The organism is Streptomyces sp. NPDC014861 (genome assembly GCF_043081625.1).
Taxonomy (GTDB): Bacteria; Actinomycetota; Actinomycetes; order Streptomycetales; family Streptomycetaceae; genus Streptomyces.
In genome coordinates this window covers 229,151-323,510 of sequence record NZ_JBIBWV010000007.1, presented here as the reverse complement: position 1 = coordinate 323,510, position 94,360 = coordinate 229,151, and the positions used below count along the sequence as shown (strand labels likewise).

80 protein-coding genes and 1 riboswitch (1 of these 81 only partly in view) are annotated in these 94,360 nt (G+C 72.9%); of the genes, 50 read left to right on the top strand and 30 right to left on the bottom strand.

What is annotated here, in order from left to right; genetic code table 11:
- Nucleotides 1-119: 119 nt before the first annotated feature.
- The 4 genes from ACF1BN_RS17775 to ACF1BN_RS17760 all read right to left on the bottom strand — a co-directional run bounded on the left by ACF1BN_RS17775 (nucleotide 120) and on the right by ACF1BN_RS17760 (nucleotide 2,787).
- Entirely contained in the window at nucleotides 120-596 is a 477-nt protein-coding gene (locus ACF1BN_RS17775) for a MarR family winged helix-turn-helix transcriptional regulator (protein WP_392332529.1), read from the bottom strand.
- 123 nt (nucleotides 597-719) lie between these two features.
- A complete protein-coding gene (locus tag ACF1BN_RS17770) occupies nucleotides 720-1,502 on the bottom strand; it encodes an AIM24 family protein (protein ID WP_392332528.1) in 783 nt (260 codons plus the stop codon).
- Nucleotides 1,499-2,149, bottom strand: a complete 651-nt coding sequence (locus tag ACF1BN_RS17765; protein ID WP_392332527.1) for an AIM24 family protein — start codon at nucleotides 2,147-2,149, stop codon at nucleotides 1,499-1,501. The genes ACF1BN_RS17770 and ACF1BN_RS17765 overlap by 4 nt, the downstream gene beginning before the upstream one ends.
- Nucleotides 2,149-2,787 carry an AIM24 family protein gene (locus ACF1BN_RS17760; RefSeq protein WP_392332526.1) on the bottom strand — a complete coding sequence of 213 codons (639 nt, stop codon included), beginning with the start codon at nucleotides 2,785-2,787 and terminating at the stop codon, nucleotides 2,149-2,151. Before ACF1BN_RS17760 ends, ACF1BN_RS17765 begins: the two co-directional genes overlap by 1 nt.
- A gap of 149 nt (nucleotides 2,788-2,936) precedes the next feature.
- On the opposite strand from ACF1BN_RS17760, the gene ACF1BN_RS17755 reads away from it, so the two are divergent.
- The 5 genes from ACF1BN_RS17755 (at nucleotide 2,937) to ACF1BN_RS17735 (ending at nucleotide 8,424) form a co-directional block, all read left to right on the top strand.
- Nucleotides 2,937-3,290: a DUF3817 domain-containing protein gene (locus tag ACF1BN_RS17755; protein ID WP_392332525.1), complete on the top strand. Its 354-nt coding sequence runs from the start codon at nucleotides 2,937-2,939 to the stop codon at nucleotides 3,288-3,290.
- On the top strand, nucleotides 3,287-3,580 hold the full coding sequence (locus tag ACF1BN_RS17750) for an MTH1187 family thiamine-binding protein (RefSeq protein ID WP_392332524.1): 294 nt from the start codon (nucleotides 3,287-3,289) through the stop codon (nucleotides 3,578-3,580). Before ACF1BN_RS17755 ends, ACF1BN_RS17750 begins: the two co-directional genes overlap by 4 nt.
- Before the next feature lie 274 nt (nucleotides 3,581-3,854).
- Complete coding sequence (locus ACF1BN_RS17745; RefSeq protein WP_392332523.1) at nucleotides 3,855-4,532, top strand: TetR/AcrR family transcriptional regulator; 678 nt, start codon at nucleotides 3,855-3,857, stop codon at nucleotides 4,530-4,532.
- A 91-nt stretch (nucleotides 4,533-4,623) separates the two neighbouring features.
- Nucleotides 4,624-6,453, top strand: coding sequence for a glycosyltransferase family 2 protein (locus tag ACF1BN_RS17740; RefSeq protein ID WP_392332522.1), 1,830 nt, complete (start codon nucleotides 4,624-4,626; stop codon nucleotides 6,451-6,453).
- Nucleotides 6,454-6,456: 3 nt separating this feature from the next.
- On the top strand, nucleotides 6,457-8,424 hold the full coding sequence (locus tag ACF1BN_RS17735; protein WP_392332521.1) for a galactose oxidase-like domain-containing protein: 1,968 nt from the start codon (nucleotides 6,457-6,459) through the stop codon (nucleotides 8,422-8,424).
- 7 nt (nucleotides 8,425-8,431) lie between these two features.
- Here ACF1BN_RS17735 and ACF1BN_RS17730 read toward each other — a convergent pair whose 3' ends face one another.
- Together ACF1BN_RS17730 and ACF1BN_RS17725 are read right to left on the bottom strand one after the other, a co-directional pair.
- Nucleotides 8,432-9,457 carry a glycoside hydrolase family 6 protein gene (locus ACF1BN_RS17730; protein WP_392332520.1) on the bottom strand — a complete coding sequence of 342 codons (1,026 nt, stop codon included), beginning with the start codon at nucleotides 9,455-9,457 and terminating at the stop codon, nucleotides 8,432-8,434.
- Between the two features lie 90 nt (nucleotides 9,458-9,547).
- Nucleotides 9,548-10,543, bottom strand: coding sequence for a DUF5937 family protein (locus ACF1BN_RS17725; protein WP_392332519.1), 996 nt, complete (start codon nucleotides 10,541-10,543; stop codon nucleotides 9,548-9,550).
- A gap of 301 nt (nucleotides 10,544-10,844) precedes the next feature.
- Here ACF1BN_RS17725 and ACF1BN_RS17720 point away from each other — a divergent pair, with 301 nt between their 5' ends.
- From ACF1BN_RS17720 to ACF1BN_RS17705, 4 genes are all read left to right on the top strand, one after another.
- A complete protein-coding gene (locus tag ACF1BN_RS17720; RefSeq protein WP_392332518.1) occupies nucleotides 10,845-12,092 on the top strand; it encodes an MFS transporter in 1,248 nt (415 codons plus the stop codon).
- Between the two features lie 31 nt (nucleotides 12,093-12,123).
- The gene (locus tag ACF1BN_RS17715; RefSeq protein ID WP_392332517.1) at nucleotides 12,124-12,633 is read left to right on the top strand and encodes a MarR family winged helix-turn-helix transcriptional regulator; all 510 of its coding nucleotides are present in this window, start codon (nucleotides 12,124-12,126) and stop codon (nucleotides 12,631-12,633) included.
- Nucleotides 12,634-12,822: 189 nt separating this feature from the next.
- Nucleotides 12,823-13,155, top strand: coding sequence for a DUF3817 domain-containing protein (locus ACF1BN_RS17710; RefSeq protein WP_376601973.1), 333 nt, complete (start codon nucleotides 12,823-12,825; stop codon nucleotides 13,153-13,155).
- A gap of 71 nt (nucleotides 13,156-13,226) precedes the next feature.
- Nucleotides 13,227-14,927 carry a methylmalonyl-CoA mutase gene (locus ACF1BN_RS17705; protein WP_392332516.1) on the top strand — a complete coding sequence of 567 codons (1,701 nt, stop codon included), beginning with the start codon at nucleotides 13,227-13,229 and terminating at the stop codon, nucleotides 14,925-14,927.
- Between the two features lie 157 nt (nucleotides 14,928-15,084).
- Here the strand turns inward: ACF1BN_RS17705 and ACF1BN_RS17700 are convergent, their stop codons facing one another.
- Nucleotides 15,085-15,504 carry a PPOX class F420-dependent oxidoreductase gene (locus tag ACF1BN_RS17700; protein ID WP_392332515.1) on the bottom strand — a complete coding sequence of 140 codons (420 nt, stop codon included), beginning with the start codon at nucleotides 15,502-15,504 and terminating at the stop codon, nucleotides 15,085-15,087.
- A 9-nt stretch (nucleotides 15,505-15,513) separates the two neighbouring features.
- Nucleotides 15,514-16,137, bottom strand: a complete 624-nt coding sequence (locus tag ACF1BN_RS17695) for a TetR/AcrR family transcriptional regulator (protein WP_392332514.1) — start codon at nucleotides 16,135-16,137, stop codon at nucleotides 15,514-15,516.
- A 252-nt stretch (nucleotides 16,138-16,389) separates the two neighbouring features.
- Between ACF1BN_RS17695 and ACF1BN_RS17690 the strand changes: the two genes are divergently transcribed.
- The 4 genes from ACF1BN_RS17690 to ACF1BN_RS17675 all read left to right on the top strand — a co-directional run bounded on the left by ACF1BN_RS17690 (nucleotide 16,390) and on the right by ACF1BN_RS17675 (nucleotide 20,744).
- Nucleotides 16,390-17,358: a tetratricopeptide repeat protein gene (locus ACF1BN_RS17690; RefSeq protein WP_392332513.1), complete on the top strand. Its 969-nt coding sequence runs from the start codon at nucleotides 16,390-16,392 to the stop codon at nucleotides 17,356-17,358.
- Nucleotides 17,359-17,992: 634 nt separating this feature from the next.
- Nucleotides 17,993-18,661 (top strand): DUF6230 family protein, encoded by a 669-nt coding sequence (locus tag ACF1BN_RS17685; RefSeq protein WP_389163738.1) that lies wholly within the window; start codon nucleotides 17,993-17,995, stop codon nucleotides 18,659-18,661.
- A gap of 108 nt (nucleotides 18,662-18,769) precedes the next feature.
- Nucleotides 18,770-19,339, top strand: a complete 570-nt coding sequence (locus ACF1BN_RS17680) for a DUF6114 domain-containing protein (protein WP_389163735.1) — start codon at nucleotides 18,770-18,772, stop codon at nucleotides 19,337-19,339.
- Nucleotides 19,329-20,744, top strand: coding sequence for a hypothetical protein (locus tag ACF1BN_RS17675; protein ID WP_392332512.1), 1,416 nt, complete (start codon nucleotides 19,329-19,331; stop codon nucleotides 20,742-20,744). The genes ACF1BN_RS17680 and ACF1BN_RS17675 overlap by 11 nt, the downstream gene beginning before the upstream one ends.
- An 82-nt stretch (nucleotides 20,745-20,826) precedes the next feature.
- Here ACF1BN_RS17675 and pyk read toward each other — a convergent pair whose 3' ends face one another.
- The 3 genes from pyk to pta form a co-directional block, all read right to left on the bottom strand.
- The gene (pyk, locus tag ACF1BN_RS17670) at nucleotides 20,827-22,257 is read right to left on the bottom strand and encodes a pyruvate kinase (RefSeq protein ID WP_392332511.1); all 1,431 of its coding nucleotides are present in this window, start codon (nucleotides 22,255-22,257) and stop codon (nucleotides 20,827-20,829) included.
- Nucleotides 22,258-22,331: 74 nt separating this feature from the next.
- Nucleotides 22,332-23,606, bottom strand: a complete 1,275-nt coding sequence (locus tag ACF1BN_RS17665; protein WP_392332510.1) for an acetate kinase — start codon at nucleotides 23,604-23,606, stop codon at nucleotides 22,332-22,334.
- Nucleotides 23,603-25,696: a phosphate acetyltransferase gene (pta, locus tag ACF1BN_RS17660; RefSeq protein ID WP_376600448.1), complete on the bottom strand. Its 2,094-nt coding sequence runs from the start codon at nucleotides 25,694-25,696 to the stop codon at nucleotides 23,603-23,605. The genes ACF1BN_RS17665 and pta overlap by 4 nt, the downstream gene beginning before the upstream one ends.
- A gap of 334 nt (nucleotides 25,697-26,030) precedes the next feature.
- Between pta and ACF1BN_RS17655 the strand changes: the two genes are divergently transcribed.
- A complete protein-coding gene (locus tag ACF1BN_RS17655) occupies nucleotides 26,031-27,056 on the top strand; it encodes a 6-phosphofructokinase (RefSeq protein ID WP_376600450.1) in 1,026 nt (341 codons plus the stop codon).
- Between the two features lie 242 nt (nucleotides 27,057-27,298).
- Here the strand turns inward: ACF1BN_RS17655 and ACF1BN_RS17650 are convergent, their stop codons facing one another.
- From ACF1BN_RS17650 to ACF1BN_RS17640, 3 genes are all read right to left on the bottom strand, one after another.
- The gene (locus ACF1BN_RS17650; protein WP_392332602.1) at nucleotides 27,299-27,907 is read right to left on the bottom strand and encodes a helix-turn-helix domain-containing protein; all 609 of its coding nucleotides are present in this window, start codon (nucleotides 27,905-27,907) and stop codon (nucleotides 27,299-27,301) included.
- A 214-nt stretch (nucleotides 27,908-28,121) separates the two neighbouring features.
- Entirely contained in the window at nucleotides 28,122-28,811 is a 690-nt protein-coding gene (locus ACF1BN_RS17645; RefSeq protein ID WP_392332509.1) for a response regulator, read from the bottom strand.
- Nucleotides 28,808-30,487, bottom strand: a complete 1,680-nt coding sequence (locus ACF1BN_RS17640) for an ATP-binding protein (protein WP_392332508.1) — start codon at nucleotides 30,485-30,487, stop codon at nucleotides 28,808-28,810. The genes ACF1BN_RS17645 and ACF1BN_RS17640 overlap by 4 nt, the downstream gene beginning before the upstream one ends.
- A gap of 188 nt (nucleotides 30,488-30,675) precedes the next feature.
- Between ACF1BN_RS17640 and ACF1BN_RS17635 the strand changes: the two genes are divergently transcribed.
- From ACF1BN_RS17635 to ACF1BN_RS17610, 6 genes are all read left to right on the top strand, one after another.
- Nucleotides 30,676-32,103, top strand: coding sequence for a cation:dicarboxylate symporter family transporter (locus ACF1BN_RS17635; protein WP_392332507.1), 1,428 nt, complete (start codon nucleotides 30,676-30,678; stop codon nucleotides 32,101-32,103).
- A gap of 254 nt (nucleotides 32,104-32,357) precedes the next feature.
- Nucleotides 32,358-32,774 carry a MerR family transcriptional regulator gene (locus tag ACF1BN_RS17630; RefSeq protein ID WP_392332506.1) on the top strand — a complete coding sequence of 139 codons (417 nt, stop codon included), beginning with the start codon at nucleotides 32,358-32,360 and terminating at the stop codon, nucleotides 32,772-32,774.
- Between the two features lie 5 nt (nucleotides 32,775-32,779).
- Nucleotides 32,780-33,142, top strand: coding sequence for a thioredoxin family protein (locus ACF1BN_RS17625; RefSeq protein ID WP_392332505.1), 363 nt, complete (start codon nucleotides 32,780-32,782; stop codon nucleotides 33,140-33,142).
- A 284-nt stretch (nucleotides 33,143-33,426) separates the two neighbouring features.
- Nucleotides 33,427-33,882, top strand: a complete 456-nt coding sequence (locus tag ACF1BN_RS17620; RefSeq protein WP_392332504.1) for a GNAT family N-acetyltransferase — start codon at nucleotides 33,427-33,429, stop codon at nucleotides 33,880-33,882.
- A gap of 137 nt (nucleotides 33,883-34,019) precedes the next feature.
- Entirely contained in the window at nucleotides 34,020-34,901 is an 882-nt protein-coding gene (locus ACF1BN_RS17615; protein ID WP_392332601.1) for an alpha/beta fold hydrolase, read from the top strand.
- A 157-nt stretch (nucleotides 34,902-35,058) separates the two neighbouring features.
- Nucleotides 35,059-37,293: a HelD family protein gene (locus ACF1BN_RS17610; RefSeq protein ID WP_392332503.1), complete on the top strand. Its 2,235-nt coding sequence runs from the start codon at nucleotides 35,059-35,061 to the stop codon at nucleotides 37,291-37,293.
- Between the two features lie 30 nt (nucleotides 37,294-37,323).
- On the opposite strand, the gene glgB is transcribed toward ACF1BN_RS17610, so the two are convergent.
- From glgB to ACF1BN_RS17590, 4 genes are all read right to left on the bottom strand, one after another.
- Nucleotides 37,324-39,537, bottom strand: coding sequence for a 1,4-alpha-glucan branching enzyme (gene glgB / locus ACF1BN_RS17605; RefSeq protein ID WP_392332502.1), 2,214 nt, complete (start codon nucleotides 39,535-39,537; stop codon nucleotides 37,324-37,326).
- Between the two features lie 160 nt (nucleotides 39,538-39,697).
- Complete coding sequence (locus ACF1BN_RS17600) at nucleotides 39,698-41,047, bottom strand: maltokinase (protein ID WP_392332501.1); 1,350 nt, start codon at nucleotides 41,045-41,047, stop codon at nucleotides 39,698-39,700.
- Nucleotides 41,048-41,292: 245 nt separating this feature from the next.
- A complete protein-coding gene (gene treS / locus ACF1BN_RS17595) occupies nucleotides 41,293-42,987 on the bottom strand; it encodes a maltose alpha-D-glucosyltransferase (RefSeq protein ID WP_392332500.1) in 1,695 nt (564 codons plus the stop codon).
- On the bottom strand, nucleotides 42,984-44,969 hold the full coding sequence (locus ACF1BN_RS17590) for an alpha-1,4-glucan--maltose-1-phosphate maltosyltransferase (protein WP_392332499.1): 1,986 nt from the start codon (nucleotides 44,967-44,969) through the stop codon (nucleotides 42,984-42,986). Before ACF1BN_RS17590 ends, treS begins: the two co-directional genes overlap by 4 nt.
- A 360-nt stretch (nucleotides 44,970-45,329) precedes the next feature.
- Here ACF1BN_RS17590 and ACF1BN_RS17585 point away from each other — a divergent pair, with 360 nt between their 5' ends.
- The 5 genes from ACF1BN_RS17585 (at nucleotide 45,330) to ACF1BN_RS17565 (ending at nucleotide 54,339) form a co-directional block, all read left to right on the top strand.
- Nucleotides 45,330-46,169, top strand: coding sequence for an AraC family transcriptional regulator (locus ACF1BN_RS17585; protein WP_392332498.1), 840 nt, complete (start codon nucleotides 45,330-45,332; stop codon nucleotides 46,167-46,169).
- Between the two features lie 78 nt (nucleotides 46,170-46,247).
- The gene (locus ACF1BN_RS17580) at nucleotides 46,248-49,301 is read left to right on the top strand and encodes an ABC transporter substrate-binding protein (RefSeq protein WP_392332600.1); all 3,054 of its coding nucleotides are present in this window, start codon (nucleotides 46,248-46,250) and stop codon (nucleotides 49,299-49,301) included.
- 196 nt (nucleotides 49,302-49,497) lie between these two features.
- Complete coding sequence (glgP, locus tag ACF1BN_RS17575) at nucleotides 49,498-52,059, top strand: alpha-glucan family phosphorylase (RefSeq protein WP_392332497.1); 2,562 nt, start codon at nucleotides 49,498-49,500, stop codon at nucleotides 52,057-52,059.
- A gap of 68 nt (nucleotides 52,060-52,127) precedes the next feature.
- A complete protein-coding gene (locus ACF1BN_RS17570; protein ID WP_392332496.1) occupies nucleotides 52,128-52,835 on the top strand; it encodes a response regulator transcription factor in 708 nt (235 codons plus the stop codon).
- Nucleotides 52,828-54,339, top strand: coding sequence for a sensor histidine kinase (locus ACF1BN_RS17565; RefSeq protein ID WP_392332495.1), 1,512 nt, complete (start codon nucleotides 52,828-52,830; stop codon nucleotides 54,337-54,339). The genes ACF1BN_RS17570 and ACF1BN_RS17565 overlap by 8 nt, the downstream gene beginning before the upstream one ends.
- Before the next feature lie 72 nt (nucleotides 54,340-54,411).
- Here the strand turns inward: ACF1BN_RS17565 and ACF1BN_RS17560 are convergent, their stop codons facing one another.
- From ACF1BN_RS17560 to glgX, 4 genes are all read right to left on the bottom strand, one after another.
- Nucleotides 54,412-56,442 carry a M4 family metallopeptidase gene (locus tag ACF1BN_RS17560; RefSeq protein ID WP_392332494.1) on the bottom strand — a complete coding sequence of 677 codons (2,031 nt, stop codon included), beginning with the start codon at nucleotides 56,440-56,442 and terminating at the stop codon, nucleotides 54,412-54,414.
- Between the two features lie 486 nt (nucleotides 56,443-56,928).
- Entirely contained in the window at nucleotides 56,929-58,785 is a 1,857-nt protein-coding gene (locus ACF1BN_RS17555; RefSeq protein WP_392332493.1) for an ABC transporter ATP-binding protein, read from the bottom strand.
- Nucleotides 58,782-60,608, bottom strand: a complete 1,827-nt coding sequence (locus ACF1BN_RS17550; protein ID WP_392332492.1) for an ABC transporter ATP-binding protein — start codon at nucleotides 60,606-60,608, stop codon at nucleotides 58,782-58,784. Before ACF1BN_RS17550 ends, ACF1BN_RS17555 begins: the two co-directional genes overlap by 4 nt.
- Nucleotides 60,609-60,707: 99 nt before the next feature.
- Nucleotides 60,708-62,909: a glycogen debranching protein GlgX gene (gene glgX / locus ACF1BN_RS17545; protein WP_392332491.1), complete on the bottom strand. Its 2,202-nt coding sequence runs from the start codon at nucleotides 62,907-62,909 to the stop codon at nucleotides 60,708-60,710.
- A gap of 187 nt (nucleotides 62,910-63,096) precedes the next feature.
- Between glgX and ACF1BN_RS17540 the strand changes: the two genes are divergently transcribed.
- From ACF1BN_RS17540 to ACF1BN_RS17525, 4 genes are all read left to right on the top strand, one after another.
- Entirely contained in the window at nucleotides 63,097-64,314 is a 1,218-nt protein-coding gene (locus ACF1BN_RS17540; RefSeq protein WP_392332490.1) for an Ig-like domain-containing protein, read from the top strand.
- Nucleotides 64,315-64,509: 195 nt separating this feature from the next.
- Nucleotides 64,510-65,751 carry an Ig-like domain-containing protein gene (locus ACF1BN_RS17535; RefSeq protein WP_392332489.1) on the top strand — a complete coding sequence of 414 codons (1,242 nt, stop codon included), beginning with the start codon at nucleotides 64,510-64,512 and terminating at the stop codon, nucleotides 65,749-65,751.
- 82 nt (nucleotides 65,752-65,833) lie between these two features.
- A complete protein-coding gene (locus tag ACF1BN_RS17530; RefSeq protein ID WP_392332488.1) occupies nucleotides 65,834-66,601 on the top strand; it encodes an enoyl-CoA hydratase/isomerase family protein in 768 nt (255 codons plus the stop codon).
- Nucleotides 66,602-66,716: 115 nt separating this feature from the next.
- Nucleotides 66,717-67,217: an ATP-binding protein gene (locus ACF1BN_RS17525; protein WP_392332487.1), complete on the top strand. Its 501-nt coding sequence runs from the start codon at nucleotides 66,717-66,719 to the stop codon at nucleotides 67,215-67,217.
- 309 nt (nucleotides 67,218-67,526) lie between these two features.
- Here the strand turns inward: ACF1BN_RS17525 and ACF1BN_RS17520 are convergent, their stop codons facing one another.
- Complete coding sequence (locus ACF1BN_RS17520; RefSeq protein ID WP_392332486.1) at nucleotides 67,527-68,165, bottom strand: GNAT family N-acetyltransferase; 639 nt, start codon at nucleotides 68,163-68,165, stop codon at nucleotides 67,527-67,529.
- Nucleotides 68,166-68,240: 75 nt separating this feature from the next.
- Between ACF1BN_RS17520 and ACF1BN_RS17515 the strand changes: the two genes are divergently transcribed.
- Nucleotides 68,241-68,456: an EF-hand domain-containing protein gene (locus tag ACF1BN_RS17515; protein WP_015036303.1), complete on the top strand. Its 216-nt coding sequence runs from the start codon at nucleotides 68,241-68,243 to the stop codon at nucleotides 68,454-68,456.
- A gap of 87 nt (nucleotides 68,457-68,543) precedes the next feature.
- Here ACF1BN_RS17515 and ACF1BN_RS17510 read toward each other — a convergent pair whose 3' ends face one another.
- Complete coding sequence (locus ACF1BN_RS17510; protein WP_392332485.1) at nucleotides 68,544-69,098, bottom strand: hypothetical protein; 555 nt, start codon at nucleotides 69,096-69,098, stop codon at nucleotides 68,544-68,546.
- A 184-nt stretch (nucleotides 69,099-69,282) separates the two neighbouring features.
- On the opposite strand from ACF1BN_RS17510, the gene ACF1BN_RS17505 reads away from it, so the two are divergent.
- Nucleotides 69,283-69,531 carry a hypothetical protein gene (locus ACF1BN_RS17505; RefSeq protein WP_392332484.1) on the top strand — a complete coding sequence of 83 codons (249 nt, stop codon included), beginning with the start codon at nucleotides 69,283-69,285 and terminating at the stop codon, nucleotides 69,529-69,531.
- 90 nt (nucleotides 69,532-69,621) lie between these two features.
- Here ACF1BN_RS17505 and ACF1BN_RS17500 read toward each other — a convergent pair whose 3' ends face one another.
- The 4 genes from ACF1BN_RS17500 to gcvT form a co-directional block, all read right to left on the bottom strand.
- Nucleotides 69,622-70,992 (bottom strand): L-serine ammonia-lyase, encoded by a 1,371-nt coding sequence (locus ACF1BN_RS17500; RefSeq protein ID WP_392332483.1) that lies wholly within the window; start codon nucleotides 70,990-70,992, stop codon nucleotides 69,622-69,624.
- A gap of 163 nt (nucleotides 70,993-71,155) precedes the next feature.
- Entirely contained in the window at nucleotides 71,156-72,427 is a 1,272-nt protein-coding gene (gene glyA, locus ACF1BN_RS17495; protein ID WP_392332482.1) for a serine hydroxymethyltransferase, read from the bottom strand.
- A gap of 23 nt (nucleotides 72,428-72,450) precedes the next feature.
- Entirely contained in the window at nucleotides 72,451-72,828 is a 378-nt protein-coding gene (gcvH, locus tag ACF1BN_RS17490; protein WP_392332481.1) for a glycine cleavage system protein GcvH, read from the bottom strand.
- A gap of 110 nt (nucleotides 72,829-72,938) precedes the next feature.
- Nucleotides 72,939-74,054 carry a glycine cleavage system aminomethyltransferase GcvT gene (gene gcvT, locus ACF1BN_RS17485; RefSeq protein WP_392332480.1) on the bottom strand — a complete coding sequence of 372 codons (1,116 nt, stop codon included), beginning with the start codon at nucleotides 74,052-74,054 and terminating at the stop codon, nucleotides 72,939-72,941.
- 152 nt (nucleotides 74,055-74,206) lie between these two features.
- A riboswitch (glycine riboswitch) is annotated at nucleotides 74,207-74,307 on the bottom strand.
- 174 nt (nucleotides 74,308-74,481) lie between these two features.
- Between gcvT and ACF1BN_RS17480 the strand changes: the two genes are divergently transcribed.
- The 11 genes from ACF1BN_RS17480 to ACF1BN_RS17430 all read left to right on the top strand — a co-directional run bounded on the left by ACF1BN_RS17480 (nucleotide 74,482) and on the right by ACF1BN_RS17430 (nucleotide 85,878).
- Nucleotides 74,482-75,144 (top strand): AAA family ATPase, encoded by a 663-nt coding sequence (locus ACF1BN_RS17480; protein WP_392332479.1) that lies wholly within the window; start codon nucleotides 74,482-74,484, stop codon nucleotides 75,142-75,144.
- A 111-nt stretch (nucleotides 75,145-75,255) separates the two neighbouring features.
- Nucleotides 75,256-75,996: an enhanced serine sensitivity protein SseB gene (locus ACF1BN_RS17475; protein WP_392332478.1), complete on the top strand. Its 741-nt coding sequence runs from the start codon at nucleotides 75,256-75,258 to the stop codon at nucleotides 75,994-75,996.
- Nucleotides 75,997-76,087: 91 nt separating this feature from the next.
- A complete protein-coding gene (locus ACF1BN_RS17470; RefSeq protein WP_392332477.1) occupies nucleotides 76,088-76,876 on the top strand; it encodes an enhanced serine sensitivity protein SseB C-terminal domain-containing protein in 789 nt (262 codons plus the stop codon).
- A 225-nt stretch (nucleotides 76,877-77,101) separates the two neighbouring features.
- Nucleotides 77,102-78,769, top strand: a complete 1,668-nt coding sequence (locus ACF1BN_RS17465; protein WP_392332476.1) for an ABC transporter substrate-binding protein — start codon at nucleotides 77,102-77,104, stop codon at nucleotides 78,767-78,769.
- 92 nt (nucleotides 78,770-78,861) lie between these two features.
- Nucleotides 78,862-79,857 carry an ABC transporter permease gene (locus ACF1BN_RS17460; protein ID WP_392332475.1) on the top strand — a complete coding sequence of 332 codons (996 nt, stop codon included), beginning with the start codon at nucleotides 78,862-78,864 and terminating at the stop codon, nucleotides 79,855-79,857.
- On the top strand, nucleotides 79,857-80,816 hold the full coding sequence (locus tag ACF1BN_RS17455) for an ABC transporter permease (protein WP_392332474.1): 960 nt from the start codon (nucleotides 79,857-79,859) through the stop codon (nucleotides 80,814-80,816). The genes ACF1BN_RS17460 and ACF1BN_RS17455 overlap by 1 nt, the downstream gene beginning before the upstream one ends.
- A gap of 2 nt (nucleotides 80,817-80,818) precedes the next feature.
- Nucleotides 80,819-81,811 carry an ABC transporter ATP-binding protein gene (locus tag ACF1BN_RS17450; protein WP_392332473.1) on the top strand — a complete coding sequence of 331 codons (993 nt, stop codon included), beginning with the start codon at nucleotides 80,819-80,821 and terminating at the stop codon, nucleotides 81,809-81,811.
- Nucleotides 81,808-82,959 (top strand): ABC transporter ATP-binding protein, encoded by a 1,152-nt coding sequence (locus ACF1BN_RS17445; RefSeq protein ID WP_392332472.1) that lies wholly within the window; start codon nucleotides 81,808-81,810, stop codon nucleotides 82,957-82,959. Before ACF1BN_RS17450 ends, ACF1BN_RS17445 begins: the two co-directional genes overlap by 4 nt.
- 86 nt (nucleotides 82,960-83,045) lie before the next feature.
- Nucleotides 83,046-83,723 carry a trimeric intracellular cation channel family protein gene (locus ACF1BN_RS17440; protein WP_392332471.1) on the top strand — a complete coding sequence of 226 codons (678 nt, stop codon included), beginning with the start codon at nucleotides 83,046-83,048 and terminating at the stop codon, nucleotides 83,721-83,723.
- Nucleotides 83,724-83,746: 23 nt separating this feature from the next.
- Complete coding sequence (locus ACF1BN_RS17435; protein WP_392332470.1) at nucleotides 83,747-84,610, top strand: thioesterase family protein; 864 nt, start codon at nucleotides 83,747-83,749, stop codon at nucleotides 84,608-84,610.
- Between the two features lie 104 nt (nucleotides 84,611-84,714).
- A complete protein-coding gene (locus ACF1BN_RS17430; RefSeq protein WP_392332469.1) occupies nucleotides 84,715-85,878 on the top strand; it encodes a cysteine desulfurase family protein in 1,164 nt (387 codons plus the stop codon).
- 57 nt (nucleotides 85,879-85,935) lie between these two features.
- On the opposite strand, the gene ACF1BN_RS17425 is transcribed toward ACF1BN_RS17430, so the two are convergent.
- Nucleotides 85,936-86,589, bottom strand: coding sequence for an N-acetylmuramoyl-L-alanine amidase (locus ACF1BN_RS17425; protein ID WP_392332468.1), 654 nt, complete (start codon nucleotides 86,587-86,589; stop codon nucleotides 85,936-85,938).
- Nucleotides 86,590-86,649: 60 nt separating this feature from the next.
- Here ACF1BN_RS17425 and mnmA point away from each other — a divergent pair, with 60 nt between their 5' ends.
- Entirely contained in the window at nucleotides 86,650-87,774 is a 1,125-nt protein-coding gene (mnmA, locus tag ACF1BN_RS17420; RefSeq protein WP_392332467.1) for a tRNA 2-thiouridine(34) synthase MnmA, read from the top strand.
- A 15-nt stretch (nucleotides 87,775-87,789) separates the two neighbouring features.
- Here the strand turns inward: mnmA and ACF1BN_RS17415 are convergent, their stop codons facing one another.
- The gene (locus ACF1BN_RS17415; protein ID WP_392332466.1) at nucleotides 87,790-88,353 is read right to left on the bottom strand and encodes an alpha/beta fold hydrolase; all 564 of its coding nucleotides are present in this window, start codon (nucleotides 88,351-88,353) and stop codon (nucleotides 87,790-87,792) included.
- Between the two features lie 118 nt (nucleotides 88,354-88,471).
- Between ACF1BN_RS17415 and ACF1BN_RS17410 the strand changes: the two genes are divergently transcribed.
- From ACF1BN_RS17410 to ligA, 7 genes are all read left to right on the top strand, one after another.
- On the top strand, nucleotides 88,472-89,005 hold the full coding sequence (locus ACF1BN_RS17410) for a TIGR00730 family Rossman fold protein (protein ID WP_392332465.1): 534 nt from the start codon (nucleotides 88,472-88,474) through the stop codon (nucleotides 89,003-89,005).
- A gap of 92 nt (nucleotides 89,006-89,097) precedes the next feature.
- On the top strand, nucleotides 89,098-89,526 hold the full coding sequence (locus ACF1BN_RS17405; protein ID WP_392332464.1) for a hypothetical protein: 429 nt from the start codon (nucleotides 89,098-89,100) through the stop codon (nucleotides 89,524-89,526).
- Nucleotides 89,523-91,319, top strand: coding sequence for an alpha/beta hydrolase (locus ACF1BN_RS17400; RefSeq protein WP_392332463.1), 1,797 nt, complete (start codon nucleotides 89,523-89,525; stop codon nucleotides 91,317-91,319). Before ACF1BN_RS17405 ends, ACF1BN_RS17400 begins: the two co-directional genes overlap by 4 nt.
- 101 nt (nucleotides 91,320-91,420) lie before the next feature.
- Nucleotides 91,421-91,885, top strand: coding sequence for a hypothetical protein (locus ACF1BN_RS17395; protein WP_392332462.1), 465 nt, complete (start codon nucleotides 91,421-91,423; stop codon nucleotides 91,883-91,885).
- A gap of 14 nt (nucleotides 91,886-91,899) precedes the next feature.
- Entirely contained in the window at nucleotides 91,900-92,598 is a 699-nt protein-coding gene (locus tag ACF1BN_RS17390) for an SDR family oxidoreductase (RefSeq protein ID WP_392332461.1), read from the top strand.
- 2 nt (nucleotides 92,599-92,600) lie between these two features.
- On the top strand, nucleotides 92,601-93,599 hold the full coding sequence (locus ACF1BN_RS17385; RefSeq protein ID WP_392332460.1) for a methionine synthase: 999 nt from the start codon (nucleotides 92,601-92,603) through the stop codon (nucleotides 93,597-93,599).
- Nucleotides 93,600-93,632: 33 nt separating this feature from the next.
- Nucleotides 93,633-94,360, top strand: the 5' end (the start) of a protein-coding gene (ligA, locus tag ACF1BN_RS17380) for an NAD-dependent DNA ligase LigA (protein WP_392332459.1). 1,474 nt of this gene lie beyond the right edge of the window; the window shows 728 of its 2,202 coding nt (coding positions 1-728); it begins with the start codon at nucleotides 93,633-93,635; its stop codon lies beyond the right edge, outside the window.

The following is a 94,360-nucleotide window of genomic DNA, read 5'->3' as shown; positions in this document are numbered from 1 at the left end:
GTACGGGGGGGGGGGGGGGGGGGGGGGCGGGGGGGGGGGGGGGGGGGGGGGGGGGGGGGGGCGGGGGGGGGGCCCGGGGGGGGGGCGGGGGCCCCCCCCCCCCCCGCTTCTCTGTCAGGTCACGGCTTGCCGCGCTTGCCGCGCAGCCGCTCGGCGACCGGCTTCAGCGACTCGTGGAGGTCGCCGAGCGCCTCCGGGGTGAGCCGGTCGATGAAGTGGTCGCGGACGGACTCCACGTGGTGCGGGGCGACCTTGCGCATGGTCTCCATGCCCTGGTCGGTGAGGACGGCGTAGAGGCCGCGCCGGTCGGACTCGCAGTTGACCCGCTCGACCAGGCCGGCGTTCTCCATCCGGGTGATCTGGTGGGAGAGGCGGCTCTTGGACTGGAGGGTGGCGGCGGCGAGGTCGCTCATCCGGAGCCTGTGTTCGGCGGACTCGGAGAGGTTGACGAGGATCTCGTAGTCGTTCATCGTCAGGCCGAAGGGCTGGAGGTCGCGCTCCAGCTGGTGCGTCAGCATTCTCTGGACGTCGAGGAAGGTGCGCCACGCGCACTGCTCGGCGTCGGTGAGCCAGGGAGTGGCCGTCTCGGTGTCCATAGAGTGGATTCTACCTAAGAAGTTGAATACTTGACGAAATCTGCGGGGTGACGCGCGGCACCCGCCGGGCCGGCCGCACGCCTCGCGCGGCCGTTCGAAGCGTCACGCTCCGCAGACTACCGCTCACAGCCCGAAGCGCCGCTGCAAGTCCCCGAGCTGGCCGGGAAGGCGCGGTACCGCGGCCTGCGCCGCCTGGCCGGAACCGTGTCCGTGCCCGCCCGGCACCCCGGCCTGGGCCGGCGGCCCGCCGATGTTCCGTTCCGCCATCAGCAGCTCCGTCGACTGGAGCAGGACCGTGCCCGCGCCGATGAACTCGAACTGGTGCTCCTCGCCGGAGGAGCCCCCGATGCCGGTCAGGGCCCGTACGCCACCCATCACGCCCGTCAGGTAGGCGTGGTCGTAATGATGGCAGGGGGAGGGGCAGTCCGCCCAGCCGACCAGGGCCTGCGGGTCCACCCGGAGCGGCGGCTCCATGAAGACCACCGGGCCGTTGGACGCGGCGACGAACTTGCCCGTGCCGATCAGCGTCACGAAGCCCGGCACGATCGACTGCTTCAGCGCCAGCGTCGGCTGGTAGGCCAGCAGGTTCCCGGACCGGATCGTCAGATTGCCCTCGTCCAGGTCGTACGAGTTCACGTCGAAGGCCCGGTCCGCGAGCAGCATCTTGCCGGTGCCCTCGGCCACCACCCAGTCGCTCGCGTGCAGCGGCGAGTGGAAGGCGGTCCGCACCAGTCGGTCGAGCCGCCCGTGCCCGATGCCGTTGAAGTCGATCCGCCCGTAGTAGGCGATCATCTTCCCCTTCTGGAGGAACCAGGGGGAGCCCTTCAGTTCGACGCAGAAGGTGTACGCGTTGACGTTGTCGTCCGACGGCAGGGTGTGCGGATCGTGGATGACAGGGGTGGTCACAGCTTCTCCTCCGACGCCTGGACGTACACCGCACCGCTGCCGCTCAGCTCCAGCTGGAACGCCTCGCCGGAGCCGCGGCCCACCATGTCGCGCCAGCCCAGCGCGGCCGAGAGCTTGTTGCGCACGTCGCCGTGGTGGGCCACGTACGCCTGCGGGTCGACGTGGACCGGGCGGCCCGGCGTGATCGGCAGCTCGATCACCCCGCCGTGCGCCATGACCGCCACCGAGCCGTGGCCCTTGAGGGTGGTGGTGAAGAGGCCCTGGCCGGTCACCTGGCCGCGGACCATGCCCATGACGCCGCCCTGCGAGCCCATGAACATCGTGCCCTGCTCCAGGGTCCCGTCGAAGGCGAGCAGCCGGTCCGCCTCCACGTGGAGGGTGTCGCCGGTCAGCGCGATCACCTGGATGTGGTGGCCGCCGTGCCCGAACATCACGAGGCCGTTGCCCTCCACGGTCATCAGCGGCGTCGCCTCGCCGGCCACCCGGCGGCCGATCATCGACATCAGGCCCCCCTGGCCGCCCGCGATGTTCGGCGTGAACGTGACGTCCCCGCGGTACGCCAGCATCGCCCCGCGCTGGCTGAAGAGCCGCTGCCCGGGCACCACGGTCGCCTCGATCATCTTCGAGTTCACCTCGCGGAACGGCATCAGACGTCACCTCCGATGGTGTTGCGCTCGCTCGGCTGCACGTAGACCAGCCCGTCGCCCTCGAAGCGGATCTGGAAGGCCTCGCCGCCGCCCTCGCCGATCAGGGTGCGGAAGGTCACGCCCGACTGGAAGTGCTGCTGGAGGTCGCCCTGGTGGGCGATGTACGCGCCGGGGTCGACCGACAGCGGGTACTGCGGGGTCACCCGGAGCACCGTCGCCGGGCCGTCGGACATGATCGCCGCCTGCCCGGTGCCCTCCACCGTGGTGGTGAAGAGGCCGTTGCCGGTCGCGCCGCCGCGCATCCCCGTGAAGGTGGTGCCGGTGCGCAGCGCGGCGTCGGCGCAGAGCAGGTTGCTCGCCTCCACCCACAGCTTGTCGCCGTGCAGCTGGACGAGGTTGATCTCGGAGGCCCGGTCGGCGAACCAGCAGGTCCCCTGGCCCCTGACCTCCATCACCTCCATCTGCTCGCCGGTCAGCCGGCGGGTGACCATGCCGCGCAGGCCCTCACCGCCGCCGCTCATCTTCTTGAACGCCATCTGCCCGTCGTAGGCGACCATCGAGCCGTTCTTCGCCTTGACGGCGTCGCCGGTCATCGTCACGGCGAGCACCTTGCTGCCCTGGAGTCGGAACGTAGCCACGGGCCGAAGGTAGCGGGGACCCGGTTAAAGGGACTGCAAAGACGGCGTGCACAATGGATCCGCCCACCCTTGTGCATCCGTTCACAAGATCGCTCGGCAGCTCGCCCGCCGGTACGCTCCGTCGGCTCGACAACGAAGGTGACCCCTCCGTGGACCTCAAGACCGCTTCCTCGCTCCACCGCCTCCGGCTCGTCTCCGCCCCCGAGGCCGTGTCGTTCCTGCTCCTGCTGGTCTGCTCGGTGCTCAAGCGGACCACGGACTTCAACGCGGTGCCGGTCATGGGCGCCGTCCACGGCGTGCTCTTCGTGCTGTACGTGCTCTTCTGGCTGGACGCCTGGAACCGCGCCAAGTGGAGCTTCGGCACCGCCACCGTCTACTTCCTCCTCTCCGTGGTCCCCTTCGGCGGCTTCTTCGCCGACCGCAAGCTGAAGGCCGAGGCCGACGCGGCCGTCACCGCCTCGCGCGCCCGCGCCGAGGCCGCCGAGGGCGCGGTGAAGGCGTGATCGTCGCGTTCTCCGTCACCCCGCTCGGCGTGGGGGAGGAGGTCGGCGAGTACGTCGCCGACGCCGTCCGGGTCGTCCGCGAGTCCGGCCTCCCGAACCGCACCGACGCCATGTTCACCTCCGTCGAGGGCGAGTGGGACGAGGTGATGGACGTCGTCAAGCGGGCCGTCGCCGCCGTCGAGGCGCGCGCGCCGCGCGTCTCCGTCGTCCTCAAGGCCGACATCCGCCCCGGCGTCAGCGACGGGCTCACCGCCAAGGTCGAGACCGTGGAGCGCCACCTCGGCGCCTGAGCCGAGACCCGTACGAGCCCCCGGCGTCCCGCCGGGGGCTCTTCCGTCTCCGCCCGCGCTTTGAGCGAATGATCGTCATCGGTTAACGTCCTCCTTGAGCAGTCGCTCAAGACGGGGGAACGGTCGTGGGGATCCACAGCGCGTTCCCGTTCCCGGCCGTCGCCGGCGCCGGTGTCTCCGCGGGGGAGCGCCACCGGGCCGGCGGCGGCCGGACGTGCGCGCGGCCGCTCCGGGGGTGCCCGGGGGTGGGCCCCGTGCGCGAGGAGGGGCGGGCGTGAGCCGGGAAGAGAAGGCGCGGGGGGCGCGCGACGACAAGGGGCGGGAGACCCGCGAGAAGCTGCTCGACGGGGCCCTGCGGTCGCTCGTGGAGCACGGGATCGCCGGGACCTCCGGCCGCTCGGTCGCCGCCGCCGCGGGCGTCAACCAAGCCCTGGTCTTCTACCACTTCGGCTCCGTCGACGACCTGCTCGCGGCCGCCTGCCGGCGTGGTGCGGAGCAGCGGGTGGCCCGCCACCGCGACCGGCTCCGGGCCGTCACCAGCCTCGACGAACTGCTCGCCTTCGGACGCGCGATGCACGAGGAGGAGCGGGACGCCGGGCACGTCGCCGTCCTGGCCCAGCTGCTCGCCGGCGCCCGGAACCACCCCCGGCTCGCCCCGGCCACCGCCGCCGGCCTCGACCTGTGGATCGGCGAGATCGAGCAGGTGCTCCGCAGGGTGCTCGCCGGCGGCCCGCTCGACGGCTTCGCCGACCCCTCGGGACTGGCCCGGGCCGTCGCCGCGTCCTTCGTCGGGCTCGAACTGTACGAGGGCGTCGACCCGGACGGCGCCGAGGCGGCCCTCACCGCGCTGGAGCAGCTCGGCGCGCTGCTCGCCGCCGTCGAGGAGCTGAACCCGGTGGCCCGGAAGGCCGTCGCGTACACGCTGCGGCGATCGGGTGGACGCGGGCGCTAGAACACCCTCACTCGGAGTACTCCAGTCGACACGCCGGACGATGTCCCCTTTCGTGAGGATATCGACCCGTTCGACGACAGCTGGAGGCACCGTGCGGCCGGGAGGCTACGACTACGACACCTACAGCCGACTCGCCGGTCCCCTCACGGAACCGGACACGACGGCCTACCAGGTGCAGTACACGAGTCTGCTCTCGAAGGAACCGCACCGAATACGAGCCGTCCTCCTCATGGCCCTCGCGCCGGTGCTCTCCGCGGTGCTCCTGGCCTACCTCGTCTGGCCCACCCACTGGACCGTCCGCGAGGGCGACGACAGCTGGCGGGTGCCCTACGACACCGTGATGCTCGTGTCGATCGGCCTCATCTGCTTCTTCATGCTGGTGAACGTCGTCTCCGTCGCCCACGCCACCATGGTCGCCCGGGACCCCGTCCCGGTGTACCCCGAGGAGGGCACCCGGGTCGCCTTCCTCACCACGTACGTGCCCGGCAAGGAACCCCTCACCATGGTCCGCGGCACCCTGGAGGCCGCCGTCCGCATGCGGCACGACGGCACCCTGCACGTCTGGCTCCTCGACGAGGGCGACAGCCCCGAGGCCAAGGCCCTCTGCGCCGAACTCGGCGTCCGCCACTTCACCCGGGCCGGCGTGCCCGAGTGGAACCGGAAGAAGGGCGCGCACAAGGCGAGGACCAAGCACGGCAACTACAACGCCTGGCTGGCCATGCACGGCGACGCCTACGAGTACTTCGCCTCGGTCGACACCGACCACGTGCCGCTCCCCGACTTCCTGGCCCGGATGCTCGGCTGGTTCCGCGACCCCGACGTCGCCTTCGTCGTCGGACCGCAGGTCTACGGCAACTACGGCGGCGCCGTCACCAAGGCCGCCGAGTCCCAGCAGTTCCTCTTCCACGCCCTCATCCAGCGCGCCGGCAACCGCTACCGCGCCCCCATGTTCGTCGGCACCAACAACGTCGTCCGGATCGCCGCCCTGAAGCAGATCGGCGGCCTGTACGACTCCATCACCGAGGACATGGCCACCGGCTTCGAGCTGCACCGCCGCAAGAACCCGGTCACCGGCCGCCGCTGGCGCTCCGTCTACACCCCCGACGTCCTCGCCGTCGGCGAGGGACCGGAGTCCTGGACCGACTTCTTCACCCAGCAGCTCCGCTGGTCCCGCGGCACCTACGAGACGATCCTCAAGCAGTACTGGAAGGCGCCGTTCTCCATGCCGCCCGGCCGCCTCCTCAACTACACGCTGATGCTCGTCTACTACCCCATGACGGCCGTCAACTGGCTGCTCGGCATCCTCAGCTGCGTCCTCTACCTGTGGCTCGGCGCCTCCGGCACCCAGGTCTCCTCCCAGGTCTGGCTCATGATCTACAGCGACGCCGTCGCGCTCCAGATCGGCCTCTACCTCTGGAACCGCCGCCACAACGTCTCCCCGCACGAGCCCGAGGGCTCCGGCGGCCTCGCCGGCATGGTGATGTCCGCGCTCTCCGCGCCCGTCTACCTCAAGTCCCTCGGCTCCGCGCTGCTGCGCACCCGCGGCCGCTTCGTCGTCACCCCCAAGGGCGGCGCCGCCAGCCCCGACCGGCTCCTCACCTTCCGCATCCACCTGTACTGGGCGGTCGTCCTCGTCGCCTCCCTGGTGGCCTCGGTCCACTTCGACCACACCCACGCGGCCATGCGCACCTGGGCGGTCCTCGCCCTCGTCATCACGCTCGCCCCGGTCACCGTCCGGTCCTGGACCCTCCTGCGCGACCGGCGGATCCGCGCGGTCCGCGCCCGGATCCGCGCCCGGGCCCGCGCCCGCCGCCTCGCCCTCGCCCGCGGGATCGAGCTGCGCACCGTACCGCCGCTCCCGCAGTCCCCGCCCCCGCACCCGCCCGCGACCACCGCGCCCACGACGACCGGAGGGAACTGATCCATGGCGTACCGGCCGTCCAAGAAGTTCAAGAAGACGCTGCTCGGCAGCGGCGCCGTCCTCGTCCTCGCGGCGCTCAACGCCCCCGCCGCCGTCACCTTCGCCTCGGAGAAGTACCACGCCTACAAGATCGCCCAGCCCGGCTACAAGAAGAGGTACGGCTCCTGGGGCGCGGTCTCCGTCCCCGACGGCGCCCGCGTCAACGCCATCCACGCGGCCCTCCTCCACACCGGCAAGGTGCTGCTGATCGCCGGCTCCGGCAACAACCAGAAGAACTTCGACGCCGGGACCTTCGACACCGTCCTGTGGGACCCGGTGAAGAACACCTTCAAGAAGATCCCCACCCCCGAGGACTTCTTCTGCGCCGGCCACAGCCAGCTCCCCGACGGACGGCTCCTGGTGGCCGGCGGCACCGCCCGCTACGAGGTCCTCGACGGCGGGGTGACGAAGGCCGGCGGCGGCATGCGGGTCAAGAACGAGAGCCCCGACAAGGCCGTCACCCTGAAGAAGGGCACCCGCTTCCGCTCCCCGTCCGGCGTCGAGTACGTCACCACCACCGACGTCACCGTCCCCAAGGCCAAGCGCGAGTTCGCGATCTCGTACTTCACGAGCGGCCAGATGAAGCCCTGGGAGACCAAGGTGACCGCCGCCGAGGCCCGCGTCTTCGTCGAGGCCGTCGAGGAGGGCCCGCAGGGCCTCACCACCCAGGCCGCCCAGTACGAGATCGTCGGCCTCAAGGGCAAGGACGCCGACAACGTCTACGGCCTCGCCCAGAAGCTCACCACAGAGAAGCAGGACTTCCAGGGCATCAGGGCCGCCTACGAGTTCGACCCCAGGGCCGAGAAGTACGTGCCGGTCGCCCCCATGAAGGACGCCCGCTGGTACCCCACCCTCGTCGGCCTCCAGGACGGCAAGGTCCTCGCCGTCTCCGGGCTCAACGACGTCGGCGACGTCGTCCCCGGCGACAACGAGATCTTCGACCCGAAGACCAAGAAGTGGACCAAGGGCCCCTTCCGCTACTTCCCGACCTACCCCTCGCTCTTCCTCACCAAGGGCGGCAAGCTCCTCTACACCGGCTCCAACGCCGGCTACGGCCCCGCCGAGAAGGGCCGCGCACCCGGCCTCTGGGACCTGAGGACCAACTCCTTCACCCCCCTGCCCGGCCTCACCGACCCCGACCAGCTGGAGACCTCCGCCTCCCTGATCCTGCCCCCGGCGCAGGCCCAGAAGGTCATGGTCCTCGGCGGCGGCGGCGTCGGCGAGTCCGCCAAGTCCACCGCCCGCACCGCCATCGTCGACCTCACCACCGAGAGCCCCACCTTCGAGGACGGCCCCGCCCTCCCGCAGGGCACCCGCTACCTCAACAGCGTGCTCCTCCCCGACGACACCGTCTTCACCACCGGCGGCTCCCGCGACTACCGGGGCCGCGGCGGCAGCGACATCCTCAAGGCCCAGTTCTACGACCCCGCCACCAACGCCTTCGCCGCCGCCGCCGAACCCACCGTCGGCCGCAACTACCACGCGGAGGCGCTGCTGTTGCCCGACGGACGGGTCGCCACCTTCGGCTCCGACCCGCTCTTCGACGACAAGGACAACACCAAGCTCGGCACCTTCGAACAGCGCATGGAGGTCTTCACCCCGCCCTACCTCCACCGGGCCGGCGCCGACCGCCCCGCCCTCGGCGAGGGCCCGCGGGAGCTCGACCGCAACGGCCGCGCCACCTTCAGGACCGAGGACGCCGGCCGGATCACCAAGGCCCGGCTGATGAGGCCCAGCGCCGTCACCCACACCACCGACGTCGAACAGCGCTCGGTGGCCCTGGAGCTGACGAAGGGCGGCGACGGGCTCACGGTCACCGTGGACGCCCCGGACGACACCACCCTCGTCCCGCCCGGCTGGTACATGCTCTTCGTCACCGACGACGCCGGCATCCCGTCGGAGGCCACCTGGATCCAGGTGAAGGAGGACTGAGGCCCGGTCAGGACTCCGTGCGCCGTGCCAGCCCCAGCGCGTACTCCGGCCACCATGTCCCCGCGGCCGGACCGCCCCGGCACTGCCCGTCCGAGTCCCCCGGCCGCTTGATCCACAGATACGCGTCCACCAGCGCGTCCCCGGTCCGGTCCGTCGGCGGCACGCCGAGCGACCGGCCCGGGGGATTGCACCAGGCCTCCGCCCGGTCCCCCGGGAGGGGGCCGGCGCCGTTCCGGCTCGTGTCGACCGTGAAGTGCATCCCGCCGAGCAGCCCCGACAGGGTCGCCCCGAACTCCCGCACCACCGCGTCGGTCTGGAAGTTCGACACGTTCAGCGAGAAGCCGTCCGCCCGGGAGATCCCCGCCCGCCGCAGCGGCTCCACCAGCTTTCCCGCGTCGTCGATCCACGCCGGGTTCCCCGCGTCCAGGTAGACCCGCGTCCCCGGCTGCCGCTTCAGCCGCTCGATCGCCTCCGACAGCAGCCGCGACCGCTCCTCGTGGTACTGCCCCGGCGTGCAGCCGTCCACCATGTGCGGCACCGCGTCCGGCTCCAGCACCACCACCGCCGGGGCGTCCCCGATCGCCGAGGCGAAGGAGTCCACCCACGCGCGGTACGCCTCCCCGTCCCGCGCCCCGCCCGCCGAGTACATGCCGCAGTCCCGGTGCGGGATGTTGTACGCGACGAAGACCGCCGTCCGGTCCTCCGCCGCCGCCCCGCGCACCGCCCGAAGGATCTCCGGCACCGGATCGTCCCCGGCCGGCCAGTCCGCGACCGGCTGCTCCGAGATCCGCTTCAGCGCCCGGGCGTCGTCCGCGCGGCCCTGCGCCTCGTACTGCCGCACCTGCTTCGCCGCGTCGCTCTCCGGGTCCACCCAGAACGGCGAGCCCCCGGTGGGCGGCGGCGTCCCGCGCTCCGTCGCGGCGGGCGGCCCGACGGGGGAGCGGGCGGGCTCGTCGGAGGAGCACCCGCTCGCGGTCAGCAGCAGCGCGCTGAGCAGGGCGAGCGTGGCGGTGGCGGTCGTACGGCGGGACATCCGGCCCCCAGGGTCGGCGACAAGGGGAGTACGGGCGCAGGCCCCGTCCATGAGCGGAACGGGACAGACCGCGTCATCCTGACATGTCGGTCACCCGTCGTCCGGATGCGACACCGCCATCCCCAGCGGCGTCCGCTCGTACAGCACCTGATGGCCGTAGCGCCGCGAGGCCAGCAGCCCCGCCTCCCTCAGCACCGACAGGTGGGACGAGACGGTCGAGGGCGCCCGGCCGAGCCGATGGGCCAGCGCCGTCGTCCCCATCGGCTCGGTGAGGGCGCACAGGACGTCCGCCCGCACCGGACCGAGCAGCCGGGCGAGAGCCTCGGGGGTGCGCCCGCGGGGCTCCGTCCACAGCCCGCCGATCCCGCGCACCGGATACACCACCGTCGGCTGCCACGGCTCCTCGAAACCGCTCACCACCTCCGGCCAGATGAACACCGACGGCATCAGCACCAGCCCCTGCCCGCCCAGCGCCCGGACGTGCTCCCCGCGATAACCGCGCACCTCCAGGACCGCCGTCCCCGGATCCCAGGAGAACGACGGGTGCAGCTCGCCGAGCAGCCGCTCCAGGCCCCCGTCCGCCAGCCGCCGCGAGTGGTACGCCACGTCCGCCTCCAGCAACGCCCGCAACCGCGGCCAGTCGGGAGCGATCAGCGCCTCCCAGGCGGCCGCCAGCAGATCGGCCAGCCGCTCCACCGCCGCCGCGGGGTCGGCGAGCAGCCGCCGCCCCTCCGCGCTCTCGGCGGCCCCCGGCGTGCAGGCCAGCGCCCGCGCGAGGTCCGGACCCGCCAACGCCGGATCGACCGCCCGCACGGCCGCGAGCTCGTCCTCGAAGGAGGCGGCCGGCCCGAGCGGCGGCGGATAGAGGAAGTCCGGCGAATGCCCCCGCTCCGGCATGAGCAGGTGGAGCGGCGCCAGCTCCAGCTCCCGCGCGGCCCCGGCGATCCGCCGCAGCCACGGCAGGTGGTAGCCCTGCCTCCGGGGCCGCGCCAGCACCCGTACGGCCGACTGCGTCTCCCACAGCGGCGACACCGCGAACCGGATCCGCAGGGCGTCCGCCTCCCCGAAGAGCAGGTGGTACGGCATGACGGCTCCCGGGCTTTCGGCAGGACTGGGCGGACCTGGGACCCGACTCGGGCCTCGCGGGTCCCAGGACTCGGTGGACCCCGGAGCCCTTCCGGGCCTCGCGGTCGCACCGGATCCGGTGGACCCGGGGCTCGATGCGGGGCTCGCGGTCTCAGGACTGGGCGGACGCGGGGCCCGAACCGGGCCTCGCGGGTCTCGGGACTCGCTGGACCCGGGGTCCGATCCGGGCCTTCGCGGTCTCATGATTCGGCTGGAGCCGAAAGTCTAGGACGGGACGGCTCCCGCCCCGCACGCTGCCGCCATGTCCCCGACCGACACGGCGGCCGCCGCACCCCCGGCCGCCACCGCACCCCCGCCCGGCTACCTCGCCGTCTTCCGCGTCCGCGAGTTCCGATGGGTCTTCGGAGCGCACCTCCTCTCGCTCCTCGGACTCGTCGTCAGCGAGATCGCGCTCACCGTCCTCGTCTACGACCTCACCCGCTCCCCGCTCCTCTCCTCCCTCACCTTCGCCGTCGGCTTCGTCCCCTACCTCCTCGGCGGCACTCTCCTCGCCGGCGTCGCCGACCGCCACCCGCCCCGCCGGGTCCTCGTCGTCTGCGACCTGATCTGCGCCGGCGCCGTCGGGCTCATGGTGCTGCCCGCCACCCCCGTCGCCGGACTCCTCGTCCTGCGCTGCGTCGTCGCCGTCGTCGCCCCCGTCTTCCAGGGCACCCGGATGGCGACCCTCGCCGACATCCTCGGAGACGGCGACCTCTTCGTCCTCGGCCGCTCGCTCCTGCGGATCGTCTCCCAGTCCGCCCTCCTCGCCGGCTTCGGCGTCGGTGGCGTCCTCCTCACCGTCGTCCCCGCCCGCGGCGCCATCGCCCTCACCGCCGGCACCTTCCTCCTCTCCGCCGTCCTGCTGCGCCTCGGCACCGCCCGCCGCCCCGCCCGCGCCGCCGCCGCAGCGCGCGAAGGGCTCGGCGCCACCTGGTCCCTCCTGCGCGACCGGCGGATCCGCGTCCTGATGCTGCTCTTCTGGGTGCCGCCGTTCTTCGTCGTCGTCCCCGAGGCCCTCGCGGCCCCCTACGCGCGCGAGCTCGGCGCCTCCACCGCCGCCCTCGGCCTCCTCATGTGCGCCATGCCCGTCGGCACCATCGCCGGCGAACTCCTCGCCGGCGCCGTGCTGCGGCCCGCCACCCGCTCCCGGCTCGTCGCCCCGCTCCTCCTCGTCACCTTCCTCCCCTTCCTCCTCTACGCGCTCCGCCCCGGCCTCGCCCTCGCCGCCCTCGCCCTCGGGCTGTCCGGCGCCGCCGGCGCCTACGTCCTGGGCCTCGACGCCTGGTTCGTCGCCGCCGTCCCGGAGGAGCAGCGGGGGAGGGCCATGACCCTCATGACGGCGGGCATGATGACCGTCCAGGGGCTCGGCATGGCGGGCGCCGGACTGGTCGCCGAGTTCGTCCCCGTCCACCACGTCGTCACCGGCGCCGGGGTCCTCGCCACGGTCGCCGTGGCCGCGCTCCTGGCCGAGACCCGCGCATCGGGCGGCCGAAAGGTGAGACAGGGCTGACCGGCATGTGACCAGTGGGTAAGGTCGACGCGTGCCGAAGCCGCTCAGTCTCCCGTTCGACCCCATCGCCCGAGCCGACGAACTCTGGCAGAAGCGCTGGGGCCCGGTCCCCTCGATGGCCGCGATCACCTCGATCATGCGCGCCCACCAGATCCTGCTGGCCGAGGTCGACGCCGTGGTCAAGCCGTACGGGCTGACCTTCGCCCGCTACGAGGCCCTGGTGCTGCTGACCTTCTCCAAGGCGGGCGAGCTGCCGATGTCGAAGATCGGCGAGCGGCTGATGGTCCACCCCACCTCGGTGACGAACACGGTGGACCGCCTCGTGAAGTCCGGCCTCGTCGACAAGCGCCCCAACCCCAACGACGGGCGCGGCACCCTCGCCTCCATCACCGAGAAGGGCCGCGAGGTGGTCGAGTCCGCCACCCGCGACCTGATGGAGATGGAATTCGGCCTCGGCGCGTACGACTCCGAGGAGTGCGCCGAGATCTTCGCCCTGCTGCGCCCGCTGCGGGTCGCGGCGCACGACTTCGACGAGCGCTGACCGGGCTCCGGCGAGCGACGGACCCCGGCTCGGGCGAGCGCCGGCCCCGGGTGCGGCGGGCGACGGATCCCGGCTCGGGCGAGCGGCGGCCCCGGCTCGGGCGGGCACCGGCCCCGGCTCCGGTGAGCGCTCCGGTGAGCGGCGACCCCAGCGAAGATCGCCCCGAAGCGGACGGTTACGCTCGACGGCATGAAATCCAGCGTGCTGACCCGCTACCGCGTCATGGCGTACGTGACCGCCGTCATGCTGCTCGTGCTCTGCGGCTGCATGGTCGCCAAGTACGGCTTCGACACCGGCGAGGACCTGACCTTCGCGGTCTCCCAGACCCACGGTGTCCTGTACATCATCTACCTGGTCTTCGCCTTCGACCTGGGCTCCAAGGCCCGGTGGTCGTTCGGCAGGATCGTGTGGCTGCTGCTCTCCGGCACGATCCCCTTCGCCGCCTTCTTCGTCGAGCGCAAGGTCGTCGCCGAGGTGAAGCCGCTGGTCAGCGGCGCGCAGCCGGTTCCCGTCAAGGCCTGACCCCCACCCCCGCGCAGATGTGCGGGGGTTTGTCATCGACATTTACTAGGACGTCCTAGTAAATTTGAAGCATGGACGCTGACGCCATCGAGGAAGGCCGCCGTCGCTGGCAGGCCCGTTACGACAAGGCCCGCAAGCGCGACGCGGACTTCACCACGCTCTCCGGGGACCCCGTGGAGCCGGTCTACGGGCCCCGGCCCGGGGACACCTACGAGGGGTTCGAGCGCATCGGCTGGCCCGGCGAGTACCCCTTCACCCGGGGACTGCACCCGACCGGCTACCGGGGCCGCACCTGGACCATCCGCCAGTTCGCCGGCTTCGGCAACGCCGAGCAGACCAACGAGCGGTACAAGATGATCCTCGCCGCCGGCGGCGGCGGGCTCTCGGTCGCCTTCGACATGCCCACCCTCATGGGCCGCGACTCCGACGACCCCCGCTCGCTGGGCGAGGTCGGCCACTGCGGCGTCGCCATCGACTCCGCCGCCGACATGGAGGTCCTCTTCAAGGACATCCCGCTCGGCGACGTCACCACCTCGATGACGATCTCGGGCCCCGCCGTCCCGGTCTTCTGCATGTACCTGGTCGCCGCCGAGCGCCAGGGCGTCGACCCGGCGGTGCTCAACGGCACGCTCCAGACCGACATCTTCAAGGAGTACATCGCGCAGAAGGAGTGGCTCTTCCCGCCCGAGCCGCACCTGCGCCTCATCGGCGACCTGATGGAGCACTGCGCCGCCGGCATCCCCGCGTACAAGCCGCTCTCCGTCTCCGGCTACCACATCCGCGAGGCCGGGGCGACGGCCGCGCAGGAGCTGGCGTACACGCTGGCCGACGGCTTCGGCTACGTCGAGCTCGGCCTCTCCCGCGGCCTCGACGTGGACGTCTTCGCGCCCGGCCTCTCCTTCTTCTTCGACGCGCACCTCGACTTCTTCGAGGAGATCGCCAAGTTCCGCGCCGCCCGCCGGATCTGGGCCCGCTGGATGAAGGAGGTGTACGGGGCGAAGACCGACAAGGCGCAGTGGCTGCGCTTCCACACCCAGACCGCCGGCGTCTCGCTCACCGCGCAGCAGCCGTACAACAACGTGGTGCGCACGGCCGTGGAGGCGCTCTCCGCCGTCCTCGGCGGCACCAACTCCCTCCACACCAACGCCCTCGACGAGACCCTCGCCCTCCCCAGCGCGCAGGCCGCCGAGATCGCGCTGCGCACCCAGCAGGTGCTGATGGAGGAGACCGGCGTCGCCAACGTCGCCGACCCGCTGGGCGGCTCCTGGTACGTCGAGCAGCTCACCGACCGCATCGAGGCCGACGCCGAGAAGATCTTCGACCAGATCAGGGAGCGCGGACTCCGGGCCCACCCGGACGGCAGGCACCCGATCGGCCCGATCACCTCCGGCATCCTTCGGGGCATCGAGGACGGCTGGTTCACCGGCGAGATCGCCGAGTCCGCCTTCCGCTACCAGCAGTCCCTGGAGAAGGGCGAGAAGCGGGTCGTCGGCGTCAACGTGCACCACGGCTCGGTCACCGGCGACCTGGAGATCCTGCGCGTCAGCCACGAGGTCGAGTGGGAGCAGGTCCGCGTCCTCGGCGAGCGGAAGGGCCGGCGCGACGAGGCGAGGGTCCGCGCCTCCCTCGACGCCATGCTGGCCGCTTCCCGGGACGGCTCCAACATGATCCCGCCGATGCTCGACGCGGTCCGCGCCGAGGCCACCCTCGGCGAGATCTGCGACGTGCTCCGCGAGGAGTGGGGCGTGTACGTGGAGCCCGCCGGCTTCTGATCCGGACGCGCTCGAAGAAGCCGGCGGGCCGGTACGGGGGTTCCCGTACCGGCCCGCCGGTGTGCGTCAGCGGACCGGGCGGGGCCTCCGTACCGCGCCGCCGGTGTGCCCTCGGCCGACCGGGCGGGGAGCCCCCGTACCGGCCCGCCGGTGTGCGTCAGCGGACCGGGCCCAGCACCTTCGACGGGGTGATCCGGAGCGTCACCCGGACCTTCTCGGGCGGCAGTTCCAGGTACTCCCGCCCGGCGTCCGCGCCCTCGTACTTCTCCGCCAGCGCCACCGCCAGGGCCCGCCCCTCGTCCTCGGTGACCGTCGCCGTGCCGCGGATCTCGGTGTAGCGGTCCGGGTCGCGGCGGTCGAGGAGGACGAGCGAGACCCGCGCGTCGGCCCGGATGTTCTTGACCTTGCGGCGGCCCTCCTGGCTGGAGACGAGGACGTCGTCGCCGTCCCGGCCCACCCACACCACCGAGGTCTGCGGGGAGCCGTCGGGCTGGATCGTGGCCAGGACGGCGTGGTTCACGTCGTCGAGCAGGGCGCGTACCGCCTCGGAGAGCCGGATGTCCGTACGAATGATCATGCGGGCACGCTAGCCGAGCGCGGCCACCGCGCCCAGGCCGCCGACCAGCAGCGCGGAGAGCCGCGCGACCCACTGCCCGTCCACCGGCTCGGCGCTCACCAGCGCCCGGTGCACCACCGCGCCGGCGACCACGTCGAAGATCAGGTCGTCGGTGGCGTCCACCGCGACCGGGTCCCGGCCTGCGGGGAGCTCGCCGCGCTCCTGGGCCCGCCGCCGCCCGTCCAGGACGAGCCGCTTCTGGCGCTCCACGATCGAGGTCCGGATCCGCTCGCGCAGCGGGGCGTCCCGGGTCGACTCGGCGACCACGGCCATCAGGGCCGTCTTGGTCTCGGGGCGCTCCAGGAGGGCGGCGAACTGGAGGACGACGTGCTCGATGTCGGCCTGGAGGGAACCCAGATCGGGCAGTTCGAGTTCATCGAAGAGGACGGCGACGGCGTCGACGACCAGTTCGTTCTTGTTGGCCCACCGGCGGTACAGCGTGGTCTTGGCGACTCCGGCCCGGGTGGCGACGTCGCCCATGGTGAGTCCGGACCAGCCCAGCTCCACCAGGGCCGCGCGGGTCGCCTCCAGGATGGCCGCGTCGGCCTCGATGGACCGGGGGCGGCCGGTGCGTGGGGTGGTGCGGTTACACATGAACGACGACCATACCCGCCGGTAGGTACGGCGCCAGAGGCGCGCGATGTGAGGCAGTTCACGGCCCGGGGCTCCCGCCGGCCCGGCCCCGGCCATTACGCTACGACCCGTAGCGAAAGGCTGTGAGAGGCCTGAGCGACAACCATCGCAGGACCGCCGGGTGGGGACCCGGCGGGCGTGGGCGCCCTCGGTGGAGGGCGCTGTTCAGCCATGACTTACCGGTTCGGCGTGCGGAGGGGGGAGGATGTACCCATGCAGCCCCGAAACATGTCCATGAGCGGCGTCGTCGACCTCGCCGCGGTGAAGGCGGCCGGAGAGGCCAAGGCGAAGGCGGAGCAGGCGCGCGCCGAGGCCGCCCGCCACGGCGGGCCCGTGGCGGTGCCGCCCTCCGCCCTCGTGATCGACGTCGACGAGGCGGGCTTCGAGCGCGATGTGCTCCAGCGCTCCGCCGAGGTCCCGGTCGTCCTCGACTTCTGGGCTGAGTGGTGCGAGCCCTGCAAGCAGCTCGGCCCGCTCCTGGAGCGGCTGGCCGAGGAGTACGACGGCCGCTTCCTGCTCGCGAAGATCGACGTCGACGCCAACCAGATGCTGATGCAGCAGTTCGGCATCCAGGGAATTCCGGCCGTTTTCGCGGTCGTCGCCGGTCAGGCACTGCCCCTCTTCCAGGGCGCGGTGCCGGAGGCGCAGATCCGCCAGACCCTCGACCAGCTGATCCAGGTCGGCGAGGAGCGCTTCGGTCTCACCGGCCTCGCCGTGGACCGGGACGCGGACGGCGCGGAGGCCGCCGAGCGGCCGGTCGCCGGTCCGTACGACGCCCTCCTGGAGGCGGCCATGACCGCGCTCGACGCGGGCGACATGGCGGGCGCCGTGCAGGCGTACAAGAACGTGCTGGCCGACGACCCCGAGCACCCCGAGGCCAAGCTGGGCCTCGCCCAGGCCGAACTGCTCGCCCGGGTGCAGGGCATGGACCCGCAGGCGGTGCGGAAGAACGCGGCGGACAACCCGGCGGACGTCGCCGCGCAGATCGCCGCCGCCGACCTGGATCTGGTGGGCGGTCACGTCCAGGACGCCTTCGGGCGGCTGGTGGAGACCGTGCGCCGGACCTTCGGCGAGGACCGGGACGCGGCGCGGCTGCGGCTCCTGGAGCTGTTCGAGGTCATCGGCCCGGAGGACCCGCGGGTGATCGCGGGCCGTCAGGCGCTGGCCCGGGTGCTGTTCTGAGCCCCGAATTCCCGGCCCCGCGCTGAGCGCCTGCTCAGGGCGGGGAATGGCGCCGGATCGTCCGACGATTTGGCGACACGGTGACAAGTGGCGGCCGCGCTTTACCAAATCTTGATAATCGCGGCCGCTGTTACTTGCAGTAAATCGAACCTGTGAGTCTGTCCGGGTTCACCCTCCCATAAGCGGATTTTCCGCACCACGCGCCTCCACCCTGCGTACCCACCCGGCGGCATCGCGCCATGGCGTGGTCACGCATCCGTTACTAGCGAGTAATGAACCCCTTGTGCGGGCGCCGGTAATGGACCACGATCGGCCACGCTCGGTCCGAACCGCACGCCCCGGCAACCGCCTGGGACGCGCGGCGAGGGTCCCCACCGGGCGGGCCGGCGCCCCTGGCGGCCGGCCATCGGACAGGGGGGTTCCTGCTCCCACCGGGCAGGACCTGTCCACCGGGCCGTGCGTACGCGCGGCACATGGTTGTCGCTCGGGGGTGATCGCCGGTGATCAGGACGCGTCGCGTGACGCGCTTCCTCACGCCTCGGCGCTCTCCTTCCCGAGGACGTAGCTCTTCTCCCATCCCAGGACGGGCCCCGGGCCCTTCTTGAGAGATGTACGTCCGAGAAGGAGGATTCTCATGAAGTCCCAGGTTCGTGGCGGGACCAGATGGAAGCGGTTCGCCGTCGTCATGGTCCCGAGCATGGCCGCCACGGCCGCGATCGGTGTCGGCCTGGCGCAGGGCGCGCTGGCCGCGTCCTTCGCGATCTCCGGCCAGGAGTTCAAGGTCACGACGGACAAGCTCGAGGGCACCGAGTTCGTCCAGTACGGCAGCATCGCGCACGGCAAGAATCTGGACGGCTCGCCGCTCCACGCACCGGTCGCGGTCTCCGGCTTCGACACGGCCAAGATCACCAACATGTGCCAGTCCGTCGTGACCCCGGTTCCGGGCCTCGGTGACATCACCCTCCGCCTGGAGGCGGGCACGGCCGCGGCCAAGACCGGCAAGGACGAGGACAAGGTCCAGGCGAAGGACATCTACCTGGATGTCTCCTACCTGGAGGCCGACGCCGAGTTCGAGCGCATCGACATCGGCGTCGCCGCCGGCTCGCTCCCGAAGTACGACGGCGGCCAGGGCATCCAGCCCAAGACCCAGGCCGACCCGAACGGCTTCTCGCAGCGCGCCGACGTGGCCACGCTGAGGAACGTGAAGCAGAAGGCGTGGGCCACCACGGCCGCCACCTTCAAGCTCCCGGACCTGAAGCTGGCCCTGCACCGGGGCACGTCCAAGGAGTGCTTCCAGGGCTGATCCCGGCACCTGAGGGTGCGGGCCGTTCCGGCGGCCCGCACCCGCTCCGGGGCCAGGCCCCGTCCTCTCCACCTTTCTCAGCAACACCGCTTCCAGGGAGCTGTTTCCATGAGCGCCGAGACCCCTGCCTCCCGCGAAGTCCCCAAGAAGGAGAACCGGTTCAAGGTCTGGCGGCAGACCCGGCCCTTCTGGGCGGGACTGTTCACCATCATCGCCAGTGTGCCGATCGCCTACCTCCCCTACGGGGACGTGCGGCTCGGCAACATCACCCTGGCCATGGCCACGACCGCCGGCGCCGGCGCCCTGATCATCGGCGTCCTGCTCTTCACGCTCGGCCTGACGATGTGGTTCCAGCCCGTCGTCCGGGTCTTCGCCGGCATCGCGGCGATCGTGCTGGGCCTGGTCTCCATCCCCGTGTCGAACTTCGGCGGTCTCGTCATCGGGTTCTTGTTCGCCCTCGTCGGCGGCGGCATGTCCGCGGCCTGGGCACCCGCCCCGCCGGTCGAGGAGACCGACGACGCGGAGCACGACGGTGCGCCGGTGACCTTCGAGAAGACGGCGGACGCCTCCGAGCCCGAGACCGAGCCCGTGATGGCGGCCGGTGTCCCCGAGCAGGCGCACGGACCGGCCACCGACACGACGACCGACGCCAACGGCGGGAGGAACAGTGCGGGGTGACGACACCCAGCCGACTGTCGCGAAGAGCGGGCCGCGGCACGCGGCCCCTCGTAAGACGCTGCTGAACAGGATCCAGGGCCCCGCGGGCAAGGCGATGGCGTTCGCCGCCATGCCGACCGCCGTGCTCATGGGCATGGGCCTCGCGCCCAGTCCCGCGCTGGCCGACGAGAAGGACATCCCCTTCGCCCCCGGCCCCTGTGTGACCCGCTCCGACGAGCCGGTGGCGGAGGAGACGACGGCCACGCCCACGGCGAAGGCCACCGAGACCGCGAAGCCGGAACCGACGGCGACGGCCACCGAGCCGTCCGGACCGTCCGGAGAGCCGACGGCGACCCCGTCGGCGACCGCCACCGCGAGCCCGTCCGCGACCGCCGGGCCGGGCGGCACGGCGAGCCCGGAGCCGACCGCGACCACCTCCGCGTCCGACGCCGGGCAGGGCGGCGCCCAGGAGGCGGCGCCCGCCGCCGACACCGCGCCGACCACCGCCGCGCCCACGCCCACGCCGACGAAGTCGGTCAACCCGCTCGACCCGCTGGGCGTCGGCGACAGCATCAAGGACTTCTTCGACGGGCTCGCCCCGAAGGAGGAGCCCACGGCGACCCCGTCGGCCACCCCGTCGGCGACCGCGACGCCGAGCCCGTCGGCGACGACGGCCGCACCGCGGCAGAAGCCGGCCACGGCGGACGACACCCCGGCGACCCAGGCCCCGGCGACCCGGGCCCCGGCCACCGAGGCCCCGTCCACCGGGACTCCGGCGACCGGGGCACCCGGTGCGAAGAGCTCGGCGGCCGACCGGACCAAGGCCGCCATCGAGGAGGTCGCCGGGAAGGCCGGCGTACCGGTCGAGGAGCTGCCCGAGAGCGCGCAGGGCCTGGACGCCAAGCCGGACACCGACATACCCGACGGCGCCAAGCCCCGCTTCCCGTGCCCCGAGCGCGACGACGCGGCGCTCGCCGCCGCCGAGGTGGAGCCCGGCATCCCGCTGCTGCCGGACGCCCCGTGGCGCCTGGAGAGCACCAAGCTCACGCTCAGCGGCCTGAAGTACCACGGCATCGTCGAGGTGAAGACCTACGGCGGCCAGGTCAAGAAGGTCCTGAAGTTCACCGCGACCTCCATCAAGATCAAGGACCTGCACCAGATCACCGAGCACTCCGAGGGGCGCGAGGGCCACGTCCGCTCCAGGAAGGGCACGGAGTCGACGATCACCGACGGCACGGTGACGATGTACACGGAGGAGCTGAAGGGCAACCTCCTCGGCATCATCCCGATCACCTTCGGCCCCGAGTCACCGCCCCCGCTGGACCTCCCGGTCGTCTTCTTCACCAACGTGAAGCTGAAGCAGGCCGGCCAGTTCGGCGGCACCCTCAGGGTGCAGCAGCTCCGCAACACCGTCGAGCCCGCCTGACCCCCGTACCGCTCCGGGAGCCGCACACGACGACGGCCTCCCCTCCCGCACCCGGGAGGGGAGGCCGTCGTCGTGCCGGGCGTCAGGCGTGGTCGCCGCCGCCCAGGTGGTGGACGCGGACCATGTTGGTGGTGCCGGGGACGCCTGGGGGCGAGCCGGCGGTGATGACCATGGTGTCGCCCGCGTTGTGGCGCTGGAGCTTCAGGAGCTCGGCGTCGACGAGGTCGACCATGGCGTCGGTGTTGTCGACGAAGGGGACCAGGAAGGACTCGACGCCCCAGCTCAGGGTGAGCTGGTTGCGGGTGCCCTCGTCCGTGGTGAAGGCGAGGATCGGCTGCTGGGTGCGGTAGCGCGAGAGGCGCCGGGCGGTGTCGCCGGACTGGGTGAAGGCGATGAGCGCCTTGCCGTCGAGGAAGTCGGCGATCTCGCAGGCCGCGCGGGCGACGGAGCCGCCCTGGGTGCGGGGCTTCTTGCCCGGGACGAGGGGCTGGAGGCCCTTGGCGAGCAGCTCCTCCTCGGCCGCGGCGACGATCTTCGACATCGTCTTGACGGTCTCGATCGGGTAGGCGCCGACCGAGGACTCGGCGGAGAGCATGACCGCGTCGGCGCCGTCCAGGATGGCGTTGGCGACGTCGCTGGCCTCGGCGCGGGTCGGCCGGGAGTTGGTGATCATCGACTCCATCATCTGGGTGGCGACGATGACCGGCTTGGCGTTGCGGCGGCACATCTCGACGAGGCGCTTCTGCACCATCGGGACCCGCTCCAGCGGGTACTCGACGGCGAGGTCGCCACGGGCCACCATGACGGCGTCGAAGGCCGCGACGACCTCGGCCATGTTCTCGACGGCCTGCGGCTTCTCGACCTTGGCGATGACGGGGACCCGGCGGCCCTCCTCGTCCATCACCTTGTGGACGTCCTTGACGTCGGCGGCGTCGCGGACGAAGGAGAGGGCGACCATGTCGCAGCCCATCCGGAGGGCGAAGCGGAGGTCCTCGACGTCCTTCTCGGAGAGGGCCGGGACGTTGACCGCCGCGCCGGGCAGGTTGATGCCCTTGTGGTCGGAGATCACGCCGCCCTCGATGACGACGGTCTTGACCCGGGGGCCCTCGACCTCGACGACCCGCAGCTCGACGTTGCCGTCGTTGATGAGGACCTGGTCGCCCTTGGAGACGTCGCCCGGGAGGCCCTTGTAGGTGGTGCCGCAGATGGACTTGTCGCCGGGGACGTCCTCGGTGGTGATGGTGAACTCGTCCCCGCGGACCAGCTCGACCGGACCCTCGGCGAAGGTCTCCAGACGGATCTTGGGGCCCTGGAGGTCGGCCAGCACGCCGACGGCGCGGCCGGTGTCGGCGGAGGCCTTGCGGAGACGGTCGTACCGCTCCTGGTGCTCTGCCTGGGTCCCGTGGCTCATGTTGAAACGGGCCACGTTCATACCGGCCTCGATGAGAGCCTTCAGCTGCTCGTACGAGTCGACGGCGGGGCCCAGTGTGCAGACGATTTTGGAACGGCGCATGAGGCGGATCCTATCGGTTTGTTTCACTGCGGAATATTCCGGCTGGCGGAAAGTACAAATGGGCGCGGGTCCGCTCAGGCGTTTGTCGTTCGAGTAACTTTTCCGCCCGTGCTTTCGTCCGCGCTTTCGTCCCCGTTTTCCCCCGTCAGCGCGAAGGTCTGACGGGCGATCTCCAGCTCCTCGTCGGTGGGCACCACGGCGACGGCGACCCGGGCGTACTCGGGTGAGATGACCCGCGGTTCGCCGGACCGCACGGCGTTGAGCTCGGCGTCCACCGCGAGGCCCAGCTCCTCCAGGCCGGCGATGGCCGCCTCCCGCACGGGTGCCGCGTTCTCGCCCACGCCGGCGGTGAAGACGACGGCGTCCACCCGGCCGAGCACCGCGTAATAGGCGCCGATGTATTTCCTGAGCCGGTGGATGTAGATGTCGAAGGCGAGCGCCGCCGCCGGATCGCCCTCGTCGACCCGGCGCCGGATCTCGCGCATGTCGTTGTCGCCGCAGAGCCCGACGAGTCCGGACTTCTTGTTGAGCAGCACGTCGATCTCGTCGGCGTCCATGCCCGCCACCCGCTTGAGATGGAAGGTGACCGCCGGGTCGATGTCGCCGGAACGGGTGCCCATGACCAGGCCCTCCAGCGGGGTCAGCCCCATGGAGGTGTCCACGCAGCGGCCGCCGCGCACCGCCGAGGCGGAGGCGCCGTTGCCGAGGTGCAGCACGATCACGTTCACCTCCTCCGGCTCCTTGCCGAGCAGCTTCGCCGCCGCCCGGGAGACGTACGCGTGCGAGGTGCCGTGGAAGCCGTAGCGGCGGATCCGGTGCGCGTCGGCGGTCGCCACGTCGATCGCGTACCGGGCGGCCGCCTCCGGCATCGTGGTGTGGAAGGCGGTGTCGAAGACCGCGACCTGCGGCAGGTCGGGGCGGAGCGCCATCGCGGTGCGGATGCCCAGCAGGTTCGCCGGGTTGTGCAGCGGCGCCACCGGCACCAGCCGCTCGATCTCGGCGAGCACCTCCTCGTCGATGACGGTCGGCTCGGTGAAGCGCAGCCCGCCGTGCACCACCCGGTGGCCGATCGCGGCCAGTTCGGGGGAGTCCAGGCCGAGCCCGTCCGCCGCCAGCTCCTCGGCGACCGCCTTCAGCGCCGCCGCGTGGTCCGGGATCGGGCCGGTCCGCTCGCGCGGCGCGCTCCCGCCGCCCTGGAGCGGGGTGTGGGCGAGCCGGGAGGTGTCCTCGCCGATCCGCTCCACCAGGCCGAGGGCGAGCCGGCCGCCGTCGCTCATGTCGAGGAGCTGGTACTTCACCGACGAGGAGCCGGAGTTGAGGACGAGGACGCGGGTCGGGGTGCCGGTCATGCGGGAAGCTCCTCAGCCGGGGTCGGGACCTGGGACTGGATCGCCGTGATGGCGACCGTGTTGACGATGTCGCTGACGAGGGCGCCGCGCGAGAGGTCGTTGACCGGCTTGCGCAGGCCCTGGAGGACCGGGCCGACGGCGACGGCGCCGGCCGAACGCTGCACCGCCTTGTAGGTGTTGTTGCCGGTGTTGAGGTCGGGGAAGATCAGCACGGTCGCCTGGCCGGCGACCTCCGAGTCAGGCAGCTTGGTCGCCGCCACGGAGGGCTCGACGGCCGCGTCGTACTGGATCGGGCCCTCGATCCGCAGCCCGGGGTGCGCCTCGCGGACCAGCTTGGTGGCCTCGCGGACCTTGTCGACGTCGGCGCCGGATCCGGAGGTGCCGGTGGAGTACGAGAGCATCGCGATCCGCGGCTCGACGCCGAAGCGGGCCGCGGTGGCGGCCGACTGCACGGCGATGTCGGCGAGCTGCTCGGCGTTCGGGTCCGGGTTGACCGCGCAGTCGCCGTACACCAGCACCTTGTCGGCGAGGCACATGAAGAAGACCGAGGAGACGATCGAGGCGTCCGGCTTGGTCTTGATGATCTCGAAGGCGGGGCGGATGGTCGCGGCGGTGGAGTGGACGGAGCCCGACACCATGCCGTCGGCCAGGCCCTCCTGGACCATCAAGGTGCCGAAGTAGTTGACGTCGGACACGACGTCGTACGCCAGCTCCACGGTGACGCCCTTGTGGGCGCGCAGCGCCGCGTACTTCTCCGCGAAGACGTCCCGCAGCTCGGAGGTCTGCGGGTCGATCAGCTGGGTGCCCCGCAGGTCCACGCTGAGGTCGGCGGCCTTCTTGCGGATCGCCTCGACGTCGCCGAGCAGGGTGAGGTCGCAGACGTCCCTGCGGATCAGCACGTCGGCGGCGCGCAGCACCCGCTCCTCGGTGCCCTCCGGCAGCACCACCCGGCGCCGGTCGGCCCGGGCCTGCTCCAGCAGCTCGTGCTCGAACATCATGGGGGTGACCCGGCCGCTGGGCGCCACCGAGATCCGCTTGAGCAGGTCGGAGGTGTCCACGTGCCGCTCGAAGAGGCCGAGCGCGGTCTCCGCCTTGCGCGGGGTGGCCGCGTTCAGCTTGCCCTCCAGGGCGAAGAGTTCGGCGGCGGTCGGGAAGCTGTTGCCGGGGACGGAGATCACCGGGGTGCCGGGCGCGAGCCGGGCCGCCAGGGTGAGGACCGCGTCGCTGGGCCGCTCGTCGAGGGTGAGCAGCACGCCGGCGATGGGGGGCGTGCCGGCCGAGTGGGCGGCGAGCGCGCCGACGACGAGGTCGGCGCGGTCCCCGGGCGTGACGACCAGGCAGCCGGGGGTCAGCGCGGCGAGGAAGTTCGGGAGCATCGCGCCGCCGAAGACGAAGTCCAGGGCGTCACGGGCGAGCCCGGCGTCGTCGCCGAGGACGACGCTCGCGCCGAGCGCGTGGGTGATCTGGGCGACCGTCGGCGCGGCGAGCGCCGGTTCGTCCGGGAGGACGTAGCAGGGGACCGGCAGCCGGGCGGCCAGCCGCTCGGCGATCGCCTCGCGGTCCTCGCCCGCCACCCGGTTGACGACCATCGCGAGGACGTCGCAGCCGAGGCCGTCGTAGGCGCGGAAGGCGTTGCGCGCCTCCGCCCGCACCGACTCGGCCTCCTGGCCCTTGCCGCCGACGACCGGGATGACGGAGGCGCCGAACTCGTTCGCCAGGCGCGCGTTGAGGGCGAGTTCGTCGGGGACCTGGGTGCCGGCGAAGTCGGTGCCGAGGACGAGGACGACCTCGTACTCCCGGGCGACCGCGTGGAAGCGGTCGACGAGCCGGGAGAGGAGTTCGTCGGTGCCCTGCTCGGCCTGGAGCGCGGACGCCTCGTGGTAGTCCATGCCGTAGACCGTGGAGGGGTCCTGGGTGAGGCGGTAGCGGGCGCGCAGCAGGTCGAAGAGGCGGTCGGGGCCGTCGTGCACCAGCGGCCGGAACACCCCCACCCGGTCCACCTGTCGGGTGAGGAGCTCCATGACTCCCAGCTCGACGACCTGGCGGCCGTCCCCGCGGTCGATCCCGGTCACGTACACGCTGCGCGTCACGCCGTGGTCTCCTGTCCAGTCCTGCGGAAGGGGCCCGTCCCGTGGAGGGGCCGTCCTGCGTGAGGGCCCGGCCCGTCCTCGGGGCCCGGCCCTCGCCCTGCGTCAACCCTCGGCCCCCAAAAGAAGCCGACAGAGTGGCATTACCCCCTTGACAATACCCCCGCACCTGGGTAGGTCGCCCGCTGTACGAAGGGCCTCCACGAAGGGACGAAAGACCTCCGGACGGACCCGTTCCCGGCACGCGCGGAGCGGCGGCGAGCGCCCGGGGCGCGTCCGTCGTGTGAGAATCGAAACGGCTCAAACGGAACCTCGACCGAGCAGGAGACAGAGCACGATGCGCATCGGAGTCCTCACCGCAGGCGGCGACTGCCCCGGCCTGAACGCAGTGATCCGGTCGGTCGTGCACCGGGCGGTGACCAATTACGGGGACGAGGTCATCGGCTTCGAGGACGGCTACGCCGGACTCCTCGACGGCCGCTACCGCCCCCTCGACCTCAACGCCGTCAGCGGCATCCTCGCCCGCGGCGGCACCATCCTCGGCTCCTCCCGCCTGGAGCGCGACCGCTTCGCCGCCGCCTGCGACAACGCCAAGGCGCTCGTCGAGAAGAGCGGCTTCGACGCCCTCATCCCGATCGGCGGCGAGGGCACCCTGACCGCCGCCCGGATGCTGTCCGACGCCGGCGTGCCGGTCGTGGGCGTCCCCAAGACCATCGACAACGACATCTCGTCGACCGACCGCACCTTCGGCTTCGACACCGCCGTCGGCGTCGCCACCGAGGCGATGGACCGGTTGAAGACCACCGCCGAGTCCCACCAGCGGGTGATGGTCGTCGAGGTGATGGGCCGCCACGCCGGCTGGATCGCGCTGGAGTCCGGCATGGCCGGCGGAGCCCACGGCATCTGCCTGCCGGAGCGCGCCTTCGACCCGGCCGACCTGGTCAAGATGGTCGAGGAGCGGTTCGCCCGGGGCAAGAAGTTCGCCGTCATCTGCGTCGCCGAGGGCGCGCACCCCGCCGAGGGCACGATGGACTACGGCAAGGGCGAGATCGACCAGTTCGGCCACGAGCGCTTCCAGGGCATCGGCACCGCCCTCGCCTACGAGCTGGAGCGCCGCCTCGGCAAGGAGGCCCGTCCGGTCATCCTCGGCCACGTCCAGCGCGGCGGCACCCCGACGGCGTACGACCGCGTCCTCGCGACGCGCTTCGGCTGGCACGCGGTGGAGGCGGTGCACCGCGGCGAGTTCGGCAACATGACGGCGCTGCGCGGCACCGACGTGAAGATGGTCCCGCTGGCGGAGGCCGTCACCCGGCTCAAGACGGTCCCCGAGGACCGGGTGCGCGAGGCCGAGTCGGTCTTCTGACGGCCGTACGCGCGGGGGCGCACGCGCGGGACGCGCGTCACGCCGTACGCGCGGGGCCGCGCGGGACGAAGGACGGAGGGCCCGGACGACGGGCCCTTCGCCCTTTCTTGTCCCGGGACCTCGTGCCCGATGCCGCTCCCGGCCCCGTGCCCGATGCCGCTCCCGGCCTCGTGCCCGATGCCCGTGCGTGGACCGCGTGCCCGATGCCGCTCCCGGCCCCGTGCCCGGAACCGTCCCCGGTCCTAGTGCCCCACCGCCGCCCAGAAGTGGTCGGCGACCGCTTCCAGGTAGGCGCGGCCCTCGTCGCCGGTCGCGGCCGAGGCGCCCCAGCCGGTGGTCGCCGCCATGCGGGCGTGGTACTCGGAGTGCAGCCGCGCGAGGGCCGGCTCCACCACGCGCTTGGGCAGCGGAAGCATCCGGACCACCGGCTTCACGTACGCCTGCCATCGGGTCGTCGCCGCGTCCCGCAGCAGCTCCGCGAGCCGCTCGTCGCCGCCGGTGGCGGTGATGAGGGCGCGCGGGCCGAGGCCGAGGACCTCGGCGAGCGCGGCCGTCTGCCGTTCGGTGCCCTTCCAGCTGCCCTCGTCCTCCATCCGGCGGTACGCGGGCGTGGCGACGCCCACCTGATGGGCCAGCTCCTCGGCGGAGAGCCCGCGGGCCACCCGGTGCTCCCGCAGCGTGGTGGGGAGGGCGATCAGGTCGGCGGGCGAGCACCAGAGGACGCCCGCGAGGGCGGTCAGCTCCTGCTCGGTCGGCCGGAGGGTGCCGCGCTCCCAGGCGGCGACGGTGTCGGGGGCGACCGGGAGGCCGTACTGGGCCCGCAGGCCGTAGGAGACATGGCCCGGCGCCATGCCGAGCGCCTGGCGCAGGCGGCGGGCGGCCGGGGCGTCGAAGGGAGGAGAGGGATGGTGCACCCGACCACGGTAGGGGCGTGGGAGGATCTGTGGCTACGGTGCGTTCATCTGAGGCCACGGCCTGTAGGAACATCGGAACCGGTCGGTAATCGGTGCGTGACGTCCGGTGAGCGTACGGTTCCGGCGGGGTGCGGCCCCTTGCCGCCCCCGGTCAGCGGTCGCCGCCGCGCCAGCGGTACTGGAGCTCTGGGCGGCCGATCTGCCCGTACTGGGGCGCCCGCACCGCACGGCCCTCGGTCACCAGGTGCTCCAGGTAGCGGCGGGCGGTGATCCGGGAGATCCCCACCGCGGTGCCCGCCTCCGCCGCGGTCAGGCCCGCCGCCGCCTCCCGCAGCGTCCGCGTCACCGCCTCCAGGGTCGGACCGCTCAGGCCCTTCGGCAGCGCGGCCGGACGCGGGGCGCGCAGCGCGGCGAGCGCCCGGTCCACCTCGTCCTGCCCGGACGCCTCCCCGGCCGCGCCCCGGAAGTCGGCGTACCGCACCAGCCGGTCCCGCAGCGTGGCGAAGGCGAACGGCTTGAGGACGTACTGGACCACTCCGAGGGACACCCCCTCGCGCACCACCGCCAGATCGCGCGCCGAGGTCACCGCGATCACGTCCGCCCCGTGCCCGGCGGCCCGCAGCGCCCGCAGCAGCGCGAGCCCGTGCCCGTCCGGCAGGTAGAGGTCGAGCAGGATCAGGTCGACGGGGACCCGGTCGAGCAGCCGTACCGCCGCCGCCCGCGAGTGCGCGACCCCGACCACCCGGAAGCCCTCCACCCGCCCGGCGTACAGCGCGTGCGCGTCGGCGGCGACCGGATCGTCCTCGACCACCAGCACCCGGATCTCCTGCGCCCCGCTCACGCGGCACCTCCCTCGGGGGACGAGGACGGGACGACGGGTCCGGCCTCACCGGCACCGGCCCCCTCCGCGCGGCGGGGCAGCGGCACCCGGACCGTGAAGCGCGCGCCGCCCCCCGGCGCCTCGTCCAGCGTCAGGGTGCCGGAGGCGCGGGTGACGGCCTGCCGGACCAGCGCGAGCCCCAGTCCGCGGCCGGGGCCCCGGGTGGACCAGCCCCGGCCCAGGACCGCGTCCCGGTCGGCGGGGCGGACGCCCGGCCCGCTGTCGTCGACCCGGAGCAGCAGCTCCCCGTCGCCCGTCCGGGCCGCGACCGTGACGGTCACCCGCGCGTGAGGGGCGCCGCCCGCCGCCTCCACGGCGTTGTCCAGGAGATTGCCCAGGACCGTCACCAGATCCCTCGGCTCCAGGGCCGGCGGGAGCAGCCCGTCGTCGATCCTGCTGTCCTCGGTGAGGACCAGCTCCACGCCCCGCTCGTTGGCCTGGGCCGCCTTGCCGAGCAGCAGCGCCGCCAGCACCGGCTCGCCGACCGCGTCCACCACCCGGTCGGTGAGCGCCTGGGCGAGCTCCAGCTCCGCCGTGGCGAACTCCACCGCCTCGGTCACCCGCCCGAGTTCGATCAGCGACACCACCGTGTGGAGCCGGTTCGCCGCCTCGTGCGCCTGCGAGCGCAGCGCCTCCGTGAACCCACGCTGCGAGTCCAACTCACCTGACAACGACTGGAGTTCGGTGCGATCCCGGAGCGTCACCACGGTGCCGCGCCGCTCGCCGCCCACCACCGGGCGGGTGTTGACGACCAGCACCCGCTCGTCGGTCAGATGGGTCTCGTCCACCCGGGGCTCCGAGGACAGCAGCGCCCCGGTCAGCGGCGCCGGCAGTCCGAGCTCGGCCGCCGGCCGGCCCACCACTCCCTCGTCCAGGCCCAGCAGTTCGCGCGCCCCGTCGTTGATCAGCGCGATCCGGCGCCGCCCGTCGAGCATCACCAGGCCCTCCCGCACCGCGTGCAGCGCGGCCTCGTGGTAGTCGTGCATCCGGCTCAGCTCGGCGGCGTTCATCCCGTGGGTGTGCCGCCGCAGCCGCGCGTTGACCACGTACGTGCCGGCGCCGCCGAGCGCGAGCGCCAGGCCCGCCATCGCGAGCAGCGCCGCCACCTGCTCCCGTACCTGCGCGCTGATCCGCTCGATGGTGATGCCTGCGCTGACCAGCGCGACCACCCGCCCGTCGGAGAGGACCGGGGTGATCGTCCGCACCGACGGGCCGAGGGTCCCGAGGTGGGTCTCCGAGAGGGTCTCGCCGCGCAGCGCGGGCTCGATGTGCCCCAGGTAGTGGCGGCCGATCTGCTCGGGCTCCGGGTGCGTCCACCGGGTGCCGTCGGGCGCCATGATCACCACGAAGGCCACGTCCGCCCGCCGGCGCAGCTCCTCGGCGTACGGCTGGAGCGAGGCGGACGGGTCGGCCGAGCGGGCGGCGGCCACCACGGACGGCGAACCGGCCACGGCTGTCGCGGTCGCCGTGGACTGCCGGCGCGCGGTCTCCTCGGCCTGGTCCCGGTCCGTGAGGTACGCGAAGACCGCGCAGCCCGCCACGACCGCGGCCATCAGCACGACCTGCATCGCGAAGAGCTGGCCGGCCAGGCTGCGGGGCCGCGGCCGGGGGAAGGGGCGGGGGAGCGGGAGACGCATGCGAGCAAGTGTGCACGCCGGGATTTGCTGCGGAGCGTTGCGTTCCCGAATCGTGCCCTTCCCGGGGGCCGCGTCCAGGCCCCGTCCGGGGCGGTCCCGGGGACCGGCGACGTTTCGGTCATGAACGAAAGGCACGCAACGGTGACCCCGGTCACAGGCTGATGGATAGTCGCGGAGTCCACCGGGACGTGGACACCCATCAGCGCGAGGAGGACCCCGTGGCCGCACGCCGGGACCGTACCCACTATCTGTATCTGGCCGTGATCGGCGCCGTCCTGCTCGGCGTCGCCGTGGGCTTCCTCGCCCCCGGCGTGGCCGTCGAGCTGAAGCCGCTGGGCACCGGCTTCGTGAACCTGATCAAGATGATGATCTCGCCGATCATCTTCTGCACGATCGTCCTGGGCGTCGGCTCCGTCCGCAAGGCCGCGAAGGTCGGCGCCGTCGGCGGCCTCGCGCTCGGCTACTTCATGGTGATGTCGACCGTCGCACTCGCGATCGGCCTGCTCGTCGGCAACCTCCTGGAGCCCGGTTCCGGCCTCCACCTCACCAAGGAGCTGGCCGAGGCCGGCGCCCAGCAGGCGGAGGGCGCGAGCGAGTCCACCGCCGACTTCGTGCTCGGGATCATCCCGACGACCCTGGTCTCCGCCTTCACCGAGGGCGAGGTCCTCCAGACCCTCCTGGTCGCTCTCCTCGCGGGCTTCGCGCTCCAGGCGATGGGCCCGGCCGGCGAGCCGGTGCTGCGCGGCATCGGCCACATCCAGCGGCTGGTCTTCCGCATCCTCTCCATGATCATGTGGGCCGCCCCGGTGGGTGCCTTCGGCGCCATCGCCGCCGTCGTCGGCGCGACCGGCCTCGACGCCCTCAAGTCGCTCGCCGTCATCATGATCGGCTTCTACCTGACCTGTGCCCTCTTCGTCTTCGTCGTCCTCGGCGCGCTGCTGCGGCTGGTCGCGGGGATCAGCATCTGGGCCCTCCTGAAGTACCTGGGCCGCGAGTTCCTGCTGATCCTCTCGACCTCCTCCTCCGAGTCCGCGCTGCCCCGTCTGATCGCCAAGATGGAACACCTGGGCGTCTCCAAGCCGGTCGTCGGCATCACCGTCCCCACCGGCTACTCCTTCAACCTCGACGGCACCGCCATCTACCTCACGATGGCCTCGCTCTTCGTCGCCGAGGCGATGGGCGACCCGCTCTCGATCGGCGAGCAGATCTCCCTCCTCGTCTTCATGGTCATCGCCTCCAAGGGGGCCGCGGGTGTCACCGGCGCCGGCCTCGCCACCCTCGCCGGCGGCCTCCAGTCGCACCGCCCCGACCTCGTCGACGGCGTCGGCCTGATCGTCGGCATCGACCGCTTCATGAGCGAGGCCCGCGCCCTCACCAACTTCGCGGGCAACGCCGTCGCCACCGTCCTCGTCGGCACCTGGACGAAGGAGATCGACCGGACGCGGGTGACCGAGGTCCTGGCGGGGAAGTTCCCCTTCGACGAGAAGACCCTCGTCGACGATCACACCGATCACGCCGACCGCACACCCCACGCCGACCACGGCCCGGCCGCCGACGCCGGGCCCGTGCCGGACCAGCGCGACCAGGGCGAGGAGCGCGCCCGCGCCGGAGTCTGACCCGCCGTGAACCTCCTCCCGGGACCCGGGCCTTGAGCCGGATCCGGGCACCGGGAGGAACCCGCCCCGCGCGGAAGGCCCTTGACGGCGCCAAGGGCCTGCGCGTGAGAATTCCGGAAAGCACGCACCACCCCGCCCGGCTTCGTCGGGGACGGCGACCGCCTCCTCCTCGTCGTCCTCCACTGGAAGCCGGTCCCCGACCCACCTCGCGCCGTCTTGCCTTGACGTCGGCGTCAACGCGTACGTTCGACGGCATGCGCATCGGAGAGCTGGCCGAGCGGGCCGGGACGACCACGCGGACCCTGCGGTACTACGAGTCCCGCGGCCTCCTGCCCGCCCGGCGCACGGCACAGGGCCACCGCACCTACGACGAGAGCGATCTCCGGCTGCTCCGGGAGATCCGGACGCTCCAGGACTCCGGGTTCGAGCTGGAGGAGACCCGGCCGTTCGTCGACTGTCTGCGGGCGGGCCACCCGGCGGGGGACTCCTGTCCCGCGTCGGTGGCCGTCTACCGCCGCAAGCTCGACGAGCTGGACGCGCTGCTCGGCCGGCTCCGGGAGGTGCGCGACCAGGTGGCCGGCCAGCTGCTGCGGGCCGAGGCGGACCTGCCCTCGGGCCCGGCCCCCCGATGCGAACTCGGCACGACGACGACCGACGGCACGGAGGAGTGACGGAGATGACGGACCTGACGGACCTGACGAGGAACGAGGCGACGGCGACGGTGCGGGCGACGACCGACGCGGGGTTCGCGGTGGACGTGCTGTCGGCGGGGCCGCCGGTCCTGGTGCAGTTCACGGCCGTCTGGTGCGGCCCCTGCCGCCAGCTGAAGCCGGTGCTCGCCGCGCTCGCGACCGAGGAGGCGGGCCGGCTGCGGGTGGTCGAGATCGACGTCGACCACAACCCCGCCACCACCGCCCGCTACGGCGTCCTGGCCACCCCGACCCTGATGGTCTTCCAGGACGGCGAGCCGGTGAAGTCCCTGGTCGGCGCCCGCCCCAAGCGGAAGCTCCGGGAGGAGCTGGCGGACGTCCTGGGCTGAGCCCGACGGACCCGTGTCGGCCCCGACCCCGACCCCGGCCCCGTGCACCCGCGAGGCCGGGGCCGACCGACCGACCGGCTCCGGCCCGGGCCCCGTGCATGCACCCTGCGGCCGAGCCGAGCCGGAGCCGACTCGCCCCGGCTCCGGCTCCGGCCCGGGCCCGGGCCCAGGCCCGGGCCCCGTGCACCTTGCGGCCGAGGCCGACCGGCTTCGGCTCCGGTCGCGCCCCCGTGCCCCCCGCACCCTGCCGCCGAGGCCGACCGGCCCGTGCCAGACTCGGCCGCATGAACCATGATCACGACGACACCGGGCTGACCGTCGGCGACCGCGATCCGGAGCTGGCGAAGATCCTGGACGCGGGCCTCGACGCGTACAACTTCGCGGCCACCGGGACCACCGCAGAGGACCAGGGCGAGCTCTCCGTGCGGGCGGTCGACCCGGCGACCGGCGAGACCGTCGGCGGCCTCACCGCCTGGACCTGGGGCGGGCTGCTCGGCATCGACATGCTGTGGGTGCGTGAGGACCACCGCCGGGACGGCTGGGGGAGCAGGCTGCTGCGCGCGGCCGAGGCGGAGGCCCGCCGGCGCGGCTGTGACCGCGCGGTGGTCTCCTCCTTCACCTTCCAGGCCCCGGACTTCTACCGGCGCCAGGGGTACGTGGAGACCGGCCGGACGCTCGGCGTCCCGGGCGGCGCGCAGGACGTCCACTTCCACAAGGTCCTGGCGGCCGACACCCCGTGACGGCGGAGCCGGGCCCCTGCCGGGGTCCGGCCCTCCGCGCCTCCCGCCGCCCCGATCGGCTCCCGTCCGCGCCCCCTTGCCCTCCACCCCCCTCTAGCAATACGATACGTCTCGTCTTGTTGGCCCGACGGGAGGAGATCCGCGTGACGCGGGAACGGTATGTGGACGTGGAGCCGGGCGTACGACTCTGGGCCGAGGAGCACGGGGACGCCGACCGGCCTCCGCTGCTCCTGGTCATGGGCGCCCTGGCGTCCGGCCTCGCCTGGCCCGACGAACTGGTGGCGCTGCTCGCCGAGCGCCACCGGGTGATCCGCTACGACCACCGGGACACCGGCCGCTCCACCTGGGCCTTCGACGAGAACCCCTACCCGCTCTCCCGGCTCGCCGAGGACGCCGTCGCCGTCCTGGACGCGTTCGGGATCGACCGGGCCCACGTCGTCGGCATGTCCCTCGGCGGGCTGATCGGCCAGCTCCTGGTCGCCGACCACCCGGACCGGCTGCTCAGCGCCACGCTCATCGGCACCGGCGCGGTCAGCACGACCCCGTACGTCCGCCCCGACGGGACCCGGGTGCCGGCCGAGGAACTGCCCGGCCCCTCGAAGCGGCTCCTGGAGTTCTGGTCCCTCCCGCCCGAGGAGCGGGACCTCGACGTGGAGCTGGACCACCGGGTCGAGCACTGGCGCGCCCTGGCCGGCGACGCCCTCCCCTTCGACGCGGACTGGTTCCGCGAGCGGGAGCGCGCGATCGTCGCCCACACGGGGCACCACACCCCCGGCACCGCCCACGCCCTCGCCGACGCGTCCGGGCTGCTCCGCACCGACGAACTCGCCGCCACCGAGGTGCCCGTCCTGGTGATCGCCGCCCCCGCCGAGCCCGTCACCCCGCCCCCGCACGCCGAGCACCTCGCCCAGGTGATCCGCGGGGCCCGGATCGCGGAGATCCCCGGCATGGGCCATGCCCTGCCCCCGCAGGTGCACGCCCCGCTCGCGGAGGCGATCCTCCGCCACACGGGGCGGTAGAGAGGCCCGCGTGCGCGCACAAAAATACCCCGGCTGAATTGACAGTCGGGGTGATGCGGTGCCTATATTAGTGAATTCCGTGTTCCTGTCCGGAGCTTATGTCGGACAAATTCGCGGAGCATTTCACTAAAGTCACTGTATCGCGCTGGGAGTCGAATTGTCAACCGAGCCAATTCGGGAAGAGCAGAAATTCATCACCTCGCTCTACGCGCGGCTCGACGACCTGAGAGACCGGGCCGAGGCCGCCGTCGGCGAGGCGCTCAGGACGCCCGGGACCGGGAGCGCGCAGTCGCGCCTGGAGCGGGACATCATGGTGGCCGAGCAGTCGGGGCTGCTCGCCGCCTTCAACGCGGGGGAGACCGGGCTCTGCTTCGGCCGGCTCGTCTTCCGGGACGGGCGCGACCACCACATCGGGCGCATCGGCCTGCGCGACGACGACCCGCAGCGGACCCCGCTCGTCGTCGACTGGCGCGCCGAGATCGCCCGCCCCTTCTACCTCGCCACCGGTCACGAGCCCATGGGCCTCACCCGCCGCCGGCACCTCACCACCCGGGGCCGCGAGGTCGTCTCGCTCCACGACGAGGTCCTCGACCTCGCCGACCGCACCCGCTCGGGGCACGAGGGACGGGACGCGGACGAGGTGCTGCTCGCCGCGCTCGACGCCGCCCGCACCGGCCGGATGCACGACATCGTGCAGACCATCCAGGCCGAGCAGGACGCCATCATCCGCTCCCCGCACGCCGGCGTCCTCGTCGTCGAGGGCGGCCCCGGCACCGGCAAGACCGCGGTCGCCCTGCACCGCGCCGCGTACCTCCTCTACGCCCACCGCGAGCAGCTCGCCAAGCGGGCCGTCCTCATCGTCGGTCCCAACCCGGCCTTCCTCGGCTACATCGGCAACGTGCTGCCCTCGCTCGGCGAGACCGGCGTCCTGCTCGCCACCCCCGGCGAGCTGTACCCGGGCGTCCGCGCCACCGGCGCCGACACCGCCCGCGCCGCCGCCGTGAAGGGCGCCGCCCGGATGGCCGACGCGCTCGCGGCGGCCGTACGCGACCGGCAGCAGGTCCCCGAGCGCGACGCGCCGCTGGTCGTCCCGCACGAGGACGGCGATCTGGTCATCGACTGGGACATGGCCCTGGAGGCCCGCCACAAGGCGCGCGAGACCTTCCTGCCGCACAACCTCGCCCGCCCCTACTTCGCCTTCCGGATCCTCGACGCGCTCGCCGCGCAGCTCGCCGACCGGATCGGCGCCGACCCCTACGGGGGCCCGAACTTCCTCGGCCCCGACGACATCGCCCTGCTGGCCAAGGGCATCGCCGCCAACGCCGACGTGCACGCCGCGATCGACGCGCTCTGGCCCGAGCTCACCCCCGGGGGATTCCTCGCCGACTACCTCGCCGAGCCCACCCACCTCCCCGAGGAGGACGCGGCCGCGATCCGCCGCGAGGGCGGCGCGTGGACCCCGGGCGACGTACCCCTCCTCGACGAGGCCGCCGAACTCCTCGGTCACGACGACTCGGCCGCCCGCGCCGCCCAGGAGGCCGAGCGGCAGCGCCAGGTGCGGTACGCGCAGGGCGTCCTCGACGTCTCCTTCGCCTCCCGCACCTACGAGTTCGAGGACAAGGAGGAGCTCGACGAGGACGCCTCCGAGGTGCTGTCCGCCCACGACATCATCGACGCCGAGCGGTTCGCCGAGCGCCACGAGGAGGCCGACCACCGCACCGCCGCCGAGCGGGCCGCCGCCGACCGCACCTGGGCCTTCGGCCACATCATCGTCGACGAGGCGCAGGAGCTGTCCGCGATGCAGTGGCGGCTCCTGATGCGCCGCAGCCCCACCCGCTCGATGACCCTGGTCGGCGACCCCGCCCAGACCGGCGACCCGGCCGGTGTCGGTGCGTGGGACGCGATCCTCGCCCCGTACGTGCAGGACCGCTGGCAGCACGTGCGGCTCGGGGTCAACTACCGCACGCCCGCCGAGATCATGGCGGTCGCCGCCGCCGTGCGCCGGGCGGACGACCCGTCCTTCGAGCCGCCCGGCTCGGTCCGCTCCACCGGCGTCGAGCCCTGGGACCGGAGCGTCGAGGACCCGGTGAAGGAGACCGCCGACGCGGTCGCGGCGGAGGCCGGCGCCGAGGGCCGGCTCGCCGTGATCGCCCCGGCGGAGCTGCTCCCCGGCCTGGTCGCGGCCCTCCCCGACGCCTCGTACGGTCCGAAGCCCGACCTGACCCGCCCGGTGGTCCTCCTCGACCCCCGCCAGGCGAAGGGCCTCGAATTCGACACCGTCCTCGTCGTCGACCCGGACGGCATCCGGGCCGGCGCCCCGCACGGCACGAACGACCTGTACGTGGCGCTGACCCGGGCCACCCAGCGGCTCGGCATCGTCAGACGGGCCTGAGCCGCCGGGTCCGGGCGGGGCGGGCGCGGCTCAGGCGGGCCTGAGCCAGACCGTCGCGAGCGGCGGCAGCGTCATCCGGACGCTCGCCTCCCGCCCGTGCCACGGCACCGACTCGGTCTTCACCGGGTCGGTGCCGACCACGTCCGAACCGCCGTACCGGGCCGCGTCCGTGTTCAGCACCTCGCCCCAGGCGGCGAAGGAGTCCGGTACGCCCAGCCGGTAGTCGTGCCGGACGACGGGGGAGAAGTTGCAGACGGCGAGGAGCGGCGAGCCGAAGGCGTCGTAGCGCAGGAAGGCGAGGACGTTGTCGTCGGCGGCGTCACCGACGACCCACCGGAACCCCTCCGGCGCGGTGTCCCGCTCCCACAGCGACGGCGTCGCCGTGTAGACCCGGTTCAGGTCCCGCACCAGGTCCTTCACGCCCCGGTGGTCGGCTTCCGCCCCGTACTCCGGGTCGAGCAGCCACCACTCCGGCCCGTGGTCCGCCGACCATTCCGAGCCCTGCGCGAACTCCTGGCCCATGAAGAGGAGTTGCTTGCCCGGGTGGGCCCACATGAAGCCCAGGTAGGCGCGGTGGTTGGCGCGCCGCTGCCACCAGTCGCCGGGCATCTTCGACACGAGCGCCCGCTTGCCGTGCACCACCTCGTCGTGCGAGATCGGCAGGATGTAGTTCTCGCTGTACGCGTACACCATCGAGAAGGTCATCTCGTGGTGGTGGTACTTGCGGTGCACCGCCTCCTTCTCCATGTACTGGAGCGAGTCGTGCATCCAGCCCATGTTCCACTTCATGCCGAAGCCGAGTCCGCCGTGACCGCCGGGGCCGACCAGATCCGTCGCCCGGGTCACGCCGTCCCAGGCCGTCGACTCCTCGGCGAAGGTGACGATGCCGGGGCAGCGGCGGTAGACGGTGGCGTTCATCTCCTGGAGGAAGGCGACGGCGTCGAGGTTCTCCCGGCCGCCGTACTCGTTGGGCAGCCACTCGCCGTACTCGCGCGAGTAGTCCAGGTAGAGCATCGAGGCGACCGCGTCGACCCGCAGGCCGTCGACGTGGAACTCCTGGCACCAGTAGACCGCGTTGGCGACGAGGAAGTTCCGCACCTCCTTGCGGCCGTAGTCGAACTCCAGCGTGCCCCAGTCCGGGTGGTGCGAGCGGCGCGGGTCGGCGTGCTCGTACAGCGGCCGTCCGTCGAACTCGGCCAGCGCCCAGTCGTCCTTCGGGAAGTGCGCCGGCACCCAGTCCATCAGCACGCCGATCCCGGCCCGGTGCAGCGCGTCCACCAGGAACTTGAAGTCGTCCGGGGTGCCCAGGCGGGCGGTCGGCGCGTAGAAGCCGGTGACCTGGTAGCCCCAGGAGCCGCCGAAGGGGTGCTCGGTGACCGGCATGAACTCCACGTGGGTGAAGCCGAGTTCCCGTACGTACGCGGGCAGTTCCACGGCCAGCCGGCGGTAGTCGAGGCCGGGCCGCCAGGAGGCCAGGTGGAGCTCGTACACGGAGATCGGCGCCTCGTGCGGCGGGCGGGCCCCGCGCCGGGCCATCCAGTCCTGGTCGCTCCACTCGTAGTGCGACTCGGTGACGATCGAGGCCGTGTCCGGCGGGCACTCGGTGCGGCGGGCCATGGGGTCGGCGCGGACCGTGTGCGAGCCGTCGGGGCGGGTGATGTCGTACTTGTAGACCGCGCCCTCCCCGACACCGGGCACGAACAGCTCCCAGACGCCGGTGGAGCCGAGGGAGCGCATCGGCAGCCCGGTGCCGTCCCAGTGGGTGAAGTCGCCGGTGACGCGCACCCCGCGGGCGTTCGGCGCCCAGACGGCGAAGCGGGTGCCGGCCACCCCGCCGTGCGTCATGACCCGCGACCCCAGCGCCGTCCACAGCTCCTCGTGGCGGCCCTCGCCGATCAGGTGCAGGTCCAGCTCGCCGAGGGACGGGAGGTGCCGGTAGGGGTCCTTGACCGCGAGCTCCCCGTCGCCGTACGACACCCGCAGCTCGTACGCCGGGACCTTGCGCAGCAGCGGGACGAGCGCCGAGAACAGGCCGTCGCCCTCGTCGCGCAGCTCGACCCTGCGTCCCTTCGGCAGCACGGCCGCCACGCTCCGGGCCCAGGGGCGCAGCACCCGCACGACCACCCCGCCCTTCACCGGGTGGGCGCCGAGCAGCGCGTGCGGATCGTGGTGCTCTCCGGCGAGGAGCCGCGCGCGCTCGCCGGGGTCGAGAGGGGGCGCCGTGCGGGGCGTCTTGGCGGTCACCGGAAGCCTCCAGAATGCTGAGAAAGTGTACGAATAGGGCAACGCGCCCGCGGCCCGCCGGGACACTCCGCCGAACGGGCCATCTCCCGCCGCCGCCCACGGCGGGGCGGCGGCGGGCGGCGGGGGGTCATCGGCGGGTCCTCGGGGGGTTATCGGGGGGTTATCGGGGGGTGGAGAGGCGGTGGATGGCGGACATGGGGACGGGGAGCCAGTCGGGACGGTGGCGCGCCTCGTAGACGACCTCGTAGACGGCCTTGTCCGTCTCGTAGGCGCGGAGCAGCGCGGGGTCGGCGCGGGGGTCCGCGCCGGCCGCCTCCGCGTAGCCGGTGCAGTACGCTGCCCGGCACCGGGCCGCCCAGTCCGCGTTCCAGGGCCGGTGGGTGCGGGCCGCGTAGTCGAAGGAGCGCAGCATGCCGGCGACGTCGCGGACGGTCGGCTGCGGGCGCCGCCGCTCGTCGAGGGGCTTCGCCGGCTCGCCCTCGAAGTCGATGACGGCCCAGGCGCCGTCGGAGCCGCGCAGCGTCTGCCCGAGGTGCAGATCGCCGTGGATGCGCTGCACCGCGCCCGCTCCTTCCGCGTCGCCCGCCGCCGCGAAGACGGCCCGCAGCCCGGGGACGTAGGGCAGCAGCGCGGGCACGGCCTGGGCGGCGGCGTGCAGCCGCCGGTCCATCGCGGCGGCGAGGCCCTCCGTCTCGGCGCGCGGCAGCCGCTGGGTGGGCAGGGCCTCGGCGAGGGCGAGGTGCACCTCGGCGGTGGCCCGTCCGAGCGCACGCGCCTCGGCGGTGAACTCCCGTCCCGCCGCCAGCGCGTCGAGCGCCAGCCGCCAGCCGTCCCGCGAGTCCCGCAGGTAGGGCTGGAGGACGCCCAGCGTCGCCGCCCCCGACTCGAACCAGGCCACCGGCGCCGGGACACGGGCGCAGCCGGCCTGCCCGAGGGCGAGGGGCAGTTCGAGGTCCGGATTGGCGCCGGGGCTGACCCGGCGGAAGATCTTCAGGATGTACGCGTCGCCGAAGACGAGCGAGGAGTTGGACTGCTCGGCGTCGAGGACCCGGGGGGCGAGCGCCCCGGGCAGCGCGCGGGTGGCGTGGAAGCGGAGCGGCCCGGTGCGGCCGGGGGTGCGCAGCCTCTCGTACAGGAGCCCGGCGAGGCGCGGGTCGCGCAGCCCCTCGTAGACGGCGCGGCCGGCCAGCGGGCCCTGCCGGACGCGTCCGATGAGGGCGGGGGCGAGCCGCGGCGGCAGCTGACTCCGCACGCCGAGGAGGATCTGGTAGCAGTCGGCGGGTTCGCCGGCCGGGCGGCCGGGCTGTTCGACCCGCAGCAGGAGGTGGAGCAGTCCGGGTCCGGCGCCGTCCAGGGGCAGCAGCTCGGTGGCCGCGTCCAGCGTGAATCCGGTGACCCGGCGACCCTTGCCCGCGAACCAGCGCTGCCGGGGCAGCCATTCGTGGAGCAGGGGTGTCAGGGACGGGAGGAGGGCGTCCGTGGCCCGGGCGGTGGATGCGGTCTCCGGCATGGCGTCGCGTCCTTTCCCCGGGGCGCGCAGTTGGGCGTCGTTGGCATTCAAATGCGCAGATTGTCCCGGATGGCGGCTGGGGCTGTCCGGATGTGCGGGACGTGTCGGAAAGGGAAGATCCATACGGATGGACCGGGATGGATCCGAAGGGCCCAGGATCGGGCTGGTTCGTGTGTGGGACACAGTTCCCGGAGCGGGGCGGCGGAAACCGCCCCGCCCGGGGCCAATCCTGAGCTGACGAAATTTCAACTCCGCTTCATGCGGAACCAGTAGAAGCCGTGACCCGCCAGCGTCAGCAGGTACGGCAGCTCGCCGACCGCGGGGAACTCCACCCCGCCGATCAGCTCGACGGGCCGCATCCCGGCGAATCGCCGCAGGTCCAGCTCGGTCGGCTGGGCGTGCCGCGAGAAGTTGTTCACGCACAGCACGAGGTCGTCGCCGTCCTCGCGGAGGAAGGCGAGCACCGCCGCGTTGGAGGACGGCAGTTCGGTGTACGTGCCCGTCCCGAAGGCCCGGTTCTGCTTGCGGACCTCGATCATCCGCTTCGTCCAGTGGAGCAGCGAGGACGGCGAGGCCATCCCTGCCTCCACGTTGGTCACCTGGTAGCCGTGGACCGGGTCCATGATGGCCGGCAGGTAGAGCCGGCCCGGGTCGCAGGAGGAGAAGCCCGCGTTCCGGTCCGGGGTCCACTGCATCGGGGTCCGCACCCCGTCCCGGTCGCCGAGCCAGATGTTGTCGCCCATGCCGATCTCGTCGCCGTAGTACAGCACCGGCGAGCCCGGCAGCGAGAAGAGCAGCCCGGTGAACAGCTCCATCTGCTTGCGGTCGTTGTCGAGGAGCGGGGCGAGCCGCCGCCGGATGCCGATGTTGGCCCGCATCCGCGGGTCCTTGGCGTACTCGGCGTACATGTAGTCCCGCTCCTCGTCCGTGACCATCTCGAGGGTGAGCTCGTCGTGGTTGCGGAGGAAGATGCCCCACTGGCAGCCGGAGGGGATCTGCGGCGTCTTCGCCAGGATCTCGGAGACCGGGTAGCGGGACTCGCGCCGCACGGCCATGAAGATCCGCGGCATGACCGGGAAGTGGAAGGCCATGTGGCACTCGTCGCCGCCGGAGCGGAAGTCGCCGAAGTAGTCCACGACGTCCTCGGGCCACTGGTTGGCCTCGGCGAGCAGCACCGTGTCCGGGTAGTGGTCGTCGATCTCCTTGCGGACCTGCTTGAGGAAGGTGTGCGTCGCCGGCAGGTTCTCGCAGTTGGTGCCCTCCTCCTGGTACAGGTACGGCACCGCGTCCAGCCGGAAGCCGTCGATCCCCAGGTCGAGCCAGAACTTCAGCGCCGACAGGATCTCCTCCTGCACCGCCGGGTTCTCGTAGTTGAGGTCCGGCTGGTGCGAGAAGAAGCGGTGCCAGTAGTACTGCTTGCGGACCGGGTCGAAGGTCCAGTTGGAGGTCTCCGTGTCGACGAAGATGATCCGGGCGTCCGGGTACTGCTTGTCGTCGTCGGCCCAGACGTAGTAGTCGCCGTACGGGCCCTCCGGGTCGCGCCGCGACTCCTGGAACCACGGGTGCTGGTCGCTCGTGTGGTTCATGACGAAGTCGATGATCACGCGCATCCCGCGCTGGTGCGCCGCGTCCACGAACTCCACGAAGTCGGCGAGGTCGCCGAACTCGGGGAGGACCGAGGTGTAGTCGGCGACGTCGTAGCCGCCGTCGCGCAGCGGGGACTTGAAGAACGGCGGCAGCCACAGGCAGTCCACGCCGAGCCACTGGAGGTAGTCCAGGCGGGACGTGATGCCCTTCAGGTCGCCGACGCCGTCGCCGTTGCTGTCCTGGAAGGACCGGACGAGGACCTCGTAGAAGACGGCCCGCTTGAACCAGTCGGGGTCTCGGTCCTTGGCGGGGGTGTCCTCGAAGGTGTCGGGGACGGGATCGTTGACAGTCATGAGGTGGGTGACCCTCCGGTCTGCGGGGACGGTCGCAGGACGAGCACGTGCGCGGGCGTGACGCCCGGTTCCAGGCGCACGTAGGCGTTCCTGCCCCAGTGATAGGTGTCGCCGGTGAGCTCGTCGCGCACCGGCACGGTCTCGTGCCAGCCGAGGCCGAGTTCCGGCATGCTCAACGAGAGCGTCGCCTCCTGGGTGTGGTGCGGGTCGAGGTTGACGACCACCAGAACGATGTTCGAACCCGACTTCTTCGAGTAGGCGATCACCTGGGGGTTGTCCGTCGCGTGGAAGGACAGGTTCCGCAGGCGCCGGAGCGCCGGGTGGCGCCGCCGGATCCGGTTCAGGGAGGTGATCAGCGGAGTGATCGTCGCGCCCGAGCGCTCTGCCGACTCCCAGTCCCGCGGCCGGAGTTGGTATTTCTCCGAGTCCAGGTACTCCTCGCTGCCCGGGCGCAGCGCGGCGTTCTCGCAGAGCTCGTACCCGGCATAGATCCCCCACGTCGGCGAGAGCGTCGCCGCGAGGACCGCCCGCGCCTCGAAGGCCGCCCGGCCGCCGTCCTGGAGGTAGGCGTGCAGGATGTCCGGGGTGTTCACGAAGAGGTTGGGCCGCATCTGCGCCGCCACGTCCCCGGACAGCTCGGTCAGGTACTCGGTCAGCTCGTCCTTCGTGTTCCGCCAGGTGAAGTACGTGTACGACTGCTGGAAGCCGACCGCGCCCAGCGTCCGCATCATCGCCGGCCGGGTGAACGCCTCCGCCAGGAAGATCACGTCCGGGTCCCGGTCGTTGACCTCGCCGATCACCCGCTCCCAGAACACCACCGGCTTGGTGTGCGGGTTGTCCACCCGGAAGATCCGCACCCCGTGGTCCATCCAGTGCCGCAGGACCCGCACGGTCTCGGCGACGATCCCGTCCATGTCGGCGTCGAACGCGATCGGGTAGATGTCCTGGTACTTCTTCGGCGGGTTCTCCGCGTGGGCGATCGAGCCGTCCGCGCGGTGGTGGAACCACTCCGGGTGCTTCTCCACCCACGGGTGGTCCGGCGAGCACTGGAGCGCGAAGTCCAGCGCGATCTCCAGCCGCAGCTCCCCGGCCCGGGCCACGAAGGCGTCGAAGTCCTCGATCGTGCCCAGGTCCGGGTGGACCGCGTCGTGCCCGCCCTCCGGCGAACCGATCGCCCACGGCACGCCCACGTCGCCCGGGGCCGCCGACAGCGTGTTGTTGGGGCCCTTGCGGTGGGTCTCGCCGATCGGGTGGATCGGCGGCAGGTACACCACGTCGAAGCCCATCGCCGCGATGGCCGGGAGGCGTTCGGCGGCGGTGCGGAAGTTCCCGGGCACGGTACGGCCCTTGACCTTCCGCACGCCCTCCGAGCGCGGGAAGAACTCGTACCAGGAGCCGTACAGGGCCCGCTCCCGCTCCACCCGGAGCGGGAACGCCGGGGAGACGGAGACCAGTTCGCGCAGCGGGTGCCGGTCCAGGGTCTCCGTGATCCGGGGCGCGAGCGCGGCCGCGAGCCGGCCGGCCGCCGGCCGGGACGCGTCGCGCAGGGCGTCCGCCGCCGCGAGCACCGCCTCCCGCCCGCCGCCCTTCTTCGGGACACCCTTGGCGGCCCGCTCGTGCAGCTCCGCGCCCTCGGCCAGGACGAGTTCGGAGTCGATCCCCGCCGGGATCTTGATCTTCGCCGCGTGGCGCCAGGTCGCCAGCGGGTCGCTCCACGCCTCGACGGTGTACGTCCACAGGCCCTCGGCGTCCGGGGTGACCTCGGCACCCCAGCGGTCGGTGCCCTCGGCCAGCTCGCGCATCGGGGTCCACGGTCCGGTCCGGCCGGTCGGGCCGGTCAGTACGACATTGGCGGCGACCGCGTCGTGGCCCTCGCGGAAGACGGTCGCCGAGACCTCGAAGGTCTCGCCGGCCACGGCCTTCGCGGGGCGCCGGCCACAGTCGACCAGCGGGCGGACGTCCAGTACGGGAATGCGTCCCATGAGCGGATTCACAGCATCACCTGACGGTTTGCGGGGGTGCGGGTGGTGGTGCGCTCTTTCTAGCCGCGCCGGAGGCCGGGGGGAGGACGGCATCGCCGCGCCCCTCCGCGTTCACTCGGATGGCGGGCCCACAGGGATGAAGACGGGTACGGGGAGAACGGATTCGGGGGTACCGGTGGAGCCTTCCCCAGGTTCTCGGGTGGGCAATCCGGCCCTTTGTTAACTACTAGGGCGTAGGGGGACGGGCAAGGACGTGAGTCGGACAGGATTCCCGCCGGCCGCCGCGGGAGGACCGGAACCCCTCCCGCCCTCGCTACGCTGACGGTCCTTCGGCACCGGGTGCGAGGACGGGAGACGCCCATGGACACGGAGACCGGCACCGCCCGGGCCGTCCTCCACCACGTCCTGGCCGGAAGGTGCCGGCTCGCCGCGACGGGGGCCGCCGCCCTCGACCTCGCGACCGGGGACCTCGCCCTGCTGCCCACCGGCGCCCGCCACCGGCTCGCCGCGGGACCCGGGGCCTCCGGCGCCCCGCCCCCGTCCGGCCCCGCCGCCACCGTGCTCGAACTCCGCGGACCGGGCGACGGCGTCCGGCTGCTGACCGTCCGCACCGGATACGACCGCCGGGCCGCCTCGCCCCTCGTCACCCCCCTGCCCCGCGCGCTCCGCCTCGACCGGGCCCGCGTCGAGGCGGCCCCGCTGCTCCGCGACACCCTCGCCCTGCTCGCCGCCCCCGGCCGGCGCCCCGGCCCCGGCGACCGGCTGCTCGCCCTGCGGGTCCTGGAGACCGCCCTCGTCCTGGCCGCCGCGCCCCGGCCGCCGGGAGGCCCGTACCCCCACCCCGGCATCGGGCGCGCACTCGCCGCCGTCGAGACCCGCTACGCCGAGCCCTGGACCGTGGTCACCCTGGCCCGCGAGGCCGGGATGTCCCGCTCGGCCTTCACCACCGCCTTCCGCGAGGCCGTCGGCACGCCCCCGGCCCGCCATCTGACGGCCCGGCGGATACGGGAGGCCGCCCGGCTGCTCGCGGAGACCGGGCTCCCCCAGTCGGCCGTACCCGCCCGCGTCGGCTACCGCAGCCGGGTCGGCTTCCACCTCGCCTTCCGCACCACCTACGGCATGACCCCGGGGGAGTACCGGGCCGCCGCGCCCCGCGGGGTGCGAACCGGGCCCCCGGGCCCGGCGGCCGATCTGATCTAATCGTTCCGGCGCCCAGGGGATGCGGCGCCGGGGACGGGGGCGGTCTTGCAAGCGCTGGACGGGTCGGATCCGCGGCAGGTGGGGCGGTACCGGATTCTCGCGCGCCTGGGCGCGGGCGGGATGGGACGCGTCTACCTGGGGCGGTCCACGAGCGGCCGGATGGTCGCCGTCAAGGTGGTGCGCGCCGAACTCGCCGAGGACCCCGAGTTCCAGCGCCGCTTCGTCCGCGAGGTGGAGGCGGCCCGGCGGGTCACCGGATTCTTCACCGCGGCCGTGGTCGACGCCGACCCGATGGGCTCGCCGCCCTGGCTCGCCACCGCCTACGTCCCCGGGCTGCCCCTGGAGGCGGCGGTGCGCACCCACGGGGCCTGGCCCCTGCGCTCGCTGCTCTACCTGGGAGCGGGCCTGGTCGAGGCCCTGGAGGCGATCCACGGCACGGGTCTCGTCCACCGCGACCTGAAGCCGTCGAACGTGCTGATCGCCCCCGACGGACCCCGGGTGATCGACTTCGGCATCTCCCTCATCGCCGAGTCGCACGTCCTGACGCAGGCGGGGACGGTGATCGGCACCCCCGGCTTCATGTCGCCCGAGCAGGTGGCGGGGACCGCCGTCGGCCCGGCGACCGACGTGTTCGCGCTGGGCGCGGTGCTGGCCTTCGCCGCCACCGGGACCGGACCCTTCGGGACCGGCTCCGCGCACTCCGTGAACTTCCGCGCCGTCTACGGGGAACCCGACCTGCGCCTGCTGCCGCCCGGGGTGGAGTTCATCGCCCGCTGCCTGGCGAAGGACCCCGCCCTGCGGCCCACCGTGCCGGATCTCCTCGCGGAGTTCGCGGGACTGCTCGGCGAGGGCAGCGGCCACACCTACGGCGGAGGCCCGGCCGCGGAGACCCACTGGCTGCCGGAGGCCGTGGCGACGGCCCTCGGCGACACCGCGGGCCTCCTCGGGCCGTTGGCCGGCTCCGCTCCCGCGCCGGCGCCCGCCCCGGGCCCGACCCCGACCGCCCCCGGCCCCGCGCCGACTCCCGCCACCCCGGCCCCCGGCCGCACGCCGACCGCCTGGACCCCACCGGCCCACCAGGCCGGCACCGAGCCCAGGCCCGACCCCCGCGTCCCTCTCGCGAAGGGCCCCGCCGCACCGCCCGCGAGGCCTGCCGCACCGCCGCCCGCGATGCCCGCGACGCCGCCGCCCGCGATGCCGGCCACCTTCCCCGCCGGCACGCCGTACCCCGGCAACCCGTACGCGACCACCGGCCCCGTCCCGTACCCCTCCGGTCCCGGCGGCGGTCCGGCCCGCGCGCCCGGCCGCACCCGGGGCCGCAGGCTCGCGGCGATCGCCCTCGGCGTCGTCCTGGTGGCGGGAGGCGGCACCACCGCCGTGGTCCTCTCCCAGAAGGACGACCCGTCAGGCAAGCAGGGGCAGACGCAGGGTCAGGGCCAGAGCCAGGGTCAGGGCCAGGGTCAGGGCAAGGGCTCGCCCACGTCCGACGGGGGCTTCGACGGCGCGATCGGCAAGGTGGTCAACCCCTCCGACAAGAAGGGCGGCACCCTGCGCCTGGTGAGCTCGATGGACGCCGACTCCTGGGACCCCGCCCGCTCCTACTCGGGGTGGGTCTGGAACATGCAGCGGCTCTACACCCGCACCCTGATGACCTACGCCGCCGCACCGGGCGAGGACGGCCTCGCGGTGGTCCCCGACCTGGCCGAGGCGCAGCCCGAGGTGTCCTCCGACGGCCGGACCTACACGTTCCGGCTGAAGTCCGGCCTGAAGTACGAGGACGGCTCGCCGATCACCGCCGCGGACGTCAAGTACGGCATCGAGCGCACCTTCGCGCCGGAGATCGCCGGCGGGCCGACGTACCTCGTCGACGTCCTCGACCAGAAGCAGAAGTACCCGGGCCCGTACAAGGACACGGGGACGTCGGGCCTGCGGTCCGTCGAGACACCCGACGAGCGCACGCTCGTCTTCCGGCTGGCCGAGGCCGACTCCCGCTTCCCCTACCTGCTGACCCTGGGCGCGACGGCACCCGTGCCGCGGGAGCGCGACACCAAGGCCGCCTACGAGACCAAGCCCGTCTCCTCGGGCCCCTACCGGTTCTCCACGTACCGGCGGGGCGGGTCGCTGGTCCTCGTCCGCAACGAGAACTGGGACCCCGCGACCGACCCGCTCCGCAAGGCCCTGCCGGACCGCGTCGAGCTGACCGTCCTGCCCGACATGGGCAAGGTCGACCAGCAACTGCTCGCGGGCACCGCCGACCTGGACGCCTCCCAGATCGGCCTGGGGCAGGAGACGGCCCCCAGGGTGCTGGCCGACCCGAAGCTCAAGGCCCAGGCGGACAACCCGTACAGCGGGTACCTCCGGATGGCCGCGATGATCTCCGACTCCGCCCCGCTGAACAACCTGAACTGCCGCAAGGCGGTGGTGTACGCGGCCGGGACCAAGGCCCTGCGGACCGCGCGCGGCGGGGACATGTTCTCCTCGCCGCAGGGCAGCATGCTGCCCCCGACGGTCCGGGGCGCCGACTCCTACGACCCCTACGGCCTGACCGGGGGCGAGCCCCGGCGGCAGAAGGCCAAGGACGCGCTGCGGGCGTGCGGCAAGGCCGGCGGCTTCACCACGAAGGTCGCCGTGAACGGCGGCAACACCAAGGACCTCCAGGTGGCCACCGTCCTGCAGAGCGACCTGAAGGCCGTCGGCATCACCCTGGAGATCGAGCGCTTCGACGACGTCGCGGCCTACTTCGCCGCCCTGAACTCTCCCGGGACCCTGAAGGACAAGGGCATCGGCATGCTCGTCCTCGGGTGGGGGGCCGACTTCCCCACCGGCGCGGGCTTCCTCCAGCCCCTCGCCGACAGCGCGCAGGGCAGCACCCAGGGCAACCACAACTACGCCCGGGTGAACGACCCCCGGATCGGCGAACTGTTCGACCAGGCGTCGGCGGAGACCGACGGGGAAGCGGCGACCCGCCTCTACCAGGAGGCCAACCACCGCGTCACCGACGGCGCCTACTACCTGCCCTTCAGCGCCGAGAAGGTCCTCAACTACCGCAACCCGCGCCTGACCAACGTCTACGTCCACGAGGCGTTCAACCTGGTCGACGTACAGGCCCTGGGCGTCGGCGAAGCACCCTGACGGACCCGGCCCGTGACGTCCCCCTGGCGGGGCGCGACGGGCCGGACCCCTGCCGTCCGCGCCCCCCGACACTCCGTCCGCGCCCCCGGGCGCCCCGCCCGCGCCCGGATCGAGGGCCTACGCTCGGTGCGGCACGCCGGGCGCACAGCGTGGTGCGTCCGCTCCGTTCCGTCACCGGCCTGCGAAGGTGGGACACGTGAAGGCAATCCGTCGATTCACCGTGCGTCCTGTCCTCCCCGACACCCTCCGACCCCTCGCCGCCCTGGCGCGCAACCTGCGCTGGTCCTGGCACGAACCGACCCGCGCCCTCTTCGACTCCCTCGCCCCCGAAGGGCTCGCCGGGGCCGACCCGGTCCGGGTCCTCGGCGCCCTGGAGGCCCCCCGGCTCGCCGCGCTCGCCGCCGACCGGGACTTCCTCGCCCGGCTCACCGCCGCCGCCGACGACCTCGACGCCTACCTGGAGCGGCCCCGCTGGTACCAGGAGCGCGGAGCGGACGACGGGCCCGCGGCCCTCGCCTACTTCTCGCCCGAGTTCGGCGTCGCCGCCGCCCTGCCCCAGTACTCCGGCGGGCTCGGCATCCTCGCCGGCGACCACCTCAAGTCCGCCAGCGACCTCGGCGTCCCCCTCATCGGCGTCGGACTCCTCTACCGCCACGGCTACTTCCGCCAGTCCCTCGGCCGCGACGGCTGGCAGCAGGAGCAGTACCCCGTCCTCGACCCCGGCGAGCTGCCCGTCAGCCTGCTCCGCGAGGCCGACGGCGCCCCCGCCCGCATCACCCTCGCCCTGCCCGGCGGCCGCAGCCTCCACGCCCACCTGTGGATCGCCCAGGTCGGCCGGGTTCCGCTGCTCATGCTCGACTCGGACGTCGAGGAGAACGCCCCCGGCGAGCGGGCCGTCACCGACCGGCTCTACGGCGGCGGCAGCGAGCACCGGCTCCTCCAGGAGATGCTGCTCGGCATCGGCGGCGTCCGCGCGGTCCGCACCTACACCCGCCTCACCGGTCACCCCGCACCCGAGGTCTTCCACACCAACGAGGGCCACGCCGGCTTCCTCGGACTCGAACGGATCCGCGAACTCCAGGGCGAGGGGCTGGACTTCGAGGCCGCGCTGGAGACCGTCCGGGCCGGCACCGTCTTCACCACCCACACCCCCGTCCCCGCCGGCATCGACCGCTTCGACCGGGGGCTCGTCGCCCGCCACCTCGGCGATGACGGCGCCCTGCCCGGCCTCGACACCGGCCGGATCCTCGCCCTCGGCGACGAGACCCCGCTCGGCGGCGACCCCACCGTCTTCAACATGGCCGCCATGGGCCTGCGCCTCGCCCAGCGCGCCAACGGCGTCTCCACCCTCCACGGCGCCGTCAGCCGCGCCATGTTCGCCGGACTCTGGCCCGGCTTCGACCCCGAGGAGGTGCCGATCACCTCCATCACCAACGGCGTCCACGCCCCCACCTGGACCGCACCCGAGGCCGGCCGCCTCGGCCCCGACGCGAGCGACCGCGACCTGTGGGAGCTGCGCCGCACCCTGCGCACCCGGCTCGTCGCCGACGTCCGCGACCGGCTGCGCGCCTCCTGGCGCCAGCGCGGCGCCGCCGGCGCCGAACTCGGCTGGACCGACGGCGTCCTCGACCCCGAGGTCCTCACCATCGGCTTCGCCCGCCGGGTCCCCTCGTACAAGCGGCTCACCCTGATGCTCCGCGACAAGGACCGGCTGCGCGCCCTGCTGCTCCACCCGGAGCGGCCGGTGCAGCTGGTCGTCGCCGGCAAGGCCCACCCGGCCGACGACGGCGGCAAGAAGCTCGTCCAGGAGCTGGTCCGCTTCGCCGACGACCCCCGGGTCCGGCACCGGATCGTCTTCCTGCCCGACTACGGCATGGAGATGGCCCGCGGCCTCTACCCCGGCTGCGACGTCTGGCTCAACAACCCGCTCCGCCCCCTGGAGGCCTGCGGCACCAGCGGCATGAAGGCCGCGCTCAACGGCTGCCTCAACCTCTCCGTCCTCGACGGCTGGTGGGACGAGTGGTTCCGGCCCGAGTTCGGCTGGGCCATCCCCACCGCCGACGGGACCGCCGCGGCCGACGAGGAGCGGCGCGACGACCTGGAGGCCGCCGCCCTCTACGAGCTGATCGAACGCCGGGTCGCCCCCCGCTTCTACGACCGCGGCCCCGACGGCGTCCCCGCCGCCTGGACCGCCATGGTCCGCCGCACCCTCGCCGAGCTCGGCCCCAAGGTCCTCGCCGACCGCATGGTCCAGGAGTACGTGGAGCGGCTGTACGTCCCCGCCGCCGGCGCCCGCCGGGCGCTCACCCCGGACCGGGCCCGCGAGCTCGCCGCCTGGAAGACGCGGGTCCGGTCGGCCTGGCCGGGCGTCTCGGTCGACCACGTGGAGATCGGCGACGACCTCGCGGAGGCCGGCGCCGAGCTGGGCGCCACCCCGGTCGTCCGCGTCAGGGTCGCGCTCGGCGGCCTCGCCCCCGACGACGTCGAGGTGCAGGCCGTCACCGGCCGTGCCGCCGCCGACGACACCCTCACCGACACCCGCACGGTCACGCTCAAGCCCGCCGGCGGCCCGGACCTGGAGGGCCGGCAGCCCTACGCCGGCACCCTGGAGCTCGACCGCACCGGCCCCTTCGGCTGCACCGTCCGCGTCCTGCCCGCCCACCCCCGCCTCGCCCACCCCGCCGAGCTCGGCCTCCTCGCCCTGCCGGAGGACGGCGCGGGCGAGGCCGGCGAGGACGCCGGGGTGCTCCTGAGATAGCCCACCGGGGGCACCCGGGGTCCCCGCCGGGCCCCGGGCGCTCCCGGCCCCGCCCTAGGCTGGGCCGCATGATCAGGGTGCTGCTGGCCGACGACGAGGCGATGATCCGTGCCGGGGTGCGGGCCATCCTCACCACCGACCCGGGGATCGAGGTGGTGGCCGAGGCGGGCGACGGGCACGAGGCGGTGGAACTGGCCCGGCTGCACCGGCCCGACGTCGCCCTCCTCGACATCCGGATGCCCCGCCTCGACGGCCTCGCCGCCGCCGACGCGCTGCGCCGCACCCTGCCGGGGACGGCGGTCGTCATGCTCACCACCTTCTCCGAGGACGACTACATCGCCCGCGCCCTCGGCGGCGGCGTCGGCGGCTTCCTCCTCAAGTCCGGCGACCCGCGCGAACTGATCGCCGGGGTCCGCGCGGTCGCCGCCGGCGGCGCCGCGCTCTCGCCCACCGTCGCCCGCCGGGTCATCGACACCCTCGGCGGCGAGAGGCTCACCCGGGGCGCGGCCGCCCGCGCCCGCCTGGCCCCGCTCACCGGCCGCGAGCGGGAGGTCGTCTCGCTGCTCGCCGCCGGCTGCTCCAACCAGGAGATCGCCGCCCGGATGTACGTCGTCGAGGGCACCGTCAAGGCCCATGTGAGCGCGGTCCTCGGCCGGCTCGGCCTGCGCAACCGGGTCCAGCTCGCCGTCCTCGCCCACGAGGCCGGACTCGTCGGCGACGCGCACCCGCAGGGGTACGGCCCGGGGCCGGACGGGCGGGACCCGGACGGTGCCTGAGACCTCCCCGGCGCGCCGCCGCCTCTTCGACCTCGCGCTGTGGCTGCTGCTCTGCGTCCCCGTGCTGCTCCGCTCCGACCCGAACGACGGCGGCTCCTGGCTCCAGGTCGCCGCCGGGATCACCGTCCTCGGCGGCTGCGTCGCCGTCAGCCGCCGGTGGCCGCTGCTGCCGCTCGCCGTCACGGTCGCGGCGAGCCTGCCCGCCACCCTGGAGCTCTTCACCCCCTCGTACAGCCTCGCCCTCGTCGCCTTCGGCTACCTCGCCGGGCGGCGGCAGGACCACACCCGCGGCTCGCTCTGGCTGTTCGGCGCGGTCGCGGCGGCCGGGCTGCTCCTCACCCGGCTCACGGGCACCTCCCTCGGCCCCTGGTTCACCCTGCTCCTCGCCCTCGCGCTGGCGATCGTGGCGCCGTGGCTGGTCGGCCGGTACGTGCGCCAGTACGACCGGCTGGTGCGCAGCGGCTGGGAGCTGGCGGACCGGATGGAGCGCGAGCAGGCGGCGGTGGCCGACCGGGAGCGGCTGCGGGAGCGGTCCCGGATCGCCGGGGACATGCACGACTCCCTCGGCCACGACCTGGCGCTGATCGCGGTGCGGGCGGGCGCCCTGGAGGTGGATCCGGGGCTCGGGCCGGAGCAGCAGCGCGCGGCGGGCGAGCTGCGCCTCGCGGCGGCGGAGGCGACCGAGCGGCTGCGGGACGTCATCGGGGTGCTGCGGGAGGAGGGCGACGGGGCGCCGACGGCCCCGTCCGGCGAGACGGCGGGCGAGCTGGTGGAGCGGGCGCGGGCCTCGGGGCTCGACGTGACGCTCGCCGGCGTCCCGCCGGAGCTGCCGGGGATGGCGGGCCGGGCGCTGCACCGGGTGGTGCAGGAGGGGCTGACGAACGCGGCGAAGCACGCCCCGGGCGCCGCCGTCGCGGTCGAGGTCGGGGAGGCCGGGCAGCGGGTGAGGGTACGGGTGGAGAGCGGGCCCGGCACCGCGGCGGGGCCGCCCGCGACCGGGGGCTCCGGCCTCGTCGGTCTCGACGAGCGGGTGCGGCTCGCGGGCGGCACGCTGAGCCATGGGCCGGTGCGGGGCGGCGGGTTCGCGCTGGTGGCGGAGCTGCCCCGGCGGGCGCCGGCGTCGGTGCCCGCCGCGCCGACCTCGGCGCGGGAGCTGGACCGGGCCCGGCGGCGGGTGCGCCAGGACCTGGTGCGGGCGATCTGGATCCCGCTGGCGCTGCTGGCCGCGCTGGCGGTGCTGACGGCGGGGGTCGCGGTGTGGTCGCAGGCCCGTTCGTATCTGGAGCCGGACAACTACGCGCGGCTGCTGGTCGGCCAGGAGTACGAGGAGCTCGTGGAGGACCTGCCGGACCACGCGCTGGGGGCGAGCCCGCCGGGGCTGCCGGCGGAACCGGGCGGGGCGGACGAGTGCCGGTACTACCGGGCGACCGTGTTCGCGGAGCGGCCGGTCTACCGGCTGTGCTTCGCGGCGGGCCGGCTGGTCGCCAAGGACGAGGTGGGGTGAACGGGCGGACGCCCGGGGGGATGGTTCCCTCCGGGCGTCCGTCGCGGGTGCTTCGGGCTCTCGCCCCCCGGGTTACGGGAAGGTCAGCTTGAAGCTGTTGATGTAGCCGGTGTCGGCGCCGGCCTTGTCCTGGGCGCGGAGCTTCCAGGCACCGTTGGCGACCTCGGAGGAGGCGTTCACGGTGTAGGTCTGCTGGATGTTGTCGGTGCTGCCGCCGGAGCGGTTGTGGAGGTTGTAGACCGAGCCGTCGGGCGCGATCAGGTCGACGACGAGGTCGCCCTTGTAGGTGTGGACGATGTCCACGCCGACGGAGAGGTTGCTCGGCGCGTTGCCGGTGACGCCGGTGACGTTGACGGTCGAGGTGACCGCGGCGCCGGGGGAGTCGGGGATGGCGACGTCGGCGGTGTTCTCGAAGACCTTGCCGCCGGGGTTGCCGCCGCCGGGGCGGGAGCCGACGTTGACGCCGGCCCAGGCGTTCTCGACGGCCGCGACCTCGGGGCTGTTCGCACCGTACAGCTCGGTCGCGACGGCGACCGTGCCGGTGCGGGCGCCCGCGTAGTTGGTGGACGAGGTCCACTTGGTGGTGAGCGCCTTGAACCAGATCAGCGAGGCCTTGTCGCGGCCTATGCCGGTGACGGGCAGGCCGTCGGAGGTCGGGGAGTCGTAGGTGACCCCGTTGACCGTCTTGACCCCGCTGCCCTCGGAGAGCAGGTAGTAGAAGTGGTTGGCCGGGCCCGAGGAGTAGTGGACGTCGACGCTGCCGATGCCGGAGTACCAGTAGTCCTTGGAGGAGCCGTCCTTGCTCGGCTTGTCCATGTACCGCAGCGGGGTGCCGTTGCCGCGTATGTCGATCTTCTCGCCGACGAGGTAGTCGCCCTTGTCCTGCGCGTTGTTGGCGTAGAACTCGACGGCCGCCGCGAAGATGTCGGAGGTGGCCTCGTTGAGGCCGCCGGACTCGCCGCTGTAGACGAGCTTGGCCGTCACCGAGGTGAGGCCGTGGGTCATCTCGTGCGCGGCCACGTCGATGGAGGTGAGCGGCTTGGTGTTGCCCGCGCCGTCGCCGTAGGTCATGCAGAAGCAGGAGTCCTGCCAGAAGGCGTTGACGTAGGCGTTGCCGTAGTGGACCCGGGAGTACGCGCCGACGCCGTCGCCGCGGATGCCGCTGCGGCCGTGCACGTTCTTGTAGTAGTCCCAGGTGAGCGCGGCGCCGTAGTGGGCGTCGGCGCCGGCGGTCTCCGCGTTCTGCGGGGTGCCGTCGCCCCAGACGTCGTCCGAGCCGGAGAAGAGCGTGCCGGTGCCGGACGTCCCCCGGTTGAGGTTGTACGTCTTGTGGTTGCCGCGGGTGGTGTCGGTCAGCGAGTACGAGGGCGCCGTGCCGAGCGTGACCTGGCCGCTGTACTGGGTGTTGCCCGTGCCGGTGTGCACGGCCTGCCACTCGTACAGCTTCGCGCCGGTCCTGGCGTCGGTGACGACGTGCAGCTCGTTCGGGGTGCCGTCGTGCTGGAGGCCGCCGACGACGGTCTCGTACGCGAGGACGGGGGCGCCGCCCTGGCCCATCCAGACGACCTTGCGCGGGGCGCGCTCGCTCTTGGTGGCCTTGGAGCCCTCGGCGGCGGCGCGGCCGACGGCCTGCTTCTCCGCCGCGGCGGGGGCGACGGTGGCGGCGAGGTCGACGTTCTTCAGCTCCGCGCGGGAGGACTTGGAGACCGCGGTGGTGGCCCCGGCGCGGGACTCGGCGACGATCAGGTCGCCGCCGAGGACGGGGAGTCCGCCGTAGGTGCGCTCGTAGCGGGTGTGGGTGGTGCCGTCGCGGTCCTGGACCACGTCGCGGACGACCAGCTTCTCCTGGGCGCCGAGACCGAGCTCCTCGGCCGTCTCGGCCTTGTCGGCGTCGGCGGCCTTGATCAGCGCGGTGCGCTGGGCGGGGGAGAGGTCGGCGGGGAGCTTGCCCGGGTCGGCCTTCCCGGCGGCCTGCGCCTGGGGGGCGGTCGTCCCGGCGTTGTCGGCGGAGGCGCTGCCGGCCTGGACGCCCACGGCGAGCATGGCGGCGGCGGCGATGAGCGCGCCGGTCGCGGTGGCGCGGCGGCTGGGAGTGGATCTCACGCGAACTCCTTTTGCGAGGGGGGTACCGGCCGCTGGGTGGACGGGCCGGGCGGAGCAAGCAGAGCGATGAAGCACGATCGGGTGAATCGGCGAACGTGGTTGCGAGGAACCGGGGGAGAGACTGGCAGCTACCGGCGGTACCTGTCAGGAGCGCGTCAACAACTTGGCCGGAAGTCGTCCGCTGCGCGTACGGGCGTGTTCGTTAAGCGAACGTTTCATCGATCTTGAACGGCCGGCCGCACACCGTTCTCCGTGCGGCGATCCCCGCGCGGGCGGATATCCGGACCGCCGCCCTCCGCCCCCTGTCCCGCCCTTCGGACACCGACCGCCTTTACCGAACCGATGGCCGAATCACGTCGGCGTGAACCATGCCTTCCGCTCGACGCCGGCACGGCCCGCGCACCGGACCCGCCCCGGGCACCCTCCGGCAGGCGCCCGCGCCGCCGGACCGCCCCGCCCCGGGGGAGGAGGCGGCCCGGTGGTCCGTCAGCCCGTCAGGGAGTCGCGCCAGGCGCGGTGGAGGCCGGCGTAGCGGCCCTCGCCGCCGACCAGTTCGGCGGGGGTGCCGTCCTCGACGACGCGGCCCGCCTCCATCACCAGGACCCGGTCCGCGACCTCGACCGTGGACAGCCGGTGGGCGATGACCACCGCCGTACGGCCCGCCAGGACCGTGTCCATCGCGTGCTGCACCGCCCGCTCGCCCGGCACGTCCAGCGAGCTCGTCGCCTCGTCCAGGATCAGCACCGCCGGATCCGCGAGGAGCGCCCGGGCGAAGGCCACCAACTGGCGCTGGCCCGCCGAGATCCGGCCACCCCGCTTCCGTACGTCGGTGTCGTAGCCGTCCGGCAGCCCGGCGATGAACTCGTGCGCGCCGATCGCCTTCGCCGCCCGCTCGATCTCGTCCCGGGTCGCGTCCGGACGCCCGATCGCGATGTTCTCCGCGACCGTCCCGGAGAACAGGAACGCCTCCTGCGTCACCATCACCACCCCGCGCCGCAGCTCCGGCGTCGCCAGCTCCCGCAGGTCCACGCCGTCGAGCAGCACCCGGCCCTCCGTCGGGTCGTAGAAGCGCGCCAGCAGCTTCGCCAGCGTCGACTTGCCCGCGCCGGTCGCCCCGACCACCGCCACCGTCTGGCCCGCCGGGATCCGCAGGGAGAAGCGGGGCAGCACCTCGCCGCCGGTCCGGTACGCGAACCGCACCCCGTCGAAGACCACCTCCCGGCCCGGCGCCGCCCCGGCCCGCTCCGGCAGCTCGCGCGGAGCCGCCGCCTCCGGCACGCCCGGCTCCTGCGCCAGCAGCCCCGCGATCTTGGTCAGCGAGGCCGCCGCCGACTCGTACGAGTTGAGGAACATCCCGAGCCGGTCGATCGGGTCGTACAGCCGCCGCACGTACAGCACCGCCGCCGCCAGCACGCCCAGCTCCAGCGACCCGCCGGCCACCCGGTACGCGCCCCACAGGCACATCCCGGTCACCGCCGTGTTCGCCACGAGCCGCGACCCCACCACGTAGCGGGCCATCTCCAGGAGCGCGTCGCCGTTGCTCCGCTCGTGCCGGTGGTTCAGCCCCGCGAACTCCGCGTCGTTCACCCGCTCCCGGCGGAAGGCCCGCACCGGCCGGATCCCGTTCATCGTCTCCGCGAACCTCACGATCACCCCGGCGATCGCCGTCGACCGCTCCGCGTACACCGCGCCCGCCCGCCGCCGGTACATCCGCACGAGCAGGTACAGCGGACCGAACGAGGCCACCGCCACCGCCCCGATCCCCAGGTCCAGCCAGAGCAGCACCAGCGAGATCGACACGAACGACAGCACGACCCCGATCAGCTCCTGGAGCCCCTCCGACAGCAGCTCCCGCAGCGACTCCACGTCCGTCGTCGACCGCGAGATCAGCCGCCCCGAGGTGTACCGCTCGTGGAAGTCGACGCTCAGCACCTGCGCGTGCCGGAAGATCCGCCCCCGCAGGTCGAGCAGCACGTCCTGGTTGATCCGCGCCGCACCCCGCACGAAGACGTACTGGAGCGCCCCCGCGGCCACCGCGCACAGCAGGTACCCGGCCCCCACCGCGACCAGCGGACCGTGGTCCCCGGCCCGGAAGGCCGGCACCCCCCGGTCGATCGCGTACGCCACGAGCAGCGGGCCCGCCTGGACCGCCGCCTCCTTCACCAGCAGCACCAGCGCCGCCACCGCCACCCGGAACCGGTGCGCGGCCAGCAGCGAACGCAGCAGCGCCCCGGTCGCGCCGCGCGGCGCCGGCAGGTCGTCCCGGTCGAACGGGTCGCCGGGACCGGCGGCCTCCCGCTCCTTCGCCAGCCGCTCCGGCTGCGTGAGCGTGGTCTCCGTCATCGCTCCGCGTCTCCCGTCTCCGCGGACTCCTCGCCCGCGGTCGTCCCCGACATCAGCCAGGCGTACTCGGCGCTGCTCCGCAGCAGTTCCTGATGGGTGCCCACCGCAGCGATCCGCCCGCCCGACAGCAGCGCCACCCGGTCGGCGAGCATCACCGTCGACGGCCGGTGCGCCACCACCAGCGCCGTCGTCTCCCTCAGCACCTCGCGCAGGGCCGCCTCGACCCGCGCCTCCGTGTGCACGTCCAGCGCCGACAGCGGATCGTCGAGCACCAGGAAGCGCGGCCGGCCGACCACCGCCCGGGCCAGCGCGAGCCGCTGCCGCTGACCGCCCGACAGGCTCAGCCCCTGCTCGCCGACCTGCGTCCCGGCCCCCTCCGGCAGCCGGCCGACGAAGCCGTCCGCCTGCGCGATCCCGAGCGCCCGGTCCAGCTCCGGCCCCCCGGCCGCCGCGTCCGCGCCCATCAGCACGTTCTCCCCGACGCTCGCCGAGAACAGGGTCGGCTCCTCGAACGCCACCGACACCAGGGTCCGCAGCCGCTCACGGCCCATCAGCGCGATGTCCTCGCCGTCCAGCAGGATCCGCCCGCCGCTCGCCTCGTGCAGCCGCGGCACCAGCGCCGTCAGGGTCGTCTTGCCGGAGCCGGTCGCCCCGACCAGCGCCAGCGTCTCGCCCGGCCGCACGTGCAGGTCGATGCCGTCCAGGACCGGCGCGGCCCCGTCGGGCGCGTCCGGGAAGCGGAAGGACACGCCCTCGAACCGCAGCCCGCCGGCGTCCCGCACCACCGGGCCGCCGGCGCCCGGAGCGACCGCGTCCCGCTCCTCCTCGGCGTCCATCACCTCGAAGTACCGCTCCGTCGCCGTCACCGCCTCCTGGCTCATCGCGAGCAGGAAGCCGATCGACTCCACCGGCCAGCGCAGCGCGAGCGCCGTCGACAGGAAGGCCACCAGGGTGCCCGCCGACAGGCCGCCGTCCGCGACCCGCACCGAGCCCAGCACCAGCGCGGCGCCGATCGCCAGCTCCGGCAGGACCGTGATCAGCGCCCAGATCGTGGCGAGCAGCCGCGCCTTGGACAGCTCCGTGGAGCGCAGCAGCGCCGCGAGCCGGCGGAAGGCGTCCGCCTGGCTGCGGTGCCGGCCGAAGCCCTTGACGATCCGGACGCCGAGGACGCTCTCCTCCACCACCGTCGTCAGATCGCCCACCTGGTCCTGCGCCCGGCGCGCCACCACCCCGTACCGCCGCTCGAAGTACGAGCACAGCACCATCACCGGCACCACCGGCGTCAGCAGCACCAGGGCGAGCACCGCGTCCTGGGCGAGCAGCAGCGCGCAGCCGGCCACGATCGTCACCGCGTTGACCAGCAGGAAGGTCAGCGGGAAGGCCAGGAACATCCGGATGATCATCAGGTCCGTGGTGCCGCGCGACAGCAGCTGCCCGGAGGCCCACCGGTCGTGGAAGGCGACCGGCAGCCGCTGGAGCCGCCCGTACAGGTCCTCCCGCATCCGCGCCTCCACCGAGGAGAGCGGCCGGGCCACCAGCCACCGGCGCAGACCGAACAGCACGGCCTCGGTGAGGCCGAGCAGCAGCAGGAAGAGCGCGCCCAGCCACACCCCGCCCGGGTCCCGGTCCGCGACCGGCCCGTCCACCAGCCACTTCAGGACCAGCGGGATGACCAGCGACAGACAGGAGGCGACGATCGCGACGGCGGCGGCGGTGAAGAACCGCCCGCGTACGGGCCGGACGTACGGCCAGAGCCGCAGCAGCACCCGCACGGCCGAACGGCGGGCGGGGGCGGATTCGGGGGGTTCAGGGTTCTCGGGCATCAGGTCCGACCCTACGAGTCACCACTGACACGTCTCATCCGAATTTCGGACACCAGCCCGTTCCGGCCACCGCCGCCCGCCCCGCTCACCCCGCCGCCCTCACCCCACCACCCTCAGCAGCACCACCGACCGCGCCCCCACCGGCAGCACCCCGCCGCCCGGGTGGTGCGTGCCCGGGGGCGCGGTCTGGTCGTCGAGGGCGGTGTCGAGGACCCGCTCGTACGTCTGGGCCCAGGGCGCGCCGGGCAGCCGGAAGTCCAGCGGGGCCGGGCCGGCGTGGAGCACGGCGAGGAAGCTGTCGTCGAGGACCTGTTCGCCGCGCTCGTCCCGGCCCGGTATGTCCCGCCCCGAGAGGTAGAGGGCGAGCGTGGCCGAGGGCGCGTACCAGTCCCGCTCGGTCATCTCGGTGCCGTCGGGACCGAACCAGGCGAGGTCCCGCAGCCCGTCGGCGCCCTGCGGCCGGCCGGAGAAGAAGGCGCGGCGGCGCAGCACCGGGTGGCGGTGGCGCAGCGCGAGGAGCCGCCGGGTGAGGGCGAGGAGCTGGGCGCGGCCGGGGTCCTCGGGGAGGGACCAGTCGAGCCAGCTCGTCTCGTTGTCCTGGCAGTAGGCGTTGTTGTTGCCGCCCTGGGTGCGGCCCATCTCGTCGCCCGCGACGAGCATCGGCACGCCGGTGGAGAGCAGCAGCGTGGTGAGGAGGTTGCGGAGCTGCCGCAGCCGGAGCGCGCCGATCTCCGGGTCGTCGGTCTCGCCCTCGGCGCCGCAGTTCCAGGAGCGGTTGTCGTGGGTGCCGTCCCGGTTGCCCTCGCCGTTGGCCTCGTTGTGCTTGCGCTCGTACGTGACGAGGTCGCGCAGGGTGAAGCCGTCGTGGGCGGTGACGAAGTTGACGGAGGCGTACGGGCGCCGGCCGCCCCAGGCGTACAGGTCGCTGGAGCCGGAGAGCCGGTAGCCGAGGTCGCGCACGTCGGGCAGCGCCCCGCGCCAGAAGTCCCGTACGGCGTCCCGGTAGCGGTCGTTCCACTCGGTCCACAGCGGGGGGAAGGCGCCGACCTGGTAGCCGCCGTTGCCGACGTCCCACGGTTCGGCGATGAGCTTCACCCGGCGCAGCACCGGGTCCTGGGCGATGACGGCGAGGAACGGCGAGAGCATGTCGACGTCGTGCATCGAGCGGGCCAGGGCCGCCGCGAGGTCGAAGCGGAAGCCGTCGACGCCCATCTCGGTGACCCAGTAGCGCAGGCTGTCGGTGATGAGCCGGAGCACCTGGGGCTGGACGACGTGGAGGGTGTTGCCGCAGCCGGTGTAGTCGGCGTACCGGCGGGCGTCGGACTGGAGCCGGTAGTAGCCGCGGTTGTCGACGCCCTTCAGCGACAGGGTCGGGCCGAGCTCGCCGGCCTCGGCGGTGTGGTTGTAGACGACGTCGAGGATGACCTCGATGCCGGCCTCGTGCAGGGCCCGGACCATCCGCTTGAACTCGCCGACCTGCTGTCCGGCGGTGCCGGAGGAGGAGTATCCGGCGTGCGGGGCGAAGTAGCCGATCGAGTTGTAGCCCCAGTAGTTGACGAGGCCGCGGCGGAGCAGGTGGTCCTCGTGGGCGAACTGGTGGACGGGCAGCAGTTCGACGGCCGTCACGCCGAGCCGTACGAGGTGGTCGATCGCGGCCGGGTGGGCGAGCCCCGCGTAGGTGCCCCGCAGGTGCTCGGGGATGCCGGGGTGCCGGGCGGTGAAGCCCTTGACGTGCACCTCGTAGATGACGGAGTCCTGCCAGGGCGTCTTGGGCCTGCGGTCGTCGGACCAGTCGTCGTCGTCCAGGACGACGACCCCCTTGGGCACGTGCGGGGCGGAGTCCCGCTCGTCGCGGACGGTGTCGGCGACGTGCTGCTGCGGCCAGTCGCGGACGTGCCCGTACACCTCGGGGGGCAGGGTGAAGTCGCCGTCCACGGCCCGCGCGTACGGGTCGAGGAGGAGCTTGGCCGGGTTCCAGCGGGCGCCCGTCCACGGGTCCCAGCGGCCGTGCGCCCGGTAGCCGTACCGCTGCCCCGGGCCGATGCCGGGCACGAAGCCGTGCCAGATCTCGTGGGTGAGTTCGGTCAGCGGCAGCCGGGTCTCGGTGCCGTCCGGCGCGAAGAGGCAGAGCTCCACCGCCTCCGCGCCGCCCGCCCAGAGGGCGAAGTTGGTGCCCCGGGTCCCGTCGGGACCCACCCGGAAGCGGGCCCCGAGCGGGGTGGGCGCTCCCGGCCACACCGGGGGCGCGATCCGTTCCCGGGCATGCTCCGGTACCGCCTGCTGTTCGGCTGTGCTCGACACCGCCCTGGCCTCCCGCGGCTCCGGCGGGCCCGCGGACGGGGGAGGGGCGTCCCGGCCCCGGCCCCCGCGCGTCCTCCCGCACCCTCGTGTACTCCCGGTCGTCCCCCCTGTTCTGCCCGCAGGGCCGTCCCCCCAACATGGCCCGCGCGCACGTTTCCCCTGGAGGGGGGTCGTCGTTGGGCCACGCGTGACACGTGTATGGGAACGGGCCGGGCAACTCCTCGCGGTCGCGGGGCTCCTCGTGGGTCTCGCCGGCTGCACCGGATCGGACGGGGAAGGAGGCGTCGGCCTGGGCCTTCCGGGCAAGGCGCGGGCCCCCGGCGACGTGATCCGGGTCAGCCCGGAGGACGGCAGCCGGGCGGTGCCCCCGGAAGGTCCCCTGGAGGTCCGGGTGGACAGCGGGCGCCTCGAACGGGTGAGCGTGACCCAGGTGGCGGACGGGCGCCGGTCGGCCGTGGCCGGAGAGGTCAGCGCCGACGGGCTGCGCTGGCGGCCCGCGGAGGGCGGCAGGCTCGCGCTCGCCGCGAAGTACAGCGTGGACGCGGTGGCGCTCGACGCGCACGGACGGCGCTCGGCCCGGCACACCACCTTCACCACGGTGGTCCCGGAGTCCCGCTTCATCGGCTACTTCACTCCGGAGAACCGTTCCACTGTCGGCGCCGGCATGATCGTCTCCTTCGGCTTCAACCGCCCGATCGAGAACCGGGCCGAGGTGGAGCGGGCGATCCGGGTCACCGCCGACCCGCCGGTCGAGGTCGTCGGCCACTGGTTCGGCAAGGAGCGGCTCGACTTCCGCCCGGCCCGGTACTGGGCGGCCGGCACGAAGGTGAAGGTCGAGCTGGGGCTGCGGGACGTCGAGGGCGCCCCCGGTGTCTACGGCATCCAGCGCAAGACGGTCGGCTTCACGGTGGGCCGCTCCCAGGTCGCCCTGGTGGACGCGGCCGCGCACACCATGGAGGTGCGGCGGGACGGGCGGGTCCTGGCCACGCTGCCGATCACCGCGGGCGCGCCGAAGACCACCACGTACAACGGGAAGATGGTGGTCACCGAGATGTACGACGTGACGCGGATGAACGGCGCCACGGTCGGCTTCGGCGGCGAGTACGACATCAAGGACGTGCCGCACGCCATGCGGCTCACCGAGTCCGGCACCTTCATCCACGGCAACTACTGGGCCGACCCCTCCACCTTCGGCTCGGCCAACGTCAGCCACGGCTGCGTGGGGCTGCGGGACGTGAAGGGCGGCGCCGCCGACACCCCGGCGGGCTGGTTCTACGACCGGAGCCTCGTCGGCGACGTCGTGGAGGTGGTCAACTCCCGGGACCGCGAGGTCGCTCCGGACAACGGCCTCGGCGGCTGGAACCTCGACTGGGACGGCTGGAAGGCCGGGTCCGCGCTCCGCTGACCCCGCCCGGGCCCCTGGGCCGGACGCGAGCCGCTCCCCGCCCGCCTCCGGCCCCGTCCCGACTGGGACTGAACGGTGACATTCACGTGGAACTTTCGTGTCTTCCGGTGTGATTATCTAGCGCCGTGCGCGGGACGTGCGTACAGGGGGTGGGGCCCGGCCGGCGGCCGGGTCGTGCGAGGGGAGAAGACCATAGTGAACGGGCAGCCGATATCGGGGCGGTCGGCGCGGCGGCGGGGTGTCCGCCTCGGGGCCCTGGCGACGGGGGCGCTGCTGCTGGTCCTGACCGCCTGCGGCGGTGAGGAGCCGTCGAAGGCCGGCGGGACCGGAGCCGACGGCGCCGGGCAGGGGACCGCGGCGCCCGACAACGCCGCCTCCCGGGCGGTCGTGACCATCCTGCCGAAGGACGGCGCCGACTCGGTCGCCACCAGCGGGGCCCTCAAGGTCACCGCCGAGCAGGGCAAGCTGACGACCGTGACGGTCGCCGACTCCGAGGGCGCCGCGATCGAGGGGAAGATCTCGGCGGACGGCGCGAGCTGGGAGCCGCTGGCCCACCTGTCGGCCGGCACCCAGTACAAGGTCCACGCGAGCGCGAAGGACGCCGAGGGGCGCGAGTCGGCGAAGGACACCACCTTCACCACGCTGGTCCCGAAGAACACCTTCATCGGCCACTACACGCCGGAGGCCGACACGACCGTCGGCGTCGGCATGCCGGTCTCCATCAACTTCACCCGGGGCATCACCGACCCCGAGGCCGTGGAGAAGGCCGTCAAGGTGACGGCCGAGCCGGCCGTCGAGATCAAGGGCCACTGGTTCGGCAACGACCGCCTCGACTTCCGCCCCGAGGAGTACTGGAAGGCCGGGACGAAGGTCACCGTCGAGCTCAACCTGGACGGCGTCGAGGGCCGCCCGGGCGTCTACGGCAAGCAGAAGAAGACCTACTCCTTCACCATCGGCCGCCGCCAGGTCTCCACGGTCGACGCGAGCGCCAAGACGATGAAGGTCGAGCGCGACGGCACGATCATCAAGACCCTGCCGATCACCGCGGGCGCCCCGTCCACGACCACGTACAACGGCCAGATGGTCATCAGCGAGAAGTACAAGGTGACCCGGATGAACGGCGCCACCGTCGGCTTCGGCGGGGAGTACGACATCAAGGACGTGCCGCACGCCATGCGCCTGTCCACCTCCGGCACCTTCGTGCACGGCAACTACTGGGCCCCGAAGTCCACCTTCGGCTCGCAGAACGTCAGCCACGGCTGCGTCGGCCTCTCGGACACCCGGGGCGCGGGCGACAGCTCCACGCCGGCCGCCTGGTTCTTCGACCGTTCGATCATCGGTGACGTCGTCGTCGTGAAGAACTCGAAGGACAAGCAGATCAAGCCGGAGAACGGCCTGAACGGCTGGAACATGTCCTGGTCGGAGTGGATCGCCTAGATCCCCGCCGTCACGGACGGGCCCGGTGCTGTGAGCAACAGCACCGGGCCCCTCGTCGTTAACGCCCACTAACCTCTCTCCCATGACTGTGAACCTCGAAGTCGCCGACGGCGTCGGCACGATCCGCCTCGACCGCCCGCCGATGAACGCCCTGGACATCGCCACCCAGGACCGGCTGCGCGAGCTGGCCCAGGAGGCCACCGACCGCGACGACGTGCGCGCCGTCGTCCTGTACGGCGGCGAGAAGGTCTTCGCGGCCGGCGCGGACATCAAGGAGATGCAGGTCATGGACCACGTGGCCATGGTCGAGCGGTCGCGCGCGCTCCAGGACTCCTTCACGGCCGTCGCCCGCATCCCGAAGCCGGTCGTCGCCGCGATCACCGGCTACGCCCTCGGCGGCGGCTGCGAGCTCGCGCTCTGCGCCGACTACCGGATCGCCGCCGACAACGCGAAGCTCGGCCAGCCCGAGATCCTGCTCGGCCTGATCCCCGGCGCCGGCGGTACCCAGCGGCTCTCCCGCCTGGTCGGCCCGTCGAAGGCCAAGGACCTCATCTTCACCGGCCGGATGGTGCGGGCCGAGGAGGCGCTCACCCTCGGCCTGGTCGACCGGGTCGTCCCGGCCGCCGAGGTGTACCAGCAGGCGCACGCCTGGGCCGCGAAGCTGGCGCAGGGCCCGGCGGTGGCGCTGCGCGCCGCCAAGGAGGCGATCGACCAGGGCCTGGAGGCCGACATCGACACCGGCCTCGCCCTCGAACGCACGTGGTTCTCCGCGCTGTTCGCCACCGCGGACCGTGAGACCGGCATGCGCAGCTTCGTCGAGGAGGGCCCGGGCAAGGCCAAGTTCGCCTGACCCGCCGCCGCCCGGACCGTCGTCCGACGGACCGTCACGGCGACGCGCCCACCCGCGGGGGCCATTCCACCGGAACGGCCTCCGCGGGTCGTCTCCGGCGGCCATGATGGGAGGCATGGCGGGCCTGGAGAGCAGGGAACAACCACGGCAGGGGAGTGTGCCCGCCGCGCGGTGGGCACCGACCCCCGAGGACGAAGAGGCCCTCTCGGCGATGGAGCGGTACGGCAACCCGGCGGAGGGTGACGTCCGTCTGCCGTCGCAGCCCGAGTCGGCCCGGATCGCCCGCCGGATGACCCAGTACGTGGTGCTGCGCCAGTGGGCGCTCGGCCCGACCCTCGCCGAGCACGCGGTCCTGCTCGTCTCCGAGCTGGTGGGCAACGCGGTCCGGCACACCGGGGCCCGGGTCTTCGCGCTCCGCGCCCAGCGGCGCCCCGGCCGGATCAGGATCGAGGTGCGCGACCCCTCGCGCGGCCTGCCCTGCCTGATGCCGGTGGGCGAGCTCGACGTCAGCGGGCGGGGCCTCTTCCTCGTCGACAAGCTCTCCGACCGGTGGGGCGTGGACCTCGGGCCGCGCGGCAAGACGACCTGGTTCGAGATGCGGGTCACCGACCGCTGAACGCACGAAAGCCCCCGTGCGCCATGGTGAGGCGGCTGGGGGCTTCCGTGTGATGCGCCGTGGACGGGGGGGTGTATCCACGGCCGCTTGGACGACCTGGCCCGGGTCAATGGGGGTCGTTCCCTCGACTATGACAGACGACGGGCCGCATCGCCAAGAACCCATATCGTTGTCAATACGGACATAGGTGCACGTTTTAACAGTGAATCGTTGGTGACGTGCGGCACTGACCTTGCAAACTGTGAATGCCTATGCGGTTCATCGATTGTTTCCCTCGATCGTCCATATAGTGGACGCCTGTGCGTCGCTCTACCGGGCCGTGAGCAGCGCCTCCGACGCCACCGGCCGGTACCCGGCCGCCTGGAAGGTCCGCACACTCCGCGCGTTCCCGGGCGACTGCTGAGCCCACACCACCGGGTCCGGCGTCAGATGGCGGGCCGCCATCGCCAGCGCCCGGCCCAGGCCCCGGTGGCGGACCCCCTCGTCCACCTCGATCGCCGCCTCCGTCCGCCCGGCCACCCCGCGTCCCAGGACCAGCACCCCGCCGTCCGCCGCCCACACCCGTACGCCGTCGCGGTACTTCAGGGCCCGTGCCACCCGCGGGTGCTCGGGGTCCTCGATCTCCCGCAGTTCCACCGGCGGCGGGCCCGGCAGGGCGTCGGCGACCGTCAGCAGGTCGATCGTGTTCATCCGCCGGCCCGTCCGCGTCATCAGCCGCACCAGGAAGCCGGGGTTCATGCTGGCCGCGAGGGCGTCGCTCCCGGTCGCCGCCAGCTCCGCCCGCACCCACTCCGGGTCGACGTCGGCGAAGACCACCGAGTGGGCGGTGAAGGCCAGCACCCCGGCGTCCCGCCGGTCCGGCTGCGGCACCACCGTCGTCCCCCCGTCCATGGGCGGGAACTCCCCGCGCGCCGCCGCTTCCAGGATCCGTGTCACGTCACCGCTCATACCGCCATCATCGGACACCGCTCCGCCCGCTAATCTGACCACCGTCAAAGACAGCACCGAGAAGGGGCGGAAGCAGTGGCGGACATCGAGTCGGCACGCACGGCATTCAACCGGTACGACGTGGACGGGGACGGCTTCATCACCGCCGCGGAGTACAAGAGCGTCATGGCCCAGCTGGGTGACTTCAACGTCACCGAGACGGTCGCCGAGGCCCTCATCAAGCAGCGCGACGACAACGGCGACGGCCGCCTGTCGTGGGACGAGTTCTGGTCCCACCTCAGCAAGGCGTGACCCGGGCCTGACCGGCCCCGGTCCCGGGGCCGGGCGGCGCTCACGCCGAGCCGCCGCCCGCCCCTCGGCCCCGAGGGGCCCGGCGCGTCAGTCGCGCGCCACCAGCAGCGCGGTGCCCCACAGGGCCAGGGCCGCGGGAAGCGCCACGGAGGCCCGTACGGACTCCGCGGACAGGCCGGCGGCCAGCAGGCCCGTGCCGATCGACGCGAGGCCCGTCAGGGCCGCCGCCAGCCATCCGTACTGCCGCTGGTCGTAGAGGCGGGCCAGCGGGAAGAAGTGCAGGCCGACGACGAGGCAGAGGCCGACCGGGATCCACTCCTGGTGCCCGGCCGCGTTCGAGGCCGCGATCACGGCGACGATCGCGGCGGCCTCGACCGCGTTGACGATCCCGACCCCCCGGTTCCACCGCTCCGGCAGCCGCACCGGACGCGTCACCTCGCGGGCCGTCGCCCGGAACCCCGCGACCAGCGTCCCGGCCGTCAGGAGTGCCGCCGCCACCCCCGCCACGAGCGGGCCCGGCGCGGGCAGCCCCGAGCCGCCGGCGAGCGCCCACACCGCCGCGAAGACGGAGAGCACGACGATCCCGCGGCGGCGCAGGGTGCGGGTCAGGGCGGCACATTCGGCATCTGTGGTCATGGTCATGATCGGACCCTAGCGACGGAATCCGGCCGTCCACCGGGGAATCCGGACATCCGTCCGAAGGATTGGCCTAGACCTATTGCCGGGGAGGGGGTGCGCCGATACGTTTCGTGCGGCTGCGCAGCCGCACGAAACGCACGGCACCATCCCGCACCGCATCGCATCGTTCATTTCAGGAGGACATGCCATGTACCGTCGCGTCGCAGCCGCCCTGGCCACCGCGGCCACCGCCGCAGCCCTCGCCCTCGGCACCGCCGGCACCGCCGGCACCGCCGAGGCCGCAGGGCCGGGCTTCTACGCCCGCAGCCACCACGCCTCGTACGCCGAGTGCCAGGCCGCCGGCCAGGCCGGCGAGTGGATGTGGGGGAAGATCTACTTCTGCGAGCCCTTCCACCCCTCCCGCCCGGACGTCTACGTCCTCTGGGTCCGCTTCTGACCCGAGCAACGCCCGACGGCCGGTCCTGCGGGGGCGGGACCGGCCTTCGGTACGCGCGCGTGCCCGGCGCGGGGGCTCACCGCCCCGTGCTCAGCACTCGATGATGTTCACCGCGAGACCGCCGCGCGCGGTCTCCTTGTACTTGACGCTCATGTCCGCGCCCGTCTCCTTCATGGTCTTGATGACCTTGTCGAGGGAGACCAGGTGGCTGCCGTCGCCGCGCATCGACATCTTCGCCGCCGTGACCGCCTTGACCGCCGCCATGCCGTTCCGCTCGATGCACGGGATCTGGACCAGGCCGCCGACCGGGTCGCAGGTCAGGCCCAGGTTGTGCTCCATGCCGATCTCCGCGGCGTTCTCCACCTGCTCGGGGGAGCCGCCCAGGACCTCGGCCAGCGCGCCCGCCGCCATCGAGCAGGCCGAGCCGACCTCGCCCTGGCAGCCGACCTCGGCGCCGGAGATCGAGGCGTTCTCCTTGAAGAGCATGCCGACCGCGCCCGCCGCCAGCAGGAAGCGCACGATCCCGTCCTCGTCCGCGCCCGGCACGAAGTTCATGTAGTAGTGCAGGACGGCGGGGATGATGCCGGCCGCGCCGTTCGTCGGGGCGGTGACCACCCGGCCGCCCGCCGCGTTCTCCTCGTTCACCGCCATCGCGTAGAGGGTGATCCACTCCATCGCGTGCATGGCCGGGTCGCCCTCGGAGCGCAGCTTGCGGGCCAGGGTCGAGGCGCGGCGGCGGACCTTCAGACCGCCCGGCAGGATGCCCTCGCGGGCCATGCCGCGCGACACGCAGGCCTGCATGACCCGCCAGATCTCCAGCAGGCCGGCGCGGATCTCGTCCTCGGTGCGCCAGGCCTTCTCGTTCTCCAGCATCAGCGAGGAGATCGACAGACCGGTCTCCCGGGCGAGGCGGAGCAGCTCGTCACCGGTGCGGAAGGGGTACTTCAGGACGGTGTCGTCCGGGATGATCGGGTTCTCGCCCGCCACCGCGTCCTCGTCGACCACGAAGCCGCCGCCGACGGAGTAGTACGTCTTCTCCAGGACGAGCGCGCCCTCGGCGTCGTAGGCGAAGACCGTCATGCCGTTGGCGTGGTAGGGGAGCGCCTTGCGCCGGTGCAGGACCAGGTCGGCGTCGAAGTCGAAGGGGATGTCGTGGGCGCCGAGGAGGTTGATCCGGCCGCTCGCCTTGATCCGCTCGAACTCGTCGTCGGCGTTCTCCACGTCGACCGTGCGGGGCGAGTTCCCCTCCAGGCCGAGCAGGACCGCCTTCGGGGTGCCGTGGCCGTGCCCGGTGGCGCCGAGCGAGCCGTACAGCTCCGCCCGGACCTTCGCGGTCCCCGCGAGCAGGCCCTCGTTCTTCAGCCGGCGGGCGAACATCCGGGCCGCGCGCATGGGGCCCACCGTGTGGGAGCTCGACGGACCGATGCCGATCGAGAACAGGTCGAAGACCGAGATGGCCACGGGAGGACTCCTTGTGGGGGGCTAGACGCCGTTGTCTGCCGGGGTGGAGCAGAAGAGCGTGAAGACGTGACGACATGGGGCGGGGCACCGCGCCTCACTGTCCAGTGTGCGCGGTGCCCCGGAACTTTCGAACGAACGAACCCAGGAACGAAAGCGTACGAAATTACTTCAGGCCGGGGTACAGCGGGTGCTTGTCGGCCAGAGCGGTCACACGGGCCTTCAGGGACTCGGCCTTGTCCGCGTCGAAGCCCGGCTTCAGCGTCTCGGCGATGATGTCGGCGACCTCGGTGAAGTCCTCGGCGGTGAAGCCGCGGGTGGCGAGGGCCGGCGTGCCGATGCGCAGACCGGAGGTGACCATCGGCGGGCGCGGGTCGTTCGGAACGGCGTTCCGGTTGACCGTGATGCCGACCTCGTGCAGCCGGTCCTCGGCCTGCTGGCCGTCGAGCTCGGAGTCGCGCAGGTCCACCAGGACCAGGTGCACGTCCGTGCCGCCGGAGGCGACCGCGACACCGTGCTCGGTGACGTCGTCCCGGACCAGGCGCTCGGCCAGGATGCGGGCGCCGTCCACGGTGCGCTGCTGGCGCTCCTTGAACTCCTCCGAGGCCGCGACCTTGAAGGAGACGGCCTTGGCCGCGATCACGTGCTCCAGCGGACCGCCCTGGAAGCCGGGGAAGACCGCGGAGTTCAGCTTCTTCGCGAACTCCTTGCCCCGGGCGAGGATGATGCCGCCGCGCGGGCCGCCGAGCGTCTTGTGCGTGGTGGAGGTCACCACGTCCGCGTACGGGACCGGGTTCGGGTGCAGACCGGCCGCGACCAGGCCGGCGAAGTGGGCCATGTCGACCCACAGGTACGCCTCGACCTCGTCGGCGATCCGGCGGAACTCCGCGAAGTCCAGCTGACGCGGGTACGCCGACCAGCCCGCGATGATCACCTTCGGGCGGTGCTCCTTGGCCAGGCGCTCGACCTCGGCCATGTCGACCAGGCCGGCCTCGTCCACGTGGTACGCGACCACCTCGAACTGCTTGCCCGAGAAGTTCAGGCGCATGCCGTGGGTCAGGTGGCCGCCGTGGGCCAGGTCCAGACCGAGGATCGTGTCGCCCGGCTGGGCGATCGCGAAGAGGGCGGCCTGGTTGGCGGAGGCGCCGGAGTGCGGCTGCACGTTGGCGTACTCGGCGCCGAACAGCTCCTTCACCCGGTCGATCGCGATCTGCTCGGCCACGTCGACGTGCTCGCAGCCACCGTAGTAGCGGCGGCCCGGGTAACCCTCGGCGTACTTGTTGGTGAGGACGGAGCCCTGGGCCTCCATGACCGCGACCGGAGCGAAGTTCTCCGAGGCGATCATCTCGAGGGTGGACTGCTGACGGCCGAGCTCGGCGTCGACGGCGGCGGCGACGTCGGGGTCCAGCTCGTGGAGGGGAGTGTTCAGAAGCGACATGAAGCGATCCCTAGGGGTCTCGGTCAGCCTGCGGTGAAAGCGGTGTACTCGTCGGCGGTGAGCAGCGCGTCCGGCTCACCCGAGATGCGTACCTTGAACAGCCAGCCGCCCTCGAAGGGGGCGGAGTTCACCAGCGAGGGGTCGTCGACGACGTCCTGGTTGGCCTCGACGATCTCGCCCGTCACCGGGGCGTAGAGGTCGCTGACGGACTTCGTCGACTCCAGCTCGCCACAGGACTCGCCCGCGGTCACGGTCGCGCCGACCTCGGGGAGCTGCACGTAGACGACGTCACCGAGCGCGTTGGCCGCGTGCTCCGTGATGCCGACCGTGGCGACGCCGTCCTCGACGGCCGACAGCCACTCGTGCTCCTTGCTGTAGCGAAGCTGCTGGGGGTTGCTCATGGCCTGATTCTCCTGGATCGGGGGAGTGCGGATGTACGGGGGTCTTGCGGGGTGAGACGTGTCCTGAGACGAATGCGTCACGTCCGGGGCGGCCCCGGACGGGCGCCCGCCTACTTCTGGCGCTTGTAGAACGGCAGCGCCACGACCTTGTACGGCTCGTGGGTGCCGCGGATGTCCACCCCTACACCCTCGGTGCCGGGGGCGGCGTGCGCGGCGTCGACGTACGCCATCGCGATCGGCTCGCCGAGCGTCGGGGAGGGGGCGCCGGAGGTGATCTCGCCGACCACCTCGTCGCCGGCGACGACGGCCATGCCGGCGCGCGGGACGCGGCGGCCCTCGGCGATCAGGCCGACCAGCTTGCGCGGCGGGGCGGTCTCGGCGCGCTCGGCGGCGGCCTCCAGCGCCTTGCGGCCGACGAAGTCGCCCGGCTTCTCGAACTTCACGACGCGGCCGAGACCGGCGTCGAAGGGGGTCAGGGAGGTGGTCAGCTCGTGCCCGTAGAGCGGCATGCCCGCCTCCAGGCGCAGCGTGTCGCGGCAGGAGAGGCCGCACGGGATCAGGCCGACGCCCGCGCCCGCCTCGGTCAGCGCCGTCCACACGCCCTCGGCGTGCTCGGGCTTCAGGAAGAGTTCGAAGCCGTCCTCGCCGGTGTAGCCGGTCCTGGCGATCAGCGCCGGGACGCCGGCGACCGTGCCGGGCAGGCCCGCGTAGTACTTCAGGCCGTCCAGGTCGGCGTCGGTGAGCTGCTTCAGGATGCCGGGGGACTCCGGGCCCTGCACGGCGAGCAGGGCGTACGCGTCGCGGTCGTCGCGGACCTCGGCGTCGAAGCCGCCGGAGCGGGCCACCAGGGCGTCCAGGACGATCTGCGCGTTGGAGGCGTTGGCGACGACCATGTACTCGGTCTCGCCCAGGCGGTAGACGATCAGGTCGTCGAGGATGCCGCCGTCCTCCTGGCAGATCATCGTGTAGCGGGCGCGGCCGTTGCCCACCGTGGAGATGTTGCCGACCAGGGCGAAGTCGAGCAGGTCGACCGCCTGCGGGCCGGTGACGGTGATCTCGCCCATGTGGGAGAGGTCGAAGAGGCCGGCCCTGGTGCGGACGGCGTTGTGCTCGTCGCGCTCGCTGCCGTACCGGAGCGGCATGTCCCAGCCGGCGAAGTCGGTCATGGTCGCGCCCAGCGAACGATGCAGGGCATCGAGGGCGGTCAGACGGGGGGTGGTGCTCATGATGGACGTGGCTCCCGGGTCCCGAAGGCGGAAAACATGACAGGCAAGGACGTTCCTCCCCATCTGTCATGGAACCTGAGAGGTTCACCGGGGGCATCCCCGGCTTGCACCTTGGGTGGGGACACGACAGGTGTCCCGCTTTTCAGATCTGCCTCATCCACGCGGTACGGGGCCTGAGAGATTCAAGGGAGGGTCTTGCTCCTTCGGCGCCCGGACGGCCGAGGCCGGTCCGGAACTCTCCCGCGCGGATTCGAGCGGCCGGTATGCGGTTGTAGGGCGCGGCACGCGCCTGGCGCGCACATCATCGCACGCGGTGTCGGCGCCGCAAATCGCTTGTCTCGGATTACCGTTTCTTTACACTTCGTGGGCAAGGGTCTCCGTGAGGTCTCCCGGTACGTCCTCCGGGGACCCGACAGGGGGAGCAGCGATGAGGATCCAGCACACCGGCGTCTTCGCGACCGACGCCGCCATACCCGCTCCGCGGGCCCGCGCCAGGACCCGCGCGCGCGGGCGCGTCGTGCGGGACCTGCGCGAGCGCGGCGGCCGCGGGCCGCGCGCCCTCACCTTCGCCGCCGGCGACGTCGTGGTCGTCTCCGGACTGCCCGGCAGCGGCAAGTCCACGCTGCTGCGGCGGGCCGCCGAGGGCCGCGGGATCGACTCGCAGGACGCCCGGGAGCGCTGGGAGGCCCGGATGCCCCGCCTGCTGCCGTACGCGCTCTACCGCCCGCTGGTCCGGGTCGCGCACTACGCCGGGCTGTACCGGGCGCTGCGCTCCGGCGCCGGCGTCGTCGTCCACGACTGCGGCACCCAGTCCTGGGTCCGCGGCTGGCTCGCCCGCTCCGCCGCCCGCCGCGGCCGCGCCCTCCACCTGGTCCTCCTCGACGTCGACCCGGCCACCGCCGTGGACGGCCAGCGCGAGCGGGGCCGGGGGGTGTCCGCGTACGCCTTCGCCCGGCACCGCAGGGCCGTCGGCCGGCTCGTCGCCGCCGTCGAGTCCGGCCGGCTGCCCCGCGGCTGCGCCTCCGCCACCCTCCTCGACCGGGACGCCGCCGGCGCGCTGCGCCGCCTCGGCTTCCGCGAGGCCGGCTGAGACCCGCGCCCGCCGCGGGTGCGGGTTTCTGGTCACGGCCGGGGCGGGGCGGCGTTAGGGTGCTGCGGGACGGCCGGGACCAGGGCCGTGCGAGGAGGGGACGGAACCACCGTGGACGTGACGTGGCCGGGCAACGAGCTGGAGGAGGCGCTGGCCGCCGCGCTCGGGGAGCCCGCGGCCGGAGGCCGGCTCATCGAGGTGCTCGGCCGGAGCCCCGTCTGGGTCCCGCTGCCCAACGGCGGCGGTCCCGACAGCCCCGACCTGGACCTCGCCACGATGGAGATCGGCGGCGCCGCCTACGTCCCCGTCTACAGCTCGCGGGAGCAGTTCCTCGCCTGCGTCGGTGACCACATGTCCTTCACCGTCGCCCCCGCCCGCGACTTCGCCCGCGGCCTGCCCCCGCAGCTCGGCATCGCCGTGAACCCCGGCGGCGTCGTCGGCGTCCCGCTGCCCCCGCCCGCCGTCGCCGAACTCTGCCGGGTCGGCCGCACCGCGCTCGACGGACCCGCGTCCGGCGGCCGGGTCCGGCTCTTCGAGCCCGACTGGCAGGACGACCCGGTCGACTTCCTCGCCGCGGCCTCCGCCGAGTTCGAGGCCACCGGTGTCGTCGCCAGCGCCCGCCGCACCCTCGCCAGCGTCGAGGGCACCGAGCCGGCGCTCTTCATCGGCGTCCAGCTCACCGGCTGGGACGGCGTCGACCGCAACGCCCCGCTGGACGCCCTCGGCCGCGCCCTCGGCCGTGTCGAGGTGGCCTGGCCGGTCAACCTCATCCTGCTGGACATGGCCGCCGACCCCGTCGGCGACTGGATGCTGGAACAGGTGCGCCCCTTCTACCTGCGCACCGCCGGATGACCCCCGGCCCTGTCTAAGCTGGACCGACCGAACGACCGAGACGACCGAACGGCCGAACCGAGCCGTACCAGACAGAGGGGCGGAACCCAGGGTGAGCGCGTCAGGCGCGACCGGACAGGTCGAGCACATGCTGCGCCAGGTGGCGCCCGGACGCTACGACGCGTACGAGGGACTGCTGCACGCCCTGGCCGACGGCGAGTTGTACATGCTGCTCTGGCAGGGCTCGGCGGGCTCGCCGGAGGCCCAGTACGGCAACATGGAGGTCGACGGGTACGGCTACGCCCCCTGCGTCACCTCGCCCGGCGAACTCTCCGCGTCCGGCTGGAACCGCTCCCACGAGTGCGTCACGGGCCGCGAGATCGCCCGCGCCCTCTACCCGGAGCGCTGGGGCGTCTGGCTGAATCCGCACGCCCCCGGCGGCGGCGTCGGCATCCCCTGGGTCGACCTGCGCCGGATCGCCACCGGCCTCGACCGGATGCCCGCGGGACCGCTGCGGGTCTCCGAACCCGCGCTGGAGATCCCGCAGTTCTACGCCCAGCTCACCCAGAACGCGCACCGGACGCCCGCCGTCCGCTCGCTCCGCCGCGGCTGGGTCCAGCCCGCCCTCGGCACCCCGTACCTGGTCATCGGCCTCGACCTGTACGACGGTTCGTCGGCGGCGGTGGACGAGGTGCGGGCGATGATGCGCCAGTCGATCGGCGCCGTGCCCGAGGGCCTGCCCGTCTCGACGGTCGCGCTCTCCGACGCGTACGACCCGGTGGCGCTCTGGCTGAAGGCCCACGCCCGGCCCTTCTACGACCGCGAGGCCCACGGCTCACCGTCCCAGCATGCGGGATCCCACCGTCCGGGATACGGATACCCGCCCGCGCGGCACCGCTGACGCCCGCCCCGCCCGCACGCCCCGCTCTGGCCGAAATTGCTTGCCAGGGCGGGGTTTTGCGTCTACTTGGGACCGCTCCAGCCGTCGATGTCCGGCATCGGACCGTTTTGGTGAGTGTCCGGGTCTCAGGTTGGTATCACCGCTATGCGGACTGTTCTCTGCCGCGTCACTCGCCAGTAGCGTTCGGCCGGTCAAGACCACACATGGCGACCCAGGGGTGGACCCATGCGCATACTCAATTCCCGGTCGACCCGGGCTCTGACGGCGGCCATCGCGGTCGGCCTCATCGCCACGGGCTGTGCGAGCGAGCGGAAGGAGGGGGACAAGGGCGGGGCCAAGGACACCTTCGTGTTCGGCGCCCCGGGAGACCCGGCCTCCCTCGACCCGGCCCTCGCGAGCGACGGCGAGACCTTCCGGGTCACCCGGCAGGCCTTCGAGGCGCTCCTGGAGCACGAGCCCGGCGGCAGCCAGCTGGTGGGCGGGCTCGCCGAGAAGTGGTCGAGCAACCCCGAGGGCACCGTCTGGACCTTCAACCTCCGCAAGGGCGTGAAGTTCCACGACGGCGAGGCCTTCGACGCGAAGGCGGTCTGCGCCAACTACGACTACTGGTTCAACTGGAAGGGCACCTACCAGTCGAGCGCGGTCTCGTACTACTGGCAGACCATCATGGGCGGCTTCAAGGCCAACGAGGACAAGGAGACGCCCAAGGCGAACTACAAGTCCTGCACGGTCAAGGACGACGCCACCGCCGTCATCGAGGTCTTCGAGCCCTCCGCGAACCTGCCCGGCGGCTTCTCCCTGAACGCCCTCGCGATCCACTCGCCCAAGGCGATCGCGGAGTACGCGAAGCAGCAGGTCACCGAGGCCGGCGACGCCATCACGTACCCCAAGTACAGCCAGGAGGCCGGCACGGTCGCCGGCACCGGCCCGTACAAGATCACGAAGTGGAACAAGGGCAACAAGGAAGTCGCCCTGGAGCGCTTCGACGACTACTGGGGCGAGAAGGCCAAGGTGAAGAACCTGGTCTTCCGCACGATCGACACCGAGGACGGCCGCCGCCAGGCGCTCCAGGCCGGCGACATCGACGGCTACGACCTCGTCGCCCCCGCCGACATCAAGACCCTCGAGGGCGCGGGCTTCCAGGTCCCGACCCGCGACGTCTTCAACCTGCTCTACCTCGGCATGACGCAGGAGGCCAACCCGGCGCTGAAGAAGCCCGAGGTCCGCCAGGCCATCGCGCACGCCGTCGACCGCGAGAACATCGTCAAGACCCAGCTGCCCGAGGGCGGCAAGGTCGCGACCCAGTTCATGCCCGACACGGTCGCCGGCTACTCGGAGAACGTGAAGAAGTACGCGTTCGACACCGCCAAGGCCAAGCAGCTCCTCGCCGGCGCCGGCGCGAGCAACCTCGCGGTCGACTTCTGCTACCCGACCGAGGTCACCCGCCCGTACATGCCCGCCCCGCAGGACATCTTCGAGCTGGTCAAGGCTGACCTCGAGAAGGCCGGCATCAAGGTCACCCCGAAGCCGAAGAAGTGGAACCCGGACTACGTCGACGCCGTGGAGAAGGGCGGCTGCGCCCTCCACATGCTCGGCTGGACCGGTGACTTCAACGACGGCTACAACTTCATCGGCACCTGGTTCGCCGGGTACGACAAGCAGTGGGGCTTCAAGGACGACAAGGTCTTCAACGCGGTGAAGGCCGGCTCGCTCCAGGGCGACCCGACCAAGCGCACGGACCTCTACAAGGCCGCCAACGAGGCGATCATGGAGTACCTGCCGGGTCTCCCGCTGACCTCGTCCCCGCCGGCCATCGCGTTCGGCAAGAACGTGGTCCCGCCGAAGGTCTCCCCGCTGACGCAGGAGAACTTCGCCGAGGTCTCCTTCAAGTAACACCCCCGTAAGCGGTCCGCCCGGTCACGCGCTCCTGCCGTGGCCGGGCGTCCGCGCATCCACCCTCCACACGCAAGAAAGGGGCACGCGGGGTGTTGCGACTCGTCGTACGACGACTTCTCCAGCTCATACCCACCCTGCTCGGCCTGTCGGTTCTGCTCTTCATCTGGCTGAACCGACTGCCCGGCGGACCCGCCTCAGCGATCCTGGGCGAGCGGGCGACCGAAGCCGACGTGGCGCGCATCAACCGCGCGCTGGGCCTCGACCAGCCGCTCTACGTCCAGTACGGACGCTTCCTCAAGCGGCTCCTCGACCTCGACCTGGGCACCTCGGTGCAGACCGGCCAGCCCGTCTGGGACGAGTTCGTCCTCCGCTTCCCCGCCACGGTCGAACTCAGCCTCGCGGCCATGCTCATCGCCACCGTCGTGGGCATCCCGCTCGGCTACATCGCCGCCCGCAAGCGCGGCGGCTGGATCGACGTGGCCTCCGTCTCCGGCTCCCTCATCGGCATCTGCATCCCGGTCTTCTTCCTGGCGCAGCTCCTCAAGGGCGCGTTCGGCGGGATCTTCGGCACCTTCGGCCGCCAGTCCACCGGCATCGACGCCACCAGCGTCACCGGCTTCGCCGTCCTCGACGGCGTGCTCACCGGCGAGCTCGACGCCGCCTGGGACGCCCTCATGCACCTGGTGCTGCCCGGCATCGCCCTGGCCACCATCCCGCTCGCGGTCATCGTCCGGATGACCCGCGCCAGCGTCCTGGAGGTGCTCGGCGAGGACTACATCCGCACGGCCGAGTCCAAGGGCCTGGAGCGCCGGGTCGTCCGCGTCCGGCACGTCCTGCGCAACGCGCTGCTCCCCGTCGTCACCGCCATCGGCCTGCTCACCGGAAGCCTGCTCTCCGGCGCCGTGCTCACCGAGTCCGTCTTCACCTTCGGCGGCATCGGCTCCTTCATCCGGACCGCCATCGACGCCCGCGACTACCCGGTGCTCGTCGGCTTCATCATGTTCATCGCCGTGATCTACGTGCTGATCAACATGCTCGTCGACCTCGCCTACAGCGTCATCGACCCGAGGGTGCGGGTGCACTGATGAGTCTGATCACCACCACTTCGAAGATCGACCGGCTCGCCCAGCTCACGGCGAAGACCGAGACCGCCAGCGGCGCCAGCCTCTGGCGCGAGGCGCTGCGCCGGCTGCGCGCCAGCAAGATGGCGATCATCGGCGGCGTCATCATCGCCGGGTTCGTCCTGCTGGCGATCATCGGTCCCTGGATCGCCCCGTACGGCCCCTCCGAGCAGACCTGGCGCGGAGAGGTCTTCTCCAACCGCGGCGAGTTCGTCGGCGCGCGCGGCGAGAACTGGTTCGGCCTCGACCACCTCGGCCGGGACATGTTCTCCCGGATGCTCGTGGGCGCCCGCCAGACGCTGCTCGTCGGCGTCGTCTCCATGCTCATCGGCCTGCTGATCGGCGCCGTCGTCGGCATCCTGTCGGGCGCCTGCGCGACCCTCGGCGGCAAGGCCGGACGCCGGATCGACGACGCGATCATGCGCGTCACCGACATCCTGCTGGCGCTGCCGTCGCTGCTCCTCGCCGTCTCCGTCGCCGCCGTGATGGGCCAGTCGCTCACCACCGTGATGATCGCCGTCGGTGTGGTGCAGATCCCGGTCTTCGCCCGGCTGCTGCGCGGCTCGATGCTCGCCCAGGGCGGCAGCGACTACGTGCTCGCCGCCCGCTCGCTCGGCATCCGCAAGCGGCGGATCGTCCTCACCCAGATCCTGCCGAACTCGCTGAGCCCGGTGATCGTCCAGGCGACGCTCAGCCTCGCCACCGCCATCATCGAGGCCGCCGCCCTCTCCTACCTCGGACTCGGCAACCCCGACCCGTCGGTCCCGGAGTGGGGCGTCATGCTCTCCGCGGCCCAGCGCTTCTTCGACAACGCGCCGATGATGTCCATGTACCCGGCGGTCGGCATCGTCATCACCGCCCTCGGCTTCACCCTGCTCGGCGAGGCCATGCGCGAAGCCCTCGACCCGAAGCTGCGAGGCTGACCATGCCACTGCTCACCGTGGACGAACTCACCGTCACCTTCGGCGGCCGCGGCCGCAAGGACGTCCGGGCGGTCAACGGCGTCTCCTTCAGCGTCGACCAGGGCCAGGTCGTCGGCCTCGTCGGCGAGTCGGGGTGCGGCAAGTCCGTGACCTCGCTCGCCCTCATGGGACTGCTGCCCGGCAAGGGCGTCACCCTCGGCGGCCGCGCCGACCTCGACGGCACGGACCTCCTGTCGCTCTCCCCGTCGAAGATGCGCGACCTGCGCGGACGCGACATGGCGATGATCTTCCAGGACCCGCTCTCCTCGCTGAACCCGGTCATCCCCATCGGGGTCCAGGTCACCGAGATCCTCCGGCGCCACCGCGGCCTGAAGGGCGAGGCCGCCCGCAAGGAGGCCGCGCACCTCCTCGACCGGGTCGGCATCCCCGACCCGGACCGACGGCTCAAGGAGTACCCGCACCAGCTCTCCGGCGGCATGCGGCAGCGCGCGCTCATCGCCATGGCGGTGGCCTGCGCCCCCCGCCTGCTCATCGCCGACGAGCCGACCACCGCGCTCGACGTCACCATCCAGGCCCAGATCCTCGAACTCCTCAAGGAACTGGTCGACCAGGAGGGCACCGCGCTGCTGATGATCACCCACGACCTGGGTGTCGTCGCCGGCCTCTGCGACCAGGTGAACGTCCTCTACGCCGGCAAGGTCGTCGAATCGGCCGGCCGCCGCGAGCTGTTCGCCCACCCGACGCACCCGTACACCCACGGCCTGCTCGGCTCCATCCCCCGGCTCGACGCCCCGCGCGGCGAACCGCTCCACCCGATCCGCGGGTCCATCAACGACCAGATCGCCTGGGCCGACGGCTGCGCCTTCGCCCCCCGCTGCGACCGGTACGAGATGGAGTGCCTCACCGGCACGCCCGAACTGACCGAACCGCGCGCGGCCGGCCACCGCGCCCGCTGCGCGAACCCGGTCCTCGCCACGACGGAGGTACCGGCATGAGCCTGCTCGAACTCGACGGCGTGAAGGTCCACTTCCCCGTCAAGAAGGGCATCCTCTTCGACCGCACGGTCGGCCACGTCTACGCCGTGGACGGCATCTCGCTCAAGGTCGAGGCGGGCCAGACGTACGGCCTGGTCGGCGAGTCGGGCTGCGGCAAGACCACGCTGGGGCGGGCCGTGCTGCGGCTCGTGGACGTCACCGACGGCTCCGTCGTCCTCGACGGCACCGACGTGGCCAAGCTGCCCGAGAAGGAGCTGCGCCCCTTCCGCCGCCGGCTCCAGATGGTCTTCCAGGACCCGCTGGGCAGCCTCAACCCGCGCCAGAACATCGAGTCGATCCTCAGCGAGGGCATGGCCGCGCACGGGATCGGAGCGAACCAGGACGAGCGCAGGGAGCGGATCCGGGAGATCCTCGCCAAGGTGGGCCTGCCCTCCAACGCCCTCTCCCGCTACCCGCACGAGTTCTCCGGCGGCCAGCGCCAGCGCATCGGCATCGCCCGCGCGCTGGTCCTCGAACCCGACCTGATCATCTGCGACGAGCCGGTCTCCGCGCTGGACGTCTCGATCCAGGCCCAGGTCATCAACCTGCTCGAAGAGCTCCAGGAGTCGATGGGCCTGACCTATCTGGTCATCGCCCACGACCTCGCCGTCGTCCGGCACATCTCGGACGTCATCGGAGTGATGTACCTCGGCTCGCTGGTCGAGGAGGCGCCGAGCGACACGCTGTACGAGGAGCCGCTGCACCCGTACACCCGGGCGCTCATGTCGGCCGTGCCGGTGCCCGACCCGGAGGTCGAGGAGCGGCGCGAGCGGATCCTGCTCCACGGCGACCTGCCCTCCCCGGCCAACCCGCCGACGGGCTGCCGCTTCCACACCCGCTGCCCGTGGGCGCAGCCGAAGTGCTCCGAGGAGCGCCCCGAACTGAGCGACGTGGGCGGCGGCCACAAGGTGGCCTGCCACTTCACCCGGGAGATCCAGGACGGCACGCTCGCCCCGGCGGGCGGGTCGGACGCGGTGGTGATCCCGGCGCAGTCGGAGGCGCCGGGCGAGGAGACGCCCGAGGCGGCTTCCGGTACGGCTCCGGAGGCGGAGAAGGGCCCCGACGCGGAGAAGGCTCCGAAGGCCGAGGACGCGCCCGAGGGCAAGTAGCGCACCCGTGGGCGGAGCCCACCCGGAGAGGGCCCGGTCGCCGTGTGGCGGCCGGGCCCTCTCCGTACACACGGCACAATTGGCCGGTGCTCCACGATCTGTTCAGCCCGTCGGTCCAACACACGCTCGACCTCGTCGGCATCTTCGTCTTCGCCATCTCCGGCGCCCTCCTCGGCGTCCGGAAGAACTTCGACGTCTTCGGCATGGCCGTGCTCGCCGAGGTCACCGCGCTCGGCGGAGGGCTCCTGCGCGACCTCATCATCGGGGCCGTCCCCCCGGCCGCCTTCACCGACCTCGGCTACTTCCTGATGCCGCTGGTGGCCACCGTCCTCGTCTTCTTCCTCCATCCCGAGGTGGAGCGCACGCAGACCGCCGTGAACGTCTTCGACGCGGCCGGCCTCGGCCTCTTCTGCGTGACCGGGACGACGAAGGCGTACGACTACGGGCTCGGCCTCACCTCCTCGGCGGCGCTCGGCCTCGCCACCGCCGTCGGCGGCGGCGTGCTGCGCGACGTGCTCGCCAACGAGGTGCCGTCGCTGCTCCGCTGGGACCGCGACCTGTACGCCGTGCCCGCGATCGTCGGCTCGGCCATGGTCGTCCTGTGCATCCGCTTCGACATCCTGAACGCCTACACCAGCGGCACGGCGGTGCTCACCGCCTTTCTCCTGCGGCTGCTCGCGCTGCGCTACCACTGGCGCGCGCCGCGCGCCTGGAACCGCCGCTCGTCGACCCGCGAGGAGCCCGAAAAAGCTACCGCTCAGTAGTTTCCTGCGGTACCGTCGGCCGTATGAGCACGAGCATCGAGACGAGCCCCGTGGCCGACGCCGCGGCGCTCAGCGAGTTCGACCGGGACACCGCCGTCACCCTCCGCGAGCCGGGTGTCTACGACGCCGAGCTCTCGGCCGGCTGGACGATCATCCACGCCGTCAACGGCGGCTACCTCCTCGCCCTGCTCGGCCGCGCCCTCGGCGACCACCTGCCGCACCCCGACCCGTTCACGATCTCGGCGCACTACCTCACGCCGTCGGCACCGGGCCCCGCCGTCATCAGGACCGAGACCGTCCGCACCGGCCGGACCCTCTCCACCGGCACCGCCTCGCTCTACCAGTTCGCCGAGGACGGCACCGAGGTCGAGCGGATCCGCGTCCTCGCCTCCTACGGCGACCTCGACGCCCTCGCGGAAGACGTCCGCACCAGCGCGGTCCCGCCCGCCTTCGCGCCGATCGACCAGTGCTTCAGCGCCTCCGACGGCCCGGCCCCGCCGATCCCCGGCTCCTCCGCGATCACCGACCGCCTCGACCTCCGCCTCGACCCCGCCTGCGTCGGCTGGGCGATCGGCGCGCCCTCCGGCAAGGGCGAGATGCGCGCCTGGTTCGGTCTGGCCGACGGCCGCGAGCCCGACGCGCTCTCCCTCCTGCTCGCCGTCGACGCCCTTCCGCCGACCGCCTTCGAACTGGGCCTCAAGGGCTGGACCCCGACCGTGGAGCTCACCACCCACGTCCGCTGCCGCCCCGCCCCGGGCCCGCTGCGGGTCTCCATCACCACCCGCAACCTCGCCGGCGGCTTCCTGGAGGAGGACGCCGAGGTCTGGGACAGCGCCGGCCGGCTCGTCGCCCAGTCCCGCCAGCTCGCCCGCGCCCCGCGCGGCTGATCCCGGCGCGCCGCGTCCCCGGCGGCCCCGCGGTCGCCGGGCGGGACGGTCCTGGGCGGGCTCGTCGAGGGGGCCGGCGGCCGGGCTCGTAGAATCGACCCACCATGGCTTACCTCGACCACGCCGCGACCACGCCCATGCTCCCCGAGGCGATCGAGGCGATGACCGCCCACCTCGCCGTCACGGGCAACGCCTCCTCCCTGCACGCCGCCGGACGGCGCGCCCGGCGGACCGTCGAGGAGGGCCGCGAGACGCTCGCCGCCGCGCTCGGCGCCCGGCCCAGCGAGGTGGTGTTCACCTCCGGCGGCACCGAGGCCGACAACCTCGCGGTGAAGGGCCTCTACTGGTCCCGCCGCGACGCCGACCCCCGCCGTACCCGCGTCCTCGCCAGCCCCGTCGAGCACCACGCGGTCCTCGACGCCGTCGACTGGCTCGCCGGTCACGAGGGCGCCACGGTCGAGTACCTGCCGGTCGACGCCCACGGCCGCGTCCACCCGGACGCGCTGCGCGAGGCGATCGCCCGCGACCCGGAGTCCGTCGCCCTCGCCACCGTGATGTGGGCCAACAACGAGATCGGCACCGTCATGCCGGTCCGCGCGCTCGCCGACACCGCCGCCGAGTTCGGCGTCCCGCTGCACGCCGACGCCGTCCAGGCCGTCGGCCAGCTCCCGGTCGACTTCGGCGCCTCCGGACTCGCCGCCATGACCGTCTCCGGCCACAAGATCGGCGGCCCCTACGGCATCGGCGCCCTGCTTCTGGGCCGCGAGCACACCCCCGTCCCCGTGCTGCACGGCGGCGGCCAGGAGCGGCACGTCCGCTCCGGCACCCTCGACGTCCCCGCCGTCGCCGCCTTCGCCACGGCCGCCCGCGCCGCCACCGACGGGCAGGAGGCCTTCGCCCGCGAGATCGGGGCCCTGCGCGACGCGCTCGTCACCGCCGTCCGTACGGCCGTCCCCGACGCCGTCCTCGGCGGCGACCCGGTCGACCGGCTCCCCGCCAACGCCCACTTCACCTTCCCCGGCTGCGAGGGCGACTCCCTCCTGCTCCTCCTGGACGCCGCCGGCATCGCCTGCTCCACCGGCTCCGCCTGCACCGCGGGCATCGCCCAGCCCAGCCACGTCCTCCTCGCCACCGGCACCGACCCCGACCTCGCCCGCGGCACCCTCCGCTTCTCCCTCGGCCACACCTCCACCGAGGACGACGTACGGGCCGTCGCCGACGCCATCGCCCCCGCCGTCGAACGCGCCAGGACCGCCGGCCTCAGCTGAGCCGTTCTTCCTGATCCCGCCCGGCCCGAGAGGAACGACCCGGACCGCCGCCGCGGATCAGGCCGGGAGCTTCGCCCGCTCCCGCCGGACCAGCTCCATGTACCGGTCCCAGTCCCAGTGCGGACCGGGATCGGTGTGGTCGGTGCCCTCGACCTCCGCGTGCTCGATGATGTGCTCCCGGTCGACCGGTATCCCGTGCCGCCGGCAGATGTCCGCCGTCAGCCGCGCCGACGCCTCGTACATGGCCTTCGTGAAGTCCTGCGGCCGGTCCACGAACCCCTCGTGCTCGATGCCGACGCTCCGCTCGTTCATGTCCCGGTTCCCCGCGTGGTAGGCCACGTCGAGCTCCCGAACCATCTGCGCCACCCGCCCGTCCTTGCCGACCACGTAGTGCGTGGCGGCCTCGTGCAGCGGGTTCCTGAAGACCTTCAGGGCGGTGGCGTAGCTGCCCTGCACCACGTGGATCACCACCCGGTCGATCCGGTAGTCGTCCGGGCGGTCCGCCCGCCGCGAGTTCGCCTGGTGCGCCGCCGTCCACGCCGCGGCCCGGTAGTCCAGCTCCCCGTCGACACGCGGCTTCTCCATCCACGGCAGCCGCCACCAGGCCCGCGCCAGCTCCTCGCGCGCCAGCACGCCCGTACCCACGACGGCGACCCCGCCGCCGATCAGCACGGCGCGCCGGCCGACCTTCTTCCCGTTCTCGCTCCCCATGCCCCCCAGAACGCCGGTCCCGGCCGCGCGGTTCCCGCCGACCCGTACCCTGGTAGGGCTATGACTCAGACTCCGCGCCCCCTTCGCGTCCTCGCCGCCATGTCCGGCGGAGTGGACTCCGCCGTCGCCGCCGCCCGAGCCGTCGAGGCCGGGCACGACGTCACCGGCGTGCACCTCGCGCTCTCGGCGAACCCGCAGTCCTTCCGCACCGGAGCCCGCGGCTGCTGCACGATCGAGGACTCGCGCGACGCACGCCGGGCCGCCGACGTCATCGGCATCCCCTTCTACGTGTGGGACCTCGCCGAGCGCTTCCGCGCGGACGTCGTCGACGACTTCGTCGCGGAGTACGAGGCCGGCCGCACGCCCAACCCCTGCCTGCGGTGCAACGAGAAGATCAAGTTCGCCGCCCTGCTCGACAAGGCGCTCGCCCTCGGCTTCGACGCCGTCTGCACCGGCCACTACGCCACCGTCGTGCTGAACGAGGACGGCGGCCGCGAGCTGCACCGCGCCTCCGACATGGCCAAGGACCAGTCGTACGTCCTCGGCGTCCTCGACGAGAAGCAGCTCGCCCACGCGCTGTTCCCGCTCGGCGACACCCTCACCACCAAGGACGAGATCCGGGCCGAGGCCGAGCGGCGCGGCCTCGCCGTCGCCAAGAAGCCCGACAGCCACGACATCTGCTTCATCGCCGACGGCGACACCCAGGGCTTCCTCGCCACCCGCCTGGGCAAGGCGGAGGGCGACATCGTCGACGAGTCCGGCACCCGGCTGGGCACCCACGAGGGCGCCTACGGCTTCACCATCGGCCAGCGCAAGGGCCTCCGGATCGGCCACCCGGCCGCCGACGGCAAGCCCCGCTACGTCCTCGACATCTCGCCCGTGGACAACACGGTCACGGTCGGCCCCGCCGAGGCCCTCGACGTCACCGCCCTCACCGCCATCAAGCCCCGCTGGTGCGGCACCGCCCCCGAGGGCCCCGGCCGCTACACCGCGCAGCTCCGCGCCCACGGCGGCGAGACCGGGGTCGACGCGGTCCTGGAGGACGGCGAGCTGAGGGTCACCTTCGACGAGCCCGTCCGCGGCGTCGCCCCCGGCCAGGCGATCGTCCTCTACGACGGCACCCGCGTGGTCGGCTCGGCGACCATCGCGAGGACCGTGCGGCGCGCGGCCCCCGCCCCCGCGTAGCGGGAGCGGTCCGGCTCACACGTCCTCGGACGACTCCGCCACGAACTCCGCGAGCACCGGCGCCAGCACGTGCGGCGCCACCTCGTGGGTCTGGCCCGTGAGCGTCCGGTGCCGGGCCCGGGGCAGCAGCGCCGACAGCTGCCGGGCCGCCCGCCGCACCGGCGCGGGGCTCGCGCCCCCGTCGACCACCAGCACGCGCGCGTGCACCTGCGGCAGCTCCCCGAGCGCGTCGGGCGCCGGCTCGAAGACCGACACCGCCGCCACCGGCAGCCCCGCCGCCGCGGCCGCCAGCGCCAGCGCGCCCCCCGCCCCGCTGCCGTGCACCGCCGCGCCGGGCCCCGCCGCCGCCAGCACCGCCGCCAAGTCCTCCAGCTCCCGCTCGGACGCCCGGCCGCACCCCCGGCGGTCGTACACGAGCACGGGGAACTCCCGCGCCAGCAGCCGCGCCAGCGGCGCCTCCCCGGCCCCCGCCCCCGGCGCCCCGCTCACCAGCACCATCGCGGGCCCGTCGCCGGCCCCGTACCGCCCGTACGCGATCGTCGTCCCGTCCCGCGACACGACCGTCCTCACCTCGTCCATGGCAGGGCAGACCGGTACCCCCGCCGGAACTCATCGCCGGACCTCGGGATTTCCCGAAGAATCTCGATAACCGCAGCTCAGCGAGGGTCCGGAAAGCCCCGTGGCCTACGGTGTCGACATGAACATCTGCGTCTTCCTCTCCGCCGCCGACCTCGACGAGCGGTACACCGCCCCCGCCCGCGAGTTCGCCGGCCTCCTCGGCAAGGCCGGCCACACCCTCGTCTGGGGCGGCTCCGACACGGGACTGATGAAGGTCGTCGCGGACGGCGTGCAGGAGGCGGGCGGCCGGCTCGTCGGCGTCTCCGTCGACTTCCTCGCCGCCAAGGCCCGCGAGAACGCCGACGAGATGACCGTCACCCGGGACCTCGCCGAGCGGAAGGCCCTCCTCCTCGCCAAGTCCGACGCGATCGTCGTCATGGTCGGCGGCACCGGCACCCTCGACGAGGCCACCGAGATCCTGGAACTGAAGAAGCACGCGAAGCACACCAAGCCCGTCGTCGTCCTCAACACCGCCGGCTTCTACGACGGCCTCAGGGCCCAGTTCCAGCGCATGGAGACCGAAGGCTTCCTCCCCCGGCCCCTCACCGAACTCGCCTTCTTCACCGAGGACGGGGCGACGGCCTTGGCCTACCTGGAGCGGCAGTTGAGCTGACCGTCCTCATCCGCTTCGCGATTGCGTACTTATGAGCGAGCTCCGCTAATGTCATCGAGCGCACATGACACGCACGGGGGATCGGGGGATCTTTGAGCGCGACGCAGCACTGGCAGGACATCTTCGGGGCGGTCGGGGACGACACCCGGATGAATCTGGCCTCCACGGACCCGGGCGGCCCCTCGGGCACGTCCGGAGCGGGCAACCTCAAGCACAGCGACGGCCCCTGGACCAGCGCCTCCGGGACGGCGGGCGCCGTGCGGACCAGCACCGAGACGAGCCGCGCCGCCCTCGGCCCCGGCCACGAGGGCGTGTCCTCCGGAGCCGCGGGTCTCTCCGCGCTCGCCGCGCTCACCGCCGTACGACGGTCGTGGGAGGACCGGCTCGTGTCCGTACGCGACGAATGCGAGGCGCTCCAGGGAACGCTGCTCGCGGTCGCGAAGGAAATGGGCGAGACCGACGCCTCGGTGAAGAGCTCCCTCGCCTCCATCGACACCAAGCCGGGGGAGGAGAAGCGATGACCGGCGCCACCCTCACCTGGCAGCAGCTGCGCGACCTCAGGACGTCCGAGCTCACGGAGGCCGGCGACGCCTGGCACCAGGTGTCGAACCGCTCGGACGCCGACAGGACACGGGTCGACCGGGCCATGTCCGCGAAGCTCCGCGAGACGCAGGAGAGCGAATCGGCGGAGGCGGCCCTCGGCCGGCTCCAGCGCCTCAGCCGCAACTTCCAGTACCTGCACAGTGAGTGCGGCCTCGTCCGGACGACGCTCAACGGCCTCGCCGCCGACCTCGCCGAACCGCAGACACAGCTGAAGAACGCCCTCGCCGACGCCTCCGCCCAGGGGCTCACCGTCCACGAGGACGGCTCCGTGAGCTACCCGGCCGCCGAGGTCACCGACCTGGCCGGCACCACGAAGCAGGCCCCCGGCGGCCTGGTCCGGGGCAGCGCCCGGCTTCCGCTGGAGGCGCCCCCGCTCGGCGTCTCCCCGGGCGGCTTCCCGGGCCTGCTGCCGCTCAACCCGAACCAGGCGAAGGCCCAGTCCGTCGCCGACCGCGTCGCCCGCGCCCTGCGGTCCGCCGGCGAGGTCGACGCCCGGTACGCGAAGACCCTCACCGGCCTGAAGGCGGAGAAGGGCCTCGACGTCACCGAGGCGACGCTGAAGGACGTCCGCCGGGACACCGCCGACGTGCGCGGCACGGCCGGCACGTACCTCGGTGAGGACGTACCGACCGACCGGAGCCCCGCCGAGCGCAAGAAGTGGTGGGACGGCCTGACGGACGAGCAGCGCGAGGAGTACCTGGAGGTCGCCCCCGACCTCGTCGGCGGCCTCGACGGCATCCCGGCCACCGCCCGCGACGAGGCCAACCGCACCTATCTGCCGATCCTCATGGACGAGCTGTCCCGGGAGGGCGGCGACGACGCGAAGACGAAGCTGGACGCCCTGCACGGCATCCAGAAGAAGCTGGGCGAGCCGAGCGACCCGCCGATGTTCCTCCTCGGCATCGGCGACGAGGGCAACGGCCGCGCGATCGTCTCGTACGGCAACCCGGACACGTCGAGGAACGTCTCGGCGTACGTACCGGGCCTGGGCACCAAGCTGAACGAGGAGTTCGTCGAGGACACGATGAAGCGGGCGCAGGACACGGCGAAGGGCGCCCGGCGACACGACCCGTCCAGCGCCTCCATCATCTGGCTCGGCTACGACGCCCCGCAGCACGTGGACGTCATGACGAAGGGCGACGCCCAGCGGGGCGCCCCGGCGTACAACGAGTTCATGGCGGGGCTCTCGGCGACCAACCAGAACGCGGATCCCCATGTCACGGCGATCGGCCACTCGTACGGTTCGCTCACCGTGGGTACGGCCGCCCAGCGACCCGGCGGCATCCCGGGCGCCGACGACATCATCCTCCTCGGCAGCCCCGGAGTGGACGCGCAGAAGGCGACGGAACTCGGGGTCGGCAAGGACCACGTCTTCGTCGGCGCGGCCGACAACGACCCGGTCACCCACCTGCCGAGCAAGGACGAGGCGGCGCTGGGCTGGATCACGGGCGGCCCGCTGGGCGTCCTGCCGGCCCGCGACCTCTTCGACATCGGCGACGACGACGTGTACTTCGGCAAGGACCCGGCGAGCGAGGCGTTCGACGCCCGCCGCTTCAAGGTCGACGACGGACCGGCGATGGTCCGGGAGGCGGGCGGCTTCGACGCGCACTCCCAGTACTTCACGCCGGAGCTGGATCCCGAGTCGGCCAAGAACATCGGGCGGATCGTCGCCGGCCGACCCGACCTGATCACCACGGAGGAGCACCGATGAGGCGTAGGGGACGGGCGGTGCGGGGTGCCGCCTCCGTCCTCCTGACGGGCGCGGTGCTCGCGGGATGCGGAACGCCGGACGGCGGAGGAGCGAAGTCGGACATGAACATGCAGGATGCGGCGAACAGCGCGGACGGGATGCTCGACGCGACGCTGAAGGCCATCGTGCCCGAGGTCCAGTGGGCCCACGACACGACCACCTCCGGGAGCTGCACGGTGACCCGGCGGCGTACGGTGACGACCGTCGTCTCCGAGCAGCGGCGCGGCAGTTTCCTGGGCGTGATCGAGCGCTTCTGGAAGAAGAGCGGATACGAGATCACCGGCGCGAACCCCCACAAGGAGGCGCCGGCCATCTTCGCCAGGACCTCCGACGGCTTCATGCTCTCCATGGAGGTCGCCTTCAAGGGGCAGGTGTTCTTCGACGTCACCACCCCCTGCGTCGAGAGGTCCGACGTCGCCGAGGCGACCACCGAGCCCAACGGCCCCGCCTACCCCCTCGGCGAGATCCCCACCCCGAACGTCCACTCCGACTTCTGGTCCGCCACCACGCCCGCCCCCGCCCCCTGACCGCAGGTGGGACCATGGTGACCATGGCTACTCATGTGATCACCGGGGCCGGCTCCGGCATCGGCGCCGCCGTCGCGCGGCGGCTGCACGCGCGCGGGGACGAGCTCGTGCTGCACGCGCGCGACGCGGGGCGCGCCAAGGAACTGGCGGCCGGGTTCCCCGGCGCCCGCACCCTCGTGGGAGACCTCGGCGACCCGGACCGGCTCTCCTGGGCGTTCTCGCACCAGAGCCTGCCCGACCGCGTCGACTCGCTGCTGCACATCGCCGGCGTCGTCGACCTCGGCACCGTGGGGGAGCTGACCCCCAAGGCCTGGCACCACCAGCTGAACGTCAACCTCATCGCCCCCGCCGAGCTCACCCGGCACTTCCTGCCGCAGCTCCGCCTCACCCAGGGCCACGTCGTCTTCGTGAACTCCGGCGCCGGACTCCACGCGCACGCCGAGTGGAGCGCGTACGCCGCCTCCAAGCACGGCCTGAAGGCGCTCGCCGACTCGCTGCGCCACGAGGAGCACGCCAACGGCGTCCGGGTCACCTCCGTGTACCCGGGCCGCACGGCCAGCCCCATGCAGGCCAAGGTGCACCAGCAGGAGGGCAAGGAGTACGACCCGGCGAAGTGGATCGACCCCGAGTCCGTCGCGACCACGATCGTGATGGCCCTCGACCTGCCGCGCGACGCCGAGGTCAACGACCTGACGGTCCGTCCGGGGCGATGACCATGAACGACGTTCCCCAGTGGGGCCCCGCCACCGGCGTCGGCTCGCTGCTCGGCGGCGACGCCCGCGAGGCCGCCAGGACCGTGACCGGTTCCTTCGAGGACTTCCCCTTCCTCGCCGAACTCCCCGCCCGCGGGCCCGGCGCCGACATGATCGGCCGCACCCTCGGGATGCTCGTCGACCTGTACGCGCACGTGGAGCCCAGCGGCTGGCGGATCAGCGACCGGCCCGGCCGCGACACCCGCCGCGCCCGCTCCTGGCTCGGCGAGGACCTCGACGCCTTGGAGGAGTTCACCCAGGGGTACGAGGGTCCGCTCAAGGTCCAGGCCGTCGGCCCGTGGACCCTCGCCGCCGCCCTCGAACTCCGCGGCGGCGAGGCGGCGCTCGGCGACCCCGGAGCCTGCCGCGACCTCGCCGCCTCCCTCGCCGAGGGCCTGCGCGAGCACCTCGCCGACGTGGCCAAGCGCGTCCCCGGCGCCCGGATCGTGCTCCAGCTCGACGAGCCCTCGCTGACCGCCGTCCTCCTCGGACAGATCCGTACCGCCAGCGGCTACCGCACCCACCGGGCCGTCGACCGGCAGGTCGTCGAGGCCGCGCTGCGGGACGTGATCGCCGTCCACGACGGGCCCGTCACCGTCCACTCCTGCGCCCCCGGCGTGCCCTTCGCCCTGCTCCGCAGGGCCGGAGCGGCCGGTGTCTCGTTCGACTTCGGGCTCCTCACCGAACGTGACGAGGAGCCCATCGGCGAGGCCGTGGAGGCCGGGACGAAGCTCTTCGCCGGTGTGGTGCCCTCCACCGACACGGCATTGTCGGACCCGGGCGGTAGCGTCATGGGTGTCAGGACGCTGTGGCGCAGGCTGGGGCTGAATCCGGGGACTCTCGCCGAGTCCGTGGTCGTCACCCCGACGTGCGGGCTCGCGGGCGCCTCGCCCGCCTACGCCCGGGCGGCGCTCGCCCACTGCGTCCGGGCGGCGAGATCGCTCGCGGACAACCCAGAGTGACCGGGTTCTGAAGGTACGGGAGGACGGACGAAGGTGGCAGTCGAACAGGGGGCCCTGCCCGGTGCGGAGACGGTCGTGCCCTCCGAGGCACGCGAGAAGCACGCCGCACTGGCCGAGCAGGTCGAGGAGCACCGCTTCCGGTACTACGTGAAGGACCAGCCGGTCGTCAGCGACGCGGAGTTCGACCGGCTCCTGCGCGCCCTGGAGGCGCTGGAGGAGGAGCACCCGGAGCTGCGCACGCCCGACTCGCCGACCCAGAAGGTGGCCGGGCAGTACGAGACCGAGTTCACCGCGGTCGAGCACCGCGAGCGCATGCTCTCGCTGGACAACGCCTTCGACGACGAGGAGCTGGCCACCTGGGCCGAGCGCGTCGCCCGGGACGTCGGCACCCCCGACTTCCACTTCCTGTGCGAGCTCAAGGTCGACGGCCTCGCCGTCAACCTCACCTACGAGCACGGCCGGCTCACCCGCGCCGCCACCCGCGGCGACGGCCGCACCGGCGAGGACATCACGCCCAACGTGCGCACGATCGCCGACATCCCCGAGCGCCTCCGGGGCGACCGGATCCCGGAGCTCGTCGAGATCCGGGGCGAGGTCTACTTCCCCATGGAGGCGTTCCAGGCGCTCAACGCCCGTCTGGTCGAGGCCGGCGACAAGCCCTTCGCCAACCCGCGCAACGCTGCCGCCGGCTCGCTGCGCCAGAAGGACCCCAAGGTCACCGCCACCCGCCCGCTCCACATGGTGGTCCACGGCATCGGCGC

Coding starts and splice junctions, on each gene's coding strand:
- pyk (WP_392332511.1), bottom strand. CDS start 22,257: ATGCGCCGTTCCAAAATCGTCTGCACACTGGGCCCCGCCGTCGACTCG.
- ACF1BN_RS17655 (WP_376600450.1), top strand. CDS start 26,031: ATGCGCATCGGAGTCCTCACCGCAGGCGGCGACTGCCCCGGCCTGAAC.
- ACF1BN_RS17555 (WP_392332493.1), bottom strand. CDS start 58,785: ATGACGGAGACCACGCTCACGCAGCCGGAGCGGCTGGCGAAGGAGCGG.
- ACF1BN_RS17620 (WP_392332504.1), top strand. CDS start 33,427: ATGAACCATGATCACGACGACACCGGGCTGACCGTCGGCGACCGCGAT.
- ACF1BN_RS17720 (WP_392332518.1), top strand. CDS start 10,845: ATGTCCCCGACCGACACGGCGGCCGCCGCACCCCCGGCCGCCACCGCA.
- ACF1BN_RS17735 (WP_392332521.1), top strand. CDS start 6,457: ATGGCGTACCGGCCGTCCAAGAAGTTCAAGAAGACGCTGCTCGGCAGC.
- ACF1BN_RS17510 (WP_392332485.1), bottom strand. CDS start 69,098: ATGACCATGACCACAGATGCCGAATGTGCCGCCCTGACCCGCACCCTG.
- ACF1BN_RS17395 (WP_392332462.1), top strand. CDS start 91,421: ATGAACATGCAGGATGCGGCGAACAGCGCGGACGGGATGCTCGACGCG.
- gcvH (WP_392332481.1), bottom strand. CDS start 72,828: ATGAGCAACCCCCAGCAGCTTCGCTACAGCAAGGAGCACGAGTGGCTG.
- ACF1BN_RS17400 (WP_392332463.1), top strand. CDS start 89,523: ATGACCGGCGCCACCCTCACCTGGCAGCAGCTGCGCGACCTCAGGACG.
- ACF1BN_RS17765 (WP_392332527.1), bottom strand. CDS start 2,149: ATGCCGTTCCGCGAGGTGAACTCGAAGATGATCGAGGCGACCGTGGTG.
- ACF1BN_RS17570 (WP_392332496.1), top strand. CDS start 52,128: ATGATCAGGGTGCTGCTGGCCGACGACGAGGCGATGATCCGTGCCGGG.
- ACF1BN_RS17775 (WP_392332529.1), bottom strand. CDS start 596: ATGGACACCGAGACGGCCACTCCCTGGCTCACCGACGCCGAGCAGTGC.
- ACF1BN_RS17680 (WP_389163735.1), top strand. CDS start 18,770: ATGAGCGCCGAGACCCCTGCCTCCCGCGAAGTCCCCAAGAAGGAGAAC.
- ACF1BN_RS17415 (WP_392332466.1), bottom strand. CDS start 88,353: ATGGACGAGGTGAGGACGGTCGTGTCGCGGGACGGGACGACGATCGCG.
- ACF1BN_RS17690 (WP_392332513.1), top strand. CDS start 16,390: ATGCAGCCCCGAAACATGTCCATGAGCGGCGTCGTCGACCTCGCCGCG.
- ACF1BN_RS17425 (WP_392332468.1), bottom strand. CDS start 86,589: ATGGGGAGCGAGAACGGGAAGAAGGTCGGCCGGCGCGCCGTGCTGATC.
- ACF1BN_RS17530 (WP_392332488.1), top strand. CDS start 65,834: ATGACTGTGAACCTCGAAGTCGCCGACGGCGTCGGCACGATCCGCCTC.
- ACF1BN_RS17590 (WP_392332499.1), bottom strand. CDS start 44,969: ATGGGACGCATTCCCGTACTGGACGTCCGCCCGCTGGTCGACTGTGGC.
- ACF1BN_RS17505 (WP_392332484.1), top strand. CDS start 69,283: ATGTACCGTCGCGTCGCAGCCGCCCTGGCCACCGCGGCCACCGCCGCA.
- ACF1BN_RS17520 (WP_392332486.1), bottom strand. CDS start 68,165: ATGAGCGGTGACGTGACACGGATCCTGGAAGCGGCGGCGCGCGGGGAG.
- ACF1BN_RS17390 (WP_392332461.1), top strand. CDS start 91,900: ATGGTGACCATGGCTACTCATGTGATCACCGGGGCCGGCTCCGGCATC.
- ACF1BN_RS17710 (WP_376601973.1), top strand. CDS start 12,823: ATGAAATCCAGCGTGCTGACCCGCTACCGCGTCATGGCGTACGTGACC.
- ACF1BN_RS17630 (WP_392332506.1), top strand. CDS start 32,358: ATGCGCATCGGAGAGCTGGCCGAGCGGGCCGGGACGACCACGCGGACC.
- ACF1BN_RS17550 (WP_392332492.1), bottom strand. CDS start 60,608: ATGCCCGAGAACCCTGAACCCCCCGAATCCGCCCCCGCCCGCCGTTCG.
- ACF1BN_RS17700 (WP_392332515.1), bottom strand. CDS start 15,504: ATGATCATTCGTACGGACATCCGGCTCTCCGAGGCGGTACGCGCCCTG.
- ACF1BN_RS17695 (WP_392332514.1), bottom strand. CDS start 16,137: ATGTGTAACCGCACCACCCCACGCACCGGCCGCCCCCGGTCCATCGAG.
- ACF1BN_RS17430 (WP_392332469.1), top strand. CDS start 84,715: ATGGCTTACCTCGACCACGCCGCGACCACGCCCATGCTCCCCGAGGCG.
- ACF1BN_RS17445 (WP_392332472.1), top strand. CDS start 81,808: ATGAGCCTGCTCGAACTCGACGGCGTGAAGGTCCACTTCCCCGTCAAG.
- ACF1BN_RS17600 (WP_392332501.1), bottom strand. CDS start 41,047: ATGCCGGAGACCGCATCCACCGCCCGGGCCACGGACGCCCTCCTCCCG.
- ACF1BN_RS17435 (WP_392332470.1), top strand. CDS start 83,747: ATGAGCACGAGCATCGAGACGAGCCCCGTGGCCGACGCCGCGGCGCTC.
- ACF1BN_RS17585 (WP_392332498.1), top strand. CDS start 45,330: ATGGACACGGAGACCGGCACCGCCCGGGCCGTCCTCCACCACGTCCTG.
- ACF1BN_RS17450 (WP_392332473.1), top strand. CDS start 80,819: ATGCCACTGCTCACCGTGGACGAACTCACCGTCACCTTCGGCGGCCGC.
- glyA (WP_392332482.1), bottom strand. CDS start 72,427: ATGTCGCTTCTGAACACTCCCCTCCACGAGCTGGACCCCGACGTCGCC.
- ACF1BN_RS17685 (WP_389163738.1), top strand. CDS start 17,993: ATGAAGTCCCAGGTTCGTGGCGGGACCAGATGGAAGCGGTTCGCCGTC.
- ACF1BN_RS17525 (WP_392332487.1), top strand. CDS start 66,717: ATGGCGGGCCTGGAGAGCAGGGAACAACCACGGCAGGGGAGTGTGCCC.
- ACF1BN_RS17625 (WP_392332505.1), top strand. CDS start 32,780: ATGACGGACCTGACGGACCTGACGAGGAACGAGGCGACGGCGACGGTG.
- treS (WP_392332500.1), bottom strand. CDS start 42,987: ATGACTGTCAACGATCCCGTCCCCGACACCTTCGAGGACACCCCCGCC.
- ACF1BN_RS17640 (WP_392332508.1), bottom strand. CDS start 30,487: ATGCGTCTCCCGCTCCCCCGCCCCTTCCCCCGGCCGCGGCCCCGCAGC.
- ACF1BN_RS17730 (WP_392332520.1), bottom strand. CDS start 9,457: ATGTCCCGCCGTACGACCGCCACCGCCACGCTCGCCCTGCTCAGCGCG.
- mnmA (WP_392332467.1), top strand. CDS start 86,650: ATGACTCAGACTCCGCGCCCCCTTCGCGTCCTCGCCGCCATGTCCGGC.
- ACF1BN_RS17465 (WP_392332476.1), top strand. CDS start 77,102: ATGCGCATACTCAATTCCCGGTCGACCCGGGCTCTGACGGCGGCCATC.
- ACF1BN_RS17455 (WP_392332474.1), top strand. CDS start 79,857: ATGAGTCTGATCACCACCACTTCGAAGATCGACCGGCTCGCCCAGCTC.
- ACF1BN_RS17665 (WP_392332510.1), bottom strand. CDS start 23,606: ATGACCGGCACCCCGACCCGCGTCCTCGTCCTCAACTCCGGCTCCTCG.
- ACF1BN_RS17650 (WP_392332602.1), bottom strand. CDS start 27,907: ATGGCGCCGGGCCATGTCTCCTACGGCCTGCGGGCCCAGTACGGCCTC.
- ACF1BN_RS17385 (WP_392332460.1), top strand. CDS start 92,601: ATGAACGACGTTCCCCAGTGGGGCCCCGCCACCGGCGTCGGCTCGCTG.
- gcvT (WP_392332480.1), bottom strand. CDS start 74,054: ATGAGCACCACCCCCCGTCTGACCGCCCTCGATGCCCTGCATCGTTCG.
- ACF1BN_RS17480 (WP_392332479.1), top strand. CDS start 74,482: ATGAGGATCCAGCACACCGGCGTCTTCGCGACCGACGCCGCCATACCC.
- ACF1BN_RS17705 (WP_392332516.1), top strand. CDS start 13,227: ATGGACGCTGACGCCATCGAGGAAGGCCGCCGTCGCTGGCAGGCCCGT.
- ACF1BN_RS17725 (WP_392332519.1), bottom strand. CDS start 10,543: ATGCCGTACCACCTGCTCTTCGGGGAGGCGGACGCCCTGCGGATCCGG.
- ACF1BN_RS17410 (WP_392332465.1), top strand. CDS start 88,472: ATGAACATCTGCGTCTTCCTCTCCGCCGCCGACCTCGACGAGCGGTAC.